The sequence below is a fragment of the Eubacterium sp. AF17-7 genome, from assembly GCF_003461285.1.
GTDB classification, from domain to species: Bacteria; Bacillota; Clostridia; order Lachnospirales; family Lachnospiraceae; genus Eubacterium_U; species Eubacterium_U album.
Map to the genome: position 1 here is coordinate 57,672 of NZ_QTWU01000003.1, position 115,343 is coordinate 173,014.

Genomic DNA, 115,343 nt, shown 5'->3' on the forward strand with positions numbered 1-115,343 from the left:
GTTCAGTTCAGTCAGTTAAGATTTCAAAAGCCGGTCCTAAAATTGCCAGTGCAAATATAAAATACACAGTAGATATCGTTGGAAAAGAAACATCTACAGTATTTACACCGGGTACTATTTGTACACTTAGCGATTACAATAATGATTATTACGATGATGGTTCTGAAGATTCACAAGATTCCAACAACGCCTCAACTAATGATTATTATAAAGTAAACTGCACTTGCGAAGGTACTATTTACTACACTTATGAATCAGGCAAATGGAAAATAAGTACCTGGGACAGTTATGTTACAGACTCAAACTGCACAAAACTTGACGATAAGGAGGATTAACATGAGTACAGCATTGGAAATTAAGAATATAGAAAAAAAATTTGGTTCCAGAACTGTTTTAAACAAAGTATCATTTGAAACAAAAACAGGTGAAGTATTCGGTCTTCTTGGTCCAAACGGAGCCGGTAAAACAACTTTAATTAAAATGATTACAGGTTTACTCAATATAGATGATGGTGAAATTTTAATCAACGGAAAAAGTCTTGAGCATGACTTTGAAGCTGCCATGGAAAATATCGGAGCTATCGTTGAAAATCCTGAATTTTATAAATATATGACCGGTAAGCAAAATATTTTACAATATGCACGTTTACACAAGTCAGTGACTATGGAAAGAGTTAACGAAGTAATAGAGCTTGTCGGTTTATCAAATCGTATAAACGAAAAAGTAGGCAAATATTCTCTAGGTATGAGACAGCGTTTAGGACTTGCTATTACATTATTGCATAATCCTAAAGTGTTAATTTTAGATGAGCCTACCAATGGTCTTGACCCCGCAGGAATTAAACAGTTACGTGATATTTTAACAAATATGGCTCACAAAGAAGATGTTTGCGTTTTAGTATCAAGTCATCTTATGAGCGAAATGGAATTAATGTGCGACAGAGTAGCTATTTTGTCAAATGGAAATATTTTAAGTGTTGATACGATGGAAAATATGCTTCACGATGTATCTGGTAAGGATGTAACTTACAATTTTGAAGTATCAGACAGTAATTCTGCTATTACCGCCATTACAGAATATAACCCTGATATTATAAATTCAATAACAAGCGATACTACATTTGAATTAAAGATTAACAGGAATTCAGCTAAAGACATTGTTTCTACAATTACAGATTTACTTGTTGAAAACAAAATCAGCATATACGCTATTATTCCTATTGAAAACCAGAAACTTGAAGATGCCTTTATGGAAATAACTAACGTAAAAGGAGGTAACCAAATTGCTTAATTTAATCAAAAACGAATATTCAAAATTATTTCATAAAAAAAGCACTTATTTCTTTCTTGCAGCCATTGTATTATTTATAATTGGCATTTCAGTTTTTACAAAATTTTCCTGTGATAATAACGATGATATTTATTACTCTTCTATTGAGCAGGAATTACAATATGCAACTACTGAAACTGATGAATATAGAGACGATGCGTATATAGAAGAATTAAAGCTTGCTAAATCTCTTGATTATACAATGCATGATATATATGACAATTCACGTTGGGAATCAAATGCTTTAAGCGATTACTATTCATATTTAAGTTCAATTAATTCATTTGATAAAGAGGGTTCATCTGATTTAGTCAACTCAAAAGAAGACCGTGAACATTATCAAAATTTATGTGATACAATTGTTTCTTCACTTAAAGATAAAGATTGGAAAAGTTATATCCAGTTAACTGTCGATTCAATAAATACTGATGGTCATACAAAAGACGGTGCTAAATTGTTAAAGGATACTTATGAAAACTATTTAAAAAATGATATTGACCCTGATTCAAACACTCAGAAATACAGTCTTATATCTAATTTTTCACAATATGATATAAGCTATTCTGATTTACTTTCGGCAAAAAAAAGTGGAGCTTCATATGATGAAACAGAATTTAATACTACTGAATCAAATTATCTGATAGCAAAATATCAGTTAGAAAATGATATTGACTCAGTTATTTATAAAAACCCTGATCCTCAGATGTCATCATATGAACCATATATATACACAGGCAATGCATTTTTATCTCTAAAAAGATGTATTAATGCTACAATTATTATTGCTCTTATTTTGATTATTTTAGCCGGAACCACTGTTTCATCTGAATTTTCTAATGGAACAATTAAATTTTTACTTATAACACCTGTGAAAAGATATAAAATCTTTTGGAGCAAATTTATTACATTTTTAACATATGGATTTGTTTTAACATTATTGTCATATATATTGTCTTTTCTACTTACTATTATTGTATTTGGTACAGGAGAATTATCAACTCCTCTATTACTATTAAAAGACGGAAGCCTTGTTGTACATTCAGGATTATTATTTATCCTTTTCAATTTCTTTATGTCATTTGGAACAATAATGATTACTGCCATCATAGCATTTATGTTATCAGCTTTATTTAGAAATTCAGCTATAGCAATTGCAATTCCAATCATGATTTACTTAGGTTCAGATATGGCTGTTTCAATTGCACAAATGTTATCATTAGACTTTGTACGTTACACGATATTTGCAAATATGTCATTCTCAAACATTGTTGAAAATTCATTTACATTCTTTGGTATGACGCCTATTTTTTCAGTTAGCGTTATTGCAATACACATTTTCTTATTCCTGTTTATTGCACATGATGCATTTACAAGAAGAAATGTTTAATTAAACTTATTATAAAAAGGTTACAGACTAATCACTATATATGATAATCTGTAACCTTTATTTTATTACTCTACTGTTAACTCAACCTCAATCACCAATTGTATTAACTGAATCACAACCTATTTCTTTTATAATTCTACTGTCAACTCAACAGGGCAATGATCTGAGCCCATTATTTCAGTATGAATATGTGCATCAATTAATTTATCTTTTAAATCATCAGATACAAGGAAATAATCTATACGCCATCCTGCATTCTTTTCTCTTGCCTTAAACCTATATGACCACCATGAATATATTCCTTCTGTATCAGGATAAAAATATCTGAATGTATCTATAAATCCTACCTCTAAAAGTTCCGTCATTTTCTGTCTTTCTTCATCAGTAAATCCTGCATTCTTTCTGTTTGTTTTAGGATTTTTAAGGTCTATCTCTTTATGTGCAACATTCATATCTCCTGTTACTATAACAGGCTTATTTTTCTTTAAATTTAATAGATAATTTCTAAAATCATCTTCCCATTTCATACGATATTCAAGTCGTGCAAGACCATTTTGAGAATTTGGAGTATACACTGTAACCATATAGTAATTATCAAATTCTAATGTAATTACTCTTCCTTCTTTATCATGTTCTTCAATGCCTATGCCATAAGTAACGTTTAAAGGCTTTTCTTTTGAAAAGATTGCTGTTCCTGAATATCCTTTCTTTTCTGCATAATTCCAATATGCATAATATCCTTCTTTATTCCAGTCTACCTGTCCTTCCTGAATCTTTGTTTCCTGTAAACAAAATATATCTGCATCTACATAATCAAAAAATTCCATAAAATTCTTTCCAAGACAGGCTCTTAATCCGTTTACATTCCATGATATTAGTTTTTTCATCTGATTTCTTCTCCGTTTTCCTGTGAAAGTCTGTTCTTAATCAATGACATCTTAGCATCCAGCTTTGCTGTCATTTCTGCACAGTCATATAATTCCTGTGATAATTCTTCTAGTATTTCCGGTTTTATGTTCTTTTTATATCTTAGTTTGTGTTCAAGCGTAGCCCAAAAATCCATTGCGATAGTTCTAAGCTGAACTTCGACCTTCATATACTTCTTTCCCTCTTTTAGGAAAATCGGTACTTCTACAATTAAATGTAAACTTCTATATCCATTTTCCTTAGGATTTTTGAAATAATCTTTCATCTCTAATAAAACTATATCATCCTGCTTTAATAAACAGTCTGCTAAAAGATATATATCTTCTTCAAATGAACAGATAACTCTTACACCTGCTACATCTTTAATATATTCTTCTATTGCCTCAACAGTAAATGGTAAATTCTTTTTGTTCAATTTTTCAACAATACCATCTGCTGATTTTAATCTTGATTTAATAGTTTCAATTGGATTTCTGTCATACTGAAGTGAAAATTCTTCATTCAGTACTTTAAACTTAGTTTCTACCTCCATAATAGCACATCTATAATATGCCATTAATTCATTCATTGGCATTATATTTTCATGCACTTTCTGAAATGTGTCAGTTTTTAGTATTCCACGGATGAAATAATCTCTAATATGCCCTACTTTCAATACTTATCCTTTCTTTTGCATGTGGTACAAAATACCCTGCATTTATTATTTTTTTTCTAATATATGTTCTATTGATGCCATATACATGTCATGATAATTCTTATCGCTATACCATTTTTCTAATGCTTCTTTATCAATAAAAGCGTCCGGTTCCATAGTCTGTCTAAACATCTTTTTACAAATCATAACATCATCTGCTTCTTCTATATAAGGAACATCTCCGCTAAATTCTACATGAAGATTTGCTTTATTTATTTTATCTTCATCTCTTCCTGATACTGTTCCTAAATAACCAAGTTCCTTTGCATACTTTTCATGGTCAAGGAATGAAATTGAAAAGCAGTCTGCATTATCAACAAACTCTTTTGTAAATCTTGTCTGTCTTATAAACACTGATACAATATCTTTTCCCCACATAACTCCCATATTGCCCCATGAAGCAGTCATTGTATTAACTTTTCCATCCTTAGCAGCTGTTATAAGCATCCATTTTTTTCCTATATCATTAAATACGTTTCCTTTATATTCTTCCGGTGTAATCTCTTTAAAATTACTCATTTTAGCAACCTCCGTTATATATTTCTTTTTATGCAGACTTTTTTACTGCATATTTAAGACTAGGAAAGTTTCTTTCAAGTCAAAGAACATTCCTAGTCTCATTTTACCACGATATTCAAATTAATTCATTATAATACTTTAATTCTGATGATATGTGCTTAAGAAGTCATTGAGTCTGTCTGCTGCTGTCGATAAAACAGACACTTCAGGTAAAAATACAACTCTAAAATGATCCGGTTGATCCCAATGGAATCCTCCACCATGAGTAAATAAAATATGTTTTTCCTTGAGGAAATCAAGAACAAATTTTTCATCATCTATAATACCAAATTTCTTAATATCAAGCTTAGGGAACATATAAAATGCTGCTGTAGGTTTTACTACTGAAAGCCCATCTATTTCATTTAAAGCATTATAAATCACTTCTCTCTGTTCATAAATTCTTCCACCCGGAACAAGTAATTCTTTTGTGCTTTCCAAATTATCAAGTGCTACCGGAATTAATGACTGTGCAGGAACATTTGAACATAAACGCATAGCTGAAAGTAATTTAATTCCTTCTATGTAGCCTTTTGCATGTTTCTTTTCTCCACAAAGGACCATCCATCCACATCTGTAACCTGCTATTAAATGTGATTTGGATAATCCGTTAAAACTTACAGTTAATAAATCAGGTGCCAATGACGAAAGAGCTATATGCTCTTTTCCATCCATAACAAGTCTATCATATATTTCATCAGCAAATAATATTAATTCATGTTTTCTTGCCAAATCAACTATCTGCTCTAATATTTCTGTCGGATATAATGCACCTGTTGGATTATTTGGATTTATAACAACAATTGCCTTTGTCTTCGGAGTGATTTTACTTTCCATGTCTTTAATGTCAGGATACCAGTTTTGCTTGTCATCACATCTGTAATGAACTGCTTTACCACCTGCTAAAGTAACTGATGCAGTCCACAATGGATAATCAGGCATTGGCACTAAAACTTCATCTCCATAATTTAATAATCCATTCATTGACATTGTAATCAATTCGCTTACACCATTTCCCGTATAAATATCATCAATTGTTACATTAGGCATATTCTTACTTTGACAATATTTAAGGATTGCTTCCCTTGCTGATACAAGTCCCTTTGAATCTGAATATCCCTCTGTAATTGCAGCATTATTTCCAATTGCTTCTTCTATTTCTTTTGGTGCCTTAAATCCAAATGGTGCAGGATTTCCAATATTTAATTTTAAAATATCAATTCCCTGTTCACTCATTCTCTGGGCTTCGTCCATAATTGGTCCTCTAATATCATAACATACACAATCTAATTTTGATGATTTCTCAAATGTTCTCATTTCATTTACCTCCTGATAATCAAAATTTCGTTTTCTTTTAAAACGGACTTTCATAAATATGAATTTGTCATGCATAAAAAAAGCCCTAAACGTTGTTAAACGTTTAGGGCGAATTACTCCGTGTTACCACCTAATATTCAGAACTTATTATTCTGCACTCTGCTGATGCACATCCACATCATCTCTCTGTAACGGGAGAACCCGTTGAAGCCTACTAAGCAATAATGCCGTTGGGTTCAAAGCTCCGGAACTGCTTCACTAACGGTTCATTGAAGATTTCCAGCTACCATCTTCTCTCTATAAACTCTCCGAAAGTTACTCCTCTCCTTCACAGCCTTTATTAATCTAATCTTTTAGTATAGTATCACTTAATAAAATAAATTTCAACCGTTTGATTTTATATTTTTTTAAAATTCTTTCTTATTAATGATTTTTATACTAATTGGAATCGTTATTGTTAATGCAATCACAAATGCTGCAATCGCAATCATTAAAGCTGTTATATCACTTATATTTTCTAATTTATTTAACCAATTCATAATTGAATCAAATAAACTATCATTAACCTGTATTAAAATCTGTGCAATTAAAAATATTACCGCTCCTATAATAAATGGTATTGTCCTTCCTACTTCATTTCCAAACTTTAATTCCAGAGGAATTGCTATAAACGAATAAATTAAAAATACTAATGCAATAACTATTCCGACAGCTATTTCTATTTTCATATTATTTGTTCTCATCTTAACTAATAAACCCAGGATTAAAGAAAAAATTATTCCAACAAATGCAATAATGCTGCAAAAAATATATTTTTCTATCACATAATCTTTTCTTCTTAACGGTAATGTCATTAAAAAAGTGTTTCCATGCTGATAATTATCATATGAAATCGTAGCCAATGCACTAACCTGTAACATTACTGCAACAAAAGATGAAATATATGTAAGTGTTATTCCATCTCCCATCATCGCACTGAATAGTGCTATAGCAAATACTATATACAAAATCCTTTTATTACTAAAAAGTAATTGAAAATCTTTTATTATTAAACCTTTCATATCTTCTCACCTTTCACTAAAACCATAATTAATTCATCTATATTGCCTTTTTCTATAACTATTTCCGGATAATTATCAACTATATATTTTCTGTCGTTAGTTATACATTTATATCCATATTTTTCCTTTTCGCAGCAAAGAATTATATTTTTATAATTTGTATCTGATTTTAAATTTTCATACTGTTCTTCATTTGCCTTTATAACTCCATACAAATCTAAAAGTTTATACATATCTTCGTGCAAAATTATTTTACCATCATTAATCATGTAAATATCATCACATAAATTTTCTAAATCACTTGATATATGAGAACTTATGATTACAGTTCGCATTTCCTCTTCCATATATGTTCTAATAATATCTAAAACTTCATTTCTTGTTATAACATCTAATCCTGCTGTTGGCTCATCAAGAATCAATATTTCAGCATTGTGACTTATAGCTACTATTACTTTTAATTTCGCCTTTGTTCCCGTAGATAAATCTTTAATCATCTTATTAAGTGGAATGTTAAAATTGTTACATTTATTCAAAAACATATCTTTATCAAAATCCGGATACATATTTTTTAATATGGGAACCAGTGCCTTAACTTTTAAATATTCACTAAATCCACTCTCTGCAAGCACAACTCCTAATTTTTCTTTGTCGTGTACATCTAACTTTCTGCTGTCTTTTCCAAAAATCTTTATTTGTCCTTCATCCAGATTAATTAAACCAAGAATCGCCTTAAACAAAGTACTCTTTCCCGCTCCATTAGCTCCAATGATTCCTGTTATTCTACCCGGCGCAATATTTAACGAACATTCAAGCCTAAAGTTCTGATAGTTTTTCTTTATATTACTAATCTCAATCATATTACATATCCTCCAAAATAAGTTCTAACAATTCTTTTATCTCATCATCAGTCATTCCACTTCTCTTTCCCTTTCTAATGGCAGTTTCAAAATCTTTTTCCACTTCTCTTCTAAGTTCCTCTAACTTAATATTGCTACCAATATTAGAAATATAGCTGCCTTTTCCATGAACTGTTACAACATAACCTTCCTGCTCTAATGCATCATATGCCTTCTTTACTGTTAAAGCACTAATTCTAAGTTCTTTCGCCATTGCCCTTACCGAAGGCAGTGCATTACCTTCCTTAATATTTCCTCTTATTATCTGTTCCTTAACCTGATCAACAATTTGTTCATAGATAGGTGTCTGCGAGGAATTATTAATTATAAGATTCATATAACTCCCTCCTTATATAAACAGTATATAACAGCACAAACTGTTCTGTCAACTGTTATATACTGTTTATTTTTTTATCTTTACTAGAGTGGATTTAATTATATATATTGGGGGAATCAAAATTTTTAGTTCAAAATTTTTTGCTGAATATTCTAATTAATAAAAGTAGATTTTTATAGAAACATGTCATATTATATATATGTTACTATTTTGTCTGGAAACAACATTTATTTTTGTCAGTTCAAAACAAAAGCAATTTTTGTTTAATACCACAGATATTTGTTTGTATCTCAGATTAGACATAATTATATGTATCAAACGATAGGAAATTTTTTCTATTTTTGCGAGCATAGTGTACCTGAAAAAGTAATGTTTGAGCCTTTAGGCGAGTTTTACTTTTTTAGGTACCATAAACGGCGCAGAAAAAAAGAAAAAATGACGTGTTTGATATATATAATTATGTCTAATCCGGAAAGTAACAAATAGCGCAGGTATTCTTTCAAGAATATGTTTATTAGCACACTATGAATTTGTAAATAAAGGAGGATTTTTATTATGAAAAAGTTTAGTCTTGTTATGACTATTATATTTGCTCTTTCACTAGGAGCATTTTTTCATGTAGATGCATTTGCATTTGACGAGAAAGAGACAGAAACAACTGTTACAAAACCTAATGCCCCTACAGATTTTACCGCAACTGTTTCATCTGATTCTTACTCTTCATCTGTTACACTTACGTGGAACTATGACAACTATTATGTTAATGGATTTTATATTTACAGAGCCACTTCAGAAAATGGGGCTTATGAATTATTAACTACATTGTCACGATACAGCACATCATACACTGATTACAATATTTCAAAATGTGTTCCTTATTATTATAAAATCGTAGCTTATACTTACGACTATTATTTTGGCGAAATATGTAGTGATGAAGTTGTTTCTAATCAGATACTCATACCTCTTAATCAGGTCGCACTTCAATCTGTTACAGCTTCAAGTGGAAAATCAATGACAGTAAACTGGTATCCTGTATCAGATGCTTCAGGTTATTATATCTATAGAAGCACTAATCCGGATTCTGATTTTACTTTAATTTGTGATTATATAAATTCTTCAGCCACAAATAATAATTTGTCATATTATGATTCTTTCTATGAAAATTCAGCATTATCATATACGGACTGTAATCTGACTGTAGGACAAACTTATTATTATAAAGTATGCCCTTATGTGTTATTTAATGGCCAAAAATATTCAGGTACAATTTCTTCTGCTTTATCAGATATCGTAAGAATCGATGCAACTAAAATTAAAAAATCTGCATCTAATAAACCTGGTACAAATACAATTACCTGGAAAAATTTAAATAATGCTGACGGATATATTATTTATTACTCAACATCCTATGACTCAGGTTACAAAAAATTAAAAACAATAAAAAGTAACTCAACCACTTCTTATACACAGAAAAAACTTACAAATGGAGTTGCTTATTATTACAAAGTATTTGGATATGTAAATGTAAAAGGTAAAAAATTAGAAAGTATTGAACCTGAGACATATACAAAATACTGTGATTACTACACATACAAAGATGAAGATTACACAAGCAGACATAAACGTATATTTGGTAATAAAAATATTTATAAATACAAAAACAGCAAACAAGCTTGGAAAAATATGAAATTAGTAAAAGCTAAAGTTTGGGATATAAACAGGCATGGTAAAAAATATACGAGAACTTTTTATCTCTATGTTCATAAAGGTGTTGCTCCTTCTGTAGATAAAATGTTTAAAGAAATTTATAAAAGCAAGGAAAGATTCCCAATACATGATATCGGTTGTTATAATTGGCGCGGAAATTCATCAACTTCTGAGCATTGCTTAGGCCTTGCCTTTGACATCAATTCAAACGAAAACTATATGGTCCAGGGGAAACAAATTCTTGCCGGTTCTTTCTGGAAGCCAAAGAAAAATAAATACTCAATACCTTTGAAATGTAATTTGGTAAAAATTCTTGAAAAATATGGATTTAGCCGAGGATTCTGGGGCGAGCGTAAAGATTATATGCACTTCTCTTATTTTGGAGGTTAAATAGCAAATAAAAGGTGTATTAGCCATTAAAATAATCAGTAACAGATTACTATTACATAAATGGCAAATACACCTTTTATTATGTTCTTTGTATGCATAATTTTTTATATTGCTTTTTACTTATATTTTTTCTTATATATACTTTTTAAAGTCTTTCTTTTTAATTTAAAAGCATATAGATTACCTACTGTTTATCAGTTTTAATTTTTTCGCTTATTTTTTCAAATACAAACTGACCTACATAACTTGACAATATTCCTGTGACAACTCCTGCTAAAACATCACTCGGAAAATGAACTCCGACATATAATCGTGAAAGTGCAATTAATATTGCAAGGATTAATGTCGGTACCCCAAATTTCTTTGGAGCATTTCTAAATATTGCCCATGCACATGCAAATGAACTTCCAGTATGACCTGATGGAAATGACCAATCTTTTTGCTTTTCAATTATCAAATTTAATGCAGAAATCTGATCATAAGGTCTTACTCTTGCCACAAGATTTTTCAAAATAAAGTTATTAATTACAAGTGATGATATAAGAGATAATGCACATATTCCACCTAATTTTCTTGTTTTTTTAAAAATTAGCAAAATTAATGTTATTGCAATCCAAATCATTCCTGCATTTCCAAGTGAAGTTATAAATTTAACAATTGGAGTCAAAATATCATTTCTTATATTATCCTGAATCCAAAGAAGAATATTACCATCTATATCTAACAATTTATCTATCATACATTACCTCACGTATATTTATCTTTCTTAATTTAAGCAATAATATACTATCACATATCTAAAATATTATAAACGAATAAAATTTTTGTCACCAAAATTTACATTAACAACAAAAAATTTTTGCCACCAAATTTTCACACTAATAATACAAATAAAATTTATACTAATAAAAAATTTATACTAATAAAAAATTTATGCTAACAATTTAGATAACAATTTCATAATGCTAACAATTTAGATAACAATTTAGATAACAATTTCATTTGACAAATTACTTTTAAAAATCTATATTATTTTGTTAGAATAGATTAAATAAAATATAATAATTATTCAGAATATGTGCTAAAAAATTTTCATATATCAACAATGATTTATTCTTATCTTCATGGCTGAATAATTACAAAAAACAGGAGTTATTATGAACTTTAAAGCACTTTTAAAAAGCAATAAAAAACTTATATTTAAATTCTGTCTTTTAATCGGTTGCTTTCTTATAATGACATTATTTATTTTTAATAATGAATCTTTTTACAAAAGGACAATAATAAATATTACTGATATTTCCACATCAAATGCAGGTGTTAATACAAGTCCGACCGATAAAACAGAAAATACATTTGTGCAAAACATTAAGGCAAAAATTTTAAATGGTAAATACAAAGGTCATACTGTCTCATTTGATAATTCATACTCTGAATCAGAAATTACCTCTGTAAAATATAATAAGGGTGATAAATTATTTGCTTCCATAAAAAAAAGTAACGATAATTTAACTGCAACAAATATTTCTCCAAAACGTGATTCATTTCTATTTTTACTTATTGGAATGGTTATGCTTTTACTTATCTTTACCTCAGGACGTTTAGGATTTTTAACTATAATTTCAGTTATTATTAATATCTGCTCTTTTATATATTGTATGAATTTTATTACAGAAGACTCAGTCAATTTTCCCGTGTGGATATGTGAAATAATTCTTTTCACAGTTGTTACTCTTATTCTGGTAAGCGGTTTTCATCTAAAGACTTTAGGAGCAATTATTTCAACTTTAGTCTCTGTATTAATCATTGCCGCTTTATACTATGTAACAATTTATGCAAATGGCGATTTGCCTTACGACATGCAACAATACGAAGTTGCATCACTGCCTCTAAAAGATATATTCTTTTTAAGTTCATTGCTTGGTCTTTTAGGTGCGGTTATGGACAATGCAATTACCATTAATACTGCTGTAAGTGAAATTGTTGCCACAAGTCCATCTGTTTCCTACAGTAAACTTGTAAATTCAATATATGAAATTATTTATGATGTAATGGGAACAATGATTAATGTATTATTTTTTGCTTACTTAAGCAGTTCTTTACCTATTATTATTTTAAAATTGAGTAATGGATACAATCTGATATCCGTTTTTACTATTGATTATATTTTTGATATTGTAAGATTTTTAATTGGTTCTATAGGGATTGTTATTTCTCTTCCAATTTCAGGAATTATTGCTGTTTTACTATTTAAGAAAGGATTTAGAAAATGCGAATAGTTTATATATTATTTTTCATTTTGTTTGTTCTAATGCTTGTATTAGGTGGCGAAAGAGGTGCAAAATCATTTATAACTTTAGTTTGCAATGTTTTTATTGGAGCAATTAGTATTTTTCTCCTCTTAATTGGAGTTTCACCTTATTTGATTATAATTGTAAGTTCTTTGGTATTTTGCCTTGTTACAATAAAATTTCAGAATGGATTGAACATTAAAACTGTTAGCAGCCTGATTTCTGTTTTAATGGTCTGCATTTTTTCATGCGTGATTATTTATATTTTCAGTATTAAAGGACATATTGGTGGATTTAATGAGATTGAAATGCAGGAAGAAGAGGTTTTCTTTTTAGGAAGCGCAGTTGAATTTAAAATGGTAAATATTTTAATGGTTGCTTTTGTGTGGGGCCAATTAGGTGCAGTTATTGACACAAGTATGGCTATATCCTCATCTTTACACGAAATATTTATTCATAATCCAGACTATTCTAAAAGAAAGCTCATTTATGAAGGAGCTGTTATTGGGAAAGATATATTAGGAACAACAGTAAACACTTTATCATTTGTTTTCCTTGGTGAATCTCTTATGTTGTTTATTTATTACCGTACTTATGTATATTCAACTAATACCATTATTAATTCTTCTTCATTTTTTCAGGAAATCTTTTCTTTATTATTATCATGTATTGGTTGCTTAATAATAATACCTCTTACTTCTTTTATTTATGCAATCATATGCAGAAATAAAAAAATTCATAATTTCATTGCAAAATTTTCGGAGGACTAAACTAATCCCTCCGAAATTTTTTGTCTTAATTTATTTTATATAGTCTTTTACTAATCTTTACCTATTGTCCTGCTTCTTTTCTTTTTCTTATAATCAAATATGAGGTCATTACCATTGTCCCGGTTATTACCCATGTTACAGGATATACATTCATAAGCATTGTAAATGTCGGAACAACCTTAAATACTGTATATAACCATACTACTCTAAATCCGCAGGAACCTATTACAGTAAGTAGTGCCGGAAGAAGTGAATGTCCCATTCCTCTGAGCGCTCCTCCTGATATTTCATATACGCCTGTAAGGCATTCTAGTAAAGTTACATGTTTCATTCTTATTATCGCATATTTTATTGCTACAGGATCATTTGTATAGATACCTGCGAAAAAGTCCGTTGCGCCCACAAAAATAAAACTCATGACAAGTGTTAATGCCATACCTGTAACAAGACTTATTCTAAATGCCCGCTTACATCTTTCAAGATCCTTTGCTCCATAATTCTGGCTTGTAAATGTAACCGCTGTCTGATTAAAAGCATTTATCATGTAATATGTAAAATATTCGTAATTTAATCCCGCAGAAGAACCTGCCATCGCATGTGTTCCAAATCCATTAATAGCTGACTGAATAAATACATTTGACAAAGAGAATACAACTCCCTGTAATCCTGCCGGTGCTCCTATTTTGATTACCTTAACAACTATTTCTTTATTTAACGATAATTCTCTAATATTTAATCTTATTGCATCATCACTATGCGATAGAAAATATACTACTAAAAAAGCACTAACTCCATCTGCTATAACTGTTGCTATGGCAACACCTGCAACGCTTAAATGAAATACTATTACAAGTAATAAATTTAGTAATATATTTATAATTCCTGAAATAATAAGGCAATATAAAGGCTTTCTGGTTTCACCTGTACTTCTTAGTATCGCTGCTCCAAAGTTATAAACCATGACAAATGGCATTCCTAAAAAATAAATTCTTAAATATAGTACTGCAAGATTTATAACTTCTGATGGTGTATTTATCATTAAGAGAATTGGTTTTGCTATGATTATACCTATCAAAAGCAATGATACTCCGCTTATAAGTGCTACTGACATAACAGTGTGTACTGCTTCTTTAACCTTGTCTTCTCTTCCCTGTCCTATAAAATTTGCAATTATTACATTTGCACCTATTGATAATCCAACAAACATATTTATAAGCAAATTAATTACGGGACTGTTTCCTCCTACAGCTGCTAAAGCTGCACTTCCTGCAAATCTTCCAACTACAGCCACATCTGCCGAATTAAATAACTGCTGCAGAATGCTGCTTGCGGCTAATGGAAGTGCAAAGAACAATATCTTATAAAACATTGGTCCATGTATCATGTCCATTTGCTTTTTCTTTATTTTACTCATTTTTTCTCCATATTTCACTTAATCTAACATTATGATGTTAAGGGTAAAAGTTACCAACTTATGCGTAAACTCATGTGGGCTTAGGACTTTTGGCCCCGGCATCGAATTATCTTGCCATTTTATATATTTTTACAATGTCTTCCCTATATAAAACTTTTGCTGAACCTTTATGTCCACCACACGCATCACAACACTGGTCTGCAAGTTTCTCTATATCTGCATCTGACAATTCTAATCCCAGTTCTTTTATCGATGTTGGCATTCCTATACTATGATAAAATTTTTCCATTGCTTCTATTCCCTTTAAAGCAATCTCTTCATCACTTCCTACCTCTTCAACATTCATTACATTTATTGCAAATTTCTTAAATCTTCCAAGGCATTCTTTATATACATATCTTGCCCAGCTTCCCCATACAGCAGCTAATCCTGCTCCATGTGCCACATCATATACTCCGCCTAATTCATGCTCTAACATGTGCGTTGCAAAATCTTTGCTTTTAATACCGCATCCTGTAAGTCCGTTATGTGACAAACTTCCTGCCCACATTACTTCTGCTCTTGATTCATAATTATCCGGTTGTTCTAAAAGAATTGGGGCATTTTTAAGAACTATCTGCATTACAGATTCTGCTATTTTATCTGTAAGTTCCATCGTTTCTCCTGCTGTAAAATAACGCTCCATTGTATGCATCATTATATCTGTGCATCCACATGCCGTCTGATATTCCGGTAATGTCATTGTAAATTCAGGGTTCATTATTGCAAATCTTGGTCTTGAAATTTCAGTATGATATGAACGCTTTAGCCCTGTTTCATCATTTGTAATAACTGAGCTGTTGCTCATTTCACTTCCTGCTGCTGCAATTGTAAGAACAACACCTATAGGAGCACATTTATCCGTAACACGTTTCTGTGCATAGAAATCCCATACATCTCCTTCATTTGCAATTCCATATCCGATTGCCTTTGCAGAATCAATAACACTTCCTCCACCTACTGCAAGAATAAAATCAACATTCTCTTTTTTTGCTAACTCAATTCCTTTATATACTAATGAAAGTCTTGGATTAGGAACCACTCCTCCTAATTCTACATATGGTATATTTTCTTCTGTTAATAATTTTTCAATTTTATCAATTAATCCTGATTTTTTTGCACTATGTCCACCGTAATGAATCAATACTTTTTTGCCATTCTGTGCCTTTATAAGCTGTGCCACTTTTTCTTCTGATTTTTTTCCAAATTCTATAAATGTCGGTGTGTAATATTCAAAATTGTACATATTTCATTACCTCTTTTCTGTTTGTTGACTGTTAAATTCTCTACCTTATTTTATTCTTCATTTATTGTTTTTTCAATTTATTTTTTAAGATATTATTTTTTCAAGCAAAAGAGGACACTTCTATTTTCTGAAAGCATCCTCTTTATTATTTATGGCTTTTTAAATTTTATATAATTTTATTTACTATAAAGTAATCTATTTATCCTTTTCTCCTTCAGGGAAAATAATTTTAAATACGAAGAAGAATATTACCATTGATACACCGCCTGTAATAAATGTTACAAGTATGTTATAAATTGCAGGTGATACATATGCTGATGCTATAGGCATCCATAAATTATTAAATCCGTTACAGATAAGTGAAATTACAACCCATGCTATGAAATACCACATTGCCTGATACCATGGATTTCCTTTACTTTTAAAAGTAATGTTTCTCTGTAATGGGAAGTTAATACACTGTGCTAAAAATGAGCCTACCTCATAACTAATAAAGTATCCTAATCCACCACCGATTACTACTGCACCTGCTGCATTTTTTACAACATTGTATCCTAGTAAACTCCAAGTGAAATCCACACCGAATATATGCATGTCAATCTGTGGCCACATAAATTCTGTTCCTGCAAGTCCAACTCCTAACATCTTTGGCATAAATGTAAATATTAAATACTGAAATATTGTTACACCTTCGCTGAATACTATAAAGTAAAAAATCTGGTATAACCACTTTGCTAATTCAGGATGTTTTTCTTTAAAATTGCTCCAAATCTGTTTCATTTTATCTCTCCTTGTACTTCTTATATCTTTTTAAGTTTTCACATTAATCAATAATTTTAATTTTGTTCCTAACAATTTCTATCTTTGCTTAATATTTATTTCTCTTCTAAAAGTCTTTTCTCGTATTCTTTATTTGCTTTATTATTTGCAAAGAATCCTTTAATAACCCTTCCGACACCTTTAAAGAAATGTCCATTCCAAATGCTTACAATTCCCTGTGCCATTTCTGTACTAACCATTCCACCTGTCATTTTTGCTAATGCATAAAAAGGCATGTTGTAAATGAACAATATGTTCAAATCCGGTTTTCCTTTTGCTTCACTCTTCTTCTTTATGCTTGTTAAAATTTTGTAAACTAATCTTCCAACCCATCTTTTAGCATAATATAACTGGCAAAATGCATCATACATTGATAGTTCACCTGACCAGCTTCCATCAGGGATTTTTCTTCCAAGCAAAGTTTCAAACTGCTTATCATCTACATTTTTGATATCTGCATTGTAATATGATGGCATTTTTTCTTTGTCATATGGATTTTCTGCCTCTGTTCCTTTTATAGAAATTTCTGCTGAAATTCTTACGTCTTCTACATTTGAAGCTATGTTAATAACATATTCTGCTGTTTCAATTTCAAACTTATTTGTTTTTACATTGAAATATCTAAATGTCTTATCATCAAATGGTATTTCAACCTGTTTGCATTCGCCTGCCTTCAAAAATACTTTTTTGAATCCTTTTAATTCTTTTTTAGGTCTGTATATTTTATCTGACTTACAGCTTACATACATCTGGGCAATTTCTTCGCCATCCATTTTTCCTGTATTTGTGATTGTAAATGTAACCTTGTCCTCTGCAACATTTATATCTGAATATTCAAATGTTGTATATGAAAGTCCATATCCAAATGGATATTTTACAGGAACTTTAGCTGTGTCATAGTAACGATATCCTACAAATATTCCTTCTCTGTATTCTGATGTTCGTTCCTTTGATGGGAAATAATTGTATGATGGTACATCTTCATATTTTACAGGTAATGTTTCGTTTAATTTTCCTGATGGATTTATCTTTCCTGTAATAATATCAAGTAATGCGCCTGCTCCTGCCTGTCCTGACAAATATCCATGCAAAAGTCCTTTGCAATTAACATCCCAAGGTGTTTCAATTGCTGAACCTGCACTTAATACTCCTACAATGTTTTTATTTACCTTGCTTAATTCTTCAAGTAATTTAATCTGGTTTGCAGGAATTTTCATATGTTGTCTGTCTAATCCTTCTGACTCGCTTAATTCATCTAATCCAAAGAAATAGAGAACTACATCTGCTTTTGAAGCTATTTCTTTCGCTTCTTCAAGCAATTGATTATTTTCCTTACCTATTCTGTCATAACCTTTTGCTATTCCTATATTTTCAAGTTTATATTGTGCTATTGTATTTGCTATTGTTTCTATTTTTGTAGCATTTACAACCGATGAACCTGCTCCCTGAAATCTTGGTTCAATTGCAAAATCTCCTATAACTGCTACCTTTGTTCCTTCTTTTAATGGAAGAATATTTTCTTCGTTCTTGAGTAATACAGCACTCTTTCCTGCTGCTTTTTTTGCTATCTCATGATGCAATTCTTTATCATACTTACTATTGCTTTTTTCTTTTTTTGCAAATGTTAAAATTGCATCTAATAATGTATCTACGCACTCATCTAATTCTTTTTCAGTAAGTCTTCCTTCTTCAATTGATTTTAAAAGTTCTCTTGCTGAACCTAGTCCCGGTGCCGGCATCTCTAAATTAGATCCTGCTGCAACGCCTGCTGTATGGTCATTTGATGCTCCCCAGTCTGTAATAACTATTCCATCAAATCCCCATTCATCTCTTAAAATATCCTGTAATAAATGCTTATTCTCATTTGCATATACTTCATTTACCTGATTATATGCACTCATAATAGCTTTCGCATTTCCTTCTTTTACGGCAATTTCAAAATTTGTTAAATATATTTCTCTTAATGTTCTTTCATCTAATACAGAATCAGAAGCCATTCTTCTTAATTCCTGACTATTTACTGCATAATGTTTTGGGCATGCTGCAACACCTTTACTTTGAATTCCCTTAATATATGAAGCAGCCATTTTTCCTGCTAAATATGGGTCTTCTGAAAAATATTCAAAATTTCTTCCACATAAAGGATTTCTTTTTACATTTAATCCCGGACCAAGTATTACATTTACATTTAAAGCTACTGCTTCCTCGCCTAAAGCTTTTCCTATTTCTTCGCCTAATTCCGGATCCCAGCTGTTTGCAACTGTTGCTGCTGTTGGGAAACATGTTGCTGGAACTGATGCATTTAATCCTAAATGATCGCCATCACCTTCCTGCTTACGAATCCCATGAGGTCCGTCAGAGCAAAACATTGACGGTATATTTAATCTGTCAATATTTCTTGTTTCCCACTCTGTCATTCCGCTTAATATTGCTGCTTTTTCGTCCAAAGTCATTTTATTAAGTAAGTCCTGATGTTTCATTTTACTCTCCTTTTCTAATCGCAATATTTATGTACTAACTTTCTTTTTTGTTGCTAAATTCTTCTTTCATTTTGTTAATCTTAATATATCATCTAAAATATCAAATATATTCTTTTGTCATAAACTGCCGTTTTAGAGACATAAACGGTGCTTTTATACGGGTATCTTTAAGGAATGCTTTTACTGATTGTAATCACAGTTGTAGATATATTAGTAGAATACTTTCACTACTTATAAGCATAATTGTCAGCCGGACTAGCAGAGCACTTTCACTACTTGTAAGCATAAATACTATCTTAAACCCAGGACATTATATCTTTAAATCAGTTTGACATTAATCAGGCTGAAACTCTTTCATTGTGCATAAAAAAGATGCATCCTTACTTAAGTTTTAATCACTTAAGTAAGGATGCATTTGAGGGAGTTTTCCGGTCGTCATGCCCTACAAATAGCATGATTACCTTTAGTTATAATCTATAATTATTCTTAAACAACTATATTATTCTGCCTGTTCTACAACAACTTCTTTTCTTCTCTTGTTGAAGTTTACTATTAATAAGATTTCCCAGGCAATTAAGATAATTGCTGCGCAAACATCTACAACTTTAAGAATTGTTTCCCAACGGTTTGGCTGCTGTGACTGTTCAATTCCAAGTTCACTGTACTGACGGCTATTTGCTACAACATAGAGAATACGTTTTGCTGACTGACGTAATTTCTGCTGTGCTCCTGCTGTTTCAGTATATTTCATATCATTTGCTTCTGTTGCATAGTTTACTAACATAAGGTCTGTACCGTTACGAATTGCCTGGTCAGCGTTCATGTAACCATATACACCAAAGTAGTCAGTTTCAACAAATCCCTTGAATCCCCATTCACCACGGAGAACATCTTCTAATAATTCTGAGCATCCACCAGCCCAGCAGTTTCCAATGTAGTTGAATGATGACATAACTGCTAATGAGCCACCGTCTTTAACTGATTTTTCAAATGGCTTTAAGTAAACTTCACGGATTGCCTGTTCATTTGCCCATGTGCAAAGCATACTTGTTCTATTTGTTTCCTGATCATTTAATGCAAAGTGTTTCATATATGCATATACTCCGTGAGCCTGTGCACCCTGAATTGCGCTTGTAGCGATATCTCCTGACAATACACCATCTTCTGAATAGTATTCAAAGTTACGTCCTGCAAATGCTGTACGATGAATGTTCATAGCCGGGCCATACCAACCTGCTGTATCCATCTGATCTGCCATTGTTCCGATTGAATCACCAAATTTATTTGCTAATTCATTATTCCATGTAGCTGCAATTACTACTGCTGCAGGGAATCCTACAGAACCCTGTCCTGTAAAGTTGTTATTAATAGAAGCCGGACCATCACAGTCATTTGTTCTATATTTTCCTACTGATTTAATTGCTGCAGTCTGATATCCACCAAGAGATGTCATACTGTTCATTTCCTTAATTGTTAACTGATCCATAAATGTATCCCATTTTTCATCATCATAGTCTACACCACGCATGTCAACTAAATTAATTCCTGCATTCTTTCCTGTTGTTGGATATTCTGCATCAGGATCTTCATCTTTTTCACCTGCTTTTGCATCATAATTTGATACATTATAAAATCCTGCTTTAGCTTCATCTGACATCTCTGTACTTGTTGGAGCCTTTGTTGCTTCTTCATAGTTTGCAAATTTATCTGCTCTTGAAAGGTATGTTACATCACCTTCTGCGAAATCAAATTCGTTTGTTGCAACTGATACATCACTTTCACGTTTGTTATCTTCGCCATATGTAATTGTTTCAGGAACATTTACATTAACGCTGTCTAATACTGTATGTGAATCTGAATTTATAGATACCACATAGTCACCTTGTTCTAAAACATATGCTTTAGCTGTCTTTGAATCATAAGATGCCATATCTTCTTTATCAAATGAAACCTCAACTGTTTGAGTTGCACCCGGTTCAATTGAACCTGTCTTAGTATATGTAACTAAGTTTGCACTTGATTTTTCAATACCACCATTTGTATATGGAGGATTATAATATACTTCTACAACATCCTTACCAGCAACTGATCCTGTGTTCTTAACTTCAACTGTCAATGTTACAGTATCACCTTCTGTGCTTGAATTTACAATTTTTTGTTCAAATGTGCTGTAGCTAAGTCCGTATCCAAATGGGTACTGAACTGTCTTATCATAATCAATAAGACCTTCTGTAGCTGCTGTTTCATAGAACTTATATCCTACATAAATTCCTTCTACATAATTTACAAAAGTTGGCTGTGTTTCAGGACTGAAAGCTGTTGCATCAACCTTGAAATCACTCATATTTGTATATTCAAATTCTCCCATGTTATTCCATGTTGGAGCTTTTGTCAAATCATATACAAATGTATCAACTAATCTACCTGATGGGTTAACTTCACCTGATACGATACGTCCAAATCCGTCAAATCCTGACTGACCTGCACCTGCACACCAGTATGCACCCTTAATCTGTTTGTAATCATTAATAAATCCTAATTCAAATGGGTTTGCACCATTGTATACAACAATTACGTTGTCAAAGTTTTTACATACAAGATCAAGCATTTCTTCTTCTCTGTTTGATAACTGTAAGAAATGATCTCCTTTGTCCCAGTCTTTTCCTTCATTTACTGAATCGTCATATGTCATCGGAATATCTGCTTTGTATGTTCCGTCAGCAACTGCTGCCATATCTGTTGGAAGGTCAGCACCTTCACCACCTACACGTGAAATAACTACCATTGCTGTGTTTGAAAATTCTTTTGCATTGTTCATCATTTCATCTGTGTAAAGACTTACATTTGGCTCAGGTAATGTCCAATCACAACTCATCATTCCTACTTCAGGATGTTTATCTTCATAATCTGTGTAAAATTTTGTTAATTCCTTGTTTGTTTCGATTCCTGCGTCATTTAAACCTTTGATTAAATTAACTGTAGGATATGCATCATTTAATGCACCTGAACCTGTACCACCATAGCAAGGATTTGTTGAACCCCAGCCAAATACGTTTAACTTACCACTTGTTACAGGAAGAACGTTATCATCATTCTTTAAAAGAACTGCTCCTTCTTCCACAATTTCTGAAACTAAATCAGTAGCTTCTTCAGTTGTCTTTGCGTCGATTTTGCTAACCGGCTTTCCTGCTACTGATGTTAACAATGTGTTCATTGGTCCTGTACAAATTAAATTTGCTAACACAACAATTACCAATACCATTGCTACCAAAACCTCTCCACGAACCAAACGCTTTAAAGGTTTCTTTAATCCTTTTACTGCTACGATAGCAATTATACCGACAATAATTGCTATTACACCTACTATTAAATGTGTTGAAATACTCTGAATAACTCCTATAACGTCATCCCAGTTAATAGCTAACATCTCATTTCCTCCTTTTTCATCTGAGCGATATCCGCTGTTTCCTTGTAACTATAATTTACCACATCCTAATTTAATTTGAGTTTTCTGTCATAAACTGTCGAAAATCACTCATCAACTGCATTTTACATATACTTTTTGCACAAAAAAAGTGCACTTATATGTGCACTTTTCACATTTATTTAACAATTATTTGTTACTACAAGGAATTAATATTGTGAGTTCAAACCAATCTTTATTCATTCCTGCTTTCATGGTTCCGTCATATTTGTCAACTGTATATTGAATACTCTTAAGTCCGAATCCATGATTTCTTTTGTCAGCCTTTGAACTCTCAAATAATCTAATTCCTCTTTTATCCTCATTTGGTTTAACTTCGCAATAATTCTGAAATTGAATAAGTACAAATTTATTCTTTGCAGAAACAGTCACGTGTATAATTCTTTTTTCAATATCCTTAATCATTACTACATTTTCAATTGCATTATCAATTGCATTTCCAAATATAGTACAAATATCAGTAACATGCATAAACTCAAGTAATTTTCCATCAATAACACAGGTAAACTTAATATCATATTTCTGTCCATGCATTATCTTTCCCGCTATAATAGTATCTAATACCTTATTTCCTGTATTAGTAACACTCTCAAATCCTCTAATATCATCTTCCATTGCATCAAGCCACTCTGTTCTTTTATCGATATCCGTTTCTGCCCTAAGACCTGCAATCTGATGCTTTAAATCATGATATTTCATATTAATTAAATCTATGCTTTCCTGATAATTTCTATATTGATTGTACTGGCTCTTTAACATTGAATCCATTGTTACAATTTCTGACTCAGCCATAAGTTCACAAACTCTACTTTGATAAGCATAAAGAATTGTCATTCCTGCTAAATCAAATAATGTTCTAATGTTAAATATGTCACTTCTAAATCCACTTGAAAATGGAGTATTTTTCCAAATAAAACTTAAATTACTAAATGTAAATGCTACTGCCACTATAGCTATAACTGCAATAAATTCTTTATATGTAATTTTATTTAAATATTCAGGATTCATTAACGGCTTTTCCATAAATGCAACTAATACAAAAATTGCTGTATATATAACAACCAGCATTACTATCTTTGCAAATACAAAATGCTCAACATCAACTCTTGCATTCAGATAACAATCCAACTGCCACTGAAATGATGCTGTAAACTCAGCAATAAGAAATGCTCTCGCACATAAATATGCCGCCGTAATTGAATGCACATTTCCTACCGTATATATGAATAAATACATTAAAAGTGCCGCAGCCACCATACATGGAATCCACCATACTGTTGGCAAATCTCCCGTTGGAACTAACAACGCAATCTGTGCAACTAAAAATAACGTTGATAATGCAACTGTTATTTTATTATTGAACCTCTTCTTAATAAGGCAAATATAAATTACACACGCTCCCCATTCTGCTAATGCCGTATAAAATCTTGGAATATCCTGATAAATTGTTTCCATTATTCAGTCACCCCACTCATATAATTAACTAAAGCCTCCATAAACGGCTTTTTCTTTGCTCTACTTATTAATAACTCCTCGTCATTAATAAGGCACACTCCCTCTTTTACCCCATCGACGTATTTGAGATTAACAATATATCCTTTATTGCATCTGAAAAATCCATATGGCGATAATATTTCCTCCATATCTTTCATTGTACCTCTTGCAGTAAATTCGCCTTTCTTAGTTCTATATATGAGAGAATGTCCCATACTTTCAACATAATATATATCATCAATTTCCATTTTTAAAACACCATCTTCTACAGGAATTGATACAAATACTTTCTTTTTATTTTGTAGTCTTCCTATCGCTCTATCAAGTTTCTGCGAAAACGGAAAAAATTCAACCGGTTTTACAACGTAATCTAATGCATCAACTTCATATCCTCTTATTGCATATTGGGTCATATTTGTAATAAACATTATAATTACCTCGCTGTCTAATTTTCTAATCTGTTCAGCAGCCGTCATTCCATCCATATATTTCATCTGAATATCCATAAGAATTATGTCAAAATCTCCTGAATAATTTTCAACTATTTCCGCTCCATCCGGAAATACTCTTACATTAATTCTGTTTCCGCTTTCCTTCTCATATCTTGATATATATTCTTTTAATTGAGATACGTATAATTTCTCATCCTCAACTATTGCAATATTAATCATTGTATCCTCCTACTCTTCGTAATTTTAAAATTAACCACTACACCCTCATAACTTTATTTTCAAATATTAAAATCCGTTATTTATAACTGTGCAACTATTGTAAAACTCCTTATAAATTATATCTTAACATACAAAAAAATTAGTGTAAACAAAACCTTAATGTCTTGTTTACACCATATATTGGAAGATAGTACGCTAAAAACAAAAAAGGACTTTACAGGATACGATTGGCATTAACCTACATATCCTATAAAGTCCTCTGTATAAATATTTTATTATGTTTAAATTAGTTTTTTGCTAATTTTTTAGAGTCAATTTTTAAAGATGTACTTTCCTTGTATGGTCTGAATAATAAGTATCCAAATCCGATTACAAGTAAGATTGCCACTACTGTTCCAACTCCAAATGTTCCTGCTGTAAATAATGTACCTAACTGGTAAATACATAATGCAACTACATATCCAAGAATTGTCTGGTATCCAATTGCAAAGAAGAACCATTTTTTGTTGTTCATCTCTCTCTTAATAGCACCCATAGCTGCGAAACATGGTGCGCAAAGAAGGTTAAATACTAAGAAACCATAAGCAGCGATTGGTGTCATAATCTGTGCAAGATTTCCCCAGATTTCTGTACCATCTTCTGCAACTTCTGCAAAACCGAATAACATACCAAATGTTGCTACTACATTTTCTTTTGCAATTAAACCTGAAATAGCTGCTACAGCCATCTTCCATCCTTCACCTGCTTTTGTCCATCCAAGTGGTGTGAAGATAGGGGCGATTACACTACCAATTGAAGTAAGAATACTGTCGTTTAACTGTTCTGCTTCTAACATTCCAAATTTTCCATCTACCCAACCAAAGCTCATTAAGAACCAAAGTACGATTGTTGAAAGAAGAATAATTGTTCCTGCCTTCTTAATGAATGACCATCCTCTTTCCCACATACTTCTAAGTACGTTGCTAACTGTTGGCCAGTGATATGCAGGAAGTTCCATTACGAATGGAGCAGGATCTCCTGCAAACATTTTTGTTTTCTTTAAAATAATACCTGAGCAGATAATTGCTGCAATACCAACAAAGTATGCACTTGTTGCTACCCAGCCTGCATTACCAAAGAATGCACCTGCGATTAAAGCTATAATAGGAAGTTTTGCTCCACAAGGAACAAATGTTGTTGTCATAATTGTCATCTTACGGTCACGGTCATTTTCAATTGTTCTTGATGCCATGATACCCGGAACACCACATCCACTACCAATTAACATTGGAATGAATGATTTTCCTGAAAGACCGAATTTTCTAAAGATTCTGTCCATGATAAACGCAACTCTTGCCATATATCCACAGCTTTCAAGGAAAGCTAAGAAAATAAATAATACAAGCATCTGTGGTACGAAACCAAGTACAGCACCAACACCGGCTACAATACCATCAAGGATTAATCCCTGCAACCAGCCTGCACAGTTAATTGCTTCAAGTGCATTTCCAATAATCACAGGAACACCTGGTACCCAAACTCCATAATCTGCAGGATCAGGTTCTTCAGCTTCTGTTGCTGTCTTAAAATCATTAACTGTTACGTCAAACTTGTCTTTTACATTTCCATCTTCATCTTCAATTTCTGCTTTTGCAGTAATGTCTGATACTCCGGCTTCAGCAACAAATGCGTCAACTGCTGCTGTCTTATCAGCTTCACTTGCTTCTTCGTTCCCAAGAACTTCTTCGATATTATCTGTGCTGATTCCTTTGTCCTTAGCTGCTTCAATGAAAGCATCAACTGCTGCTGTCTGCTTTTCATAATCGCCTGATGCATCTTCATAAGAACTTGTTCCTATGCCAAACAAATGCCATCCGTCACCAAATACACCATCGTTAGCCCAATCAGTAGCCCATGTACCAACTGTTGTTACTGATACATAGTAAACAACAAACATTACTACTGCAAAAATTGGAAGTGCAGCCCATCTGTTAGTTACCACTTTATCAATTTTATCTGATACTGATAATTCTTTCTTTGAAGACTTCTTAATACATTCTCCGATAATAGAAGAAATATATGTATATCTTTCATTTGTAATAATACTTTCTGTATCATCATCAAATTCTTTTTCAAGCTTTGCTATTTCATTTGATACATCAGGAATTTCTGTCATCATTTCACTGATTTTATCATCTTTTTCAAGAAGCTTTATTGCAAAGAATCTTTTCTGCTCAGGAGCAACACTGCTTCCAAGCATATTTTCTACATCTTTAATTACATTTTCAACTTCTAATGTAAATTCATGAACTGCTGTTGAAGCCTGTTTTTTGTTAGCTAAAGCAACTGCTTTTTTTACAAGTGTATCAATTCCTTTTCCTTTAAGAGCTGAAATTTCCACTACTTCGCATCCAAGTTTCTGGCTTAATTTTTCGATGTTAACTTTGTCACCGTTTTTCTCTAATACGTCAACCATGTTAACAGCCATGATTACAGGAATACCAAGTTCCATAATCTGAGTTGAAAGATATAAGTTTCTTTCAATGTTTGTACCATCAACAATATTAATTATTGCATCCGGCTTTTCTGTTATAAGATAATTTCTTGCAACCACTTCTTCGAGCGTATATGGAGATAAAGAATAAATTCCTGGTAAATCGACCAATGTAGCTTCCTTATTTCCCTTGATTTTACCCTCTTTCTTTTCAACTGTAACGCCCGGCCAGTTTCCAACAAACTGATTAGAACCTGTCAAAGCATTAAACAAAGTTGTTTTTCCGCAGTTAGGGTTACCTGCTAAAGCAATTTTAATTGACATTTTTTTCTCCTTTTTTTACTATCTTTTTCAAATGTGTAATAATATGCTATTTTGTCATTAGTAAGTTAACTCAAAATTTCAAACGCAAGTTTTATCATTCTGACCGCAATTCTTCATTGCTTACCTTTATTGCATATCGCTCACTTTCATTATGTTGCACTTACTTTTATTAGTCATTTCTAACTTGTAGGTAAAAAAAATTATTCTACCTCAATCATTTCTGCATCTGCTTTTCTAAGAGACAATTCATATCCTCTTACAGTTACTTCAATCGGGTCTCCTAAAGGTGCTACTTTTCTTACATATACTTCAACACCTTTTGTTATGCCCATATCCATAATTCTTCTTTTAACCGGGCCATCTCCAGTAAGTTTCTTAACTTTCACAGTCTTTCCAACTGCAACTTCCTTTAATGTACTCATTGCTATCCTTCTTTCATATTTCTTTTTATATGTAAAATTATGATTGTGCACTCTTAAATACCTGCACAACAAAAAAGATTTAATAATATTTAATCAAATAAATAAAACTTTAATTTTCTTTATTAAATCTAAACCATAATTTTATTAGCCATATCTTTTCCTATTGCAACACGTGAATCTTTTACGTTAACAATCATGTTTCCACCCATCTGTGAAACAACTGTAACAGTTCCACCTACTACAAATCCTAAGTTTTCCAAAAACCTTCTTGTTTCTTCCTTACCGCCAACTTTTTTGATAACCGTTGGTTCTCCTTCATTTATCATAGTTAATGGCATCATGTTTCCTTCTTTCTTCTTAAGTAAAGATAAACCTTATTTTCAACAGTTAGTATATGCTAACGCAAATTAGATGTCAATAATTATTTTACTAAAATTCCAAATTTTTTTCTATTTTTTATAAAAATACCTTTATATTTTTATTCAATATAATTTGAGTAATATTCCACTTTGTGATACAATATCAAAAGACAATACGAGAAATACAAGGAGGTTTTCAACATGATTATTAATGAATCGGCAGAAAATTATTTAGAGACTATTCTTGTTCTTAGCAAAAAACTTCCCGTTGTTCGTTCCGTAGATATTTCCAACGAATTAGGTTTTAAGAAATCAAGCGTCAGCATTGCTATGAAAAACCTTAGAGAGAAAGGTCATATCACTGTTACTGACGCCGGATACATTTATCTTACAGAATCTGGAAAACAGATTGCAGACATGATATATGAAAGACATGAACTCTTATCATCATGGTTAGTACGTTTAGGAGTTCCTGAAGAAATTGCTACAGAAGATGCATGTAGAATTGAGCATGTGATTAGCAAGGAAAGCTTTGCGGCTATAAAGAATCATGTAAAATCACACTAATTATTTTAAACATTTATTATAGTCTTTAATGAGTAAAACCCACATCATTTTCCATTGATGTGGGTTTTACTCATTTATCATATGTGTAGTAAATAACCTAAAACACTACATATAATATTATTTTGGTTATTTGCAGCCTGGTTATAAACTTGTTTTACCCCATTTCTGACAACGAGCCGTTATTTTCGTTTATTAGTATTAAATACTTCTATACTTCTTTCAAGAATTCCATTCATATACGCTATCAATGTACCATAATTTGTCATTGGAATTTTATTATCGTTTGCACACTTTAATCTATATTTCATTTCCTTTTCATTTAATGTGCATCCGCCACAATGAATAATTAATTTGTACTCTGACAAATCTGTCGGAAATTCTGTTCCACTTGTAAAATACAGTTTTAAATCTTTTCCTGTGTATTTTTTTATCCAATTAGGTAGCTTAACCGTTCCTATATCATCACATTGTCTATGATGAGTGCAACCTTCTGAAATTAAAATTCTGTCTCCATCATTTAAATTTTCGATAGTAGCCACACCTTCTACCTGTGTCTTAAGATTTCCTTTATGCCTTGCCATTAATATTGAAAAAGAAGTTAAAAGCATATCATTAGGTGTATCTTTTGCTACCTGTTTGAATACCTGACTGTCTGTAATAATTAATTTCGGTTTTTGTACTAATTTATCTAAAGTAGCAACAAGTTTATCCGGCTGAATCACAATCGTAATTGCCCCTACTTCTAATAATTCTCTTATAGTCTGCTGCTGCGGTAATATAAGTCTGCTCTTAGGTGCTGCTGAATCTATTGGTGTCACTAAAATAACAATATCTCCTTCATCGACTAAATCTCTGACTATCGGATATTTAAATTCATTTTCCGGCTTTAATGTGGCTATCTTTTCTTTTAATTCATATATATTCTTATTTGCTTTAGCACTTATTCCAATTATTTTATTTTCAGGCACTATTTCTAATAATTTTTTATAAACTTGATTTTCTTTTAAATCTGTTTTAATTAAATCTATTTTATTTAAAACAATAATATAAGAAATATTTCGTTTTTTAATTTCATTTATAAGAGAAATGTCATCGTCTAAAATTTTATGAGACATATCATTATTATTCTTTTCATTTAAATCAATAACTATAACAGCTATATCCGTCTTATTTAACATCTGATAAGTTTTCTGAACTCTTAATTTGCCAAGTTCTCCTTCATCATCAATTCCCGGAGTATCTATTACCACAACAGGCCCTAGAGGTAAAAGTTCCATTGCTTTTAATACCGGGTCAGTTGTTGTACCACAAACATCTGATACAATCGATAATTTCTGACCTGTAATTGCATTAATCACACTAGATTTACCTGCATTTCGCTTTCCAAATATTCCTATATGAATACGTTCACCTCTAGTTGTTTCGTTCAAACCCATTATTTTCTCCATTATTTCTTTTAACTGTTAATTATTGTTATCTTTTCCTTTATATTCTGTTTTATCTTTATTTTCTTTTTTATCATTGTCAATTATATCTATTCTTTCAATATAACCTTTTTTAAGTTTTCCATTACGCTGGATTCCACGACTCCAACCTCCAAATTTATTATAAATCCAAAATAAATATGTTGTTATTATCTTGGCTTTTCCTAATTTACCTCTTGAAGTATTTTCATATATTTTTCCACCACATTCAGTCTTATTTCTGTGTTTTATATACTCAATCAACTGACTTTCTTTTCTTATTTCATCAGGAATTACTGTGTATGCATATCCTATGCTCTCCGTCTTATGTGAATCACTTCCTGCTGTTCCTGTCAAATTATATTTTTCAGCCATTTCTAACGCTTTATCATTTGCCATTTTAGATTCGCAGGCATTAAACACTTCAATAAAATCAAATTCAGATAAAATGTCCGGATTTCTTTTATAAGCTTTTGAATTCATAAAACTCATAAACTTTTCACCAAATGGATGCGCAGGTCCTAATATTCCTCCATAATTATGAACTATTGGAATAAGCAACTGTACCGGCATTCCTCTAAGTTCCATAAGCCTTAATTTAAGATTCTCCGGCATAATTACAATGATATGTCCTGCATCTAATGTATCATACTCTATTCCTTTAAATACTACAAAGTCCTTGTCAACATTTTTTATATTATGTTTCCAATATCTATACCCATCATAAGAGTCATGGTCTGTTACTAACATACCCCCATAACCCTGAGATTTTAATATATTTATATACTCACTAATTGGGACTTTTCCATCTAGCGAGCCCTCTTTTGTATGACAATGCATATCTATTTTCATATAAACCTCCTAGAGAGGATTTTAACGTTTGTTTTAAAATCTAAAGTCTCTTTTGTTATTATCTTTTATTAATTTTAAATTTTTTATTACAATATCCTTTACTTTTTCATTAGGAATATTTTCAATTTCTTTATGAATTAAATTTTCGCCTATTTCTTTTGTTTCAGATGAAGCATAATCCATTAAATACTCCTGTAAAGTCATTAATGCATTTGGTAGACAACAATTCTGTATTTGACCGCTTTTACATAAAGACATAAATCTGTCACCTGTTCTGCCTTCTCTATAACAGGCTGTACAAAAACTTGGTATATAATCCATTTTCATAAGCCAGTTAACCACTTCATCAAGACTTCTTGTATCAGTCACATCGAACTGACTTGAATTTTCTTCTTCAGGTTCTGCTTCAAAATATCCGCCCACACTTGTTCTTGAGCCACCACTAATCTGAGAAATTCCAAGATGTAATACTCTTTCTCTTGTCTTCTGACTTTCCCTTGTAGATACAATCATTCCTGTATATGGAACTGCAATTCTTATACATGCAACAATCTTTGCAAAAATATCGTCACTTATTCCATTTGAAAATAATGACTTATCTATATCATCTGCATCGCAAATTCTAGGTACACTTATAGTATGTGGTCCAACTCCAAAGACAGCTTCTAAATGTTCAGCATGCATTAATAATCCTGCAAATTCATATCTGTACTTATCAAGTCCAAATAATACACCAAGACCTACATCATCAATTCCACCTTCCATTGCTCTGTCCATTGCTTCTGTATGATAATTATAATCACTCTTTGGTCCTGTCGGATGTAATTTCTTATAGCTTTCCTTATGATAAGTCTCCTGAAAAAGTATATAAGTTCCAATTCCTGCTTCCTTTAATAATCTGTAATTTTCAACAGTCGTCGCAGCAATATTAATGTTTACACGTCTGATAGCTCCATTTTTGTGTTTTATACTGTATATTGTTTTAATGCACTCAAGATAATAGTCCATTGTATTATTAACAGGATCTTCTCCTGCCTCTAGTGCTAATCTTTTATGTCCCATATCCTGAAGAGCTATTACTTCTTTTTTAATCTCTTCCTGTGTAAGTTTTTTTCTGGCAATATGCTTATTCTTAGCATGATAAGGACAGTATACACATCCGTTAACACAATAATTCGACAGATAAAGTGGAGCAAACATTACGATTCGATTTCCATAAAAGTCTTTTTTTATCTGTTCAGCAAGTTTAAACATTTCATTGTTTTTATTTTCATCTTTACATGCTAATAATACGGACGCTTCCCTGTGGGATAGTCCTTTTCTTAATTTGGCTTTTTCAAGAATCGAATCAATAAGTTTTATATTATTTTTATTTTCATCTGCATATTTAATTGTATCTAGAATTTCTTCATGATTAATAAAATCATCTGCCGATTTTGATGTTATATCATACACTTTTATGTCCTTCTTTCCTGTAATTATACATCTTTCTTTTGTTTATTCATCATTTTGACGATTAAATTTATAAAATATTAATAATTTACATTACATATTCTATATCTATTTTTTTTATTTACTTTTAGCAATTTCTTCTAAAACCTTTTCCATTTCTATTGGTTTTGTTAAATGAGCATTCATTCCTGCATCAATACTCGCCTTTATGTCACTTTCAAACGCATTTGCCGACATTGCAATTATTCGTATTGTTTTTGCATCGGCTTTATTCAATTTTCTAATTGTTCTTGTAGCCTCAAGACCGTCCATTACAGGCATTTGAATATCCATTAAAATTGCATCATAATATCCTAAATCAGATTTTTCAAATGCCTCAACTGCTTCTTTTCCCTCAACTGCAGTTTCCACAATTATTTTCTCTCTTTCTAAAAGAGTCTGTGCAATTTCTCTGTTAATTTCATTATCTTCTACAAGTAACACTCTCATTCCCGAAACATTACTATTTTCCAACTGATTTTCATCATCTTCATTATATTTGTAACTATATTCTGTCTCAATTATAAATGTTGTTCCCTTACCAAGTTCACTTTCTATTTTCATGGTAAATCCCATCGCATCTACAATTTTTTTAACAATATATAGTCCAAGTCCCGTGCCTATAAGTTCTGATGAAAATTCATTTCTCTCCTGCATAAAAGGCTCGCCTATTTTCTGTACAAATTCTTTGCTCATACCACAGCCTGTATCACTGATTACTATTCTTTCCTTTGCAGTCTTATCATCTACATTAATGTTTTCTATTTTCCAGGTTATCTTTCCACCCGGTTTAGTAAATTTATAAGCATTGTTTAAAAGATTAATAATCATCTGCTGTACACGCATTTTATCAATGTAACATAAAACTTCTTTATCTTTTTCTTTTTTGATAAAATTAGGATAAATAAATTCTATATTTTTTTCTTTCATTAATGGACTCATCATTGAAACAATAGGTTTAACAACGTTATACATACTGCACCATTCCGTATAAAGTTCAAATTTGTCATTTTCAATACGGCTTACATCTAATATATCGTTAATAAGTCCTAACAGATATTTACCTGACTCATTAATCTGGTCTATTTCTTTTGCTATAACTTCTCTTTTATCAACATCATCTTTAGCAATTTCGCACATTCCAATAATAGCATTCATAGGTGTTCTTATTTCATGACTCATTCGTGCCAAAAACTCGCTTTTAGCTTTAGCTGCCTGTTTTGCCTCTTCTAGCGCTTTTGCTAATCTCTCGCTATTTTTTCTTTCTTTTTCATAAATATCCGTAACATCTGTTACCATGAATAAAATTTCATTTTTATTTACGGCAGAATCTAAATATTGAAAATGAATTTTCTTTCTTCGTACTCCTTTTTCAATGTTAGATGTTATATTATGATAAAAATAATAATTGTCATTTTTTTTCAATTGCTTTTTAATATTATCTAACGCATATTCTTTTCTTGCCGTTTCGCGTTCTTCTTCTCCAATATTATTATTTATAAATGTATCTATTTCATCTGCAAAAAGATTCTTCTTGCGTATTTTCATTTCGTCATATGTGTTTCTATAATTAAAAATCATACTTTGGCCATTGATTGTATTTATCAAACCTATACAATCATATTCCGTATGTATACACTTATCCATTATTGATTTTATAGTATGCTTTTCAGTCACATCCTGTATATACACAAATTCCATAATTTCAGAAGTAATGGGATTGCTTAAAATTTTAGCAACAATCTTAACCCATTTAATCTCTCCATCTTTCATTACAATCTGAACTTCAGAGTCAATATTTTCTTTTCCATTATGGTATTGCATTATAATGCTTCCGGCTGAAAATTTATTTCTTATTTCTTTTTTTACTTCATCAGATAAAATTAATCCGATAAAATATTCAACAGCAGCTTCACATGATGTGTTTTCATTTACAACATCATCTGTCGAATTAGCATAATTGTTTTTAAAGTTACTTCTTTCAATTCTGTTTTTAGTAAGATTTATCTGATATGAAGCAATTATATCCTGTGACATTTCCTCTCTTGTTTTAAGTTCTGCCTGATATATTTCTAATTTTTTTTGTTGCTTTAATATGCTTTCAGTTTCATCAACAAAATATACCATGTATGCATCAATATCATTCCATAAATAGCTTTTTGTACCCAGACTATAATATCTGTTATTTCTTTTAATATGTATCTGTCTGTAAGCCTGAGAAGTTAATTCATTTATTTCTTTCTCGCTAAATATTATTCTCTCAGCCGGTATTAATTCATACACACTCTTTCCAATTACATTTATATCCTGAGGGATATTTTCTATTTTCTTCCACTCAGCATTTGCATATAATATTCGTCTTTCCTTTTTCTCTGCTACATATGTTGCAACCGGAGATTCATCTGATAATTTTATATACAAATCTAATTCATCTGACAACTTTGTACATGCACAATAAAAAACAGGACATCCATCCTCTTCTCTAATCTTTGAAGCGACCAAATTAATCCACTGAACATTTCCCGTGGCTGTATAATATCTATATCTTTCATCTACTTCATTATCACTTTGTATTTTGCATAAAATACTCGTCAAAAACTTTTTTCTATCTGCCTCATATATAATATCTATAACATTTACCCCACCATCAAGATAACGTTGTAATTCATCATGCGTTCTTCCTGATAATTTTGCAAATGCCTCATTAAAATAGAGACATTCTATATTGTTTTCAACTACTTTTACAATTATTATTCCACCTGGAATTGAATTTAACAGTGTTTCATTAATAATTGATTTTTCCTGTTCAATATTTTGTTTCATATAATTTCCTCGTTATATAACTCTTTCCGAACTGTGCCTTTTTATTATTATACGACTGATTCTTTTTTCTTTCAATGACAGGTGATATTTTGCGATATGATTTTTAAATACAAAAACTTATACTTTCATAATTTTATAAATAAAAATACCCACAGATTAATTCTTAATTGTGAGGGTTTGTGATATTAACTAAAGGCATTTGTCACCGCTGGTTCAAATTGACAGCGGATTTTGCCTAGAACCAAAGGTTCTAACAACAAAATATAGCTGGAGATTTAGAACTGCTGCGAGTGACAAGCAGCGCAAGCGTTATTTAGTTAATATCACAAACCCTCACAAAACCGGAATACATCTGTGGGCATTTTGTTATTCTACATTTTTCAATGCATCTGTCATAGGTATTTTCTTAATTTTTCTAAATTCGAGGAACGAAACTAATATATATGCCATCATGCCAAGAATAAACATTTCGACATATACAACAGGATCCATTTTCAGTATAATCCATCCTTTCATATCCATCATCATAGGTCTGTAAATCAAGTCTTTTATAATCCATACTACAACCGGAATGCTTAATGCTACGCATGCGATTACAACCCATGTCGTTGCAGTCATATAAAGTTTTCTTATTTCATTATTATCATATCCTAAGATTTTTACCATAGAGATTGACAAACTATTCTTTTCTATAACCAGTTTAATTAAAAGATACATTACAAGCATTGATAAAATAACTGACACAATGTTTACCATATTCATCATGCTACCCATAGATACATCCATCTGTCTTGCCATTTTAGTTAAATCATCCTGAGTAATAACAGAATAAATGTACTCCTGCTCAATATCTTTTATTTTTACATTTGAAAAATATCCTGTAAATTCATTGTCTTTTACATTAAACTCTTTGCAAAAATCTTTTGTATCCATAAATATTGCAAGCCCTATAGGATATTCATATATTCCACCAATTTCAAAATTGTGTTTTTTAGTTCCATAGCTTTCTTTTAAAGTGAATTTATCACCTTTTTTCAATCTGTACTTATCTGCAAATACATCTGAAACATAGACCTTTCCGCTTTCAAAATTCATTGATATATATTTACTGTCATCCGATATCCCATATACTGATATATCATCTTTTTCCCCATTTTCACTAGTTTTTTCAACTGTGCTCATGAAATATTTTTCTACATCCTTTGTTTCTGTTTCAAGAGGTGCTTTCAATACATACTGATACTTTGCAGCCATATGTTCAATTATGCTGTCATTATAAGAATCAAGTAATGCCGGAAGCATTAATCCAAATAAAAGCAATAAATTTGCAAATACGATTCCAACAAATAAAGTCAGATAATTATATCTGTTCTGAATAATAACCCTAATTCTGAAACGGTTAAAAAACTTAAAATGTGGTAATCTTATGGCTTTCTTTTTCTTTGAAGTTGATAAATCATTTCTTATAAACTTCATTGGTGAAAGTCTGAGTTTCTTTCTTATAAACACATAGTTTACAACAAGCATTATTATAAACGGAACAAGCGTTGTAAGCACAAAAGCTTCTGCATTCCATATTGTTGTATATGTTGGAAGACTATAACTTCCATAATACATCCCTGCACATACATATTTAAATACCGTATATCCAAGTATATTTCCTATTATTGCTGAAATAATTGTAACCAATAACGGCAATTCCATATAGTGAACTGTTATTTCTCTCTTTGAGTACCCTGATGCTCTGAGCGTTCCTATTATAGTTGCTTCTTTATTAATTGTATTTGTTATCGTTACTGCAAATATAAACGCAATTATGATAATTAATATGTATAATAACGCAATCATCATTCCTCTGTCGCTTCCTACATCATCCCCTGTAAAATTAATTGCATTATTTGTATATCTTGGTATGAAATTTTTTACAATTCCTTTAGAAGCTATAACTTCTAATAGCTTATCAGATACTTTCTTTTCTTTTTTCTCAGTAGATGGTTCTTTGTCGTATTTCCATGAATAGCTGAAAAATTTGTGTTCATCTCCGAACTGATTGTATCCATCATCTGTCATTATTGCGACACCAAATTTTACTGCATCAAACATTAAGTCTCCATTATTTGAGAATAATGCACTATAATCTGATAAAGCTACAAAACCTGTGACTTTTAATTTCTTATCCGAAACTTTAATGTAATCACCAACTTCAACATCGTTATTATTTGCATACATTCTGTCTATGGCAATTTCATCTTTATCATAAGGCATTTGCCCTTCCATAAGGCATACTTTATTAACTTTCTTTCTATCTTTAAATATTCTAAGCGTACTGTCATATTTATCATTTAAATCTGTATCAGTATCTTCTTCTATGTAATAATTATTGTATATAGAAATTTTTTCTTCATTTTCTATATCATTTATTGCATCATCACTCAAGGGAGTAAGCATTTCAAAATTACCATTTTCAATGTTATAAACACTAAAACTATTATCATATGTTTTCTTTATGCTATTTGCTGCAACAAGAAATCCGGATATAAATCCAATCGAACCAATAAGTAACAGAAAAATAACCACATACTTTCCAAATTCGCTTTTTAACTGTCTTGGAAGTCTTTTATGTAACGGATTTTTCATTATCTAACCTCCTACCACTCTAATTCCATAGCAGGAATTTTTTCTTCGTTAACATAATCTTTTCTGATTTGTCCGTCTCTTAATTTTATAACCCTGTCTGCCATATTTTTTATTGCGTCGTTATGTGTAACCATAATTACTGTATTACCATATTTATGATTAACATCCTCAATCAGCTTTAATATTTCTTTAGAAGTATTATAATCAAGTGCTCCTGTAGGTTCATCACAAAGTAAAATACTTGGATTTTTTACAATTGCTCTTCCAATTGATGTTCTCTGCTGCTGACCTCCTGATAACTGATTTGGCAATTTATGTCTATGTTCATAAAGGCCTAATGTTTTAAGCAAATCATCTATGTCTAATGGATTATCACTCAAATATGCTCCTACTTCTATGTTTTCTTTTACGTTTAAATTTGGTATAAGATTATACATTTGGAATACATATCCTAAATGCTTTCTTCTGTATTGCGTAAGATTTTTTTCATTCATATTCTGAATAACTTCTCCGTTAACTGTTATAGTTCCACTGTCTGCCTCATCTATTCCGCCAATAATATTTAGAAGCGTAGATTTTCCTGAACCTGAAGGTCCTAACAGTACACAAATATCACCTTTTTGTGCTGAAAAATTGATTCCTTTTAACACTTCTGTCTTATTTTTATCGTCTCCAAAACTCTTTTTTATGTCCTTGATTTCTAAAAACATATTTACTCCTCTCTATTTTTTTATTAATCTTTTACGTTGTGTATTTCTAACTATAGTTAGTCATCGCTACCTATTTATTTATGATTATACATTCTTTTTCATAGAAATCAAGAAAAACTCCCACATATAGGTTTTAAATTGTGCAGATTTGAGGTATTAACTTAATAACGCACGCAGTTGCAAATGCACTTAAGTTAATATCTCTAGCACACAAAAAATCCATATGTGGGAGTTGTATTTTATTATTATCATAAATAATTATACATCATCTATATATATTATTGTTATTTAGCTTATAAGTTTATGTTCATATGCTTTACAAATTCATATCAGCAATTAACTGTTTTACCTGAGTCCAATCTTTAATATAGATTGTAGATACTGATTTAACCTTTTCCTGATGCAATTTGCTAGAATCATCATATATTCCAACTGTATTAATTCCATTATTATAAGCTGTATTCAATGAATAAAATGCATCGTCCATAAGCCATGTACCTGCTTTATCACTTTTCATTTCTTCCATTGCTTTTTCAAATATTAACGGATTGTCTTTTCCCTTTCCAACCTCTGTTGTTGTAAATATCTTCTTAAAATATTTTTCCAAACCTAATCTCTTAAAAGCTGCTTCAATCATTGGTCGGTCTGTAGATGTTGCAACTGTCATTGGAATTTTATTTTCATATAAATACTCTATAAATTCCAACACTCCATCCTTTGGCATTGCTTCATTTTCATAAAATTCATATACAACACTGTTTATTCCATCAATAATTTCCTGTATAGTTTTATCCAATTTATATGTTTCTTTTATGTATTTTGCACCTTCAGCCATCGTTAAATCAAATAAAACCTCTGCAATATTTTCTTTTTCCTCAATTCCAAACTTATCCAAATATATTTTTCCTGCATCCATCCAGATTTTCATTGAATCTAAAATTGTTCCGTCTACATCAAATATTATTCCCTTATTCATAATTTTCTACTCCTCTTCTAATATGTATTTTCTTTTTTAATCGGATTAACCACCTAAAATATTTATTATAAAAAATTAACCTTACTCATTTTATTTTTTATCTGTTATTATACAATAAATTTTAATTAAATTTAGATTATTTTTCAACACCGACTGCCATTTAAAGTTCATTTTAGTTTCGCATTCTATTATATGTACAACAATTAAAATATTAAAAGGAGGATTTGTTATATGAAACAATCAGACAAATTAATTTTATCAACAATATTATCATTAAATATAGTTTCTTTGGGAATTGGATGTATTAATCTAAAATCAGTTTATGCTGATACTACTGGGACTGAAACTTCTATTGTTTTATCAGATGACGGAACTACTGTAAATGGTAAAAAGATTTATGGCAAATGGTCTAAAATCAAGAAAGTTGTTTAATCAAATAAAAACAGAGTTGGATTTTTCCAATTCCGTTTTTTATTTGAAGTAAATTTTTATAATATAATTCGCTATACATTTAAATTCCCAAGCTTTATAGTTATTTCATCATCATATACCTTGCTTACCTGTCCATAAACAGTCTTTTCTTCATTTGATTGTTTTCCTGAACTGCCTACACACCCACTAAGAGATGCACCTACCATTGTTACTGCCATAATTCCTACTAAAAATTTATGTCTCATATCTTACACTTCATTTCACTTATCTAACTGAGTTTCATCTTATGGTCATATAATAAAATGCCAACCTTAAATGAACTTAAAAAAAGCCAACAATATTTGATTTTTTCAAATATCATTGACTTTTATGATTATATTGGCAAAATATACGATATGATATCAAACAAACTTACTACAAATTACAATTTAGTTTTACACAATTCATCAGCCATATCACCAATAAGAATTCTTGCATTAGCTGAAATATTATTTTTCTGCTGACAAATCATTTTCTTTTTATTGTCTTCTTCCATTGTTTTATCACATATCTTTCCAAATTTTTCTGTAATTCTTTTAACCGGAATACTCATTCCTTTGCTGTAAAAATATCTCATGTTGTAAGTTTCGCACCCCGGAATAGGTGTAATATGGATAAAAGGCTTTCCTACAACTGCTGCCTCGGTAGAAGACAACCCACCGGGTTTTCCGATAATTAAATTACTTGCCATCATGTATTTTGCAATATCGTTCGTATGACCTATTAAAATACATTTCTCACTATATTTGTCCTTAAGTTTATTCAAAAGTTTTTTGTTATTTCCACAAATTATTATTAATTTTACATTTGTTTCCTCATAATAATCGGATAAATTCTTTACAACTTTTTCAACATTTCCCGCACCAATGCTTCCGCCTGATACCAAAATATATCTGTTACTAACACTAAGTCCAAGTTCTAGTTTAGCCTCATCCATATTAATGCTATGATCAAATACCTCTCTAACCGGAATTCCAAAAGGTCTTAATTTTTCTTTTTTTATCCCACGCTTAATATATTCTTTTTCCAAATCCTTGGCAGGAATAACATAATAATCACATTCTGTTTCCTCTGTAAACGGAATACATGTATAATCAGTTCCAACAAAAACTGTAGGTGGAAGTTCATATCCTTTTCTTTTCATTTGAGTGATGATTTCTGCCGGGAACAAATGTGGCATAATTATTATGTCGCATTTGTTTTTTTGAATATAATCTTCTATTATTGCTGCAATTCTTCCATTTGCATAATAGACCGGAGAATGAAAAGGAAGTTTTCTGTAAGCATTTCCAATTTTATACACAACTCCAAATACATTTGGAGCTTTCTGTACAAGTCCGACATATGCCCTGTCTATAACTCTTGCAAGCCTGTTACTTTTTAAAGCATATGGATTGAAAAATTTAACATTATATCCTCTTTTAATTAGTTCTTCTTTTATAGCTGCACCTGCTGCATTATGTCCACCGCCTGTGCCACATGATAATATTAACGCATCCATAATAATTTAATCCTTAACTTTTCTCTAACTTCTGTACTTTGATGTAGTCTTACTAACACAACTAATGTAATAAATAAAAATCCAACATTCACTGCCTGATTTTCATTTAATATGAATAGTCCCGCCAATGTACTCACATAAGTAACTATTGTTCTGTAAAAATGTGGAATTACTCTAAATATTAGTGAGTAAAATATAAAAAATAATGCCAAAATAATTACAGCCTTTATATCAGGTGCTAGCCCTAACAGGCATCCAAATGTTACGGCAATTCCTTTTCCTCCATGGAAATTGTCAAACATAGAACACACATGGCCAACAACAGGCATAGTTAAAACAATTGCTAGCGGAATTATTCCCATTTCCTGTGGTGTTGCTCCATTTATATACATGTGTACCGGTACAATTCCCTTTAAAAGTTCACATATAAGTGTCATGATTCCACAAGTCATTCCTCCGTACATAAATGCATTTGCTGTTCCCGGATTCTTATCTTTACTTTCTTCAATTAATTCTTCTTTATTAAATAATTTCATAAAATTTTTAGCATATAAAACACTACCTGAAATATATCCAAATAAAGCATAAAGTATTGTTCTCATAATTTATATAATTCTCCAATTGTATTTTTGTAAATATGCATATCTATACATATCTTAATACATTCGTATTTTACTCATAAAAATCAATTGCAAATAACTCTTCGCCTGCATTTATTTTTCCTTCTGCAACTAATCTGATTTTCTGATTGTCAGCTAATTCAGTACATATAACAGGTGAAGCAACTGATGGTGCATTTTGTTTTAAATATTCTAAATCAAGTTTCATTATTGTATCACCTTTTTTCATTTTGTCACCTGCTTTTACTAATACGCTAAATCCCTGTCCGCCTAATTTTACAGTATCAATTCCAATGTGAATAATCATACTTATTCCATCTTTAGTTGTAAACCCTACTGCATGTTTAGTATCAAATACAAATATAATTTCTCCATCATCAGGTGCCACAACAATTTCATCTGTCGGAGTGACTATCGCGCCATCTCCCATCATTCTACTTGCAAATGCTTCATCTGCTGCTGTATCCAAATTTGCAGATATTCCTGTAATAGGACTTGAAATTACAATTGATTTAACTATTTTCTTTTTGTCTTTATCTTCATTAAAAATATCATCTTCTTTGTCTTCATTTTTAACGGCATTATCTTTTTTATTATACTCTATATTTGGAGCTGTTTCCAGATAATCCTCAAAATTAGATTTAATAACTGTTACTCTTGGTCCATAAATAATCTGCACACCATTTCCTTTATGGACAACCCCTGACGCTCCTGTATTTTTTAGTAATGAATCATTTACTAATTCTGCTTTATAAACCGTACATCTAAGTCTTGTGGCACAACAATCTACATCTGATATATTTTTCTTTCCACCTAGTCCTTTGCAAATCATTTCTGATAATTCATCTGACGAATTTACATTATCTGCTTTTGCTTCACCTTTTTTCTTTGCTTCGACATCACTTCTTCTATATAATTTAACTTCATCACTATCATCTCTTCCCGGTGTTTTTAAATCAAGTTTATTTATTAAAAAACTAAACAACAGATAATAGACAATAAAATATACCACACCTACTATAACAATCCATATCCAGTTTGTCTTTGCATTTCCCTGCATTATACCAAAAAGAAACATATCAATAAGACCGCCTGAAAAAGTCATCCCTACACCAACTTTAAATACATGCATAAGCATATATGCAAGTCCCGCAAATACACAATGTATGCCATAAAGTAAAGGTGCAACAAAAAGGAATGTGAATTCTAACGGCTCTGTAATTCCGGTAATCATGGATGTAAGCGCAGCTGATAATAAAAGTCCTTCAACTTCTTTCTTTTTCTCTGGTTTTGCCGTTTTATACATTGCAAGTGCAGCACCCGGAAGCCCAAAAATCATAAGAGGAAATTTTCCTGACATAAATCTTGTCGCTGAAACTGAAAATTCAGTAACTGTAGGATCAGCAAGCTGTGCAAAAAATATATTTTGAGCACCTTCTATTAGCTGTCCTCCAACTTCCATCGTTCCACCAACACCTGTCTGCCAGAACGGAAGATAAAATACATGATGAAGACCAAATGGAATCAATAATCTTTCCATAAATCCATACACCCAGGTTCCTGCATATCCTGAATTAAGTACTAAATCACCAACGGAATATATACCACTTTGAATTACAGGCCATATAAAGAACATTAAAATACCTACTAACGTATATACCAAAGAACATATAATAGGGACAAATCTTGTTCCTCCAAAAAACGATAGCACCTGTGGCAACTGTATTTTGTAAAATTTATTATGCAATGCTGCAACTCCTAATCCTACAATAATACCGCCAAAAACTCCCATCTGAAGAGAAGTTATGCCCACAACATCAGCTGTAGCACCTTCTAACATTTTTTCTGCTCCGCCGTTAATTGTTATCATTGCGCCAATTGATGCATGCATTATAAAAAATGCTATTGCTGCCGACAGTGCTGCAACTTCTTTTTCTTTCTTAGCCATACCAATGGCAACGCCCATTGCAAATATAATAGGTAGATTAGCAAATACTATATTCCCTGCATCACTCATAACCTGAAATATAGCATTAAATAATGTTCCCGGTCCCATTACATTCCAAAGTCCGTATGTCTTTAACATTGTTTCATTCGTAAATGAACTACCAAGTCCAAGCAATAAACCTGCAACCGGTAGAATTGCTATTGGAAGCATAAATGATCTTCCTACTCGCTGTAATACGCCAAAAATTTTATCTTTCATTTTATATCTCCTTTTTACTTATTTTTGACTATATTTTTTATATCATTCATGCTTTTTACACATTCACATATGTAACACGGAATGTGATTAGTAAATTAACTCTTACAATCATCCTGTCACACCTGAAACTATTTTAAATTTTCTACAATATAAACCTGACCTATAAACAATTTTTCTTTACTATAAATCTGACATAAAAACATTCTCTAAATACAGGAAATCCTCCTTAACATACTCGTTAAGAAGGATTCCCTTTAACATTTTTATTCAATTTAAAACTTTTTATTAATTTATAAACCTTGTATAATATTCAAATAATCCTGTCGTTGATCTATAACTGCATATACAACTACCTGCTTGTTTACTTCATCAATTTTATAAAAAACTAAATTTTTTTCTAAAATAAGTACTTTATAGCCCTGTCGCCTAAGTATAGAATATCTTGGATTTGTTCCAATATATGGATCTTCACCTAACTGAAGAATTCTCTTTTCAATATCATCTAGTTTTTCAAGTGCAACCGTATTTCCAAAATTCTGAGCAATATATAGTATTATTTTTCTAATTCCTGCATCAGCTGTATCAGTTCTTATCACCTCATATTTCATCACTTACCCCTCCTGAAACATTTTACGTAAATCATCAAATGTATCACTTATCGGGGCAACCCTACCATTTTTCACATCATCCTCTGCTTCAGCTAGCACTTCTAACAACTCTATTCGTGCTTTCATATTTTTATATTCTTCATATGATAGAGAAACTGTATCTCCTCTACCATTTACTGTAATAATTACTGCTTCTTTATTTTCCTTACACTGCTTAGATATTTCATTATAATGATTTCTTAAATCAGCAGATGGTCTTATTGATTCCTGTATAGATAACATTATAATCACCTCCACATATATTATATGCAAATTATATCATAATTTTGCTATCTCTTTCAACTATCTATGTATAAAATTGTACTAAAACGTGTTAAGAAAATTTTACTTTTAATACAATATCTTCATAATAATAAATATTTACATCTTTATGGTCTTACAGAATATCCTATTCCAAGTCCTCCCGGTCCAATATGACATGTTATTCCCATTGGTAAATAATCCCATAACACTTTTATTTCAGGGAAAGCTTCCTGTATTTCATTAACCCACTTCTTTGTTTCTTCTTCATCAGCACTTGATGCTGCTAAAATATGTACATTTCCTTTTTCAAAGTCTTCTGCATAGTCTGTTGTAACTATTCTTTTCACTTCCTCTATCATTACTGTTTTTGCCTTTATCAATCCTCTACAATTTTTAAAAGAATCAAGTGTACCAATATCAAATTTTAAAATTGGCTTAACTTTAAGCATTCCACCTACAAGTGCTACACTAGATGAAATTCTTCCACCTTTCTTTAAATATTTCAAATCATCTACAGCAACAAAAATTCCCATTTTTCCTTTTGCATCTTCAAGTCTGTTCTTTATTTCCTTCGCACTACAACCTTCATTGAACAACTCGATTGCATCTAAAACAGACTGTTTCATAGGCGTTGAAACTCTTCCGTTATCAACTACAAAAACTTTGCCATCATAATCATCATTCTGTGCCATAGCCATTGCTGTTGAACATGAGCCACTAAGTCCACTGCTTATTGGTATATAAACTAATTCTTCGTATTCTTTTAAAATTTCATCCCATAAGTTCATAACTGCCTCAGGTGATGGCTGTGATGTACTTACATTCTCATCGTTTTTAAGCAATTCTATAAATTCTTCTCTACTTATATCTTTACCTTCGTAATGACATTGATCATTAATGTAAAATGGCATTGGCAACACATATATCCCAAGTTTTTTAGCTTCTTCCTGTGTTATTCCGCTATGACTATCAGTTAAAATTCCTGTCTTCTTCATCATTATTCCTCCAAATGTATATATAACTACAAACTAACGTATTATCAAATTCAAATATCAAAATATATCCCACTAATTAATTGGCATATGTTGTATGCCACGCAATTTACTTTATAAAATAAACAACTTTAAACGGTTAACTAGACAACTATACCATTATCTGTCCATAAAGTCTATAGTCCTATAGTACAAATTTCAAACATCATCTCGGTATACTACTTCTAATACATAATGCTCCCCATCCCATCATAGGATTAGGCCATTTTTCAAATCCATCTATTTTCCTTGCTCCTCTTATCAGATAAGCCTTAAGTTTTTCTCCATATAAATACTTGTCATTTCCATTAACTATGCCCCATTCCATAAGCAATGCTGCTGCCCCTGAAACAAATGGGGTTGCCATTGAAGTCCCACTTTTTACTGAAAGTCCTCCGCCAACTGCTGCAGATATTATATCTACTCCCGGTGCTACAATATCCGGTTTAATTTGATTTGTTTCTCTTGTAAATCCTCTTCCTGAAAAGTCTGCATATGTCTGCCTGTTACTATCATACGCTCCTACAGTAATTGCTTTAGAAGCAGTTGATGGAATTGTCAACGTAGTGTAAGGTATAGGATTTAAAAACCTTGTATTTGTCCCTAATGAAGCCTCAACAGGCAACCACATATTATACGCTCCTAACACTGATTTAACCGATGTTATCCTCACAGTCCAAATACCTGACTGAATATACATATCTTCAGGCACGAATTGAACATATACCTCCTGATATATGCTATAAGGTTTAGGTGTTCCATAATATACCATCAACCTTGTTCTATCTGAAGAGATATTATATTTCATAACTTCATTTGCATCAGTAAAAATTCCGGTACTTTCGCCTGTTGGTGAAATTAATTCTATTTCAAATATATCTGCATAAGACTTCCATATTTGCAAATTAAGGGAATTTTGATAATTTGATACTGCAAATTCTATATTTTCTGTTTCACCTGTATCGATTTTTCCACTTGTATGTCCCCCCGCATTTCCTTCGTTTCCTGAACCTATTACAACGGATATTCTTTCCCTTGCAGATATCTCGTTAATATATGTTTCAAGCAATGATGTGCCATCATGAGAACCATAGTTATTTCCAAAGCTTAAATTTATAACAATCGGCATTTTCAGCTCTTCTGCTTTCCTTGTTACATAATCAATTGCCTCCATAAGTTCTATTGTTGTCGGAAACGAATTTTCTCTCGGTGTCGCCAATTTAACAATTAACAATTTGCTTTTAGTTGCTATTCCGATATTATTTCTTTTATCGTTTGCAAAATTTCCTGCAGCAATACCTGCTACATGAGTTCCATGTCCTGAATAATCTCTTGATGGTACAATTTCATATCTTTCTCTAAAATCCGGTGCATTTATTGCTGCATTTATCTGACTATCCGTATAAAATGTTCCTCTGTTAAAACCGTATGTATTTTCGCCATTCCCTATTGTCTGATCCCAAATCTCAATAATTCTAGTTTTCCCAAATTCATCTATAAATGCTGAATTTGCATAATCTATTCCACTGTCTATTACCGCAATAATTACCCCTTCTCCATATATACCAAACTGATTCTGTGCATTTGTAACACATGCTTCACTTCTGTTATTTATAACTGCAAAATATAACGGTTTTGCTTTTTCAATATAAATAACACTGTCATCCTCAGCAAGTTTATCAATAGTTTCTTTTGGCACAGATAATATTGCAAAATTATTTGACAATATTTCATATTGTATTCCATTATATTTTTCTAAAAAATCCGGAGTTCCCGTGAACCTTATAATCAAATCCCAGGAGTTATCTATTGGATTAAAACCTGCTGATAGTTCCCGGCATTTATCTAATTCCTGAATATTAGCTTCCAAGGCAACATTCAATAAATTTTCTATTTTTCCGTTCATAAACATACCTAAAAAAACACTTATTACATTCTATGAAAATTTCTTACCATAATTACTTAGAATGTAATAAGTGTTCTACTTTTTGTATTATCGATTCTGAATTAAATCTTAGTCCATAATTGCCTTATGGAATTTCTTTTTACCTTTTTTAATCTTTGCTCCTTCTTTTAACATTGATTCCGTAACAACAAAGCCTATGTCAGAAACTTTTTCATCATTAACAGATACGCCACCCTGCTGTACAAGTCTTCTTGCTTCACTCTTTGTTCCTGCTAATCCACAAGTTACCATTAAATCCATGATTCCAATTCCACCATCTGTTAACTGATCCGGTGTAATTGTAGATGTTGGCATATTTGAATCATCTCCACCACCTGCAAATAATGCCTTTGATGCTTCTTCAGCTTTCTTTGCTTCTTCTTCACCATGAACCATCTTTGTAAGTTCGAATGCAAGAATTTCTTTTGCTTTATTTAACTGGCTTCCTTCCCATTCATCCATCTTATCAATTTCTTCAAGTGGAAGGAATGTTAACATACGGATACATTTTAATACGTCTTTATCTCCTACATTTCTCCAGTACTGGTAAAATTCAAATGGAGATGTTTTATTAGCGTCAAGCCATACTGCTCCGTTAGCTGTCTTACCCATTTTCTTTCCTTCTGAATTCATAAGAAGTGTAATTGTCATGGCATAAGCATCTTTTCCAAGTTTACGACGGATTAATTCTGTACCACCCAACATATTTGACCACTGATCATCTCCACCAAACTGCATGTTACATCCATATTCTTTAAATAAATGATAAAAGTCATATGACTGCATAATCATATAGTTAAATTCAAGGAATGTTAAACCTTTTTCCATTCTCTGCTTGTAGCATTCTGCACGAAGCATATTGTTAACTGAGAAACATGGTCCTACTTCACGTAATACATCAATGTAGTTAAGTTTTAATAACCAATCAGCATTGTTTACTGCAATAGCTCCACCTTCTCCAAAATCAATAAATCTTTCCATCTGCTTCTTAAAACATTCGCAGTTATGTTCAATTGTTTCAGGTGTAAGCATCTGACGTAAATCGTTACGTCCTGAAGGATCACCTATGTATCCTGTTCCACCACCAAGCAATACAACAGGTCTGTTGCCTGCCATCTGTAATCTCTTCATAAGACATAAAGCCATAAAATGACCTACATGAAGTGAATCTGCTGTAGGATCAAATCCAATATAAAATGTTGCTTTTCCTGTGTTAATTAATTCTTTAATTTCTTCTTCATCTGTAACCTGGGCTATAAGACCACGTGCTACTAATTCATCATAAATTGTCATCTTTTTTTCCTTTCTTAAATTAAAATTCATTAAATTTCTTTATAAGTGTTTCAAGTTATTAGGATACTTATTAAATTTTTGATACCGATATGCAATTTTCTATTATCTGCGAAAATTAAAATTGCATTTTTTAAGCTTAGATTCATAAATATGACCTTGCCATACATAAAAAAAACCTCTGCATCTTACGATACAGAGGGCATTAACTGCGGTACCACCTCTAAATAAAAATTTCTCACGAAATCTTCCTCTACGAGTGCAAACACACTCTTGCGCTATAACGGGCGCTCCCGACATTCCCTACTCATTTCTTTTCAGGTTGTAACTCCAGGATGTATTTCACAAAATCTACTTCATAATCTCACACCAACCGATTACTCTCTTGCAAGTACAATTAAGTTACTTCTTCCTCTCAACGTCTTATAAATAATTAATCTTTTTCTATACTAACTTTTTGTAGCAAAAAAATCAACTGTTTTTTAATATTTTTATTCCTTCCAAAATTAAAATTTTAAATTTCACTCTTCCATCGTGCTGTGGAATTTGCTTTTAGATAAACGGAATTTTTATTCCTTCTCCCAAATACCATCATTTGAAATCTTATTCCAATCTGCTTTCAATACAGAAACAACTTTTCCCCTCTTAAATTTCTTCTCTTCCTGATATAAATACTTCTGTTTTATTAATCCGTCAACAGCAACCTTTACTTTATCTTTCGGAACTTTATTATAATCCGCTACACACTGAATGGTCTTCCAATATGTAACAACTGAACGATTTTTCTGTTTCTGTTTATATAAACTATTTAGAATAAGTTCATTATAATGATGTTTTTCCTGTGACTGTCTTGGCATCTCGACATAACTTGTTGCGACTGATTTAAGTTTATTACTAAATGAATATTTAACCCCATAAATAATAACTTTTTTACCTATTTCTTTTAAATACTCTGCAACTTTAGTAAAATGCGCATCCCCTGTAAATAAAACATATACTTTAGTTTTGTCCTTTTTTGCAGCACTTCTATAAATCGCATCTAAAATAATCACATCCGTAAAATCTTTATCAACGCCTTCTTTATCGCTGGCTGTATGTATAATATTCTTAGTAATTCCTTTTAATCTTTCTAAATCATTTCCTATATTGTATTTTGAAAAATCCCCAAAAACATATAAACTTGTAACATTATATTCCTGTTTTAGTTCTTCAATCCACTCTTCAATATTAGGCTTCATCTGAAACTTATTTCTATATGCATAATACCAATGTTCATAGTCAACAAACACTTGTGCTTCCAGTTTCTTATCTTTTTTTAATCCAAACATTTACTTCCTCCTTTTTATATTTGGGCTAATTAAGGATACCCATAATCCTTTGTTCATTGAAATTTTCTTATCAAAGTGATACCTCTTTGACTTATCAAACAATAGAAGCCTTTGTACGCACCAACTACATAATCAAGTATAGTCTTTATATATCCTGTTTCTTTTCCCCGATATATAACATAAGGAGCCTTACGGCTCCTTATGGCTGCAAACACACACATTATACAATATATAAATGTAGGTGTCAAAATTCAGATTATTTAAAGTATTTACAGATTCAGATTTTCTTGTAATATTTACTGCCTGTTAAATATTAACTAAACACTTGCAAAACTTTAATTATCTGCATAAAATTATAATCTTTGCAACTTCATTTAATCAATATAATTAAGCAATCCAATTACTCCATTGTTTTTTTCAGTTGGTGTGTATAAAACAATATGACTTAATAAAGCTTTTCTTACTTTTCCATCCTTGTCAAAACAATTTATCTGAATTTTTTTATTTGTTTTCTGTAATTTTGTTTGTTTATAGAATTCAATAAATTTATAAACGTCTTCATTTACGATTACATTTCCCTTAATAAATTCTATATAATCAACATTATCCGCTTCTACATTAAATGTTTCTTTTGTCTTTGTTCCTAAATCGCAAATATTGGTATCCATTGATACGTGCCAATATATGTATTTTTCTTCTTCCAGTCCAAATCTAATATTATCAAGCATTCCATTAATAATATTATCATCCTGTATTTTCTTTGTAATATCTTCTGCAAAATGTATAAGCGCATACCCTGAATTCCAAGGTACTTTTCTTATTCTAATATTATATGTCTTACCTGTATCCTCATTCTTAACGTCAACTTCTTTAATAAGTTCATTACAGAATTTATCACAATGTTCACATGGTGCATTCGAATCCCATATTGTCTCATGACATTTTAATCCAATAAGTTCTTTTGTTTTATCAGAAGTTAATTCTTCCTTTGCTGCACGATTCATATACAATAATTCTTTTGTTTTTTCATTGCATATAAATATAATTTCATGTGATTCTTCAATAAGCCATCCCATGTTTCTAACATCTATAGGCATTGACATTTCTTCATTACCTGTATATATCTGGAACTGATTCTTTCCTAATTTCTTAGCCTGAATAAGTGCCATGTCAGCACATCTGTAAAGTTCTTTATATTCTGTCACATGAGCCGGAAACATTGCAACACCTATTGAACATGAAATCTTCATTTCTCCCACATTAATACGTAGTTTATTTCTCAATATTTCCATTTCGTTATTAAGTTCATCTATTGTCATTCCACGCTTTATAAATACAGCAAATTCGTCTCCACCAAATCTACACGATAAATTTTCTTCTGAAAAAGCACTGTCAAGAATATTGGCCACATTAATTATTGCCTGATCACCCATAATGTGTCCAAGACTATCATTTACTCCCTTAAAATTATCAATATCAATCATAAGGAATATAGCTTCTTTTCCTGAACTGCTCAAGAACAATCTTACCTGTCTTTCAAACTCTTTTCTGTTAAGAAGTCCTGTCATTGTATCAAGTTTAACCTGACCTTCAACAACTCGTAATTTCTGAATTACCTTTTTACGATGCTCTTCAAATAATCTTTCAACCGTATTGTTTAATTCATATTTGTCATATGGTTTAAACAGCATACCATCTGCACCGTTTTTAAATGCAATATCTTTATATACATTTTCATTGTCACCTGTTGTATATAATACCGGAATCTCATCTAATTTATCGTTCTTTTTCATTTCGTAAAGTAAATGAAACTTATCTTCTTCATTTATATTAGTATCTACAACTGTTAAAATAATGTTGTAATAATTCTTCTTTATAAATTGATAAGCTTCTTCTTCATTGTCAAACTCTACAAATCTATATTCCGTATCCAGATAGTTTCTAAACATTTCACGGTTTCTTTGTAATTCATCCACAAGGACTATCACTTCTGTCTCGCCGTTCTGGTCATCTATTGATAATTTCTTGTACTCTTTATAACTCTCTAAATTAAAAATTGGAATTATATCTTCACTTAATAATTTATTTTTAAATTCCTGTTCAGGTATCGGTCTTGAGAAATAATATCCCTGTACAAAATTACATTTTAATCTTCTCAAATACTGAATATGTTCTTCTGTCTCTGCACCTTCAACTACAATTATAAGATTCATCCATTTTGCCAGATTTACTATTGAACTGATAATATTATGGCTATTCTTATTTTTCTGTTCATTCTGAATGAATTTCATATCAAGCTTAATTATATCTATTGGAAGTTCAGCTAAAATATTCAATGATGAATATCCACTTCCAAAGTCATCCATCTCTATAATAAATCCATATTCTTTTAATCTTCTGACTACTTCTAAAATATTTTCAGTATTTTCCATATATGCTGATTCTGTAATTTCTAAGTGTAAGTATGTAGGTGATAGATTATGTCTTTCAACCATACTTTTAAGAATCTCCGGAAGTCCTTCTTTGTAAATATCTTTTCTTGATACATTGACAGATACCGGAAGAATCTTATTGTGTTCATTCTTCATTTTCTCAATGAATCCACATACATGCTCCCATATATATATATCGAGTTCAGTAATAAATCCATTTTCTTCAAATATCGGAATAAATTCACCCGGCGAAATAAATCCTAATTCCGGATGTTGCCATCTTATAAGTGCCTCTGCTCCAATCATCTTATTAGTCTGAATATCATATTTAGGCTGATAATACACCTTGAAATCCTCATTCATAAGAGATTGTTTCATAGTTTTTGTAATCTGAATATTCTGCTGATTTTTACTCATTAATGCATCGTCATATATGTACACATCATGATCATATGTGAGTTTAGCCTGATTACATGCTGCAATAGCATTATCGCACATAGAATTTATAATGATGCTCTTATCTTCAATATTGTATACACCAAATTTAAAACTTATTTTTGCTTCATAAAATCTCTGATATACCATCTTCGTAGCATATATTAAAGTATTAATTATATTATCGGATTCCTTAGATAAAAAGTAAAAAATATCTGAATGGGCACGGGCAAACAACACATCCTTATTTTCAAATATTCCATTTAGCATCTCAGTATAAAATTTTAAAAGGCTGTCTCCCTCTTTCCATCCAAATGCATCATTAAAATATTTAAATTTTTCTATATCTGACGCAATAATTTGATATTTTTCTTCCGGATTACTTTTTATTATTTCTTTTGCCTTTCTATAAAAAGCCTTTCTGTTATAAGCTCCTGTCAAAGAATCTCTTTCAGCATCTCTAAGTCTGTAAATAGATTCTTTCATATCGATAAGATTATCGATTCTTCTAAGCAATACTTTGATATTATATGGCTTATTTACAAAATCATTAGCGCCTAAAGCCAAGGCCTTCTCTTCCGTTTCATCCGCATCTTTATCTGTTGTTACAATTACAGGTATTTTATTATATTCCGGTTCTTTCTTAAATTCTTCAAGAAATCCATATCCGTCCATAACCGGCATTACAATGTCTAATAAAATTGCAGAAATACGTTCACTGTCTGTTTTTAAAATTTCTAATGCCTCAAGACCATTCTCAGCCCCAATAACAGTATATCTGTCTTCTAATAAGGCTTTAAGAATTTCTCTGTTCATTTCCTGGTCTTCAACAACTAAAACCGTTTTCTTCATATGTCCTCCAGTCATTATTATCTCGCATTTATAATCAATCTATAGTCATTATTATAATTTTTCTAAATTGAATATTAATTTTCCGTTATTCCATATGAATATTATACTACATATACAGTTTTATTCAACAAAACTCAATTACTAATCTGGTAACTTTTTTATTATGCTTTTTATACTTTTTTATTGTTTTTTGAATCATTTTTTAATGTTATTCTTTTTTATTGCACCTTTTCTACACTTTTTATTATATTTATACCTTTTTATATTCCCCTTTCATAGCATATCCATTCATGGTCATACAAAAATATTCTTCCACAATCATTAAATTCCATTTTTTTATATGCTCTCAGTGCGTTAGCGTTATTTGGGCTTACCAGATAATGTACTCCCTTATATTTTCTTTTTTGTAAGTTTTCCATGGCTCCTTGTATCAAATTTCCTGCAAGTCCATTACCTCTATATTCTTCAGCTATTACCAGTCTTGCCAGTTCCCCTGCCGGTTTTAGTTCTTTTGACCAGCATTTCTGTTCTTCTACTAACTTATCATCATCTATTGAAATTGCTGCTATTATCTCATTGTTTTTTTTATTAACTATAACAAAACTATCCCCTCTTAAAATATCATTTTTTATTATTTCTTTTGTTGGATATTCTTCTGTCCATGTACATCCTTTAGTCTTTCTTGCATCAACATACAATTTAAAAACATCCTCTAATCTATTTATATCTCCTGCTTTAAAAATCAAATTTTCTTTCATTTTTTATTTTTAATCCTTTAATTTATCTTAAAACCCATAGATTTTTTATCTGATCTTTTATATCTTCAAACACCCATTGCTTATTTGAATTTGCTTTACTGTTAGGATCATTAACACTTACTTTTCCATCTTTATATTTAGTTAATACTATAAAATGTCCCTGTGTCGTAAAATCTCCTGGCCCTACTACACATATAATTGGATTACCTACTTCCAAATTATCTTTTACTCTTTGTTCATCTAACGGTATTTCTATAACTTGCATGCCAAGCTGCCTGCCACCTTCTGAAATAAGCGACCATGATGAACCATTTTCTTCATCTGCATATCCATTTTTCATTGCAAAATCTGCAATCATTTTCGGAGTATATTTTATGTTTCCTGTCACATAAACAGCCACCATCGAAAGGCATGTCGGTCCACAGCCTGTAATTCCCATACAATCACCTGCGTATGTATAATAACCCCATCTCTGATCCCATTGCATAAATAGCGGAACCTCTGTAGTTTTCTTATATTTTGAAAAATCAATATCGTATGCTTTTCCCTTTTTTTCAGGATATTTCAAGACAAAATCTTTTGTTTCTTTATTTCTTTCAAATAATTTTTTTATATTTTCCGGATAATCCTCTAAAGTGTAACCATGTTTTTCTGCATAGTTTTTTATTACATCTTTTGCTGATTCCTCTTTTGATTCTTTTATTTTTTTTACATTATTTCCGCCACTATTTCCACCTTCAGATATGTTATTCATATTTTTCTTTAGATAATTAATTGCAAATGCCAAAACTACTATAAGTACACAGCAAAATGTAAATCTTATATATTTTCTAATTAACATTATTTTTCTTTGTCTTTTTCTTCTTAAGTTCTCTGCTCTTCTTGACATATCGTACCTTCTTTCTGCTTATCTAAATAGTATAATAACAATTTTCGACATTAAATAAATAAATATTTCTTTAAGAATTTTTGAATTTTATAAATATCTTATACATTATTTTAATTCAACTATCCCAAAATTTATTTTTCATCAAAAAGACCTCTGCCACAATGACTATCAATAATTAGTTTTTTTCTAACATATTGATGACATCTAATAATGACAAAGGTCTTTTGTTTTTCTGTTGTTTTTTCTTAAATTTTCTAGAATTTTATTAAATTCTATTTTTTTCTTATAAGAATATATATTTTAATACGAATAATACTGCAAGAATGTACATCAATGGTTTTACTTCTTTTGCTTTACCGCAAATAGCATTTAATAATACATATGAAATAATTCCGATTGAGATACCTTCTGAGATACTATAGAACAATGGCATTGCAATAATGCAAAGATATGCAGGGATTGCATCTGTCAAATTATCATCTGTAAATTTAATATCTGTTACTGCTCCAAACATAAGGAATCCTACCATAATTAATGCCGGTGCTGTAGCAAATGATGGAATAGTAATAAATAATGGTGAAAGAACAACTGAAACAAGGAATAATAAACCTGTTACTGCTGCTGTCAAACCTGTACGACCACCTTCTGCAACACCTGCTGAAGATTCTACGAATGTTGTTGTTGTTGATGTACCTAAAATAGCACCTGCTGATGTAGCAATAGCGTCTGACATAAGAGCTGGTTTAATGTTAGGAAGCTTTCCATTTTCATCAAGCATTCCAGCCTTTGTACTAACACCAATAATTGTTCCTAATGTATCAAATAAATCAACAAAGAGGAATGCAAATACTACAATAATAAAGTTAACAATTCCTACTGCTTTAAAATCAAGTTTAAAGCACTGTCCAAAAGTTTCTCCTAAAGCTGAAAAATCAAAGCTTACAAAATGTGTTGGAATTACTGAGAAAAAGCTTTCGTTATCAGGAACATAAATCTTTGTAAGTTCACAAATAATTCCTAAAACCCATGTTGAAACGATACCTATTAAGATTGAACCTTTTACTCTCTTAATGTAAAGAATAGCTGTAATAAATACACCGATTACTGCTAATAATGCACAAATTCCTGCTGTATGGAAGTTACTTGTAAAATCTGTAATTGTAACAAGTGTAGATTCTGAATCATTTACTAATCCTGCATTCTGTAATCCGATAAATGCAATAAATAAACCAATACCTACTGATACTGCCTTTTTAAGATTAAGAGGAATAGCATCAAAAATTGCTTCACGTACATTTGTTAATGAAAGAATTATAAATATAATACCTTCTACAAATACCGCAAATAAAGCAATCTGCCATGAATATCCCATTTCTCCACATACTGTGTAAGCAAAGTATGCATTTAATCCAAGACCTGCTGATAAGGCAAATGGAAGATTTGCCATAAATGCCATACACATTGTTCCAACAAATGATGCTATACATGTAGCAATCAAAATAGCCTCTTTGTCCATTCCTGAGGCACTTAAGATGTTAGGGTTTACAGCAAGAATATATGCCATTGTCATAAATGTTGTAATACCCGCAATAACTTCAGTTTTTACAGAAGTATTGTTTTTTTTAAGTTTGAATATTTTTTCTAACATTTTCTCCTTTGTATAGATAACTTGTTTGTCATCTTATACTTCCTTTCTTTATTTTTATTACTATTGTAACCACAAAATTATAACAAAGTTTCACTCTTTTTTCTATATTAATTTTATATGAATAATTGAGGATTTATTATACATGATGTCGAGAAGTCAAAAATCCCCGCATCCAAAGATGCGGAGATTCCTAAATATGTTAATATAACTTAACGTATATTATATTTAATTATGCATTAGCCTTTGCAGCCTTAATAGCTTCTGTAAGCTGTGGTACGATTTTGTTTAAATCACCAACGATACCATAATCAGCTACATCAAAGATAGGAGCATCTTCATCTTTATTGATAGCAATAATAAGATCTGATTCTTCCATACCTGCAACGTGCTGGATTGCTCCAGAAATACCAATTGCGAAGTAAACCTGTGGACGAACTGTCTTACCTGTCTGTCCAACCTGTCTGTCAACTGGTAACCAACCGTTATCTGTAACTGCTCTAGAACATGCAACTGTTCCGTCAAGAACTTCTGCTAAATCTTCAAGAATCTTGAAGTTTTCTTTGCTTCCAACTCCACGTCCACCAGATACTAAAATCTTAGCGTCCATGATGTTAACTGTTTCAGCAACTTCTTTAACTACATCCATGATTTCAACATATTTGTTGTTAGGTGTAAATCCTGGATTGAATTCAATAACTTCTGCCTTAGCACCTGGCTTTGGTTCAGCCTTCTGCATAACACCTGCACGTACTGTAGCCATCTGAGGACGGTTATCAGGACAAGCGATTGTAGCAATTGTGTTTCCACCAAATGCCGGACGAGTCATTAATAACTGATTGTGTTTCTGTTCCTTACCTGGAATAGCAACTAATGGGAAGTCACCAATTTCAAGTAATGTACAGTCAGCTGTTAAACCTGTTGCAACTCTAGCTGAAACTGTAGGACCTAAATCTCTACCAATTGCTGTTGCACCAACTAACATAATTTCAGGTTTATATTTGTTGATAACTTCTGCTAAAGCATGTGCATATGGTTCTGTTCTATATGTTTCAAGTTCAGGATCATCTACTACGATAACCTTGTCAGCGCCATATTCAGCTAACTGATCTACAAGATTTCCAACGTTTGATCCAAGAAGTACTGCTGTAACTTCTGTATTTAATGGTTTTGCGAGTCTTCCTGCTTCTCCGAGGAGTTCGAACGCGATTGAGCTTAATTCGTTATCTACCTGCTGAGCGAAGACATATACGCCTTTATAATCTTCTAAATTTATATTCTGCATGATTAAATCTCCTCTCTAATTAAATAACGTGCTTTGTTAAAAGCTTATCCATGATATAATCAACTGCTTCAGCCGGGCTATCTGGAGTAACTTTTTCTCCAGCGCCTTTACGAACTTTATCAGATGCTTTAGCAATCTTTGTAGGTGAACCCTTTAATCCAAGGTCTCCATCTTCTACATCAACAAGATTTGCTCTTCCCCATGTTGTAATTTCTGCATCATAAGCATCAAAAATTCCACCTGGAGTCATATAACGAGGATCATTTAATTCTGAAAGTGCTGTAATTAATACAGGCATCTGAGCTTTAATTACGTGATGTCTGTCTTCATACTGACGTTCTACAATTACGCTATCTCCATCAACCTTAATATCCTGTGCATATGAGATAACAGGAATGTTAAGATGTTCAGCAATCTGTGGTCCAACCTGAGCTGTATCACCATCGATAGCCTGACGTCCTGTAATAATAATATCATAATCAAGGTTTCTGATAGCACCTGCGATTGTTGTTGATGTAGCCCATGTGTCAGCTCCACCTAAAACTCTATCAGTTACTAAGATTCCCTTATCAGCTCCCATAGCCATAGCTTCACGAAGAACTTCTTCAGCCTTTGGAAGACCCATAGTAACTACTGTTACTTCTGCGCCATACTGATCTTTTAATCTAAGTGCTGCTTCAAGACCTGCTTTATCATCAGGGTTCATAATTGTAAGCATTGCACCTCTATCTAATGTACCATCTGGATTGAATTTAACTCCACCCTTTGTATCAGGTACCTGTTTTACACAAACGACAATTTTCACGATAAGTACCTCCTAAATTATTTTAATAAGTTTGCAGAAATTACCATACGCTGAACTTCTGAAGTTCCTTCGTAGATTTCTGTGATCTTAGCATCACGCATCATACGCTCAACGTCATATTCTCTGATATAACCATAACCACCGTGTAACTGAACAGCCTTTGTTGTAACTTCCATTGCAACTTCTGCTGCGTATAATTTAGCCTGAGCTGCTTCTACAGAATATGTCTTCTGTGTTTCTTTAGCCTTAGCTGCCTTGTATACAAGCATCTTAGCAGCTTCTACCTTAGTAGCCATGTCTGCTAACTGGAACTGTGTATTCTGGAACTGTCCGATTGTTCTACCGAACTGTTTTCTTTCTTTTACGTATGCAATAGTTGTTTCTAAAGCACCTTCTGCAAGACCAAGAGCCTGAGCTGCGATACCAATACGTCCACCATCAAGTGTATGCATAGCGATACCGAAACCTTTACCCTGCTTACCAAGTAAGTTTTCTGCTGGAATACGGCAATCTTCAAAGATTAATTCGTATGTTGCTGAACCACGGATACCCATCTTCTTTTCTTTTGTACCAAATGAAAATCCAGGTGTTCCTTTTTCAACGATGAATGCTGAAATTTCTTTCATCATTCTACCACGTTTTTCAACTTTACCTGTAACTGCAATGATGATATAAATATCTGCATATTTACCATTTGTAATAAAACATTTTGAACCATTTAATACCCATTCATTTGTTTCTTTATCGAAAACAGCCTTTGTCTGCTGTCCCTGTGCGTCTGTACCAGCACCTGGTTCTGTTAAACCGAAAGCACCTAATTTTTCACCTTTTGCAAGTGGAACTACGTATTTCTGCTTCTGTTCTTCAGTACCAAATGTCATAATAGGATCGATACAAAGTGATGTATGTGCTGAAACGATAACACCTGTTGTACCACAAACCTTTGATAATTCTTCAACGCACATAGCGTATGTTAAAGGATCACATCCCTGTCCACCATATTCCTTAGGAACTGGGATACCAAGGAAACCATTTTTTGCCATTTTTTCAACTGTCTCTACAGGGAACTGTTCATTTTCATCTGTTTCCTGTGCAAGAGGTTTTACTTCATTTTCGGCAAATTCTTTGAAAAGGCTCTGAGCCATTTCATGTTTCTTACTTAATGTAAAATCCATTATTAAATTCCTCCATGTAAATTAAATAAATATATAAGGGGATACCACTAATCATCGACTAGTGGCACTCCCTAACTCTCATGTATATTGTATTATTTGCTGTAATCGTAGAAACCAACGCCAGTCTTTCTTCCAAGCTTTCCTGCACGTACCATCTTTCTAAGAAGTGTATGTGGACGATACTTTGGATCACCTGTTTCAGCCTGAAGTACTTCCATAATAGCAAGTACAATATCAAGACCTACTAAATCACCTAATGCTAATGGTCCCATTGGATGAGAAGCACCAAGCTTCATGGCTGTATCGATATCTTCTACTGAAGCGATTCCGTCAGCATAGATTCCGATTGCTTCGTTAATCATTGGGATTAAGATTCTGTTAACAACAAATCCTGGAGCTTCAGCAACTTCTACTGGAGTCTTTCCGATTTCTGTAGCGATTGTCTTAATCTGTTCAACTAATTCCTTAGGTGTGTTTCCACCAGCAATAACTTCAACTAACTTCATTCTGTCAGCTGGGTTGAAGAAATGCATACCAATCATAGGTCTGTCAAGTCCAGCACCGATTTCTGTGATTGATAATGATGATGTATTTGTAGCAAAAATACATTCAGGTTTTACGATGCTCTGTAATTCCTTAAATGTTTCTTTCTTAATTGACATTACTTCTGGAGCAACTTCGATTACTAAATCGCAGTCTGTACAGATGTCTTTTAATCCTGTCTGGATTTTTCCCAAAATTTCAGCACCTTTTTCTGCTGTGATTTTTTCTTTACCAACAAGGAAGTTGATGTTCTTTTCAATTCTTGCCTTTCCTCCATCAGCAAATTCCTGCTTGATGTCACAAAGACGTACTTCATATCCGTCTGTCATTGCAAATGCCTGTGCAATTCCTGCACCCATTGTTCCTGCACCAATAACTCCTACTATCATTGTTTTTCCTCCTAAATGAAAATATAAATATTATCTGAATATAAATTCAGCATTCCGCTTATTTATTTGCAAATGGTACTACCTTTAATTTCTTTTCTTTATCTTTTTCAAGGAAGTTACCCATTCCTGCCTTCTGGTCTTCTGTTTCGAAGCAGCTACCGAATAATTTTTCTTCGATTACGATTGCATCGTCCATACCTACTTCAAGTCCTTCGTTAATTGCCTTCTTGCAAGCTCTGACAGCAATTGGAGCGTTCATAGCGATTCCATTAGCCATCTTCTTAGCTGCATCCATTAATTCTTCTACTGGATATACTGCATTAACAAGACCAATTCTTAAAGCTTCAGCAGCCTTAATGTTTCTTGCTGTATAAATCATCTGTTTAGCCATTCCCGGTCCAACAATTCTTGCAAGTCTCTGTGTTCCACCAAATCCAGGTGTAATTCCAAGACCTACTTCAGGCTGTCCAAAAATTGCATTTTCAGAACAGATTCTAATATCACAGCTCATAGAAATTTCGCATCCACCACCTAATGCAAATCCATTAACAGCAGCGATTACAGGGATTTCTAATGTTTCAATCTTTCTAAATACATCATTTCCCTTTTTACCAAAAGCTTCACCTTCTGCTTTTGTAAGTGTTGACATTTCTCCTATATCTGCACCTGCAACGAATGATTTTTCGCCTGCACCTGTGATAATTAATGCTCTTGTTGTATTAATATCAATTGCATCAATTGTTTCTTCTAATTCAGTAAGTACCTGGCTATTTAAAGCATTAAGTGCCTTTGGACGGTTGATTGTAAGAACACCTACAAATCCTTCCTGTTCATATGTGATAAATTCCATATTTATTCTCCTTAATATAAAAGTCAAAGCAAATAGCATTCTACGCTTTGGGCTATAAAAGTAAAATATTTGTTATATTGAGCCATCTCAAAAAAACAATTTACACTTCAAACAGGTAAGCCCCATCACCGTTATTTCAATATGTGAAAGAGCTCACCTGATTGCTTAAGACGAAATGCATATGTAAAAATTATTAACTTATTCTCTAACAGATTAAAAAGTTATTAACTTCAATTAACAATCCATCATCTGCATTTCATTTATTTTTTATTAGTCACGTTCAACGATTGTAGTACATCCCATACCACCACCGATACATAATGTAGCAAGACCCTTCTTAGCGTCTCTCTTCTGCATCTCGTGAAGTAATGTAACAAGGATACGGCAACCTGAAGCTCCAACAGGATGTCCAAGTGCGATTGCACCACCGTTTACGTTTACTTTGCTCATGTCGAATTTTAAGTCTCTTGCAACTGCTACAGACTGTGCTGCGAAAGCTTCGTTAGCTTCGATTAAGTCCATATCATCGATTGTCATATTAACTTTTGCTAATGCTTTCTTTGTAGAAGCAACAGGTCCAACACCCATGATTGATGGATCAACACCACCAAGTGCTCCTGTTACGAATGTAGCCATTGGTGTAACACCTAATTCTTTAGCTTTTTCTTCGCTCATAACTACAACTGCTGCTGCACCATCATTAATTCCTGATGCATTACCTGCTGTAACTACTCCATCAGGCTTACCTGAGCAGCATCTTAACTTGCTAAGAGTTTCAACTGTTGTTCCAGCTCTTGGTCCTTCATCTGTATCAACGATGATTGTCTGTTTTCTTGTTTTAACTTCAACAGGAACGATTTCATCTTTGAATTTTCCTTCAGCCATAGCCTTTTCACATTTCTGCTGTGAGTTAGCTGAGAATTCATCTAATTCTTCTCTTGTAAGTCCCCACTGATCAGCTACGTTTTCAGCTGTAATCATCATATGGTAATTGTTAAATGCATCTGTTAAAGCATCATTAACCATTGTATCAACAACTGTTCCGTTGTTCATTCTGTAACCAAATCTAGCCTGTGGTAAAGCATATGGTGCCATTGACATGTTTTCCATACCACCTGCAACTACGATATCAGCATCTCCTGCCTGAATCATCTGTGCTGCCATATTTACACAGTTAAGACCTGAACCACAAACAACGTTAACTGTTACAGCTGGTGTTTCAATTGGAAGTCCTGCCTTAAGTGCTGCCTGACGTGCAACGTTCTGTCCAAGGCCTGCCTGGATAACACATCCCATATATACGTGATCAACCTGATCAGCTGGAACGCCTGCTCTGTTAAGAGCTTCCTTAATAACGATAGAACCTAAAACAGGTGCTGGAGTTGTGCTTAAAGCTCCACCCATTTTACCAATAGCTGTACGGCATGCGCCTGCAATAACTACTTTCTTTGACATGATAAATATCCTCCATATAAAATAATTTAATTACGCGTCGCTTTTGTAATATATATTCTAAGTAATCCCTTACGACACACTCTTGTTCAATGATAACATAGGCCAATATATCTTGCAATAAACCGCATTTAAAATATATGTAAAATTTGTGTGAATACCATTAATTCACGCAGTTATCCCTATGTCCACTGAGATTGTTATAATTTTAACAAATTATATTTTCTTTGTCTAGTGAAATATAAAAAATTAGGTGAAAAATATCGAATTTTTAAATAATTAAAGGAAAAACATTTCTATAGTTTATAAAATTTACATTCCTTTAATTCTAAGCCAAATTAGTTTACCATATCTATTATCTTTTTTCATTTTCTTAATTAATTTATTTCTAAAATTAATATAAATAAAATATGCTTTTTTCTCATCTTCACTTTCTATCTTTTTATCAGAAAATTTTTCTTCCAAAGCCTTTTTGTATAACCAGTTCCACTCTTCTTTATTCACAATATCCAACTCATTCATTATATATTCAAATTCATCATATTCAATTGTCTGTTTATTCAAATTATTCTTCTTGTTTATATTTGATTCTTCTCTGTTTCCTTTATTTAAACTTCTAGCCTTCACATTTATTGGATTTGCAACACTTAATGTTTTTCTTTTTAAATTATTTTTGTCTGCGCACATTCTTCTTCCAACGCAATAAAGATAAGTATACGCTTCAACAGCAGACATATTTCTGCATTTTCGTAATTTTTTCTTCTTTAATGCATTAAATTCGACAAATAAAATCACGACTGCAATTATAACTAGCAACATAATGCCAACCATCACTTTTCTATTTCCGTTTATGTTTGTATTATCACTATTTTTCGTGTCACTCTCATTTGAATTTTCTAAATCAGTATTTTTCTTTTCATTGCTTTGTGTCTCATTAGCCTGTTTTTGTAAAGTTGTTGCTTCTACAATTTTATTAGTTACATTTTCATTCTCTTTTTCTTCCGGACTATTAACAGTTTCAGCTTCAGTTAAGGATGTGTCAGCTATTGTATGGTCTTTAACAACCCACCCAATATATGAATTCAACACTTCTGTCCATGCATGCGCCATCTTATCTGTCACAACTGCCGTATAATGTCCATTTTTATCTCTTTCAAATGCACTCGATGGGATTGCGAATCCTTCCACATATCTTGCTGGGATTCCACACATTCTATACATTAATGTTGCAGTTGTAGCAAAATGAACACAAAATCCTTTTCTGCTCTCTGTCAAAAAATACTCTGATACATCCTGCCCTGACGGAGTCTTTCCCGGCATTAAAGTATATTTAAATCCATTTGAAAATAATTTATCAATATTACTTGATACATCATCTATATTGTCAGAATATATCTTACTTTTATATTCTCTTATTTTACTCAATTTGTCCGGAATCTGCTCATCTACAATTTTCGCCACTTTGTTTTCATAAATTTTCCAGTCTTCAAAATCACTACCATAATCCATCTCATCCAATGCCATAGCATCTTCCATTGGAAAATAATTATATTTCTGATATGTTTTTGAATTCTCTCCACTTATAAAATTTAGATTTCCATGTCCATTCACCGTATCATCATCTGTGACTTTTGCATAATATGGTACAAATGCAATATTCTTACATTCTGCAAAAACATCTAATGTTGCAATTTGTAATGCTGCCGGCACTCTTGAATGATTTATTCTATTGTAAGTTTCCCCATATATTCTTTTTCGGTTGTCAGCTTCTTTCATCAATCTATAGCCACTAGAATCTTTTTCTAAATCAGATAAACTAAACTCACTCCATTTATTGTTTTTATAAGTTTCACCCACAAAATTTTTAATATAAAACGTTCCCTCTGGCATTTGAGTTAATGTTACTTTAAGCATTTTTGTTCCCGTAATTGTACGTTCACTACTATTATTCAAATTACCATTCAAAACTATTTTATCATTTCTAAACGGTCCTCCAAAAAACGATAATATCTGTGTAGGTAATTCTTTAAGTTGAAAATTTTGAATACTGGATTTTACCTCAATATATTTAAGTTCATTTATTTTTTTATTTTCCTTAATATATGGTCTCATTCCAAAAGCCAAACACATAAGAACAGTTAAAACTATCCCTCCGGCAACTATGCTCCCAATTGCATTTCCATATTTTTTCAAAACAAAATATAATCTATATACCATTACTCCGCCAATTATAAATAAGCAGTTTTCAGTTGATGGGAATGCTCCAACAGTACATGTTAATGCAATAGGAATTACCATAAATAAAGTAACCACGAAAAATCCTTTTTCCTTTTTTGTAATTAAGACAAATGTAATCGAAATCACAAAAATCACTAATGTTACAATAACCCAAAATTCCCAGTTATCTTTTACATTAGTTATTTCTTTTAATGACAAATATTTATTAATTCCTATTTTATTTAAATTTGAATACTCAAGGATATAATTTGAATTTAAAATATTATTATATTTTTTATAAATAGAATAATAGGCTTCAGAAATAGGCGAAACACCTCTTATAAGATGAGCACATGCAACTTCAGGATTTTCGAAAGTCCATGTAACTAAAGTTACACAACTCATTCCCCCAATTATAAGTATCCATTTGTAAATATATTTAAAACAATATACAAATATATACGCAATAATTAATGTTATTGATACAGTTAATATCAATCTTTTTATATTTGCATTTATTTTAAATTCGTAAAAAATTGTATTAAATAAAGTCACAATTAAAAAAACTAAAATACAGATTTTAACACCAACATCTAGTATGCTTTTTTTATTCCAACCCTTCAATGCATTTTTCTCCATAATTTTATATAAGCCTTTCAACGAAATTTGCTAATTTTAAAATTAGTAATAAACTATTTTACTATTTTATTTTAAAACATAATTCAGACAATTTTATTAATATAAATTTGTTTTTTATACTTCAAAATATAATTTTTTCCATTGTATTTTATTTTTGTTTTTCGTTATTCTAAGTTCACTATCATTAATTTTTATAATTCCATTAGATTTCATTTCTATGACAGTGCTATAGTTTTCTTTTTCTAATTTATCATTTAATGCATAACTATTTTCTTCCTGTAGTTTGTGTACATCTGTAATCAATATTTCGTTTAGCATTTGGTATAAATTTTCCAATGATGTTATCTTAAAATTAACTGTTTTCAATCTTTGTCCGTCATACCATGAAACCACATTGTTGCATTTTTCCTGAAGCAGTGAAAATGAAATATCGGTTGCAATTTCTATTGATTCAATTATGCTTTTTTTATCTTTGCTATTGCCACAGAAATCAACCCATATCAACACTGCACACCCTTCAGGTTTTCCCCTTTCTTTAACAAGAAGCTTGTCATTTTTTGCTGATAGTTTCCAATGTATATCATGTATTGAGTCCTGTTCTCTATATTCTCTTATCTGATAAGTTTCTAACGGGTCATCTCCTGATTCATATGTAGAATAATAGTCCGCCTCAGTTATAAATTTTCTTGTACTTTGTTTTACCTCTACATTTACAAGTTTTAATTCCGGATATATTAATATATTTTCTTTCTCTTCGACTTTTTTCTTTAAAGAAAAAATGCCAAACCAATCTAGTACTTCATAACTGTCAAATGAGATAATTACGCTTCCGAACTGGTTAAACTCAACGTCATAATATATTTCATTCTTATTTTTTCCATTTGTTTTCCCACGTAATTTTATCTTTTTACTTTTTCCCGTAAATCTGTTTTTGACAGCTATATTTAGCACAATATTTACCGAAGGAATAAATGCTTTACTGCTTGTTTCAAATAATATTGAACATTTTTCATTTTTTTCTACAACAGGCTGCAAATTTTTCATTTGTACATTTACAAATAATTTGCACAAATTTATATAAATAACAGAAACCGGTAAATACACTATCTCCATAACAAGCATCATTCCTACTATCTCATCATCGTATAAGAAAAATAATATTATCGTAAGTAGAATCAAAATAATATACTCTATTAATCTTTTTATCATAGCGTCCTCTCTACTTATTTCTAACAATTGGTGCTTTAACCTGTGCCACTATTTTCTTTGTAATGCTTTCTTTTTTTACATTTCCTACTTTTGCTTTTGTGCTTAATGTAATTCGATGTAATGCAACCGGCTCAAATGCATTGCTTACATCCTTAGGAATAACATAATTTCTTTTGTCCATCCATGCTAATGCCCTGCTCATACCTGCAAGTGCAACTGTTCCTCTTGGACTTAAACCTGCTTTAAGTAATTCATCTTCTCTCGTTGCTTTTGCAAGCCTTGCAATATAATCAAATACTAAATCATGTATATAAATATCATTTATTTCATTTTGCATTGCAATAATATCTTCTGCAGTACAAACCTGTCTTACATTTTCTATTGGATTTCCTTTTTGTCTTCTTTTTAAAATTTCTACTTCCTCATCAACTGACGGATACCCCATGTGAATGCAAATCATAAATCTGTCTAATTGAGAATCCGGCAACGGTTGTGTACCCGCTGAGCCTTCCGGATTTTCTGTTGCAATTACAACAAATGGTTTCCCCGGACTTCTTGTAACACCATCTACTGTTATCTGTTTTTCTTCCATTACCTCTAATAACGCTGCCTGTGTTTTCGGTGATGTTCTATTTATTTCATCCGCCAAAAATAAATTACACATCAAAGCTCCTGACTGATATTTAAATAATTTTGTTTCGTTATCATAAATTGAAAAACCTACCAAATCTGACGGCATAATATCCGTAGTAAACTGTATTCTTTTCTTTGATATTCCCATTGCTTTTGCAAATGATAAAGCCATTGTTGTTTTTCCTACTCCAGGCATATCTTCTATCAAAATATGTCCACCGGCTAAAATTGCCGCAAATATATTATCTATTGCATCATCTTTGCCAACAACCGCCTGTTTTACCTGATTTAAAATTTCGCTTGCTTTGTCGTATAAATTTTCCATAAAACCCTCCTAATTTTTTATTTTAAGATTTAAACAATTAATTTGCAGTTCTACATTATTATGCTTTCTGCAAATTTTAATATAATGCCCAACAAGGCTCCAATACATATAATGATTACCGGATTTTTCTTTTTTATCGCCATAACTGCTGACGTAATAACTATTATTAATGATATAAGATTATCCGATGTTAATATTTTTGAAACTGAGTTTCCAACGGTAAATACATTTCCTGCAACAGATAAAACCGCTGCTCCGACAAGTCCTACGACTGCCGGTTTTATTCCGTTCATCACTGCAACAACGACTTTATTATCTTTAAATTTTTTATAAGCTCTTGCGACAAGAATAATAACTATGAATGATGGTAATGCTACTGCAAATGTACTGCAGATTGCTCCTGGTATTCCTGCGACCTCATATCCAACATAAGTTGACATATTAATTGCAAGCGGTCCTGGTGTAGTTTCGCTGATTGCAATAAAATCTACCATTTGCTTTGTGTCCATCCATTTGTTGCTAAGTACAAGTTCCTGTATCATGGGAATCATTGCATATCCGCCACCAAAGGTAAAAAGACCAATTTTGAAAAAGTTAATAAATAATTTTAAATATATCATTTATCTTCCCCTTTCCATGGTTTTGAATACACTATTCCTAATATTGCTGCTATTATAAGTACCATTATTGCATTAGCATTAAAAAATGCAACCAACAACAATGCCAGTCCCATTATTATATAAGCAAATACACTTTTATTGCATCCACGATAAACAACTCCTATCGCTTTTACAACTAATACTAAAACCGCCGCTCTTATTCCAACAAAAGCGTATTTTACAAACATCATATCACTTATTTGTCTCATACACATAGCTATAATTGTTATTGCACAAAATGATGGAACAATCACTCCTAATGTAGCCATTATTGCTCCCGGCACTCCTGCGATTTTACTTCCTACAAATGTAGCAAGATTCACCATTATCGGTCCCGGAGTTGCTTCTGAAATTGCAACCATATCTGTCATTTCTTCTTCTGTAATCCACTTTTTCTGTTGAACCATGGAACGTTCAATCATAGGTAACATCGCATATCCACCACCAAAAGTAAACGCTCCAATTTTCATAAATGTTTTAAATATAGCAATACATTTGTCTTTATTTTGCATAATTTTCTATCTTCTCAGGTTACAACCTGTCACTCCTATTCTTTCGTAATTTAATTTTTATCAAAACTTCAAATTCTTACTATTGTATTCATACTTTGCTATTGCAACTTAAGTATATAATTAATCAAATTAATTATCAAGAAATAAAGTGGTCATTTAAAATCAAAAATGCAGCTGCAAACACTCGTCCACAACTGCATCTTTTAACTTGTATATTCTTTTTTAGATTATATACTTTTATTTAATTTCGTATAACCATCCTTCAGGAGCTTCAATTCTTCCCATCTGAATTCCTGTTAATGTATCGTACAATTTCTTAGTAATAGGTCCCATTTCTTCCATTCCACTTGGGAAACAGATTTCCTTACCATGGTCATTAATCTTTCCTACAGGTGAGATTACTGCTGCTGTACCACAAAGACCACATTCTGCAAAATCTTTTACTTCATCAAAATATACTTCTCTTTCTTCAACTTTAAGCCCTAAATAATGTTCTGCAACATACATTAATGAACGTCTTGTGATTGAAGGAAGAATACTGTTTGACTTAGGAGTAACTACTGTGTTGTCTTTTGTAACAAATATAAAGTTAGCTCCGCCTGTTTCTTCAACCTTTGTTCTTGTTGCTGCATCTAAGTACATATTTTCGTCAAATCCTTCTGCATGGGCTGTAACGATTGCATGTAAACTCATAGCATAGTTAAGTCCGGCTTTGATATGACCTGTACCATGAGGTGCTGCTCTGTCAAAATCACTTACTTTGATTGTGATAGGCTTTGCGCCACCTTTGAAGTATGGTCCAACAGGTGTTGTAAATACTCTGAACTGATATTCTTCAGCAGGTTTTACACCAATAACTGATGAACTACCAAACATATAAGGTCTGATATATAATGTAGCACCTGAACCATATGGTGGTACATAATCTAAGTTAGCTTTTACTGTTTCTTCAATTGCTTTTACAAATCTATCCTGAGGGAATACCGGCATTTCAAGTCTCTTTGCTGAGTCTTCCATTCTCTTTGCATTTAAATCAGGTCTGAATATTACTACACGACCATCTTCTGTTGTGTAAGCTTTCATTCCTTCAAAACATGTCTGTGCATACTGTAATACACCAGCACATTCACTGATAACAACTGTTGCATCATCAGTTAACTGACCATCATCCCATTTACCATCTTTAAAATTTGAGACAAATCTCTTTTCTGTCTGAACATAACCAAAACCTAAATTTGACCAATCAATATTCTTCTTGTCCATATTTTTTTCCTCCGATTTATCTGTGTAATACTATCAGTAAGGATTGGTGCCCTGCAAAAGGCAAGTTATCTCTGATTGCTATTGCACTTTATTTAGTCTCGTATATACTTTACTCGACCCATAAGATAAATTTTACTCACAAATTATTTCAATGTCAACATTTGAATACTCATAAGACTAAATTTATTTTTATAATTTTGTCAAAAGCCCTTTAACTCTATGTTTGTTCTAAAACATCCTTGATTTTATTTAATATTTTATTTTGATTTTTCTGTATAGATATATTGATTATATTTAATATTACTGCATGACTAATTTCTGCAATACAATTATACAAATTATAATTCCTTTACGAGACACAAATTTAATTCATCGTCATTACAGCAATTTTCATTTAGTCCCAATACCTTTTTTCTGTATATGTCATTTTCCTAATTTCAATTTTTTTCATTATTTTTATACACCTTTACCCACAAAACTATTTTCACCTTCACCACCGGTAATATACATAAGAGCCTTATCTATTTCCCTAGACCACAATTGCCAATTATGTTCGCCGTGAGATAAATTGTAATAACATTTTACATGTAATTCTTTTAAATAATTAACAAATTCAGTGTTAATCTGTCTAAGTTCTTCTTCCCTGCCACATGAAATGTAAAAGAAAGGTAATTTTTTGCCTTTCTTTAATTTCTCTTCAATTACATATTTGTAATTTTCACTAAAATTACCCGGAACTGATTTTTCCTTAAAGACCTTATCAAACATTTGTAATTTGTAATAACCAAATTTTCCTTTATTAAGTTCATTGACTGATTTTTCATATAGGCATGCCGAAGATAAACCTATTACGGCGCCAAATGTATCACAATATTTTGCACCGTTTCTTATTGCACCATATCCTCCCATTGAGAATCCTGCAATAATGGTGTGTTCCCTGTCCATTGGAAGACTGAATTGCTTTCTCATTCTCTCAAGAAGTTCTGTGCCTACAAATTTTCCATAATTTCCAAATGCGACTCCATGATCTATGTAAAAACTGTTTCCACAGCTTGGAATTATAAATGCTACTTTATATCTATCAGCCATTCCCTGCACATCCATATTACTAACACAATTATTAGCATCACTTAACACTCCATGCAAAAAAATCATTACATATTCAGGCTTATTATTACAAGGCATAACTAGTTTGACTGTTGTGGGATGCATTAGTGATTGAGACATAAAATTATAATCAATAATTGCCATCTTTTTTCCTCTTTATATTAAACAAGCCAAGTTCAATTATTTTTATTTTTCATAAAAATAATTCGCTTGGCCCTTTTTGTTTTCCTTTTTCCTATTTTGTTATTTTAAATTACTGTAAACGCTTAATCATTTCAACTAAAGTATCTACATTCTGGAAGTTTTCTTCTGTCTTTTCTTCCATTGTGATTTCGATATCAAACTTATCTTCAAGTTCAGCAATTAATGCGATGATATCCATAGAGTCAAGATCTTCTGCAATATTTAGGTCTTCATCTTCAGCGTCAATTGCTGGATTAATCATTGCTAAAATTTCAATAACTTCATCTCTCATTTCATCTTCCTCCTCATGGCAATTTTTTATATACATATATATCTATCACATATTTGTTACTTATTCAATTCTTTTAATTTTTTTCTTATAATTTTTCCATTAAAAGTTCTTGGAATTTCATCTATAACTTCAAAAACTTTTGGAACTTTAAACGCTTCAAGCTTATTTAGCATAAATTTTGCAATTTCTTTCTGATCAAATTCGCATCCTTCATTCATTACGACAAAAAGTTTTGGTGCTTCACCTGTAATTTCATCTTTAATAGGAATACATGCGCAATCTTTGATTTTTTCATACGTTACAACAACTTCTTCTATTTCCGTAGGAGCAATCTTTAGTCCACCCATGTTAATAACATCTCCTTTTCTGCCAAGAAGATATACGAGTCCATCATCTCCAACATATCCTAAATCATTTGTATAAATATTTCCATTCTCCAATGCCTCTTTTGTAATTTCAGGTTCTTTGTAATATCCACGCATATTCATGTCACCTTTAAATGCCATGTATCCCGGATTTTTAAATGATGCTTCAATCTCGTTTCTATTTTCATCCACAAAGAAAATTGTAGTATTAACTGTAGTTCTTCCGATACAGTTTTTCTTATCAGCATATTTATTAAATTCAAGGATTACTGTACACCCTGATTCTGTAGCACCATATGTGTTGTAAAGTCTTACAGTAGGAAACATCTTAGTTAATAATTCCTTATCTGCTTCTGACAATGGTGCTGAACCCATTTGAATATAATTAAACTGACTGTCATATGTTGCAAATCTATCTTTTGCAAATTTTAAAACCATATCTAATATTGCAGGAACAAATGTAATAGCTGTAATTTTATAATTATCAAGCAGCTTAAAGAAATCTTCCACAAATACAAAACCATCTGTCAAAATGGCTGTACTTCCATTGTACATTGCTCCATAAAATCTTCTAATTGCTAAAGAATGATTAATCGGAGTTGAAAGCAATTCCACCTCATCTTTGCCCATTTCAACGCTGTCTATAACATTTTGTGCAATAGCAATATCTGTCTTAAATGTAACTTCTATTCCTTTTGATTTTCCTGTTGTACCTGTTGTAAATAAAATCTCGGCCAACTGATTCGACTTAGGCATTTCAAATGTTTCTATTGGGCTTGTCTTATCCGTCACAATTTTAAGCAATTCTTTTAAGCTTATATTTTTCACATTTTCATTATTCACAGGTTTTTCTGCCACATAAACATCTGCCTCAACAAACTTCATAATTTCAAGAATTCTATCATCTTTTACTGCTTTTTCAAGAGGAAGATATGCAGCTCCTGCTAACTGTATTCCAAGTGCTGCCACAAGATATTCCACCTTCTGAACTCCTCTTATTACGACGATGGAATCCTTTCTTACTCCACTATTTTTCAAATATGTCGCTGCCCTTTGAATCATATTCCAAAATTCGCTGTAGGTTGCTGATTTTTTCTTATCCCCGGCACATAATTTATCAGGAGTTTCTTTCGCATGTATCTTTATTGCTTCTAAAATTGATGCTACTTCATTATTCATTATTGCTTTCTCCTCATATTGATTCTGATCATTTTTCTTTATTTTCCTCTGTTAATGCATTATTCAAATGCTCCCACAATTCTCCGTATCCTTCGCTTGCAGGTGTTACAGGTTTAGAAATCGGATTATCCATTTTTTCCTTAATTGTTCCATTTTTAGACATAACCATAATTTTGTTTCCAAGAGAAATTGCCTCCTGAATATTATGTGTGATAAAAATTACAGTCATTTTTTCCTTTTCTTTAATATGAAGTAATTCCGACTGCATTTTATTTCTTGTCATGGCATCTAAGCTTGCAAATGGTTCATCCATTAATATAATCTTAGAACCTAACGCAAGTCCTTTTGCAATTGCTACACGCTGTTTCATACCACCACTTAACTGGTGTGGATAATAGTCTTTATACTGTAACAAATTAACTTTATCTAAATACTTTTCAGCTCTCTTTTTTCTTTCTTCCTTATCCTTCATTCCACCTACTTTAAGTGGGTATGTTATATTTCCTAAAACTGTTTTCCACGGAAATAACTGATTAAAATCCTGAAAAACCATAATTCTGTCAGGTCCCGGTTTTGTAACTTTTTCTCCGCTAACTTCAATCGTTCCTTCGTATCCTTCAAATCCCGCTATGCATCTAATCATTGTTGATTTTCCGCATCCTGACGGTCCTAATATACATAAGAAATCCTCTTCATTTAAATCTAAATCAATTCCTTTTAAAATTACATTTTGTGAATTATCGTACTGTTTTACCAAATTTCTGATTTTTAAAATATTCTTATCCATTATCTTGACATCCCCCATTTCTTAAATGTGTGATTCTCAATAGTTCTAAATACTCCGTATTCAACAACTAAACCAATTAAAATGATAACTAAAATTGTTGCAAATACTCCGGCAATATCCATATTTGTTCTTCTATCTGTAATGTAGTAACCAATTCCTTTTGAACCGCCACTTCCAAAAAGCATTTCTGCACTTATTAAACCTCTCCATGCTCTTGCCCATCCCATTTTTATACCCGAGAAAATCCTCGAAAGAGCTGCCGGCAAAAATACACCAAATACTAATCTTACAGGACTAAGTCCAATGTTTTCTCCTACTTCCAAATATAATTTTGGAACTGCATTAAAGCCATCTATAATACTTCTTGACATCGGCCATACAACTGAATGAATTACGATAAATATAATTGATGCATCTCCAATTCCTAACCAAAGAATTGCAATTGGTGTCAACGCAATACCCGGAATCAGGTCAAACATTGATACAATCATATTGTAAATAGCATAAAATGTATCACTTACAACTGCTAAACTTGAAAAAATAAGTGCCAATATTACACCTATTAAAAGACCTTTTAACATAAGCTGCATTGAATGTGCAACCATAGCTCCAAACCCATTTACCGTAAACGCATTCATAAATGCCTTACCCACACTTCTAAGTTCAGGGAATAAAAGTGTCTTACCACTTGGTTCAATTACGTTATAGTAATACAATTCCCACACTGCAAAAACTGCAACTATAAATACTAACTGTGCAATTAATCTTTTTGTACTTTTCTTCACTGCTTTTCCTGTTCCTTTCTACTTTCTTATGCCTTTATCCATATACGGTTTTCCCATTTATTCACACAAAAATACTACTAAGTTGTTTTACACTACTTAGCAGCATTTTCATTTATGTGATTACTCAATTTCTTCTACTTTATATTAATTTCCTTTTACATTATCAAATGCAATTTCACTTATATCTTTTGGACCATTTTCAAGAAATCCTGCTTCTACCATAAAGTCTGCTAAATCCATAATTCCCTGAAGTTGTGTTGTATAACTTGAAGCCGGATCATTCATCCATGAAAGAATTTCATCTGCTGTTGCATCATATCCATCTGACAATATTTCAGCTGTTTCCTGTGGATTTTCCTTAATGTATTCCATTGCTTCTTCCATTGCATCACAAACTGCCTGATATAATTCAGGTTTATTTTCTTTTAACTTATTTGAAGCAACACCTACAATAAATGTATTTCCATTAGGCCATACATCTTCACCTATTTCAATTTTATGAACATTATCCGCTGCTTCTTCCATAAAATTATATGGAGAAATTACCATGTGACATTGGACTGCACCACTTAATAATGATGTATATCCATCTGCATTTGATAAAACCGTAAGTTTTCCGTCTAGTGCATGTGCATCTCCAAGATATGCCTTAGCCGCCATTGCTAACAAAATATGTGGATGACTGTTCAATCCTGTAATTGCTATCTGATCCTGAGCTGTAATATCTTTTAATGAATTTATATCATCCTGATTTGTTAAAATACCATATGGCTGTGATGAAATTCCCGCAAGAATCTTTCCCGGAATTCCTGCTTTAATACCTGTAATCGCAGGAGCTGCTCCCATGCAACCAATATCAACTGAGCCTGATGTTAAACCTTCATTAATAGCTGCACCATTTGCAAGCATCTGCCAGTCTATATTCACTTCTCCGTCATAATGTTTTTCAATAAGTTTTTGATTCATCATTACCAGTATCGGTGCGTATGCAATACTTGACTGATATGCTATTGTGATTTTTTCTTTACCGTTATCTTTCTTACTTTCTGTATTGTCTGAACTGCTTCCACACGCTGTAAATGTTACTGCCAATATCATTGACATAATCAATGTCACAATTTTTTTCTTCATTTCCATGCTCCTTTATGTTTCATTTTGTAAAATGTTTAATTTTCTCTTTTTTATTACTTATTTTTTATTTTTCAACTATTATTAATAACAAGCTAAAATATTTAAACAGGCTAGTCTTATTCAACTTTGTTATTTAAACAATTTAATTTCCTTCCACATTATCAAATGCTATTTCACTTATGCTTTCAGGTCCTTTATCGAGGAAATCTTCTTCTACCATAAAGTCAGATAACTTCATAACGCCCTGAAGCTTTGTTGAAAATACTGACGCATCATCAGTTAACCAAGATACAATTTCTTCCTGCGATGCATCGTAATAATCTTTTAAAATATCTGCTGTTTTTTCAGGATTATCATTTATAAATTCAATTGCTTCATCCATTGCCTTACAAACTGCTTCATATAACTTTGGTCTTTCTTCTTTTAATTTTTCTGTTGCAACACCTACAATAGTTGTATCTCCTACAGGCCATACACTTTCATCAACCTCAATCTGATGAATTCCCTCTTTGTTTTGTTCCATAAAGCAATACGGTGACATTATCATGTGACACTGAACTGCACCACTTACTAATGATGTATATCCGTCTGCATTTGGCTGTGCTACAAGGTTAGCATCCAATGCATGAGCATCTCCAAGATAAGCCTTAGCTGCCATTGCCAAAACTATATGTGGCTGGCTGTTTATTCCTGTAATTGCTATCTGGTCTTCCTTTGTTATATCCTTTAAAGTCTTAATTTCTTCTTTATTTGTTGATATTCTATAAGGCTGTGATGACATTCCTGCAAAAATCTTATAGGGTGCTCCTGCTTTAGCCCCTGTAATTGCAACTCCTGTTCCTATTGCTCCTACATCAACTGTATTAGAAGTTAATCCTTCGCTGATTGCTGCTCCACCCGAAAGCAACTGCCAATCAATATCAACATTTCCATCATAATTCTTTTCAATAAGTTTCTGATCCTTCATTACTAAAATTGGTGCATATGCAATTCCTGACTGATATGCAACTTTTAAAGATTCAGTACTATCCTTTCCCTGCTTATCGTTGTTCTTTCCTCCACAAGCTGTTAATGATACTACCATTGCAGCTATCATAGCTAATGCTATAACCTTTTTTCTCATTTTTTTCTCCTTCTCACATTAAGTTATTACCTTTTAGTTATATGTATTATAACTTTATTTTCAAATTACCAAATCATTATAACACTTATAATCAAAAAAGCAACAGGAAATTAAAAAAGTTTTTTGTTTAACTTTTCCAATTTTCTGTTGCTTTATATTTTTATAAAATGAGATTGAAGTCAAAAGCCTCAACTTTGATGCCTACGGATTGTTCCGTGCCATACACTCCCACAATCCTACCCAATCATAAAATCCCTTTAGAATTAATTCTGTGCCACTAATTTCATAAATCCCTGTTCATCTATTATTTCAACACCAAGTTCCTTTGCCTTTTTATTTTTTGATGAATTTGAATTTATATCATTATTAATCAAATAATTTGTCTTTCCTGTAACACTACCTGTTACTTTTCCCCCTCTATCTTCAATAAACTTTTTAAGTTCATTTCTATTTGCAAATTCATTTACAGTTCCTGTTATAACAAACGTTTTTCCTTCAAGTACCTGTTCATCATTGCTTTGCTCAATATAAAGTTCAACCTCTAATAATAAATTATTAAGCTTTCTATTGTTTTCTTCATCTGCAAAATATTCAACAAACTTCTTTGCCATAATCTCTCCAACTCTATCAATAGCCACAAGTTCTTCAACTGTTGCATTTCTGATTTTGTCGATAGAATCTAACTGCTTACAAATCATCTTTGCATTTGAAATTCCTATATTAGCAATTCCAAGACTATAGATAAACGAAGGAAGAGTTACTCTTCTGGATTTTTCAACTGCTGCTGTTATATTATTATATGATTTTTCACCAAATCCTTTTTTATTTACTATTTCCTCTTTAAATCTGTCTAAGTGGAAAATGTCAGCAAATTCTTTAATATAACCTTCATCTATAAATTTTTCCAAAGTTTCTTCTGATAGTCCTTCTATATTCATTGCATCTCTTGATACAAAATGAGAAAATGCCTTAACATGTTTTGCAGGGCATTTAGGATTGTCACAATACAAAGTCTTAATTCCGTTTTCATTCTTTATTATTGTATTGCCCATACATACAGGACATTTGTCAGGAATTTCTACATTTCCACTTTTTGTAAGATTTTCTGCAATCTGCGGGATAATCATATTTGCTTTATAAACTAAAATACTATCACCCACACCAAGTTCAAGTTCTTCCATAATACTTACATTATGAACACTTGCCCTGCTAACAGTTGTCCCTTCAAGTTCAACAGGTTCAAACACAGCCACAGGATTTATAAGACCTGTTCTGCTTGCACTCCATTCAATGTATTTTAATTTTGTTTCGGCCTGCTCATCTGCCCATTTGAATGCTATTCCATTTCTAGGAAATTTTGCTGTCGAGCCAAGAGATGCTCCATAAGCTAAATCATCATACATTAATACAAGTCCATCTGATGGAACATCAAATGTCTTTATTTTTTCTGCAAAATATTCTACAGCCTGCTGCATATTTGCTTCAGTTACCTCTTTATGTTCTACAACCTGAAATCCCTGTTCTTCAAGCCATTTCATCTGATTTGCCATAGAATTTCCAAAATCTACTCCCGGAGCACTAATCAGGGCAAATGCAAAAAAGTTTACATTTCTTTTTGCAGTTATCTCATTGTTAAGCTGACGTACTGAGCCCGAGCATAAATTTCTGGGATTTTTATATTTTGCATCCGCATCCTCTATTGTGGCATTTATTTTTTTAAAATCCGAATACTTAATTACCGCTTCTCCTCTTAGCACAAGCTGTCCCTTATATGAAATATTAATTGGAATATTTTTAAATGTTTTAGCATTATTTGTAATTACTTCTCCTACAATACCATTTCCTCTTGTAACTGCCTTTTCAAGAGTTCCGTTATTGTATGTTAAAACTACAGTAAGTCCATCTAGTTTCCATGACAAAAGTGCTTTTCTTTCTCCTGCAAATGAAGCAAGTGTTGCTACATCCTTTGTCTTATCAAGAGATAACATAGGACTTTCATGTGTTTCTTTTTGTAATTCACTAATAACCTCGTAACCTACATTTACAGTAGGGCTATTTGCCAATACAATGCCTGTTTCCTTTTCAAGTTCTACTAATTCATCGTATAACCTGTCATATTCAATATTAGGCATAATTTCTCTGCTCTCCTGATAATATGCCTTTGAAGCTTCGTTTAAAAGCTCAACTAACTCCTTTATTCTATCTAACTGCGCCATTTTATTTACCTTTCAAAATTATTTATAATTTTTATTTTCTAAAACTTTCTGCCATTGTTTCAAATTCTTCTTTTGTCACATCTCTATAACTTCCAATTGGAAGATTTCCTAACTCGATGTTCATTATACGGATGCGCTTTAATTTTACAACCCTATAACCTAATGCCTCACACATTCTTCTAATCTGTCTGTTAAGCCCTTGTGTAAGAACTATTGAAAACATATTTTTCTTTAATCTGACTACTTTACAAGGTCTTGTAACCGTATCTAATATTTCAACTCCACTACTCATCTTTTCAACGAATTCATCTGTTATCTGCTTATCTGTCCACACGTGATATTCTTTTTCATGTCCATTAGACGCTTTTAAAATGCTATTAACTAACGAGCCGTCATTTGTCATTAATATTAATCCCTGTGAATTTTTATCCAAACGTCCCACAGGATAAATTCGCTTTGAATAATTTACAAAATCAACAATATTATCTTTATTATTCAAATCTGTTGTACATTCTATTCCAACAGGCTTATTAAGTGCTATAAGTATTCTTTCGTCTTCTCTTGAAACCCTTTGTCCATTTACAACAATATCGTCATTTATAGTCACTTTTTGTCCCATTAATGCGACTTTACCATTAACAACTACTTTACCTGCTTCAATAAGTCTGTCCCCTTCTCTTCTTGAACATACTCCTGCATCACTTAAAAATTTATTTAACCTTATTAATTCGTGTTCGTCTTTTACTTCTTTCTTTTTATTATCCATATCATGTTCCTTTATAATGAAAAACGCCGGGATTATTCCCAACGCTATTTACATTTTTCTACATCTATCTTATCACCAATATTTTAACGGTCATAAATAATTAAAAGTGCACCTTTTTTCACTTCAATACTTACATCATTTCCCACAAATGTATTGCTTACTGCAAGTGGATAATCATTTGTCAAAGTTCCATCTTTAAGTTCATACTTTGCTCCTAAAATAGAAACTCCTTCCGCTTTATCACCTAAAGCAAAAATGGACAGATTTACGCAAATTCTATTTTTTAATATGATTTTAGAATCATTTATTACGTTGTAAACTCTATCGCTATCTACCATACGCATATCTGCACCTTTTTTTGCACCATAAAGCAAAGTCTGTATATTTGCAAATGTATGGTCAGCTCTTCCACCTGTACCACCGTAAATTCTAATATCTGTATATCCTAGCTTAATAGCTTCCATAACGGCAATCATTGTATCTGTATAATCTTTTTCTACTTGAAAAGTCTTTATATTTAATTCATCAGGAACATAACCTAATGAATCAAAATCTCCTAATGTCAAATCAGGACTAATTCCTAATTTTTTAACAATCTTATATCCGCCATCCACTGCTATTACATAATCATTTTCTTTTTTTGTAAAATTGGTGCCGGTATTATCTCCGGCACCAACTATATAGCATATATTATTCATTTTGTTCTCTCTTTATATATCTCTAAAGTTTCTAATTTTCAAATGCTACTGAGCTGCTCCATCATTTGTACTCTGATTTGCATTGTTCTGAGTTGCAAGTGCATCGTAGAAATTCTTTAAATCTCCATCTGCATTCAATGCATCATTTAATGAATTATTAACTTCCGTATACAATGCTACAACATCATCATCCTGAGAAATCATACTAATATAATCAAGAACTTCTTTGTCTGTAACTCCATTATGAATATAAATATTTCCCGTTTCATCATCTCTGATTACATATAGTATAGAGATTCCAGGTGCAGGAGTTGCAATATTCTTAATCTGTAATGAATATCTTACAAATACTACATATGTGTTAGCATATAATCCATTCTTTGTGTAGCATGTTATATCTGAATATCCTGTTATATAAGATGATTCTTCTGCTAAGCTATCCTCAGTAATACCATCCATATTGTCTACATATTGTGCTAACGCATTAACATCACCTGCTGCCTTTGCCTGATAGTAAAGTTTTACAACATCAGAGATATCTTCATATGAATCTTCCTGTAATGGATTGCTTGCCTGATCATATGATGTTGTTTCAGGTTCGTCATTTTTCTTATAATTTGTTGCGTTAATTCCAACTGCTATAAGTGCAATTACCGCTATAACTACCACAACAATTCCTATTACAGGAATAAATCGGCTAATACCTTTATCGTCATCATCGTAGTCATCATCATCATTTTCTCCATATATTGAATGACTATATCCGGCTTTTTGTTTATTATTCTTAGCACTTTTTTTCTTTTTCTTCTTTTTTCCTTTTTGTTTCTTTTCTTTTTCTTCTTTTTCCTCTTTGGCTTTCTTTGCCTTTTTGGCAGCTTCTTCATCAGCATAAATCTGCTTTAACAATCTACTTACTTCATCCTGAGGTTCTTCTTCCTCCGGCTGCTGTTTCATCACTTCATCTAAATATGCATTATCTAACGTTTCAAGCGTAGCCTCTTCCGACTTAATTTCATCTTCGCTTTCTGTATCATTTATAACTGTATCTGATGTCTGTGATTCAGATACTGTATCTTCTGTTATATCTGTTGATACATCTACCGGATTACCATTCTGTTCTTTATCTATTGAAATTTCATTGCCATCTTCACCCATCATTGTTAATCCGTCAGGTGTATCCTGAAGTTCAACAACTTCTGTGTCATTAGAAATTGCCTGTTCTTCCTGCTTCTGTAATTCCTGCTGTTTTAAAGCTTCTTCTTCAAGTCTTTTCTTCTCAGCTGCTGCTCTTTCTTCTTCAAGCTTAGCTAATCTCTTCTTTTCTTCCTGTTCTCTTTTTAATGCTTCTATATCAAAATCATTTATTCCATTACTTTTAAAGCCCATTATTAAATGCTCCTTGTATTATCTTTGTATTTCTATCGACTTCCTGTTGTCGTTTTCCAATACTCATTGTCCAATACATAATTTTATTTAAATATTTCTATATTATTTTAAACAAAACCTCCTTAAACTATATCAAATTATTTCTCCAAATTCAATACGACACTATTTATTATACAACAAAAATATTTGATATTTTCTTAAGATTCCTGTATTATATTTTTATGCGCCTATAGCTTAGTGGATAGAGCGCCGCCCTCCGGAGGCGGTAACGCAGGTTCGACTCCTGTTAGGCGCGTTTTTTACAAATTCACATTTAACTCAATTATTATTATCCATAATTCGATAATTTTCCATTGTTTTTCACTATTTTCAGTTATAAAAAGCAAAATAAAGGCTCTAAACTTTACTTGGGGGGTAAGGTTTAGAACCTTTTTAAGTTTTAAGTAAAAAAAGTAGGCACAGGAACCTATAACCTTTATAATTAAATCACCACAAAATAACCGAAAGGAGATTGCCTATGCCTAACAATGATTTTATATCAAATATCCTAGAAATAAAAGACTTAATTATAACAAATGTTGAATCATCTCCAGAAGAAATGCATATTTACTTTAAAATTGAACGTCGTGATCACGTTTGTCCATGTTGTGGTGCAGTGACAAATAAAGTTCATGACTATCGTCCTTCAATTATAAAAGATGCACCAATAATGGGTAAAAACACGTATCTTCATTACTCAAAAAGAAGATATCACTGTGATTGCTGTGGCAAACATTTTAACGAAAACTTTGCTTTACTTCCTAAACATTGCAGAATTACAACCAGACTAAATTTTCTTGCAATAAACATGCTTAAGGCGGTGCAAAATGTTTCCGCCGTAGCCCGACAGGTTGGAATATCGCCTTCTACCATTTTTAGAAGAATAGAAGATATTAAATATCCTAAACCTTCTGTTCTCCCACAGGTTTTATCCATTGATGAGTTCAAAGGTAACGCAGGCGGTGAGAAGTTTCAGGCAATACTAACTGATCCGAAAAATCATAAAATATTTGATATTCTTCCTTCAAGAACTCAATATAAACTGAAGGATTATCTATTAGAATTTCAAAACAGAAAAGATGTACGATATTTTATTATAGATATGAACTATGTTTATCGAGACATTGCAGAAACTTATTTTCCTAATGCAAACATAGTCATTGACAGGTTTCATGTGGTCAGATATATTACCTGGGCTTTAGAAAATGTAAGAAAACGTATTCAAAAGGATATGCATCCTTCAAAGCGTAAGTATTTTAAGAGAAGCCGGCGAATACTGTTATCTCATTATTGGATGCTTAACAGCGAAAACAAACAGGCCTTAGAAGTAATGCTCACGCAATCTCATGATCTGGCTGTGGCTTATTATTTAAAAGAGCAGTTTTATGATTTTATGGAATCAAAAGACAAAAATGAAGCTTATAAGAAACTTAGGAAATTTATATTAGCAGCACAGGCAAGCGAGTTAGAAGAATTTAATGCGACATTAACAATGTTATCCAACTGGGCTAAATACATACTCAATTCTTTCGATTGTTCATATTCAAATGGGTTTACGGAAGGAACAAACAATAAGATTAAAGTAATTAAACGAAATGCTTATGGATATAGAAATTTCGAGAACTTTAGGAATAGAATCCTTATGACTTCTGCTTAAAAGAGAAAACACAGTTGTGAACAATAGTTCACAACTGTGTCAAAAATCTTTTTACCCCCACTCTTGACAAAGAGCCATATATTTATTGCATTATGCCTTTTAATTTGATACAATTTAAAAAGAGGTTTTGCTAGGATTTAATTAATATTTTAGTTTACAATGTAAACTATTTATAAAGGAGAATGGACTATGTTTAAGAAATCAAAATTACGTAAAGGTATTAAAAAATGTAAAGATGAAATCACTCTACTTGAATCTAAACGTTCACGTTCACAGTCTGCGATAGTACAGGCTATTCTCGAGCAGCGCGATCCAGATGAAGAAGAGGTTGAATTTTTCAATCAATATACAGCTAAAATTGACGAAGCAAGAAATAATATGTATGCACTTCAGCGTGAATTAGATAATTTAGAATATAGATAGTTTATTTATTTTATACCATAAAAAGGACAACCGTTGTCAAATTAACTGTTGTCCTTTTTTATTTTACATGTATATTCTGTCGTCTCTTCTGCAGTATAAATACATATGATTTGATAAAATTTCAACTGTTTCTAATTCATTTTCATTAACTTCACCAATCATCTCATTTATTTCTTCATCTGAAATTTCATTATCTTTTGGTATCAATATTACTTCATGAACAGAACTTGGAATTATTATTAAATCTTTTTCTATTTTATCCGCAAACTTCTTAAGTAATCCATCATAAAACATCGTTCCTGCACCATTAATTCTTTTTTCATTTGTCAGAACATACATATCAATCTTATCATCATATTTCATTTTTTCAATTTCTTCACGTACATATTCTGACACTTTTTCTTTCGGATGTCCACCATAAGCACAATCTTCTTTAACAAAATCCCATTGTTCCTGTTCATCCTCATCATCCCATTGCATCGAAATATCATTAATAATCATCTCAGCAAGTAAATCTTCCATTCTCATTATAACCGGAGGCATTAATTCAGGTGTATTAGTTAACGCTACTTCTTCAATTTCTTTTTTGCTGACTTGCCACATATCTAAATGTTCTTTCTTAATCATCGCAGTAGCTGAATTATACGCATCTTCTTCTATCACAATATTAAACACAATTGCCAAATCTAAAATATGTAAATGTGGAACAGTCTTAAGCATCTCTCTGTTCATATCGTAATTAATTACTTTATATGCTATTTTATTCTTTATATAGGAATAGTTCATAAAATCTTCCATACTAAAATTTAGTCCACAGGAATTCATAATATACATTTCAAATATCTCATTCGCTATATCCGAAATATCCTTTCCCTGACAAAATTCTTCATAGTAAGATTCCAAATAGATTGTTGGCGTTGCCCGATTTTCATCATTAACAACACTTATAGATTTTAGATGTACATTGTTATTCTTTACTATGTCCCTAATAACAACTCTGCCTGAAAGACCTTTTCTTTCAGCAAGCATTTCAAATTCCCCGTGAATTTTCTTAACAAAATTCTCATAATTCATTGGTTTGTACCCCTTTACACTTAATATCGTGTAATGTTACAAATCATTTATAGCCAAATTGATTTTATTATATTTCCAAATAAAAATCAACTACTTTTTTAATTTTATTTCTGTTTCTACTTTTTAATTTTATTTCTGTTTCATAGCGTGATTTCTTCAAAATTAATAAACTGAAGCCAAACTATGCCTTTCACTTTATTTTCACAAAAATAATAAAACGATTACTCATGACATAAATCATAGGTAATCGTTTCTTATTGATTTGCAAATTATAATTTTATTTATTTCTTTGCGCTCTCTTTCTCATTGTTGGGTCAAGAATTTTCTTTCTAATTCTAAGACTTTCAGGTGTAATCTCTAAAAGTTCATCAGTATCAATATATTCAAGTGACTGCTCTAAGCTTAATACTTTCTTTGGTACAAGTCTTAAAGCTTCATCTGAACTTGATGTTCTTGTATTTGACAAATGTTTTGTCTTACATACGTTAACTTCGATATCTTCTGCTTTTCCTGTTTGACCAACTATCATACCTGCATAAACTTTTTCACCAGGTCCGATAAATAATGTTCCTCTTTCCTGAGCGTTGAATAATCCATAAGTAATAGCTTCACCTGCTTCAAATGCAATTAATGAGCCTTGTTTTCTATACTGAACATCTCCCTTGTATGGACCATATCCGTCAAATACTGTATTCATAATTCCGTTACCTTTTGTATCAGTCATAAACTGACCTCTGTAACCAATTAATCCTCTTGAAGGAATTGAAAATTCCAATCTTGTATAGCCACCATTTGTTGGAGCCATCCCCTGAAGTTCGCCTTTACGGTCACTTAATCTCTGAATGATTGTTCCTGCAAATTCTTCAGGCACATCAATATAGCAGATTTCCATAGGCTCTAATTTCTTACCTCTTTCATCTTCTTTATAAATAACTTCAGCTTTACTTACTGCAAATTCATATCCTTCTCTTCTCATATTTTCGATTAATACTGAAAGATGAAGTTCTCCTCTTCCCGATACTTTGAAAGAGTCTGTTGATTCTGTTTCTTCTACTCTTAGACTTACGTCTGTATTTAATTCTCTAAACAATCTGTCTCTTAAATGTCTTGAAGTAACAAATTTACCTTCCTGACCTGCAAGTGGACTATCATTTACCATAAAATGCATAGAAATTGTAGGTTCTGAAATCTTCTGGAAAGGAATTGCTACAGGATTATCCAATGAGCAAAGTGTATCTCCGATATGAAGGTCTGTAATTCCAGCTATAGCAACAATTGAACCTACTGTTGCTTCCTTAACTTCTACTTTATTTAATCCGTCAAATTCATATAACTTTGTAATCTTAACCTTTTCCATTTTGTCCGGTTCATGATGGTTGACTAAAGCTACATCCTGATTAATCTTTAAAGTACCGTTATCAATCTTACCAACACCGATTCTACCAACATATTCATTGTAATCAATTGTGCTGATTAATACCTGTGTATCTGCATCAGGATCGCCCTGTGGTGCAGGAATATAATCAACGATAGTATCAAATAAGTCTTTCATATCTGTTGTCTGCTTATCTAAATCTAATGTTGCAAATCCCTGTTTTGCTGAAGCAAATACAAATGGGCAGTCTAACTGTTCTTCATTTGCATCTAATTCTATAAATAATTCTAATACTTCATCTATTACTTCTAAAGGTCTTGCTTCTGGTCTGTCAATCTTATTTATACATACGATAACAGGAAGCTGAAGTTCTAACGCTTTCTGAAGAACAAATCTTGTCTGTGGCATTGCGCCTTCAAATGCATCTACAACAAGAACAACACCGTTTACCATCTTAAGTACACGTTCTACTTCTCCACCAAAGTCAGCATGTCCAGGTGTATCAATAATATTAATTTTTGTATCCTTATATGTTACAGCAGTATTTTTTGAAAGAATTGTAATACCTCTTTCTCTTTCAATATCATTTGAGTCCATTACTCTTTCTGCTACTTCCTGATTTTCTCTAAAAACACCACTCTGCTTTAACAATTCATCTACTAAAGTTGTTTTACCGTGGTCAACGTGAGCTATAATAGCTATGTTTCTTACATCTTCTCTAATCATTTTTTCTCTTTCCTACTTAAATAAATCTTTGTTTATTGTATCACAAATGTTCATTTTACCACATAGAAACATCGTTTTCAATAATTTTTACATCTGCCTATTATTATTCTGTCTATTATTATTCCACAACAAATTCCGCTTCTTCTTTTTCTCCAAATACTGCTTTTCCATTTGTCGCTTCTACAACTTTCTTTTCAAATCCGTCATAATCTTCCTTCTTAACCGTGATATCAATTATGACTTTTTCAGTGTAAATTGTATCCATGTTTTTTATTCCCATGCTTGCAGCAATATATTGAATCTTTCCAATGCCATTGTAATCAGTTTCTATTTTTGTTCTTATTCCCTGAATTTTGCATACAATAGAAGCATTTTCAATTCCATCCTGAGAAGATTTTGTATAAGCTCTTATTAAACCACCCGTTCCAAGTAGAGTTCCTCCGAAATATCTTGTTACAACAATTAAAACATTATGAATATCATTTCCTTTTATAACTTCCAGTATTGGTTTTCCAGCTGTACCACTTGGTTCCCCATCATCTGAGAACCTCTGTGTTTCATTATTTTTACCAATTACATATCCGTAACAATTATGTCTTGCATCCCAGTATTTTTTCTTTAATTCTTCTATATATCCTTGAGCCTGCTCTTCCGAATCTATTGCATATACATGCGCTATAAACCTGGATTTTTTATCTACAAACTCACCAACTCCCGGTTTTGCAACTATTTTATATTCACTCATTAAAATACTCCCATAAAATTTTTAAAAATACACCAAATCTAAATTGAGACGGATGGCATATTTAAATAAAATGCATTTGACGCCGTCGGTTCAAAGCGACAGCTATATTTTTCTTAGGAACATAAGTCCTAAGGAAAATATGAGATGGAGGTTTAAAACCGCTACGAGTGTCAAGCAGCGCGAGCGTTTTTTAATTAAATATGCCATCCGTCTCAAAAAGGATTTGGTGTTTTTCTAAATTATTTAGGTATATTTTAATAGGTAATATTTTATATTTCAACATTGTTCTCGATAAATTTATGAATTTTGTCTTATATTTTTCTTTTTTACTTTATAAAAATATATACTTTTGCTATAATGTAGCGGATAGGAGGATTATTTATGAACTATGGTTATAGAGAAACAATATCTAAACAAAAGAATCTTGTTTCAACCGGTCAACGTCTTTCAAAAAAGAGTTTAGTGGTATTTTTCAAGATTTTATTATACATTTTGCTTTTAATATGTATAACGGGATGTGCCCTTGTTTTTGGTATTGTTCGTGGAATTATTGATGCTGCACCTGATATTCAAGATGTATCAATTGTACCTTCTTCTTATTCAACAACTGTTTATAATAATAAAGAAAAGGAAATTGCAAAACTTGTCACTTCCGGTTCTAACAGAATAAAGGTTTCAATTGATCAGGTACCTGATAATTTAAAATGGGCTTTTATCGATACTGAGGATGCCCGTTTTTATGAACATAACGGTATTGATATTCAGGGTATCGGACGAGCTGTTGTTGTAGCAATTACAACTTTAAACCCTTCCGAAGGTGCAAGCACTATTACACAACAGGTTTTAAAGAATAATGTTTTTACTGATTGGACTTCAGAGGAAACTTTAGGTGATCAGGTCAAACGTAAACTTCAGGAACAGTATCTTGCAATTCAACTTGAAAAAGTTACTAAAAAAGAAACTATCCTTGAAACATATTTGAATACAATCAATCTTGGTTCTAATACATTAGGAGTTCAGGCTGCTTCCCATAGATATTTTGATAAAGATGTCAGTGATTTAACTTTATCAGAATGTGCCGTAATTGCCGGAATCACACAGAATCCGGCTGCTTACAACCCTATATATCACCCGAAGGCTAACGCTAAACGTAGGAAGAAAATTCTAAAAAATATGCTAGATGCCAGTCATATAACTAAAGATGAATATAATGAGGCTATGAAAGATGATGTATACAGTCGTATTCAGTCTGTAGATAATCAGATTACTCAGAGCAACAATGTTTACTCTTACTTTGTTGATGAAGTGGTTTCTCAGGTTATGAGCGATTTACAGGAACAAAAAGGTTATACTTATACTCAGGCTTATAACGCCGTATATAGTGGTGGTTTAAAAATTTACACTACTCAGGATTCAAAAATCCAAAAAATTTGCAATAAAGAATTATCAAACGCTGAAAACTATCCCAATACAGTTTCTTATTCCATTAACTGGGCATGGACAATTCAGCACGCTGATGGAACAACTGAAAACTATTCAGAAAGTTACATCAATTATTATCACAAAGTTCTTTTGAACGAATCTTCTTTTAAATTAATTTTTTCAACAAAAGAAGCTGCAAAAGAATGTGTAAAACAATATAAAAAATATTTATATCCTGATGGATTAGCTGATGATGATGTTGAATATGAAACTTTATATTACACTCCTCAACCTCAGGCTTCATTCACAGTTATGGACCAATATACAGGATACGTTAAAGCTATTGTTGGTGGAAGAGGTTCTAAGAAGGTTAGTTTAGGTCTTGACCGTGCTACTCAATCAACAAGACAGCCGGGTTCAACATTTAAAGTTTTATCAACCTATGCACCGGCAATTGATACAATGGGATATACTTTAACTACTAAAATAAAGGATGAACCTTTTAATTATTCTAATGGACGTCCTGTTAAAAACTGGTATAGCGGTTACCGTGGTACTGTTACAGTCAGAAAGGCTATAGCTGATTCCATGAATGTATGTGCCGTAAAAACACTTACAGAAATTACACCGCAACTTGGCTTTGATTATTTATTAAATTTTGGTTTTACAACATTAGTTCAAAACAGAACTGAAAAAGACGGTTCAGTTGTTTCTGATATTCAACAGCCTTTAGCACTTGGTGGTATTACTGATGGTATTACTAATTTGGAAATAACTGCTGCATATGCAACAATCGCAAATCAGGGAACTTATACAAGACCTGTATTTTATTCAAAAGTAGTTGATAGTAACGGAAGAATATTATTAGACAATACTACTCCTACTACACATACAGTTCTTAAGTCATCTACTGCTTCACTTTTAACTCAGGGAATGACAAGTGTTATTACTGAAGGTACAGGTAAAGCATGTGCGCTTACAGACGGAATGCCTGTTTCAGGTAAAACAGGTACAACTTCAAGTGCTTACGACTTATGGTTCTGCGGATATACACCATATCTTACTGCATCAATTTGGACAGGATATGATGAAAACAAGGAGCTTGGTTCCGATCAAGCATATCATGAAAGATTATGGTCAAAAATTATGAGCCAAATTGATCAGGTTAAGGGCTATAAAATTAAGGATTTTGAAATGAGTGATGATGTTGAAGAAGTTACTCTTTGTTCATCATCAGGTGCATTAGCAATCGAAGGCGTATGTCCTCATACTTATACAGAGTATTTTTCAAAGGATACTGCACCAACAAATAAATGTAGTTATCATTATGGTACTCCTAAAAAGACTACTAACGAATCATCTACAGAAGCAACAACCTCAGGGACTGTAACAGTTGGCTCGGCAAATGCTGCTGACAATGCTGCTGACAGAAAGACTTCAGTTTCAAGTGGTTCTTCTGATTCGTCAGGTTCTGATGATGCTAAAGACGGTTCCGGTAGCTCAAATGATGGCTCTTCCGGTTCTAATGGTGCTAAAGAATAATAAACAAAGAACCACAAATAAAACAATGTTTTATTTGAAAATTAAGTTTATAAACTTTGTCTTACAATATACAAATAAAAATGCGTAGTGTTTCAATTTACACTACGCATTTTTATGTATTAAATGATACTATAAACCGTATTTAATTTTTCTTATAAGCTAATCTACAGCCATTTTTGTAGTATCTCATCTAATTCTTTTATATCTACAGGTTTAGCTATATGTTCATTCATTCCTGCTGCTTTTGCTGTAAGAATATCTTCCACAAACGCATTCGCTGTTACTGCTATAATTGGAATTGTATGAACATCTTTTCTCTGATCCATTTGTCGAATTGCTTCTGCAGCCTGATATCCATTCATAATCGGCATCTGTATATCCATGAACACAATATCGTAATAATTCTCAGGTTCGCTTTCCAATTTTTCAACTGCAACTTTACCATTTTCTGCACGGTCTACTTTGATTCCAGTCATATTAAGCATTTCTCTCATAATCTCTGCATTAAGTTCATTGTCTTCAACTACAAGTGCTCTACGATTACTATAGTCTTCATTCTTAAGTACAGATAGCGGATTCTCTTCTTCCTGATTATTATTAAGCAATTGCTTAAATGTCGTCGTAAGCCTTGACTTAAACAACGGTTTAGAAATGAATGCATTAACACCGGCTGCTTTTGCTTCTTCTTCTATATCGCTCCAGTCATATGCCGACATAATTATTATCGGAACATCTTTTCCAACAGCTTTTCTTATCTCTTTTGTTGTTTCTATTCCGTTCATTTCCGGCATATTCCAGTCAATTATAGCTGCATAAAAATCATCATTCTTTTCATGTTCTTCAACAACTCTTGTAACGGCTTCTTTTCCTGTTGTAACACCTTCGCTGTTCATTCCAATAGAATTTAAAACTTTGCACGTTGAATCACATACAACTTTTTCATCGTCAACAACTAAAACCTTTAAGTTTATTAATTCCTTATCTGTTTCCTCTTTATCATCCTGTAACTTTAGAACCATTGTAACGGTAAACCTGGAACCTTTGTTTATTTCACTTTCGACCTGAATTTCTCCACCCATCATGTGAATTATGTTATTAACAATAGCCATTCCTAAACCGGTACCCTGAATCTTATCAATTCGGCTGTCTTCTGCCCTCTCGAATGGGACAAATATTTTCTTCACAAATTCTTTAGACATACCAATTCCTGTGTCTTCAAATATAAATTCAAAACAGGACGTTGACTTGCTATGTGTAGGTTTTTCATTTACCGTAATACTAATTTTTCCTCCATTTGGAGTATACTTAATTGAATTGCTTATAATATTGGTAAATATCTTCTGTATTCGAATACTGTCGCCTATAACCTTTTCATGCTTCATATTTTCTATCGACACATTCAAATCAAGATTCTTATTTTTCACATCGCCCTTTACCAATTCAAGGACGTCTTCAAGCAATACTGATAACTCAATATCTTCATCCACAAGTTTAATATTACCTGATTCAATTCTGGACATATCCAAAACTTCATTGATTAATCCAAGCAAAAGTTTGCTTGAAGAAGTAATCTTCTTTAAGCATTCTAACATTCTGTCTTTATCATCTATATAACTTCCTGCAAGAGCCGTCATTCCAATAATGGCGTTCATAGGAGTTCTTATATCATGAGACATTTTTGATAAGAAATCACTTTTTGCATTACTTGCATTTTCTGCTGCCTGATACGCTTCTCTAAGTGCTTCCTGATCACGGACTTCTTTTTTCTTTAGTTCCGTTTCGTCCTGAGATGCCATTAATACCTTTGTAGGTACACCTCTTCTTCTTTCTACACAAAGAACAGCCAGATTTGTCCATCTAAATTCATTATCTGTATCAAATTCTTCTGAATATTCAAGGCTAAAACTATCTTTTCCAAAATCTAATTGTTCTATAAGTTTTTCTCTTTGCAACATCGTATCTACTGATGTATGCTTTTCATCATTTTTAAAACATTTGCTAAATATATTCTGAAGGATATCGCCATAACTACCTTCAAATCCGATTCCGGGTAGCTTTTTATTTTCATCTTCTATTATATATTCGTATTTATCTTCATCTAAATCTACTAAAATAAATCTATCAAACATCTGCGTTATTGCAGTTACAATATTCTCAACAGATTCTTTTTCATTCATTATATTACGTTGTTTTTTTACATTAAACACAACCGTTCCTATTAAATAAATAATGAAAAATACCGCTAAAATAGTTACAAGTCTCCAACTATCCTTATTGGCAGTTGCATTCAGTTTATTCGTAGCCTCAACAGGGAATGCCTGAACTAAAATAAGACCACTGTTTTCAAGCCTCATCATATATGCACTTGATTCATAATTTTTACCATGTATTTCAAATGCATATTGATTTTTGTTCTTTAAGCTGTTTCTTAATTCCGCTATACCATTATCATCCATCAGATTGTGTTCTTTAAGGTAACTTGTTAATGTTGTTCTTTGTAAAATACCTACTGAATTTGCAACTATTTCTCCTGATTCACTACAAATAAACGCTGTTGAAGTATAACCAAACAGTTTTGTATTCATAAATTTCTTTAATGTTGCATCATCAAAATTTCCTACTAATACTCCCGCTATCTCTCCGTCCTTCTCTACTGGGGCAAAGAAGCATATTCTGTTTTGCATATCAGAATTACCTAATGGATTTAATGCTATAACCGTATCACCTTTTAACGCATCATAATACGCTATTACATTTGCAAATGTGTATTCTTTATTATCCTGATCAATTCCAATTCCATACTTATTTACATAAATTAAACTTTCAAAGCTCACATTCTGATTAAGTGATTCTATATCATGTGCTGTTACATTTCCGTTCTCATCAATAATTTGTCCAAATAATTTACCTATTGATTTAATACTTTCCTTTGCATCAACTAACAGACGGTCTATTATCTGTTCATTCTGCATGGTACTTATCTTTATATACTGTGCAGTTTGTTCCGAAACTCTCTTTCTCGTCGTCTGTATATTCATCAATACTGCTAGAGCAACAGCAAATATCATCACCCCTAATGATAAACTCCCCATCATTCGTCCTAAATGACTATTTTTACTATTCTCTAATTTCAATTTTTCTCCTTTAATTACATTCCGGATTGTTTAGCTTGCAAATTTACCTCCTTACAAATTATTTTTACGTTGCAATTTATATCTAATCAAATCTGAAATTTTCGTATTAATTCATAATTTTTATAAAATAAAATGCTATCAGTGCGAAACATAAATTTCTCATTCTAACAGCATTTTTACTTCGGTCATTTATTCTATTATCACTTATTAATGTTACTCCTTTTAGGTTGTTATGTCAACATTTGTAGCCTTTATGCTTTAGATTTTCCATAAATTATTTTACAAAATTTTTACGTTATTTTTGTTTATTTTTTTTTTTTGTTTGTTTCAGATTTTTTATTCTTTTTTTCTGTAAATTTTCTGCTACTATTTTCGGATTCTACAAATCCCTTTTTTCTTCTTTTTTTATCTGATTCATTATTTTTACCATTATATTTCTTCTTTTCTGCTTCACTATTTTTTCTATTATATATGTTCTTTCTTCCTTTCTCTGTTTGTTTCCCATTTTCTGTACGTCTGTTCTTTACTGCTTTATTTTTTCTACCTATACCATTATTTTTTCTTTCTTTTCGTACAATTACAAGTGGTTTAACATCTGATAAGCCGCTATAATCATTATTTTTTCTATTCATCATATCCATTAATGCTAAAGTAATTTTTTCCAAAGAATATCCTTCTTCAATTAACATTTCAACAATTTCTTTTTGATTTGAACTATTGTGCTTATCCATAAATTTCTTTAATCTGTTAATGTTTCGCTGATAATCCTGAGTTTTTATTTCATCAACTGTCGGAAGTTTACTTTCAATAATTTCACATTTAGCATATCTTTCAATGTATCGTAAATCTTCTAGTTGTCTTCTTCCATCTATTAATGTAAATGATTTTCCTTCATTTCCTGCTCTTCCGGTTCTTCCGATTCTATGAACATAATATTCATTATCTTCAGGTAAATCATAATTAATTACAATATCAAGATTGTTAACATCAATTCCTCTTGCTGCCACATCTGTTGCAACAAGAATATTAAATGTACCTTTCTTAAACTGGTTCATTACATTTGTTCGCTGTTGCTGTTTTACATCACCATGTAACCCCTGTGCTAAAAATTTATTTTTTCCAAGGAAATCTACCAACTCATCAACCATTCTCTTCGTATTACAAAAAATAATTGCAAGTTTTGGTCTGTAATATCTAAGCAGCAATGCTGTAGCACTTTTCTTTTTATTTTTATCTACAAGATAAAATCTTTGTTCGATACTGTCTACAGTCATTTGCTTATTTTTTATTTTAATTAATTCAGGATTTTTCTGATAATTATTTGTAATATCTAATATTTCCTTTGGCATTGTAGCTGAAAACAGAATTGTCTGTCTGTCATCAGGTGTAGCCTTTAATATAGTTTCAATATCTTCTCTGAATCCCATATTAAGCATTTCATCCGCTTCATCTAACACGACCATCTTTAACTGTTCTAATTTAAGGCTTTTTCTGCGGATATGGTCCATAACTCTTCCCGGTGTTCCAACTACAATATGACTTCCTTCACGCAAATGTTTAAACTGTCTTTCTATGTTCTGCCCTCCGAATATAGATACTACATTTAATCCTTTTATGTATTTTGCAAATTTTCTTAATTCTTCTGCTGCCTGCAATGCTAATTCTCTTGTTGGGCATAGTATAAGAACCTGATTTAATTTTTTGTTCATTGTCATCTCTACAAGTTCTATCGCCGGTATTCCAAATGAAGCAGTCTTTCCACTTCCCGTCTGGCTAAATCCTATTACATCTTTTCCTTCCATAATTGCCGGAATGCTTTTTTCCTGTATTGGAGTTGCTTCTTCATATCCTAAATCTTTTACTGCTTTCTTTATTTCATCTGATATATTTAATTCCTTAAACTTCATCCTTACTTTTCCTTTCTCAATATTAATTTTATAAAAAATAGACTTTTATAAATATAAATTTTCTCTGTTATAAAAAGCAAAAAACGTCAAAAAATAAAAACATCACAAAGACACTTTTACTTTTTGACGTCGGCTTTAAATGGTAACACATTTAATTCTGTTTTGCAAATATGTTTCTAATATTTTAATATATATTATTACATATTCTCTTATTTTTTATATTAATACACATTTTCTATATAGAATATCTTCCCATTTTTATTTCAAACTATTTTACTTTACTTTTGATACAGATTTGTTAATTTCCAATATAATCTTCTTCTATTTTCATCACAACTCTATATTTATCATCAAGTTCACTTATCTTCTCTTCAATATTATTTTTTATTTCATCATGTTTCTTTTCTACACAAAATGGAACAACAACATCAAATATAAGATTTGTATGTGTATCTCCTGTTATCATTCTAAAATCATGTATGGACATATGTTCATCTATACTTTTAACTATGTTTTCAACTTTACTTCTTGTATCTGTAACCACCTGATTATCAACTTCAATCGGATCCATGTGAATTACTGCCTCACATCCTATCTTTTCCTGTAGTTCAGATTCAATATTGTCTATCATGTCATGTAATTTATATACATTTTCATTTCCGGGAACTTCTGTGTGCAGTGAAATCATCATTCTACCCGGGCCATAATCATGAACAACCAAATCATGAATTCCGTATACTAATTCATGTTTCATTACAATATCATGAATTTTGTCCACAAGTTCAGGCTCTGGTATTTTACCTAAAAGCGGAGATATCGTATCCTTAAACGCACCAATTCCTGCATATATAATCAAAATTGCTACTAAAAGTCCGCATATACCATCTATATTTATTCCAAACTTCATATTAACAAGTACACATATTAATACTACTGTTGTAGCCACGGAATCACTTAAGCTGTCTATTGCTGTTGCTTTCATTGTTACTGAATCTATTTGCTTTCCTATACCCGTATTGTAAAATGCCATATACAATTTTACACAAATAGATATAAGTAATATTGTTATAGCCAAAATACTAGATTCTAATTCCTGTGGATGAATAATTTTATCAACAGAACTCTTTGCCAGTTCAAGTCCCATTAATATTATCAGGCAGGAAACTGCCATTCCTGATACATATTCAAATCTCCCATGTCCAAACGGATGCTCTGTATCAGGTTTCTTTCCTGCAAACCAAAAGCCTACTAATGTTATTATTGATGAACCTGCATCTGACAAATTGTTAAATGCATCTGCTGTAATTGAAATTGCACCCGTTAACACTCCTGCAAAATATTTTCCAACAAATAAACATATGTTTAAAAAAATTCCAACTACACTACACAATGTGCCATATGCTTTTCTTCCTTGAGAATCATTCATCTTTACGTCTTTCAAAAAAATTTTAGCCAATGCTGTAACCATTTTCTATTCCCTCTAAAAAAAATTTTTTCATCTAATATTATGATATTGCTTTTATAAAATGATATGCTTTTTACCAACAACTAATATTTATTTCTTAAGCATCTATATCTGCACTCTTTTAATATTATTTAACACTTATCAAAATTAGACTCATATTATATTTGTTTTCAGCAACTAACTTTTCCTAAACGTAGAACAACAGGTACATTATATGTACCTGTTGTTCTACGTTAAAGTTATATATATATCAATCAAAAATTATTCTTTTCAACGGCATATTTTGCGTATTAATATAGTATATTTCATTTTACTACTTTGGTCAAGATATTTGATTAAAATAGCGCATATGTGTACTTTTCTTTTTATCCTGTTTTTTATTTTTTCTTCCTATTTCTTATTTTTTCATTCCATTTAACTTTATTTTATTGTAAACTATTAATCAGGTATGTCCTAAATTTACGTAAAGGAGAATCTTAATTTGAAAAAATTTTTATGTATTTTACTTAGCCTCACAACACTTATGTTATCCGGCTGTGGCATTAAAAATGAAAAAATTCGCTTTGGCTCTGCCGGTATTGGTGGAATGTATTATACTTTTGGAAATGCGTTCACGGAACTTGCTTCTAAAGAAAACGATAAGTTTAACTTTGAAGTAAAATCTACTGCCGGTTCAGCAGCAAACATACGATTATTATCTAAAAATTATATTGAAATGGGAATTGCTCAGGCTGATTTAATTAATGATGCCTATAACGGAACCGGAATATTTGTCAGTACCCAGTGTTCTGGTTACAAGGCAATCGCAGCATTATACCCTGAAGCCTGCCAGATTGTTGTTCACAATGATTCAGGCATAAATTCAATCGATGATTTACTAGGTAAAAAAGTCAGCATCGGTGAAAGTGATTCAGGTACTGAGCAGACTGCTAATTTAATTTTACAACTTAACGGCTTATCAGACAAACTAGTAGACACTTTAAATTATGACTATACTACTGCCGCCGGCAAATTACAATCAGGTGAAATTGATGCATTTTTCTGTACTGCAGGATTGCGCACAACAATAATAGAAGAATTAGCGCAACAATGTCCTATTAAATTTTTAAGCATTAGCGATTCATGTTCTAAAAAACTTGAATCTGCTTACGATACTTATGTTGACTATACAATTCCGGCGAATACTTATACCGGACAAACTGAAGAAATAAAAACAGTAGCTGTTCAAGCTGTTTTACTTGCTAGTAACGAATTGTCTGACATCGTTGTAGAATCTTTAACAGAATTTTTATTTGAACATTCAGCGGATCTTCAATATTCCATTCCTGTGAATTTACAGCTCGATGAAACTTCTGCCGTTAAAGGTATTTCCATTCCGTTTCATCCAGGTGCAGTAAAATATTATAAAAAGCACAACATAAAAGTAAAATCTGAATAAATTTGTCTAAGGAAAGGAGTTTTATGGATATACAATTAGATATGTATCAGACACTTGCCATCGCAGTAGTCGTTTTAATACTCGGGCAGTTTTTGAAGCATAAAATTTATTTTTTGGAAAAGTTTTGCATTCCTGCCCCTGTTATTGGTGGTTTGCTATTTGCCATATTTACATGCATATGTCATTCAACGGGATTAATCGAATTTTCGTTTGATGATACCCTTCGTGAAGTGTGTATGGTATTTTTCTTTACATCAGTTGGTTTTCAAGCCAATTTAAAGGTTTTAAAAAGTGGTGGTAAATCTCTTTTTATTTTCCTATTACTAGTTATAACGCTTATTGTTTCTCAGAATTTTCTTGCTGTTGGGATGTCACATTTTCTTGACTTAGACCCACTTATAGGAATGTGTACCGGTTCAATTCCAATGGTAGGAGGTCACGGAACTGCCGGAGCATTTGGTCCTGTACTTGAAGATTTTAACATTAGCGGAGCTACAACCATTTGTACTGCTGCTGCAACATTTGGTTTAATTGCAGGAAGTTTAATCGGTGGTCCTATTGGTCGTCGTCTTATTGAGAAGAAAAATCTTTTGAACACAGTTGTTGCAGAAGATGACAGTCTTTTAATCGAAGACGAAAAAAGGCATGAAAGACATGCAAATATGTATGCAATGGCAGTATATCAGTTGATTCTTGCTATTGGTATAGGAACTATTTTTTCATGGATGTTAACTAAAACAGGCTTAACATTTCCTATTTATATTGGAGCAATGATTGCAGCTGCTTTAATAAGAAATATTGGAGAATATTCAGGCCAATTTGATATATGTATGGGTGAAATAAATGACCTTGGTGGTATTTGTCTTTCATTATTCTTAGGTATAGCCATGATTACACTTAAATTGTGGCAATTAGCATCTTTGGCATTACCACTTGTTATGCTTTTAGGTGCACAGGTTATTTTAATTTTTCTTTTCACATATTTTGTTATATTCAATATTATGGGGAAGGATTACGATGCTGCTGTTCTTGCAGCGGGAACATGTGGATTCGGTATGGGCGCTACACCAAATGCAATGGCAAACATGCAGGCTCTATGCGACAGATATGCACCTTCAATAAAAGCCTATTTGTTAATTCCGCTTGTTGGTAGTTTATTTGCAGACTTTATTAACAGTCTTGTTATTACATTTTTCATCAACCTGTTGTAGATTACAAAGTATTAAAATTTAACTATAAAAATTTAAATATCAATGAATTAAGATACGTTTCACTCTCATAACAAAATTGTAAATTTATTTATAAAGTATTTGGAGGTAATTATGGAGTTTAAGAAATCAAAAAAATTTAATAAAAAACACGACTTTAATCTTTCTATTGATAATTTAGCTATCCCTGAGATTCATACACACAAGCAGGATGATACTTTAAAAGCCACTAAGGATCAGCCTTCTGTAAACTATGATACAGCTATACCGGAAATTCATATTAAGAAGAAAAAACAGTAAAATCTAATATATTAAAAACACTACATTTTTTCTATGAACAGATATTATTAAAATATATTAAAAGACTGCATTTTTGCTATCACTTAATATTGTTACGATACCGTAAATAAAGATGTCGATTATATTATCGTATCTACTCTGCAATATTAAATTTATCGAAAATACAGTCTTTGTTTTTTTTATTTTTTTAATATTTCTTTTCTAAACTTTTTCCATATTTTATCATCCATTATTGGTGCCAGACAATGTTTTCCGTTAACATCAAAATGTCTTATTATCTTATTCGCATTAGGACAATATCTTTGTATATATTTTATTAATTTTCTTACTGATTTTAATAAGAGCTATCGCATACACGATAGCCCTGTTAAGACGTTATAACGTCAATTATTGCATTATAATGTGTTTTCTAATTAGCAAACACCCTGTGCTTCCATAGCTTCTGCAACCTTTTCAAATCCGGCAATGTTAGCACCTACTACGTAGTTACCTTCAAATCCGTATCTCTTAGCTGCATCACTAATGTTATGGTAAATGTTAACCATGATTGTCTGTAATTTAGCGTCAACTTCTTCAAATGTCCATGAAAGTCTTTCGCTGTTCTGTGACATTTCAAGAGCTGATGTAGCAACACCACCTGCATTAGCAGCCTTACCACCAACGAACCAAACTCCGTTTTCCTGTAAGTATTCTGTTGCATCAATTGTTGTAGGCATGTTAGCGCCTTCACAAACTGCCTTACATCCATTAGCTACTAACTGTTTAGCATCATCGATAAGTAATTCGTTCTGTGTAGCGCATGGAAGAGCGATATCACATTTAATCTGCCATACTCCACGTCCTTCATGATATTCAGCTGAAGGTCTTGCAGCAGCATATTCTGTAAGTCTTGCTCTCTTAACTTCTTTAACTTCTTTAAGAAGGTCTACATCGATTCCTTCAGGATCATAAATCCAACCTGTTGAATCTGAACATGTAACAACCTTAGCACCCATCTGATGAGCTTTCTGAATAGCATAGATAGCAACGTTACCAGCACCTGAAACAACTACTGTCTTGCCTTCCATACTTTCGCCATGGTCTTTCATTAATTCCTGTGTTAAGTAAAGTAATCCGTATCCTGTAGCTTCTGTTCTTGCTAAAGAACCACCGTATGTAAGTCCCTTACCTGTAAGAACACCTTCGTATAATCCACGGATTCTCTTATACTGACCGAACATGTATCCGATTTCTCTTGCACCTGTTCCGATATCACCTGCTGGTACGTCAGTGTCAGCACCGATATACTTGCAAAGTTCTGTCATAAAGCTCTGGCAGAATGCCATAACTTCTCTATCTGATTTTCCCTTAGGATCGAAATCAGAACCACCTTTACCACCACCGATTGGAAGGCCTGTAAGTGAATTCTTGAAAATCTGTTCGAAACCTAAGAATTTAATAATACCAATATTTACTGATGGGTGAAGTCTTAAACCACCCTTGTATGGTCCAATAGCTGAGTTAAACTGTACTCTGTAACCTGTGTTAACCTGTACCTGTCCCTTATCATCAACCCAAGGAACTCTGAACTTAAACTGTCTTTCCGGTTCACAAATTCTTTCAAGTAAAGCTTCTCTTCTATACTTTTCCTCGTTTGCATCAATTACAGGTCTAAGTGAATTTAATACTTCTTCAACTGCCTGTAAAAATTCTGGTTCACTAGCATTCTTTTCTTTAACCTTTGCTAATACCTCGTCTACATATGACATTTTGTAGTCCTCCTTAATATATTTTTACTTAATCCTTGTAAATGCGTCAAAATTTATCTTCCGATGCCATTCACATGACTACAATTATATTATATAGACTTTATTTTTTCAACTATTCTTCTGTTCTTTATTTAATAAATTAAGTAATGATTGATAATTTTAAGCACAAATTAAGTTCTATCCTTTATTTTCAACGTTTAAACTTAATAATCAAAAGTATTGACTTTTTTTAATGTAGTCAGCACCTCATTTTATCCGTCTGTTTGTTAATTTATTAACATTTTCCTTTATAAAATAAACATTTATTTTATGTTTTTTATACATTAAATAAATCATAAATATATTTATTTCTATTGCATTTTTGATTTAAAGAACCATGAACCAACATAGCTCAATATTAATGCTGCCGATATACCAATGGCACTTGCGGTAAATCCTCCTTCAAATATTCCAATTAGTCCATCCTTGTCTATATGTTCTGCCATTCCCTTCCATAAGTTATTTCCAAATCCAATAAGAGGTACACTTGCCCCTGCTCCTGCCCAATCAATTAAAGGCTGATATAAACCAAAGAAACCAAGTATAGTACCTAAAACTACTAATAAAACCATAACCCTTCCCGGTAACAATTTTGTTTTATCCAGTAAAATCTGAACTAATGCACAAATTATTCCGCCTATTAAAAAACTTTTTAAAAATATCATTTTTTCTCACTTTCTAACCTAATTTTCGTTTTACAATTTCATTTTCTAAATCATTACACACTTTCAATCACTACAAGATGAGCAATTCCCGGAACAGACTTTCCCTGATTAAAGCTTATAGGTGACATCAAAGCACCCGTTGGGATAAATAAAATTTTCTTCCACGCTTTTTTCTTCAGTTGTTTAAATACATAACTTGTAAGTACTGTCGCAGAACATCCGCATCCACTTCCTCCTGAATGAGTATCCTGATTTTCTTTATCAAACATTTCAATTCCACAATCCATATGCACTTTCGAAATATCTATTCCCTTTCGTTTCAGCAAATCAATTAGTATCGCCTGCCCTACATATCCTAAATCACCTGTTATTATTTTGTCATAATCATCAGGAGCGGTTCCAAAATCATTTAAATGATTATAAATAACATCTGCTGCCGCCGGAGCCATACATGCCCCCATATTCTGGGCATCCTTCACTCCATAGTCAATTATCTTTCCCGTTGTTACTCCTGTAATTCTTGCAAATCCTTTTCTTTTTGTAACTATTGCCGCTCCGCACCCTGTAACAGTCCATGTTGCCGAAAATGGTCTTTGATTTCCATATTCTAATGGAAATCTAAATTGTCTCTCTGCGCTTCCAAAATGACTTGACGCCATGGCTATTACATTTTCTCCATAACCTGCTGCAACCATCATTGCTGCCAGACTTAATCCTTCGCCCATAGTTGAACATGCACCATATAGTCCCATAAATGGGATTTCATAATCCATTATTCCAAATGTGGTTGCTATTAACTGTCCTAACAAATCACCTGCAAAAATATATCTTATATCCTCTTTTTTTAATCCTGATTTTAACAACAGTTTTTGCACGGTTTCTTTTTGCAGTAAACTTTCTGCTTCTTCCCAGCTTTTACTTCCAAGCATTGGATCCTGCTCAATCACATCAAATAATTTTCCAAGTGGGCCTTCTCCTTCTTTAGGTCCAACTACAGATGCTCCCTCAAAAATATATGGGGCTTCCGCAAATTTAACACTTTGCTTTCCTATCATTTCTCCCATAATATTGATTTCCTCCCGATTTCATTAATTTTTCTATAATTAGTATTTGCATTGTAATATTTTATTATTCACTTTATTTTGTTTATAAAATTGCTTATTTGTAGATTTTTGTTGATAATTTCTTATTTTTTTCATAAAATAGTAGAATATATGCGTTTATTTACGGCATTTTTATTGCTTATGAAAATTTACGATTATACTTTACTTAAGATTTCTGATTTTCTAGCGAATAACAAATGAAATAAACCAAATTATAGTAAATTTATTTTTGCACGAATATTAGTCTAATTCGTGTGGTTCTAATTTTGAACAGTAAGGAGGAAAAATGACTACATCTGAAATTGGCATTCTTATTGCCATTATTGGCTATATGCTAGGAATGATTTGTATAGGTTTTTACTATACAAAAAAGAGCCGAACAACACATGACTTTTATCTTGGGGGTAGAAAGCTTGGTCCTTTTGTTACAGCAATGAGTGCCGAAGCTTCTGACATGAGCAGCTGGTTACTTATGGGATTGCCCGGAGTTGCTTACTTTACAGGCGTAGCTGATGCTTTTTGGACAGCTGCCGGACTTGCAATAGGTACATATGTTAACTGGTTAATTGTTGCTAAAAGAATCAGACATTACTCATATGTTTCAAGGAATTCTATTACTTTACCTGACTTCTTTGCAAACAGATACAGAGATAATTCAAATATTTTAAAATTTATTTCCGCAACTATTATAATTATTTTCTTTGTTCCATATACAGCTTCAGGTTTTGCTGCCTGTGGAAAATTATTTAACCGTTTATTCGGAATTGATTATATGACAGCCATGATTTTTAGTGCTATCGTTATTGTAGCTTACACTTCACTTGGTGGTTTCTTAGCTGCAAGTACAACTGACTTAATCCAGAGTATTATTATGTCCATAGCACTTGCAATCGTCCTTTTCTATGGAGTTAATTCTGTAGGTGGAATGGATGTTGTATATTCAAATGTAAAAGATTTATCAGGATATTTAAGTTTAACTCATTTATATGATGCAACAACAAATTCAGCAACAAATTATGGATTCTTGTCAATTGCATCTACTCTTGCCTGGGGATTAGGATATTTTGGTATGCCTCATATCTTATTGAGATTTATGGCTATTGAAGATTCAAGAAAACTTACTTTATCAAGAAGAATTGCAACAATCTGGGTTGTTATTTCAATGGCTATTGCAGTATCAATTGGTATAATAGGATACAGCATGTCTATAAATGGAATTGTTCCAAGTTTTGGTTCTTCCTCAGAAGCTGAAACAATTATCGTACAGATTGCTCACCATTTAAGCAATAACGGACTTTTATTTGCAATAGTTGCAGGATTGATTCTTGCCGGAATACTTGCATCAACAATGTCAACATCTGATTCACAGTTACTTGCTGCTTCATCAAGTGTTACTGAAAATCTTATTGGTGGTGTATTTAATATTAAATTATCTGCAAAAGCAAACATTATTGTTGCCCGTATTTCAGTTATTGCAATCTCAATAATTGCAGTTTTCCTTGCAAGTAATCCTAACAGTTCTGTATTTCAGATTGTTTCATTTGCATGGGCGGGATTTGGTGCAACATTTGGTCCTGTTGTTTTATTCTCATTATTCTGGAAGCGTTCAAATAAATATGGTGCTATTGCCGGAATGATTTCAGGTGGAATTATGGTATTTGTATGGAAATTTCTTGTTAGACCTATCGGTGGTTCATGGAATATTTACGAATTATTACCTGCATTTATTATCGCCTCACTATTCATTGTTGTTGTAAGTTTACTTACTCCTGAACCTGAGCAGGAAATTTACGATGAATTTGACAAAGTAAAGAGAATGACAAATTAATATCGGCTAATTTTAATTAAATGCGATTTACTATTTATAAAAAAAACGACTTTATTTGTAAGCTTTAAAAACTTCAATATAAAGTCGTTTTTTCTGTTTATAAACTAAATTTAATAATTATACTGCCTTCTTTTCATTGAAAATAAACTTTTCAATTACATGTACAATTCCATCATCGTCATTTGATTTGGTAACGTAATCTGCACTTTCTTTTACAATTTCCTGTGCATTTTCCATTGCAACACCAATTCCGGCATACTTAATCATTGATAAATCATTGAATCCATCACCACAGCATATTGTATTCTCTTTATTAAGTCCTAACATATTTACAAGAACATCTAAAGTTGCTGCTTTATCTACATTCTGTGGCATTATCTCAACGAAAAACGGTTCTGAACGATATATACTCAATTCATTTCCATACATTTCATTAAGCTTATTTTCTACTTCCAATGCTTTTTCAGGTTCTGCTGTCATAAGACATTTATTTACATTAAAGTTTACATAGTCCGGGAATGGAGCTACGTCTTTAATTCTTATACCATTAATCTTAGCTTCATGCTCCATATATTTATCATGACGTGTTCCTGTAACTACACATTCATCTTCATAAGTAACTAATCCAACATTATTTTCTTTTGCAAAATCATATAATATTCTAATATATTTTGCCGGTAATACCTGCTGGTATACAACTTCATTTGTTCTCCAGCTTGTTATCTTAGCTCCATTGTAAGATAATACAAATCCACCATAAACATCAAGTTCTAATTCGTCTGCTATATCTATTATTCCTGCTGTTGGTCTTCCCGATGCTATAACAACTATGTGTCCATTTTTCTGTAACTTAATTATTGCTTCCTTTGTCTTAGATGTAATTTCCTTCTTACTGTTTGTAAGTGTTCCATCAATATCTAACACTAACATTTTTCTTTCCATTATGTTTTATCTCCTAATACATCAATTTCTGCTAAGCAGTTGATTTTTCTTATATCTTGTATTCTATTAGTTTTAGCCTTTGTACTTTTGCATTCTATGTATTCTAGTACATAAAATTCATTTTGTAAACTTATTTTACTAAATTTTTCATTATTTTAATAAAATTTCAATAAAATGGTTTCAATTATTTTTGCTGCTACTACTCCATCACTTGCAGATGTAATGATCTGCCGTATTTTTTTATGTGTAACATCACCTACTGCGTATATACCATTAACTGACGTTTTTTTATCATCATCGACATAAATATAGTTATTTTCATCACGCTTAACACTTTTAGGAGCAATTTTACTTTCAGGTTCATAACCCACAAAAACAAATACACCATAACCTTCGTTATCTTCAAATTCCTTTGTATTTTTATTATTGTTTTCGTATTCTATATCTCCTATAGTTTCTTCATTGTATTCCGCTTCACTTTTAATTATTCCAACTCTCTGTACAAAATCATTTCCTGATACTTTTTCTATTTTAGAATTATAGAATACCTGTATTTTAGAATTGCCATTCAATTCTTTAACAATTGCTCCACTACAGGAAAGTTCATTTTTTCTTACTATCAAATTAACTTTTGATGCAAATTGTGCTAAAAATATACTTTCCTGACATGCAGAATATCCTGCTCCTACAACAAATACTTCTTTTCCCTCAAAAAATCTTCCATCGCATGTTGCACAATAAGATACTCCTTTTCCTATAAACTCTTCTTCGCCCTCAAATCCTGCCTTTTTCGGTGCCGCACCGGTAGCTATAATTATTGCCCTGCATTCTATTTTTCTCTTATCAGTAATAACAATTTTCTTCTCATTTTCATCAATTATTTCTTTGGCAACTTCAAAAGAAAATTCTCCTCCATATCTTTCTCCCTGTTCATGAATACTGTCTGCCAAATCTTTTCCTGATATTTCATAAATTCCGGGATAATTCTTTACTTTTTGCGTAAGGGCAATTTGTCCTCCATAGCCTGATTTTTCCAATAATACCGCCTTAACCTTAGCTCTTGCCAAGTAAAGAGCCGCCGAAAGTCCTGCCGGTCCTCCACCAATAATTACTACATCATACATAAAAAACACCTCCATGTTTATTTTTTACCTGAAAGTAAAATAATATACATGAAGGTATCTTTCATATTATAATCCACTTTATAAAAATTCTATATTTGATTTCAAAGTATTAACATAAATAATATTCAATATACTTTTATATTTTTCGATGCATTTTATTTATTATCATTTATTTTGAAAAACTCATCTACCAAATGTTTCTTATCAAATACATTATTGTATTCAGAATAACAATAGTCCATTATTTTATCATAATATGGCGAAGATTTATCAAATGTATGATAATATTTTCCATCAGCTCCTATATATCCTCCGGCAGTAATTATTGGAATATCTTTTCTGATTTCGTTTACCATCTGTTGATATCCGCTCATAGAATTTCCTGCAAGTTCATCTACCATTGTTCCCATATAATTTGCACTTATCTTTACATCCGTTTGTTCCTCTATATCGTAATTTGCCCATATTACAAACGGTGTATTATACTTTTCAAACATTTTATATTCATCACCTAATGAAAATCCTTTTTCAACATTTTCATAAAAATGGTTATTTAGCTTTGGTTGATGGTCACCAAACATTATAATCATTGTAGGTTCATCTATATTTGAAAAATATTCAACTAACTTTTTAAAAGCTTCATCTGATTCTTTTACCAGATTAAGATAAATATTTACATCATCACCATAATCTTTAATAGTTGATATGTCATCGGATAAATTGTCCCATTTTCTATCATAACTACTGTGATTTTGCATTGTCACATCAAATAAGAAAAATGGCTTTTTATCTTTTTTTCTATTTTGCTCGTATACTTCAATTATTTTATCAAAATTTCCTTCATCTGAAACATGATTTCTTATAACTTTAGCATTGTTAAATTCCGGTAAATCATAAAATTTGTCAAATCCCAAAAGAGGATATACTTTGTTTCGCTTATATCCACTTCCCTTATACGGATGCATGGCCACCATTCCACCATAGCCTTGTGCTCTTAAAGTTGTAGCTAAAGAGGATGTTTTTCTGTTTATATAAGTCACATATGGAGTTGAACCTTTTGGCATAAATGCCATACTATTTGAAGTAAGTGCTTCATACTCTGTTTTTGATGTTCCACCTCCAAATATAGAAACAAACAAATCACCTTTTACTGTATTTTCAGTTAATCCATGTATAAATGGCATATAATCTTCATTTGTTTCGATATCTGATATTGATGAAAAATCTGCAAGTGCTTCATTCATAATCATTATAATATTAGGCTTTTTACCATTGCCTTTTATTCCGGGATATTGTGCTGAAATCTGTTCAACCTTATCTTCAGAATATCCTTCCGGTTTATGCCCCTTTATGTATCTGATACTATGTGTAAAAGTCAGATAATCCCCATATTTTCTGTAACTTTCCTGTGGTTTAAACATTTTAATTTTTAATGAATTATCAAATCTGCTACTCTGTATAAATAAAGAGAAACCACAAACAACTGCTAAGATTGCTATTCCTACTGAAATAAGTCTTTTCTTTCCGTTAAATAAATTATGCCTGTCTAATTTTAAAACATAAATGCTTAATACATATGTTAATATCACAAACAAATAACATCTGTAACTCATTCTGTAATTATAATTTCCAGCCACATTTGCTGCTGTTGTTGCTGAAAAAATATCAACGGCTAAAACCGCTGTACCTCTAAATTTTATTACATAATAGTAAACCAGACCAAATACAACTGATATTATGTTTATTCCAATTATTGATGCTTTAAAGCTATTTGTAATAGCAAATATTATTAATACTATTATTGATATAATTATCAGATTAGCCATTATCTTATTTATCGAGAAATCCAATATTCTATGATGTGATGTATATTCTAACATAACAAAATTATAAGGAACCGATAAAATTACAAATAGAAATGAGGCTATTGTATTATATTTTTGTGGGATTTTGTCTTTGATTAATATTCCTATACTTCCTACAATAAAAAGAAATGTAATAATAACAATCCTTGATGGAATAAATCTATGTCTAAGATACATTAAATTCTGCTTCCAAAAGGCAATATAAATTATGCACATTATAATACATAATATTACATCTGCTATTAACTGTTTTTTATCTCTTTGAAATTTATTTTTAATATTTAAGTTTCCGTTACTCATTTTATACATTGTTGTCGCTCCTAATTATTATACATTTATATTTTTTTATAACTTCATAAGTATATCAGTATAATCTGTACTAATCTATATATAAATTCTTAAGATTTACTTTCTTTTCTTTTACAAAAATATTCAAAATTAAAAACTCTCCCGGGATAAACATTTCAAAATGACTTCTTTATTTTTGAAATATTTATCCCGGGAGATCCTATTTCTATTTCTTTTTATTTTAATAATTTTCAGCTTTTACCTGGAAATATGACTGTGGGTGTGCACATACAGGACAAACTTCAGGAGCCTGTTTTCCAATACATATATGTCCACAATTGCTACACTGCCAGATTGTATCACCATCTTTTGAAAATACTAAACCTTTTTCAACATTTTCCAACAATTTCCTGTATCTTTCTTCATGTTCTTTTTCAATTGCTGCAACGCCTTCAAATAAAGTTGCTATTTCGTCAAATCCTTCTTCTCTGGCTTCTTTTGCAAATGTTGCATACATATCGGTCCATTCGTAGTTTTCACCTGCTGCTGCATCTGCTAAATTTTCTGCAGTAGTTCCAATTCCACCTTTTAATAATTTAAACCACATTTTTGCATGCTCTTTTTCATTTGCTGCAGTTTCTTCAAAAATATTGGCAATCTGAACATATCCTTCTTTTCTTGCTTTTGAAGCATAATAAGTATACTTATTTCTTGCCTCTGATTCTCCTGCAAATGCTGCTAATAAATTTTCTTCTGTCTTTGATCCTTTTAATTCCATTATGTAACCTCCTGTAAATTTAAATATTAAATCGGAAAACCTGCAGGTGTATAGTAAATCATTCTAATGATGTAATACACTATGGTTAGTCCGCAACATACAATCCAATAATAATCCATAAATTTATATTTCTTTTCAAGTATATATCTTTGCACAAACATCATTGCTATTCCAATATCCCAAATGACAGCTGCTGCATTATAATGCATTGCAGCTTTAAAATGCCCTGTAAGAAGTGAAATACTGCCTCTGGTAAGTCCACATCCCGGACATGATATTTTAAATAATATCTTACTTGGACATATATCATTAAATATCAAAGATGTGATAAAAATGTAAATTATCACGCAACTTATAAGCGAATAATACTTTTTTATATCCTTAAAAATATTGTTAATTATTTTTTTTATTTCATTAGTCATATTTATCGCCATTACTTTGTATTTTTCTAAAACTTAAGTTAATTTCTTATTTTGTTTATACTATTAAAATAAGAAATTAACTCTCAACTCATTCTATATTTTCTATCTTTATTTTTCTTCTGATTACTAGTTTTATTGTAACACAATTTACCTAAAAAATGTCTTGTAAAATGTCTTTTTATTCTATAATATATCATTTTTATTTTATTATCAGTTAAAATCTAAACGCTTATTTTCTTTATTTCAACTGTTCTCTATTTTTGACTCAATTACTTTTATTATTATCACCATACTAAATTAATAATCCAATATATGATTCCTAATACCCAGCTGCTAAAAATTCCGTATAGAATAACCGGTCCTGCTATAGTAAATATTTTACATCCAATACCAAAGACCTGACCCTCTGCACCGAATTCTGTTGCCGATGATGCTACACCATTTGCAAATCCAGTAATCGGCACTAACGCACCTGCTCCACCAAATTTTCCAATCTTAGGATAAATATTGAGACCTGTTAATATTACACTTTCCGCTATCAATACAACCGTTGTCCAATTGACTGCCTGTTCTTTGTCCATTCCAAAGTATTTAAATAATTCAATCCAAACCTGCCCCATAAGACAAATTAATCCACCTGTAATAAACGCTTTTAGCATATTTTTCCATAATGAAAATGAAGGTGTTATATTTTCAACATATTGATTATACTCTTCTTTTGTTATATTTTCATTCCCAACACATTTGTCACTGCTATTATTTTTAAACTCTTTCTCATCATTTATATTTACTGTTTTGTCTCCACTCATTTTACTTCTCCATCTAAAATTTATTTTAATTACATCGTTCTAATACTGTAATATATCAGACTAATTTACGTTCCATCAGCTTTAATTCATACTAAAAAAATAAATTAAAGCTCCAACTCCTTTTCCTAGAGCCACACTTAACACAATAAAGCTCAATCCTACTGCTAACTTCATTCTTCTTGCAAATATAGCTGTCGCATTTAACGCCTCGGCCAGAGAAATTGCCAAACATCCTACGAATATCCCATGACACAAACCTATTAATGCTAATAATTGATTTCCTAGTTTCATTCCCTCATAATTTAGTTCAAACACCCAGAATATATTAAATAGAATTGCACCAAAAGCAACTGCATTTTCATATTGTCTTACATATTTTGCAGTATGTGTCTTTTCAGCAAATCTTGTCATTACGCCTGTAGTCGTTATAAGTGCAAAAACTCCCGCTGCTATTATTCCACCACCTGCAAGTCCTATTATTGATAAAATTATTATTTGTACAATACTCATGAATTTCTCCATATTCTACATTTTATTTTCAGGACTTTATTTTAAATCCAGTTTTCCATCTTCTC

The 115,343-nt window shown here is 31.8% G+C and carries 93 protein-coding genes, 1 tRNA gene, 1 pseudogene and 2 other annotated features (2 of these 97 cut by a window edge); of the genes and pseudogenes, 16 read left to right on the forward strand and 79 right to left on the reverse strand.

Translation table 11 applies throughout. The annotated features are described in order from the left end of the window. The 3 genes in view from DWW96_RS05295 to DWW96_RS05305 are tightly spaced (at most 1 nt apart) and all read left to right on the forward strand, a layout consistent with a single transcriptional unit that may run on beyond the window. On the forward strand, positions 1–335 hold the end of the coding sequence (locus DWW96_RS05295) for a hypothetical protein (protein ID WP_022089806.1). The gene continues 337 nt to the left of window position 1, outside the view; 335 of the gene's 672 nt are visible here — the last part of the coding sequence; its start codon lies beyond the left edge, outside the window; the stop codon is at positions 333–335. Position 336: 1 nt separating this feature from the next. Continuing rightward, a complete protein-coding gene (locus DWW96_RS05300; RefSeq protein ID WP_117909571.1) occupies positions 337–1,290 on the forward strand; it encodes an ABC transporter ATP-binding protein in 954 nt (317 codons plus the stop codon). Continuing rightward, entirely contained in the window at positions 1,283–2,716 is a 1,434-nt protein-coding gene (locus tag DWW96_RS05305; RefSeq protein ID WP_117909573.1) for an ABC transporter permease, read from the forward strand. Before DWW96_RS05300 ends, DWW96_RS05305 begins: the two co-directional genes overlap by 8 nt. 128 nt (positions 2,717–2,844) lie before the next feature. On the opposite strand, the gene DWW96_RS05310 is transcribed toward DWW96_RS05305, so the two are convergent. The 7 genes from DWW96_RS05310 to DWW96_RS05340 all read right to left on the reverse strand — a co-directional run bounded on the left by DWW96_RS05310 (position 2,845) and on the right by DWW96_RS05340 (position 8,509). Beyond that, positions 2,845–3,603: an exodeoxyribonuclease III gene (locus tag DWW96_RS05310; RefSeq protein WP_117909575.1), complete on the reverse strand. Its 759-nt coding sequence runs from the start codon at positions 3,601–3,603 to the stop codon at positions 2,845–2,847. Further along, complete coding sequence (locus DWW96_RS05315) at positions 3,600–4,298, reverse strand: GTP pyrophosphokinase family protein (protein WP_022089802.1); 699 nt, start codon at positions 4,296–4,298, stop codon at positions 3,600–3,602. Before DWW96_RS05315 ends, DWW96_RS05310 begins: the two co-directional genes overlap by 4 nt. 45 nt (positions 4,299–4,343) lie before the next feature. After that, complete coding sequence (locus DWW96_RS05320) at positions 4,344–4,856, reverse strand: flavin reductase (RefSeq protein ID WP_117909577.1); 513 nt, start codon at positions 4,854–4,856, stop codon at positions 4,344–4,346. Between the two features lie 138 nt (positions 4,857–4,994). Next, positions 4,995–6,212, reverse strand: coding sequence for an aminotransferase class I/II-fold pyridoxal phosphate-dependent enzyme (locus DWW96_RS05325; RefSeq protein ID WP_117909579.1), 1,218 nt, complete (start codon positions 6,210–6,212; stop codon positions 4,995–4,997). A gap of 101 nt (positions 6,213–6,313) precedes the next feature. Then, positions 6,314–6,553 (reverse strand) — a binding site (T-box leader). A 66-nt stretch (positions 6,554–6,619) separates the two neighbouring features. Further along, complete coding sequence (locus tag DWW96_RS05330; protein WP_117909581.1) at positions 6,620–7,273, reverse strand: ABC-2 transporter permease; 654 nt, start codon at positions 7,271–7,273, stop codon at positions 6,620–6,622. Further along, positions 7,270–8,133, reverse strand: a complete 864-nt coding sequence (locus DWW96_RS05335; RefSeq protein ID WP_022089798.1) for an ABC transporter ATP-binding protein — start codon at positions 8,131–8,133, stop codon at positions 7,270–7,272. Before DWW96_RS05335 ends, DWW96_RS05330 begins: the two co-directional genes overlap by 4 nt. Before the next feature lies 1 nt (position 8,134). Continuing rightward, a complete protein-coding gene (locus tag DWW96_RS05340) occupies positions 8,135–8,509 on the reverse strand; it encodes a GntR family transcriptional regulator (protein WP_117909583.1) in 375 nt (124 codons plus the stop codon). A gap of 555 nt (positions 8,510–9,064) precedes the next feature. On the opposite strand from DWW96_RS05340, the gene DWW96_RS05345 reads away from it, so the two are divergent. Continuing rightward, a complete protein-coding gene (locus tag DWW96_RS05345) occupies positions 9,065–10,609 on the forward strand; it encodes a M15 family metallopeptidase (protein ID WP_117909585.1) in 1,545 nt (514 codons plus the stop codon). A gap of 184 nt (positions 10,610–10,793) precedes the next feature. On the opposite strand, the gene DWW96_RS05350 is transcribed toward DWW96_RS05345, so the two are convergent. Continuing rightward, the gene (locus DWW96_RS05350; RefSeq protein ID WP_022089795.1) at positions 10,794–11,348 is read right to left on the reverse strand and encodes a phosphatase PAP2 family protein; all 555 of its coding nucleotides are present in this window, start codon (positions 11,346–11,348) and stop codon (positions 10,794–10,796) included. Positions 11,349–11,766: 418 nt separating this feature from the next. Here DWW96_RS05350 and DWW96_RS05355 point away from each other — a divergent pair, with 418 nt between their 5' ends. Both DWW96_RS05355 and DWW96_RS05360 read left to right on the forward strand, forming a co-directional pair. After that, positions 11,767–12,888 (forward strand): YibE/F family protein, encoded by a 1,122-nt coding sequence (locus DWW96_RS05355; protein ID WP_117909587.1) that lies wholly within the window; start codon positions 11,767–11,769, stop codon positions 12,886–12,888. Further along, complete coding sequence (locus DWW96_RS05360) at positions 12,879–13,670, forward strand: YibE/F family protein (RefSeq protein ID WP_022089793.1); 792 nt, start codon at positions 12,879–12,881, stop codon at positions 13,668–13,670. The genes DWW96_RS05355 and DWW96_RS05360 overlap by 10 nt, the downstream gene beginning before the upstream one ends. Before the next feature lie 61 nt (positions 13,671–13,731). On the opposite strand, the gene DWW96_RS05365 is transcribed toward DWW96_RS05360, so the two are convergent. From DWW96_RS05365 to DWW96_RS05410, 10 genes are all read right to left on the reverse strand, one after another. Continuing rightward, positions 13,732–15,084, reverse strand: coding sequence for an MATE family efflux transporter (locus tag DWW96_RS05365; RefSeq protein ID WP_199522676.1), 1,353 nt, complete (start codon positions 15,082–15,084; stop codon positions 13,732–13,734). Positions 15,085–15,190: 106 nt separating this feature from the next. Continuing rightward, positions 15,191–16,369, reverse strand: a complete 1,179-nt coding sequence (locus DWW96_RS05370) for an iron-containing alcohol dehydrogenase (RefSeq protein WP_117909589.1) — start codon at positions 16,367–16,369, stop codon at positions 15,191–15,193. Positions 16,370–16,564: 195 nt separating this feature from the next. Then, positions 16,565–17,149, reverse strand: a complete 585-nt coding sequence (locus tag DWW96_RS05375; RefSeq protein WP_022089790.1) for a hypothetical protein — start codon at positions 17,147–17,149, stop codon at positions 16,565–16,567. A gap of 95 nt (positions 17,150–17,244) precedes the next feature. Continuing rightward, positions 17,245–19,668 (reverse strand): glycoside hydrolase family 3 C-terminal domain-containing protein, encoded by a 2,424-nt coding sequence (locus DWW96_RS05380; protein WP_117909591.1) that lies wholly within the window; start codon positions 19,666–19,668, stop codon positions 17,245–17,247. Between the two features lie 499 nt (positions 19,669–20,167). Next, positions 20,168–23,095 carry a glycoside hydrolase family 3 N-terminal domain-containing protein gene (locus DWW96_RS05385; RefSeq protein WP_117909593.1) on the reverse strand — a complete coding sequence of 976 codons (2,928 nt, stop codon included), beginning with the start codon at positions 23,093–23,095 and terminating at the stop codon, positions 20,168–20,170. 186 nt (positions 23,096–23,281) lie between these two features. Further along, entirely contained in the window at positions 23,282–24,607 is a 1,326-nt protein-coding gene (locus DWW96_RS05390) for a sensor histidine kinase (RefSeq protein ID WP_022089787.1), read from the reverse strand. Then, positions 24,607–25,317: a LytTR family DNA-binding domain-containing protein gene (locus DWW96_RS05395; protein WP_022089786.1), complete on the reverse strand. Its 711-nt coding sequence runs from the start codon at positions 25,315–25,317 to the stop codon at positions 24,607–24,609. Before DWW96_RS05395 ends, DWW96_RS05390 begins: the two co-directional genes overlap by 1 nt. A 286-nt stretch (positions 25,318–25,603) precedes the next feature. Next, positions 25,604–28,114, reverse strand: coding sequence for a ferrous iron transport protein B (feoB, locus tag DWW96_RS05400; RefSeq protein ID WP_117909596.1), 2,511 nt, complete (start codon positions 28,112–28,114; stop codon positions 25,604–25,606). A 200-nt stretch (positions 28,115–28,314) separates the two neighbouring features. Further along, positions 28,315–28,536, reverse strand: a complete 222-nt coding sequence (locus tag DWW96_RS05405; protein ID WP_022089659.1) for a ferrous iron transport protein A — start codon at positions 28,534–28,536, stop codon at positions 28,315–28,317. A 128-nt stretch (positions 28,537–28,664) separates the two neighbouring features. Then, the gene (locus tag DWW96_RS05410; protein WP_117909598.1) at positions 28,665–28,877 is read right to left on the reverse strand and encodes a FeoA family protein; all 213 of its coding nucleotides are present in this window, start codon (positions 28,875–28,877) and stop codon (positions 28,665–28,667) included. 219 nt (positions 28,878–29,096) lie between these two features. On the opposite strand from DWW96_RS05410, the gene DWW96_RS05415 reads away from it, so the two are divergent. Then, positions 29,097–29,462 carry a metal-dependent transcriptional regulator gene (locus tag DWW96_RS05415; protein WP_022089657.1) on the forward strand — a complete coding sequence of 122 codons (366 nt, stop codon included), beginning with the start codon at positions 29,097–29,099 and terminating at the stop codon, positions 29,460–29,462. 179 nt (positions 29,463–29,641) lie between these two features. Here DWW96_RS05415 and hydF read toward each other — a convergent pair whose 3' ends face one another. The 7 genes from hydF to DWW96_RS05450 form a co-directional block, all read right to left on the reverse strand. Further along, on the reverse strand, positions 29,642–30,898 hold the full coding sequence (gene hydF / locus DWW96_RS05420; RefSeq protein WP_117909600.1) for a [FeFe] hydrogenase H-cluster maturation GTPase HydF: 1,257 nt from the start codon (positions 30,896–30,898) through the stop codon (positions 29,642–29,644). 27 nt (positions 30,899–30,925) lie between these two features. After that, a complete protein-coding gene (locus tag DWW96_RS05425; protein ID WP_117909602.1) occupies positions 30,926–31,777 on the reverse strand; it encodes a PHP domain-containing protein in 852 nt (283 codons plus the stop codon). A 33-nt stretch (positions 31,778–31,810) separates the two neighbouring features. Next, positions 31,811–33,232 carry a [FeFe] hydrogenase H-cluster radical SAM maturase HydG gene (gene hydG / locus DWW96_RS05430; RefSeq protein ID WP_117909604.1) on the reverse strand — a complete coding sequence of 474 codons (1,422 nt, stop codon included), beginning with the start codon at positions 33,230–33,232 and terminating at the stop codon, positions 31,811–31,813. Between the two features lie 114 nt (positions 33,233–33,346). Continuing rightward, positions 33,347–36,091 carry a PAS domain-containing hybrid sensor histidine kinase/response regulator gene (locus tag DWW96_RS05435; RefSeq protein ID WP_117909606.1) on the reverse strand — a complete coding sequence of 915 codons (2,745 nt, stop codon included), beginning with the start codon at positions 36,089–36,091 and terminating at the stop codon, positions 33,347–33,349. Between the two features lie 366 nt (positions 36,092–36,457). Then, complete coding sequence (locus DWW96_RS05440) at positions 36,458–38,728, reverse strand: ABC transporter permease (RefSeq protein WP_117909608.1); 2,271 nt, start codon at positions 38,726–38,728, stop codon at positions 36,458–36,460. A gap of 11 nt (positions 38,729–38,739) precedes the next feature. After that, a complete protein-coding gene (locus tag DWW96_RS05445) occupies positions 38,740–39,438 on the reverse strand; it encodes an ABC transporter ATP-binding protein (RefSeq protein ID WP_022087897.1) in 699 nt (232 codons plus the stop codon). Positions 39,439–39,754: 316 nt separating this feature from the next. Further along, positions 39,755–40,414, reverse strand: coding sequence for an HAD family phosphatase (locus DWW96_RS05450; protein WP_022087896.1), 660 nt, complete (start codon positions 40,412–40,414; stop codon positions 39,755–39,757). Between the two features lie 231 nt (positions 40,415–40,645). On the opposite strand from DWW96_RS05450, the gene DWW96_RS05455 reads away from it, so the two are divergent. Further along, entirely contained in the window at positions 40,646–40,846 is a 201-nt protein-coding gene (locus DWW96_RS05455) for a hypothetical protein (RefSeq protein WP_117909609.1), read from the forward strand. Positions 40,847–40,917: 71 nt separating this feature from the next. Here the strand turns inward: DWW96_RS05455 and DWW96_RS13955 are convergent, their stop codons facing one another. From DWW96_RS13955 to DWW96_RS05635, 37 genes and pseudogenes are all read right to left on the reverse strand, one after another. Continuing rightward, entirely contained in the window at positions 40,918–41,091 is a 174-nt protein-coding gene (locus DWW96_RS13955; protein ID WP_158562649.1) for a hypothetical protein, read from the reverse strand. A 176-nt stretch (positions 41,092–41,267) separates the two neighbouring features. Next, the gene (locus tag DWW96_RS05460) at positions 41,268–42,386 is read right to left on the reverse strand and encodes a glycosyltransferase (protein ID WP_117909611.1); all 1,119 of its coding nucleotides are present in this window, start codon (positions 42,384–42,386) and stop codon (positions 41,268–41,270) included. Continuing rightward, on the reverse strand, positions 42,374–42,988 hold the full coding sequence (locus DWW96_RS05465) for a glycerol-3-phosphate acyltransferase (protein WP_117909613.1): 615 nt from the start codon (positions 42,986–42,988) through the stop codon (positions 42,374–42,376). The genes DWW96_RS05460 and DWW96_RS05465 overlap by 13 nt, the downstream gene beginning before the upstream one ends. 70 nt (positions 42,989–43,058) lie before the next feature. Continuing rightward, the gene (locus tag DWW96_RS05470; protein ID WP_117909615.1) at positions 43,059–45,212 is read right to left on the reverse strand and encodes a PTS transporter subunit IIABC; all 2,154 of its coding nucleotides are present in this window, start codon (positions 45,210–45,212) and stop codon (positions 43,059–43,061) included. 290 nt (positions 45,213–45,502) lie between these two features. Beyond that, the gene (locus DWW96_RS05475; protein WP_022087890.1) at positions 45,503–45,820 is read right to left on the reverse strand and encodes a type II toxin-antitoxin system RelE/ParE family toxin; all 318 of its coding nucleotides are present in this window, start codon (positions 45,818–45,820) and stop codon (positions 45,503–45,505) included. Between the two features lie 3 nt (positions 45,821–45,823). Further along, positions 45,824–46,102: a type II toxin-antitoxin system Phd/YefM family antitoxin gene (locus DWW96_RS05480; RefSeq protein ID WP_022087889.1), complete on the reverse strand. Its 279-nt coding sequence runs from the start codon at positions 46,100–46,102 to the stop codon at positions 45,824–45,826. 146 nt (positions 46,103–46,248) lie between these two features. Then, positions 46,249–47,121, reverse strand: a complete 873-nt coding sequence (locus tag DWW96_RS05485) for a DegV family protein (RefSeq protein WP_347496332.1) — start codon at positions 47,119–47,121, stop codon at positions 46,249–46,251. Between the two features lie 199 nt (positions 47,122–47,320). After that, entirely contained in the window at positions 47,321–49,060 is a 1,740-nt protein-coding gene (locus tag DWW96_RS05490) for a S8 family peptidase (protein WP_117909618.1), read from the reverse strand. A gap of 108 nt (positions 49,061–49,168) precedes the next feature. Beyond that, a complete protein-coding gene (tyrS, locus tag DWW96_RS05495) occupies positions 49,169–50,392 on the reverse strand; it encodes a tyrosine--tRNA ligase (protein WP_022087886.1) in 1,224 nt (407 codons plus the stop codon). 192 nt (positions 50,393–50,584) lie between these two features. Further along, positions 50,585–50,817: a binding site (T-box leader), on the reverse strand. Between the two features lie 141 nt (positions 50,818–50,958). Further along, a complete protein-coding gene (locus DWW96_RS05500) occupies positions 50,959–51,717 on the reverse strand; it encodes an NYN domain-containing protein (protein WP_117909620.1) in 759 nt (252 codons plus the stop codon). A 374-nt stretch (positions 51,718–52,091) separates the two neighbouring features. Further along, positions 52,092–55,436: an EAL domain-containing protein gene (locus DWW96_RS05505; protein WP_158562650.1), complete on the reverse strand. Its 3,345-nt coding sequence runs from the start codon at positions 55,434–55,436 to the stop codon at positions 52,092–52,094. A gap of 260 nt (positions 55,437–55,696) precedes the next feature. Further along, on the reverse strand, positions 55,697–56,194 hold the full coding sequence (locus DWW96_RS05510; RefSeq protein WP_117909624.1) for a GNAT family N-acetyltransferase: 498 nt from the start codon (positions 56,192–56,194) through the stop codon (positions 55,697–55,699). A 22-nt stretch (positions 56,195–56,216) separates the two neighbouring features. Beyond that, entirely contained in the window at positions 56,217–57,083 is an 867-nt protein-coding gene (locus DWW96_RS05515; RefSeq protein ID WP_117909625.1) for a C39 family peptidase, read from the reverse strand. Positions 57,084–57,366: 283 nt separating this feature from the next. Beyond that, positions 57,367–58,731: an NCS2 family permease gene (locus tag DWW96_RS05520; protein WP_022087881.1), complete on the reverse strand. Its 1,365-nt coding sequence runs from the start codon at positions 58,729–58,731 to the stop codon at positions 57,367–57,369. A gap of 229 nt (positions 58,732–58,960) precedes the next feature. Continuing rightward, entirely contained in the window at positions 58,961–60,013 is a 1,053-nt protein-coding gene (locus DWW96_RS05525; RefSeq protein WP_117909627.1) for an electron transfer flavoprotein subunit alpha/FixB family protein, read from the reverse strand. A gap of 19 nt (positions 60,014–60,032) precedes the next feature. Beyond that, positions 60,033–60,818 carry an electron transfer flavoprotein subunit beta/FixA family protein gene (locus DWW96_RS05530; RefSeq protein WP_022087879.1) on the reverse strand — a complete coding sequence of 262 codons (786 nt, stop codon included), beginning with the start codon at positions 60,816–60,818 and terminating at the stop codon, positions 60,033–60,035. A gap of 17 nt (positions 60,819–60,835) precedes the next feature. Further along, positions 60,836–61,993 carry an acyl-CoA dehydrogenase gene (locus DWW96_RS05535; RefSeq protein WP_022087878.1) on the reverse strand — a complete coding sequence of 386 codons (1,158 nt, stop codon included), beginning with the start codon at positions 61,991–61,993 and terminating at the stop codon, positions 60,836–60,838. A gap of 92 nt (positions 61,994–62,085) precedes the next feature. Further along, positions 62,086–62,925, reverse strand: a complete 840-nt coding sequence (locus tag DWW96_RS05540) for a 3-hydroxyacyl-CoA dehydrogenase NAD-binding domain-containing protein (RefSeq protein WP_022087877.1) — start codon at positions 62,923–62,925, stop codon at positions 62,086–62,088. Positions 62,926–62,983: 58 nt separating this feature from the next. Then, positions 62,984–63,775 carry an enoyl-CoA hydratase-related protein gene (locus DWW96_RS05545; RefSeq protein WP_022087876.1) on the reverse strand — a complete coding sequence of 264 codons (792 nt, stop codon included), beginning with the start codon at positions 63,773–63,775 and terminating at the stop codon, positions 62,984–62,986. A gap of 270 nt (positions 63,776–64,045) precedes the next feature. Continuing rightward, positions 64,046–65,230 (reverse strand): acetyl-CoA C-acetyltransferase, encoded by a 1,185-nt coding sequence (locus DWW96_RS05550; RefSeq protein ID WP_022087875.1) that lies wholly within the window; start codon positions 65,228–65,230, stop codon positions 64,046–64,048. Between the two features lie 309 nt (positions 65,231–65,539). Next, positions 65,540–68,083, reverse strand: coding sequence for a transglutaminase-like domain-containing protein (locus DWW96_RS05555; RefSeq protein WP_243003023.1), 2,544 nt, complete (start codon positions 68,081–68,083; stop codon positions 65,540–65,542). Between the two features lie 114 nt (positions 68,084–68,197). Next, on the reverse strand, positions 68,198–69,292 hold the full coding sequence (locus tag DWW96_RS05560; RefSeq protein WP_117909629.1) for a DUF58 domain-containing protein: 1,095 nt from the start codon (positions 69,290–69,292) through the stop codon (positions 68,198–68,200). Positions 69,293–69,302: 10 nt separating this feature from the next. Continuing rightward, on the reverse strand, positions 69,303–70,250 hold the full coding sequence (locus DWW96_RS05565) for a MoxR family ATPase (RefSeq protein WP_117909631.1): 948 nt from the start codon (positions 70,248–70,250) through the stop codon (positions 69,303–69,305). 50 nt (positions 70,251–70,300) lie between these two features. Next, a complete protein-coding gene (locus DWW96_RS05570) occupies positions 70,301–70,870 on the reverse strand; it encodes a chromate transporter (RefSeq protein ID WP_022087871.1) in 570 nt (189 codons plus the stop codon). Beyond that, positions 70,867–71,421: a chromate transporter gene (locus DWW96_RS05575; protein WP_117909633.1), complete on the reverse strand. Its 555-nt coding sequence runs from the start codon at positions 71,419–71,421 to the stop codon at positions 70,867–70,869. Before DWW96_RS05575 ends, DWW96_RS05570 begins: the two co-directional genes overlap by 4 nt. 237 nt (positions 71,422–71,658) lie before the next feature. Continuing rightward, a pseudogene (locus tag DWW96_RS05580) lies at positions 71,659–72,693 on the reverse strand (branched-chain amino acid aminotransferase); the annotation flags it as partial. A gap of 447 nt (positions 72,694–73,140) precedes the next feature. Beyond that, positions 73,141–73,935 carry an alpha/beta hydrolase-fold protein gene (locus DWW96_RS05585; protein ID WP_117909635.1) on the reverse strand — a complete coding sequence of 265 codons (795 nt, stop codon included), beginning with the start codon at positions 73,933–73,935 and terminating at the stop codon, positions 73,141–73,143. A 109-nt stretch (positions 73,936–74,044) separates the two neighbouring features. Further along, positions 74,045–74,266 carry a phosphopantetheine-binding protein gene (locus DWW96_RS05590; RefSeq protein ID WP_022087867.1) on the reverse strand — a complete coding sequence of 74 codons (222 nt, stop codon included), beginning with the start codon at positions 74,264–74,266 and terminating at the stop codon, positions 74,045–74,047. A 56-nt stretch (positions 74,267–74,322) separates the two neighbouring features. Then, complete coding sequence (locus tag DWW96_RS05595; RefSeq protein ID WP_117909639.1) at positions 74,323–75,810, reverse strand: class I adenylate-forming enzyme family protein; 1,488 nt, start codon at positions 75,808–75,810, stop codon at positions 74,323–74,325. Positions 75,811–75,838: 28 nt separating this feature from the next. Next, entirely contained in the window at positions 75,839–76,597 is a 759-nt protein-coding gene (locus DWW96_RS05600; protein ID WP_117909641.1) for an ABC transporter ATP-binding protein, read from the reverse strand. Next, positions 76,597–77,382 (reverse strand): ABC transporter permease, encoded by a 786-nt coding sequence (locus tag DWW96_RS05605; protein WP_022088351.1) that lies wholly within the window; start codon positions 77,380–77,382, stop codon positions 76,597–76,599. Before DWW96_RS05605 ends, DWW96_RS05600 begins: the two co-directional genes overlap by 1 nt. A 144-nt stretch (positions 77,383–77,526) precedes the next feature. Further along, a complete protein-coding gene (locus DWW96_RS05610) occupies positions 77,527–78,513 on the reverse strand; it encodes an ABC transporter substrate-binding protein (RefSeq protein ID WP_158562651.1) in 987 nt (328 codons plus the stop codon). A 142-nt stretch (positions 78,514–78,655) separates the two neighbouring features. Continuing rightward, entirely contained in the window at positions 78,656–79,636 is a 981-nt protein-coding gene (locus DWW96_RS05615; protein WP_117909645.1) for an ABC transporter substrate-binding protein, read from the reverse strand. A gap of 263 nt (positions 79,637–79,899) precedes the next feature. Then, positions 79,900–81,852: an NAD-dependent DNA ligase LigA gene (ligA, locus tag DWW96_RS05620; RefSeq protein ID WP_117909646.1), complete on the reverse strand. Its 1,953-nt coding sequence runs from the start codon at positions 81,850–81,852 to the stop codon at positions 79,900–79,902. A 31-nt stretch (positions 81,853–81,883) separates the two neighbouring features. Continuing rightward, positions 81,884–82,618, reverse strand: a complete 735-nt coding sequence (locus tag DWW96_RS05625; protein ID WP_117909648.1) for a pseudouridine synthase — start codon at positions 82,616–82,618, stop codon at positions 81,884–81,886. Between the two features lie 83 nt (positions 82,619–82,701). Next, positions 82,702–83,316 carry a thiamine diphosphokinase gene (locus DWW96_RS05630; RefSeq protein ID WP_117909650.1) on the reverse strand — a complete coding sequence of 205 codons (615 nt, stop codon included), beginning with the start codon at positions 83,314–83,316 and terminating at the stop codon, positions 82,702–82,704. Positions 83,317–83,361: 45 nt separating this feature from the next. Next, positions 83,362–84,702 carry a hypothetical protein gene (locus DWW96_RS05635; protein WP_117909651.1) on the reverse strand — a complete coding sequence of 447 codons (1,341 nt, stop codon included), beginning with the start codon at positions 84,700–84,702 and terminating at the stop codon, positions 83,362–83,364. Positions 84,703–84,925: 223 nt separating this feature from the next. Here DWW96_RS05635 and DWW96_RS05640 point away from each other — a divergent pair. The 3 genes from DWW96_RS05640 (at position 84,926) to DWW96_RS05650 (ending at position 86,821) form a co-directional block, all read left to right on the forward strand. Next, a tRNA-Arg gene (locus tag DWW96_RS05640) sits at positions 84,926–84,997 on the forward strand. A gap of 222 nt (positions 84,998–85,219) precedes the next feature. Continuing rightward, positions 85,220–86,398 (forward strand): ISL3 family transposase, encoded by a 1,179-nt coding sequence (locus DWW96_RS05645; RefSeq protein ID WP_117909653.1) that lies wholly within the window; start codon positions 85,220–85,222, stop codon positions 86,396–86,398. A gap of 189 nt (positions 86,399–86,587) precedes the next feature. After that, the gene (locus DWW96_RS05650) at positions 86,588–86,821 is read left to right on the forward strand and encodes a hypothetical protein (RefSeq protein ID WP_117909655.1); all 234 of its coding nucleotides are present in this window, start codon (positions 86,588–86,590) and stop codon (positions 86,819–86,821) included. A 63-nt stretch (positions 86,822–86,884) separates the two neighbouring features. Here DWW96_RS05650 and DWW96_RS05655 read toward each other — a convergent pair whose 3' ends face one another. The 3 genes from DWW96_RS05655 to DWW96_RS05665 all read right to left on the reverse strand — a co-directional run bounded on the left by DWW96_RS05655 (position 86,885) and on the right by DWW96_RS05665 (position 90,741). Beyond that, on the reverse strand, positions 86,885–87,895 hold the full coding sequence (locus DWW96_RS05655; protein WP_117909657.1) for a DUF5688 family protein: 1,011 nt from the start codon (positions 87,893–87,895) through the stop codon (positions 86,885–86,887). A 277-nt stretch (positions 87,896–88,172) separates the two neighbouring features. Then, positions 88,173–89,996 carry a translational GTPase TypA gene (gene typA / locus DWW96_RS05660; protein ID WP_117909659.1) on the reverse strand — a complete coding sequence of 608 codons (1,824 nt, stop codon included), beginning with the start codon at positions 89,994–89,996 and terminating at the stop codon, positions 88,173–88,175. A 118-nt stretch (positions 89,997–90,114) separates the two neighbouring features. Further along, positions 90,115–90,741, reverse strand: coding sequence for a YigZ family protein (locus tag DWW96_RS05665; protein ID WP_243003024.1), 627 nt, complete (start codon positions 90,739–90,741; stop codon positions 90,115–90,117). 381 nt (positions 90,742–91,122) lie between these two features. Between DWW96_RS05665 and DWW96_RS05670 the strand changes: the two genes are divergently transcribed. Next, entirely contained in the window at positions 91,123–93,705 is a 2,583-nt protein-coding gene (locus tag DWW96_RS05670) for a transglycosylase domain-containing protein (protein ID WP_022088338.1), read from the forward strand. Between the two features lie 164 nt (positions 93,706–93,869). On the opposite strand, the gene DWW96_RS05675 is transcribed toward DWW96_RS05670, so the two are convergent. The 3 genes from DWW96_RS05675 to DWW96_RS05685 form a co-directional block, all read right to left on the reverse strand. Further along, positions 93,870–96,839: a hybrid sensor histidine kinase/response regulator gene (locus DWW96_RS05675; protein ID WP_117909663.1), complete on the reverse strand. Its 2,970-nt coding sequence runs from the start codon at positions 96,837–96,839 to the stop codon at positions 93,870–93,872. Positions 96,840–97,144: 305 nt separating this feature from the next. After that, positions 97,145–98,746: a DEAD/DEAH box helicase gene (locus DWW96_RS05680; protein ID WP_117909665.1), complete on the reverse strand. Its 1,602-nt coding sequence runs from the start codon at positions 98,744–98,746 to the stop codon at positions 97,145–97,147. Between the two features lie 298 nt (positions 98,747–99,044). Further along, on the reverse strand, positions 99,045–100,214 hold the full coding sequence (locus tag DWW96_RS05685) for a cation diffusion facilitator family transporter (RefSeq protein WP_117909667.1): 1,170 nt from the start codon (positions 100,212–100,214) through the stop codon (positions 99,045–99,047). Positions 100,215–100,692: 478 nt separating this feature from the next. Here DWW96_RS05685 and DWW96_RS05690 point away from each other — a divergent pair, with 478 nt between their 5' ends. The 3 genes from DWW96_RS05690 to DWW96_RS05700 all read left to right on the forward strand — a co-directional run bounded on the left by DWW96_RS05690 (position 100,693) and on the right by DWW96_RS05700 (position 103,157). Further along, positions 100,693–101,649 carry a TAXI family TRAP transporter solute-binding subunit gene (locus DWW96_RS05690; RefSeq protein WP_243003025.1) on the forward strand — a complete coding sequence of 319 codons (957 nt, stop codon included), beginning with the start codon at positions 100,693–100,695 and terminating at the stop codon, positions 101,647–101,649. A gap of 23 nt (positions 101,650–101,672) precedes the next feature. Further along, positions 101,673–102,860, forward strand: a complete 1,188-nt coding sequence (gltS, locus tag DWW96_RS05695) for a sodium/glutamate symporter (protein ID WP_117909669.1) — start codon at positions 101,673–101,675, stop codon at positions 102,858–102,860. Between the two features lie 111 nt (positions 102,861–102,971). Further along, positions 102,972–103,157 (forward strand): hypothetical protein, encoded by a 186-nt coding sequence (locus DWW96_RS05700; RefSeq protein ID WP_022088332.1) that lies wholly within the window; start codon positions 102,972–102,974, stop codon positions 103,155–103,157. Positions 103,158–103,570: 413 nt separating this feature from the next. Here the strand turns inward: DWW96_RS05700 and gdhA are convergent, their stop codons facing one another. The 3 genes from gdhA to spoVAD form a co-directional block, all read right to left on the reverse strand. Then, positions 103,571–104,905, reverse strand: coding sequence for an NADP-specific glutamate dehydrogenase (gene gdhA / locus DWW96_RS05705; RefSeq protein WP_117909671.1), 1,335 nt, complete (start codon positions 104,903–104,905; stop codon positions 103,571–103,573). Positions 104,906–105,255: 350 nt separating this feature from the next. Continuing rightward, entirely contained in the window at positions 105,256–105,609 is a 354-nt protein-coding gene (locus DWW96_RS05710) for a SpoVA/SpoVAEb family sporulation membrane protein (RefSeq protein ID WP_022088330.1), read from the reverse strand. 53 nt (positions 105,610–105,662) lie between these two features. Further along, complete coding sequence (gene spoVAD / locus DWW96_RS05715) at positions 105,663–106,673, reverse strand: stage V sporulation protein AD (RefSeq protein ID WP_022088329.1); 1,011 nt, start codon at positions 106,671–106,673, stop codon at positions 105,663–105,665. Positions 106,674–106,998: 325 nt separating this feature from the next. On the opposite strand from spoVAD, the gene putP reads away from it, so the two are divergent. After that, entirely contained in the window at positions 106,999–108,540 is a 1,542-nt protein-coding gene (gene putP, locus DWW96_RS05720) for a sodium/proline symporter PutP (RefSeq protein WP_117909673.1), read from the forward strand. A gap of 117 nt (positions 108,541–108,657) precedes the next feature. On the opposite strand, the gene DWW96_RS05725 is transcribed toward putP, so the two are convergent. The 8 genes from DWW96_RS05725 to DWW96_RS05760 all read right to left on the reverse strand — a co-directional run. Then, the gene (locus DWW96_RS05725; protein WP_022088327.1) at positions 108,658–109,482 is read right to left on the reverse strand and encodes a Cof-type HAD-IIB family hydrolase; all 825 of its coding nucleotides are present in this window, start codon (positions 109,480–109,482) and stop codon (positions 108,658–108,660) included. 155 nt (positions 109,483–109,637) lie between these two features. After that, the gene (locus DWW96_RS05730; protein WP_158562652.1) at positions 109,638–110,606 is read right to left on the reverse strand and encodes an FAD-dependent oxidoreductase; all 969 of its coding nucleotides are present in this window, start codon (positions 110,604–110,606) and stop codon (positions 109,638–109,640) included. A gap of 155 nt (positions 110,607–110,761) precedes the next feature. Next, positions 110,762–112,780 (reverse strand): LTA synthase family protein, encoded by a 2,019-nt coding sequence (locus tag DWW96_RS05735; protein ID WP_117909677.1) that lies wholly within the window; start codon positions 112,778–112,780, stop codon positions 110,762–110,764. Positions 112,781–113,000: 220 nt separating this feature from the next. Then, entirely contained in the window at positions 113,001–113,540 is a 540-nt protein-coding gene (gene rbr, locus DWW96_RS05740) for a rubrerythrin (RefSeq protein ID WP_117909679.1), read from the reverse strand. Positions 113,541–113,563: 23 nt separating this feature from the next. Then, the gene (locus tag DWW96_RS05745; RefSeq protein ID WP_117909681.1) at positions 113,564–113,971 is read right to left on the reverse strand and encodes a DUF2752 domain-containing protein; all 408 of its coding nucleotides are present in this window, start codon (positions 113,969–113,971) and stop codon (positions 113,564–113,566) included. A gap of 272 nt (positions 113,972–114,243) precedes the next feature. Continuing rightward, positions 114,244–114,768, reverse strand: coding sequence for a SpoVA/SpoVAEb family sporulation membrane protein (locus DWW96_RS05750; protein ID WP_117909682.1), 525 nt, complete (start codon positions 114,766–114,768; stop codon positions 114,244–114,246). 81 nt (positions 114,769–114,849) lie between these two features. Beyond that, positions 114,850–115,278 carry a stage V sporulation protein AB gene (locus tag DWW96_RS05755; RefSeq protein ID WP_158562653.1) on the reverse strand — a complete coding sequence of 143 codons (429 nt, stop codon included), beginning with the start codon at positions 115,276–115,278 and terminating at the stop codon, positions 114,850–114,852. 36 nt (positions 115,279–115,314) lie between these two features. Then, positions 115,315–115,343: the end of a stage V sporulation protein AA gene (locus DWW96_RS05760; RefSeq protein ID WP_117909686.1), read on the reverse strand. Its footprint extends 598 nt past the window's final position; the window shows 29 of its 627 coding nt (coding positions 599–627); its start codon lies off the right edge, out of view; it ends in the stop codon at positions 115,315–115,317.

Excerpts from the sequence above, each read along its gene's own strand:
- hydF (WP_117909600.1), bottom strand. The coding sequence starts at position 30,898 with ATGGGTTTGAACGAAACAACTAGAGGTGAACGTATTCATATAGGAATA.
- DWW96_RS05555 (WP_243003023.1), bottom strand. The coding sequence starts at position 68,083 with ATGGAGAAAAATGCATTGAAGGGTTGGAATAAAAAAAGCATACTAGAT.
- DWW96_RS05355 (WP_117909587.1), top strand. The coding sequence starts at position 11,767 with ATGAACTTTAAAGCACTTTTAAAAAGCAATAAAAAACTTATATTTAAA.
- DWW96_RS05565 (WP_117909631.1), bottom strand. The coding sequence starts at position 70,250 with ATGGAAAATTTATACGACAAAGCAAGCGAAATTTTAAATCAGGTAAAA.
- DWW96_RS05560 (WP_117909629.1), bottom strand. The coding sequence starts at position 69,292 with ATGATAAAAAGATTAATAGAGTATATTATTTTGATTCTACTTACGATA.
- DWW96_RS05615 (WP_117909645.1), bottom strand. The coding sequence starts at position 79,636 with ATGAGAAAAAAGGTTATAGCATTAGCTATGATAGCTGCAATGGTAGTA.
- DWW96_RS05365 (WP_199522676.1), bottom strand. The coding sequence starts at position 15,084 with ATGAGTAAAATAAAGAAAAAGCAAATGGACATGATACATGGACCAATG.
- tyrS (WP_022087886.1), bottom strand. The coding sequence starts at position 50,392 with ATGACAATTTATGATGAATTAGTAGCACGTGGTCTTATAGCCCAGGTT.
- DWW96_RS05460 (WP_117909611.1), bottom strand. The coding sequence starts at position 42,386 with ATGGATGCGTTAATATTATCATGTGGCACAGGCGGTGGACATAATGCA.
- DWW96_RS05625 (WP_117909648.1), bottom strand. The coding sequence starts at position 82,618 with ATGGATAATAAAAAGAAAGAAGTAAAAGACGAACACGAATTAATAAGG.
- DWW96_RS05390 (WP_022089787.1), bottom strand. The coding sequence starts at position 24,607 with ATGGAAACAATTTATCAGGATATTCCAAGATTTTATACGGCATTAGCA.
- DWW96_RS05475 (WP_022087890.1), bottom strand. The coding sequence starts at position 45,820 with ATGAAATATGAGGTGATAAGAACTGATACAGCTGATGCAGGAATTAGA.
- DWW96_RS05645 (WP_117909653.1), top strand. The coding sequence starts at position 85,220 with ATGCCTAACAATGATTTTATATCAAATATCCTAGAAATAAAAGACTTA.
- DWW96_RS05745 (WP_117909681.1), bottom strand. The coding sequence starts at position 113,971 with ATGGCGATAAATATGACTAATGAAATAAAAAAAATAATTAACAATATT.
- DWW96_RS05610 (WP_158562651.1), bottom strand. The coding sequence starts at position 78,513 with ATGAAGAAAAAAATTGTGACATTGATTATGTCAATGATATTGGCAGTA.
- DWW96_RS05325 (WP_117909579.1), bottom strand. The coding sequence starts at position 6,212 with ATGAGAACATTTGAGAAATCATCAAAATTAGATTGTGTATGTTATGAT.
- DWW96_RS05750 (WP_117909682.1), bottom strand. The coding sequence starts at position 114,768 with ATGAGTGGAGACAAAACAGTAAATATAAATGATGAGAAAGAGTTTAAA.
- DWW96_RS13955 (WP_158562649.1), bottom strand. The coding sequence starts at position 41,091 with ATGAGACATAAATTTTTAGTAGGAATTATGGCAGTAACAATGGTAGGT.
- DWW96_RS05665 (WP_243003024.1), bottom strand. The coding sequence starts at position 90,741 with ATGAGTGAATATAAAATAGTTGCAAAACCGGGAGTTGGTGAGTTTGTA.
- DWW96_RS05595 (WP_117909639.1), bottom strand. The coding sequence starts at position 75,810 with ATGAATAATGAAGTAGCATCAATTTTAGAAGCAATAAAGATACATGCG.
- DWW96_RS05380 (WP_117909591.1), bottom strand. The coding sequence starts at position 19,668 with ATGAAACATCAGGACTTACTTAATAAAATGACTTTGGACGAAAAAGCA.
- DWW96_RS05535 (WP_022087878.1), bottom strand. The coding sequence starts at position 61,993 with ATGGATTTTACATTAAGTAAGAAACATGAAATGGCTCAGAGCCTTTTC.
- DWW96_RS05670 (WP_022088338.1), top strand. The coding sequence starts at position 91,123 with ATGAACTATGGTTATAGAGAAACAATATCTAAACAAAAGAATCTTGTT.
- DWW96_RS05435 (WP_117909606.1), bottom strand. The coding sequence starts at position 36,091 with ATGAAACAAAATATTGAACAGGAAAAATCAATTATTAATGAAACACTG.
- DWW96_RS05550 (WP_022087875.1), bottom strand. The coding sequence starts at position 65,230 with ATGTCAAAGAAAGTAGTTATTGCAGGCGCATGCCGTACAGCTATTGGT.
- DWW96_RS05350 (WP_022089795.1), bottom strand. The coding sequence starts at position 11,348 with ATGATAGATAAATTGTTAGATATAGATGGTAATATTCTTCTTTGGATT.
- DWW96_RS05570 (WP_022087871.1), bottom strand. The coding sequence starts at position 70,870 with ATGATATATTTAAAATTATTTATTAACTTTTTCAAAATTGGTCTTTTT.
- DWW96_RS05425 (WP_117909602.1), bottom strand. The coding sequence starts at position 31,777 with ATGAAAATAGATATGCATTGTCATACAAAAGAGGGCTCGCTAGATGGA.
- gdhA (WP_117909671.1), bottom strand. The coding sequence starts at position 104,905 with ATGTCATATGTAGACGAGGTATTAGCAAAGGTTAAAGAAAAGAATGCT.
- DWW96_RS05455 (WP_117909609.1), top strand. The coding sequence starts at position 40,646 with ATGAAACAATCAGACAAATTAATTTTATCAACAATATTATCATTAAAT.
- DWW96_RS05590 (WP_022087867.1), bottom strand. The coding sequence starts at position 74,266 with ATGAGAGATGAAGTTATTGAAATTTTAGCAATGATTAATCCAGCAATT.
- DWW96_RS05685 (WP_117909667.1), bottom strand. The coding sequence starts at position 100,214 with ATGGTTACAGCATTGGCTAAAATTTTTTTGAAAGACGTAAAGATGAAT.
- DWW96_RS05600 (WP_117909641.1), bottom strand. The coding sequence starts at position 76,597 with ATGGATAAGAATATTTTAAAAATCAGAAATTTGGTAAAACAGTACGAT.
- DWW96_RS05735 (WP_117909677.1), bottom strand. The coding sequence starts at position 112,780 with ATGTATAAAATGAGTAACGGAAACTTAAATATTAAAAATAAATTTCAA.
- DWW96_RS05755 (WP_158562653.1), bottom strand. The coding sequence starts at position 115,278 with ATGAGTATTGTACAAATAATAATTTTATCAATAATAGGACTTGCAGGT.
- DWW96_RS05730 (WP_158562652.1), bottom strand. The coding sequence starts at position 110,606 with ATGTATGATGTAGTAATTATTGGTGGAGGACCGGCAGGACTTTCGGCG.
- DWW96_RS05450 (WP_022087896.1), bottom strand. The coding sequence starts at position 40,414 with ATGAATAAGGGAATAATATTTGATGTAGACGGAACAATTTTAGATTCA.
- DWW96_RS05505 (WP_158562650.1), bottom strand. The coding sequence starts at position 55,436 with ATGAAGAAAACGGTTTTAGTTGTTGAAGACCAGGAAATGAACAGAGAA.
- DWW96_RS05465 (WP_117909613.1), bottom strand. The coding sequence starts at position 42,988 with ATGAGAACAATACTTTATGCTTTATTTGGATATATTTCAGGTAGTGTT.
- DWW96_RS05545 (WP_022087876.1), bottom strand. The coding sequence starts at position 63,775 with ATGGAATTTATCACATATGAACAGGAAGGATTTGTAGGTGTTCTTACA.
- DWW96_RS05650 (WP_117909655.1), top strand. The coding sequence starts at position 86,588 with ATGTTTAAGAAATCAAAATTACGTAAAGGTATTAAAAAATGTAAAGAT.
- DWW96_RS05440 (WP_117909608.1), bottom strand. The coding sequence starts at position 38,728 with ATGAAAAATCCGTTACATAAAAGACTTCCAAGACAGTTAAAAAGCGAA.
- DWW96_RS05345 (WP_117909585.1), top strand. The coding sequence starts at position 9,065 with ATGAAAAAGTTTAGTCTTGTTATGACTATTATATTTGCTCTTTCACTA.
- DWW96_RS05310 (WP_117909575.1), bottom strand. The coding sequence starts at position 3,603 with ATGAAAAAACTAATATCATGGAATGTAAACGGATTAAGAGCCTGTCTT.
- DWW96_RS05575 (WP_117909633.1), bottom strand. The coding sequence starts at position 71,421 with ATGCAAAATAAAGACAAATGTATTGCTATATTTAAAACATTTATGAAA.
- DWW96_RS05635 (WP_117909651.1), bottom strand. The coding sequence starts at position 84,702 with ATGGGCTTTAAAAGTAATGGAATAAATGATTTTGATATAGAAGCATTA.
- DWW96_RS05395 (WP_022089786.1), bottom strand. The coding sequence starts at position 25,317 with ATGATTAATATTGCAATAGTTGAGGATGAGAAATTATACGTATCTCAA.
- gltS (WP_117909669.1), top strand. The coding sequence starts at position 101,673 with ATGGATATACAATTAGATATGTATCAGACACTTGCCATCGCAGTAGTC.
- DWW96_RS05470 (WP_117909615.1), bottom strand. The coding sequence starts at position 45,212 with ATGAAAGATAAAATTTTTGGCGTATTACAGCGAGTAGGAAGATCATTT.
- DWW96_RS05700 (WP_022088332.1), top strand. The coding sequence starts at position 102,972 with ATGGAGTTTAAGAAATCAAAAAAATTTAATAAAAAACACGACTTTAAT.
- DWW96_RS05360 (WP_022089793.1), top strand. The coding sequence starts at position 12,879 with ATGCGAATAGTTTATATATTATTTTTCATTTTGTTTGTTCTAATGCTT.
- DWW96_RS05490 (WP_117909618.1), bottom strand. The coding sequence starts at position 49,060 with ATGAACGGAAAAATAGAAAATTTATTGAATGTTGCCTTGGAAGCTAAT.
- DWW96_RS05375 (WP_022089790.1), bottom strand. The coding sequence starts at position 17,149 with ATGAAACAGATTTGGAGCAATTTTAAAGAAAAACATCCTGAATTAGCA.
- DWW96_RS05320 (WP_117909577.1), bottom strand. The coding sequence starts at position 4,856 with ATGAGTAATTTTAAAGAGATTACACCGGAAGAATATAAAGGAAACGTA.
- DWW96_RS05445 (WP_022087897.1), bottom strand. The coding sequence starts at position 39,438 with ATGTTTTTAGAAATCAAGGACATAAAAAAGAGTTTTGGAGACGATAAA.
- DWW96_RS05385 (WP_117909593.1), bottom strand. The coding sequence starts at position 23,095 with ATGTTAGCTATTAACTGGGATGACGTTATAGGAGTTATTCAGAGTATT.
- feoB (WP_117909596.1), bottom strand. The coding sequence starts at position 28,114 with ATGTCAATTAAAATTGCTTTAGCAGGTAACCCTAACTGCGGAAAAACA.
- DWW96_RS05510 (WP_117909624.1), bottom strand. The coding sequence starts at position 56,194 with ATGAAAGAAAATTTGATTTTTAAAGCAGGAGATATAAATAGATTAGAG.
- DWW96_RS05415 (WP_022089657.1), top strand. The coding sequence starts at position 29,097 with ATGATTATTAATGAATCGGCAGAAAATTATTTAGAGACTATTCTTGTT.
- typA (WP_117909659.1), bottom strand. The coding sequence starts at position 89,996 with ATGATTAGAGAAGATGTAAGAAACATAGCTATTATAGCTCACGTTGAC.
- DWW96_RS05335 (WP_022089798.1), bottom strand. The coding sequence starts at position 8,133 with ATGATTGAGATTAGTAATATAAAGAAAAACTATCAGAACTTTAGGCTT.
- DWW96_RS05710 (WP_022088330.1), bottom strand. The coding sequence starts at position 105,609 with ATGATATTTTTAAAAAGTTTTTTAATAGGCGGAATAATTTGTGCATTA.
- DWW96_RS05680 (WP_117909665.1), bottom strand. The coding sequence starts at position 98,746 with ATGAAGTTTAAGGAATTAAATATATCAGATGAAATAAAGAAAGCAGTA.
- DWW96_RS05520 (WP_022087881.1), bottom strand. The coding sequence starts at position 58,731 with ATGTTAGAAAAAATATTCAAACTTAAAAAAAACAATACTTCTGTAAAA.
- DWW96_RS05300 (WP_117909571.1), top strand. The coding sequence starts at position 337 with ATGAGTACAGCATTGGAAATTAAGAATATAGAAAAAAAATTTGGTTCC.
- DWW96_RS05405 (WP_022089659.1), bottom strand. The coding sequence starts at position 28,536 with ATGAGTACATTAAAGGAAGTTGCAGTTGGAAAGACTGTGAAAGTTAAG.
- DWW96_RS05540 (WP_022087877.1), bottom strand. The coding sequence starts at position 62,925 with ATGATAGTAGGAGTTATTGGTGCAGGAACAATGGGTGCAGGAATTGCA.
- putP (WP_117909673.1), top strand. The coding sequence starts at position 106,999 with ATGACTACATCTGAAATTGGCATTCTTATTGCCATTATTGGCTATATG.
- DWW96_RS05480 (WP_022087889.1), bottom strand. The coding sequence starts at position 46,102 with ATGTTATCTATACAGGAATCAATAAGACCATCTGCTGATTTAAGAAAT.
- DWW96_RS05655 (WP_117909657.1), bottom strand. The coding sequence starts at position 87,895 with ATGAATTATGAGAATTTTGTTAAGAAAATTCACGGGGAATTTGAAATG.
- DWW96_RS05410 (WP_117909598.1), bottom strand. The coding sequence starts at position 28,877 with ATGATGCCATTAACTATGATAAATGAAGGAGAACCAACGGTTATCAAA.
- DWW96_RS05500 (WP_117909620.1), bottom strand. The coding sequence starts at position 51,717 with ATGTTTGGATTAAAAAAAGATAAGAAACTGGAAGCACAAGTGTTTGTT.
- DWW96_RS05725 (WP_022088327.1), bottom strand. The coding sequence starts at position 109,482 with ATGGAAAGAAAAATGTTAGTGTTAGATATTGATGGAACACTTACAAAC.
- DWW96_RS05330 (WP_117909581.1), bottom strand. The coding sequence starts at position 7,273 with ATGAAAGGTTTAATAATAAAAGATTTTCAATTACTTTTTAGTAATAAA.
- DWW96_RS05485 (WP_347496332.1), bottom strand. The coding sequence starts at position 47,121 with ATGATGAAGAAGACAGGAATTTTAACTGATAGTCATAGCGGAATAACA.
- DWW96_RS05630 (WP_117909650.1), bottom strand. The coding sequence starts at position 83,316 with ATGAATAATATATGCTATATAGTTGGTGCCGGAGATAATACCGGCACC.
- DWW96_RS05370 (WP_117909589.1), bottom strand. The coding sequence starts at position 16,369 with ATGTACAATTTTGAATATTACACACCGACATTTATAGAATTTGGAAAA.
- DWW96_RS05525 (WP_117909627.1), bottom strand. The coding sequence starts at position 60,013 with ATGCAGAATATAAATTTAGAAGATTATAAAGGCGTATATGTCTTCGCT.
- DWW96_RS05515 (WP_117909625.1), bottom strand. The coding sequence starts at position 57,083 with ATGTCAAGAAGAGCAGAGAACTTAAGAAGAAAAAGACAAAGAAAAATA.
- DWW96_RS05585 (WP_117909635.1), bottom strand. The coding sequence starts at position 73,935 with ATGGCAATTATTGATTATAATTTTATGTCTCAATCACTAATGCATCCC.
- DWW96_RS05340 (WP_117909583.1), bottom strand. The coding sequence starts at position 8,509 with ATGAATCTTATAATTAATAATTCCTCGCAGACACCTATCTATGAACAA.
- spoVAD (WP_022088329.1), bottom strand. The coding sequence starts at position 106,673 with ATGGGAGAAATGATAGGAAAGCAAAGTGTTAAATTTGCGGAAGCCCCA.
- ligA (WP_117909646.1), bottom strand. The coding sequence starts at position 81,852 with ATGGCGCAGTTAGATAGAATAAAGGAGTTAGTTGAGCTTTTAAACGAA.